The sequence below is a fragment of the Nocardia glycosmidis genome, from assembly GCF_052545115.1.
The window spans coordinates 171,669-287,011 of record NZ_JBQWRH010000001.1 but is presented as its reverse complement, the minus strand read 5'-3'; the positions used below and the strand labels follow the sequence as shown (position 1 = coordinate 287,011).

Here is a 115,343-nt window from a genome sequence, read left to right as displayed (position 1 = left end):
GCAGAGAGGCCCGCGCCCGCACCAGGATGAAGGAGGGCGACGAGGTCTTCGTCGCGCTCACCTGGTCCGAACTGCCCGCGCCGCGTACCTTCGACGAGGCTGCCCACAAGATGTGGCAGACCACCGAATGCTGGCGCCAGTGGATCACCCTGGGCAAGTTCCCGGATCACCCGTGGCGGAACTACTTGCAGCGCAGCGCGCTCACGCTCAAAGGTCTCACCTACGCGCCGACCGGTGCGCTGATGGCGGCCCCGACCACATCGCTACCGGAAACCCCTGGCGGCGAACGCAACTGGGACTACCGCTATACCTGGGTGCGGGATTCCAGTTTCGCGCTGTGGGGCCTGTACACGCTCGGTCTGGACCGCGAGGCCGACGACTTCTTCGCCTTCCTCAATGACGCGACCACCGGCGAGAACGGCGATCCCCTTCCGCTGCAGGTGCTCTACGGCATCGGCGGCGAGCGAGAACTCACCGAGCGTGTCCTCGACCATCTGGGCGGCTATGACAACTCCCGGCCGGTGCGGATCGGCAACAACGCCTACAACCAGGACCAGCACGATATCTGGGGCACCATGCTGGACGCGGTGTACCTGCATGTGAAGTCGCGTCAGCAGGTGCCGGAGACATTGTGGCCGCTGCTGGTCCGCCAGGTGCACGCGGCGATCGCGCACTGGCAGGAACCCGACCGGGGCATCTGGGAGGTGCGCGGCGCGCCGCAGCACTTCACCTCGTCCAAAGTGATGTGCTGGGTGGCGCTGGACCGCGGCGCGAAGCTCGCCGAGCTGCACGGTCAGTTCGAGCACGCCGAAGAGTGGTCCGGCATCGCCGAAGAGATCAAAGCCGACATCCTGGCCAACGGAGTGAACTCCGAAGGCGTGTTCACCCAGGTCTACGGCGGCGACACGCTGGACGCCTCACTGCTGCTGGTGGTGCTCACCCGGTTCCTGCCGCCGGAGGATCACCGGGTGCACGCGACCGTGCTGGCCATCGCCGACCGGCTCACCGAGAACGGCCTCGTGCTGCGGTATCGCACCGAGACCACCGATGACGGATTGAGCGGCACCGAAGGCGCTTTCACGATCTGTTCGTTCTGGCTGGTGTCCGCGCTGGTCGAGATCGGCGAAACCCAACGGGCCAGGCATCTGTGCGAGCGGCTACTCGGCTTCGCCAGCCCGTTGCGGCTGTACGCCGAGGAGATCGACCCCCGCAGCGGCCGCCACCTGGGCAACTACCCCCAGGCGTTCACCCACCTCGCTCTGATCAACGCCGTCACCCACGTGATCAGAGCCGAGCACTCCCGGCACGCGGGCCAGTTCCAGCCCGCGCACACACCACAGGGCCATCCGGTGTGACGACACCGGATGGGTCACTCACCGGGCAGGCCCAAAACTGAAGCGGACACCCCAACGCGGGAACTGAACGCAAGTCCCGCCGCCCAACTGGTACGGCCCGCAGCCCCGAAGAGGCGGAACTGGCTACCGGCCCGCAGACGCCGGGCGTCCCAGTCCATCGGCTTCGTCACGCAGCACCCGCAGCTTGCCGAGCCGCGCCTCGAGCTCGGCGATCCGTTCCTGCCCGCGATCACCGTACTTGCCGTAGTTCTCCTCGGCCAGCCGCAGTGCCTCGTCCGCACCGCGCGCGGCTTCGGCCGCGATGTCGGTGAAGTGGTCGCGCAGCACCCGCTGCATGGCGCGCAAGCGGTTTCGCGATTCCTTGCCGACCTGGAAGATCACATCGTCCAGCAGGCGGGCGACCGCGATCTTGGCCTCGGCACGGCGGCGCAGCTTGCGATTCTTGCGGTCGTCCCACAGCGCGTTCACGCCGAGCAGCACGCCGGCGCCCGCCGAGTACCAGTTCACCAACGACATGCCGAGCAGGCTGGTGGCCAGACCGACCATCAGGACGCCGCCGTAGGAGCCGCGTAGACCGGTCAGGAACTGCTGGGTCACACCGGCTTTCGCGCTCTCCAGCGGTTCCAAGGGCTGCACCGTTTCGAGTACCTCGCCCAGATCGGCCAATCGCAGCTCGACCAGCGGCGCCGCCCGGTTGCCGACGGGAAACTTGGCGGCCACCTGCTCGGACAATTCCACCGAGCGATAGTGCGCCACGGCGAAATTCTCTTCGACGGCCGCGCAGATCCGCGCGTCCAGATCGGCACCGAAATCCTTCCACCGGCGGGCCGGATCGGTCCCGGTGATCTCGGCCTCGGCGTCGCGAATCAGGCTGCGCAGCCGGTGCCGCAGGTCGTGCTCGATATCGGCCATCAGCTCGGTGCCGCCGTCGACCAGGGTTACCTGCCAGTTCGCGGTCCGCTGCCGCAGCTGCTCGGCCTCGTCGCGGGCGCGGGCGAGTCGGTCGGTGATCTCTGCCTTCCGGCGCGGATCCCGCAGCGCCTCGGCCTCGGTGCGCAGCGTCAGTGCGAGATGATCACAGACCAGGCGAATGTCCCCGGCGGCCGCTTCCAGTGCCACCGCATCGGCGCGGGCGATCACGTAGTCACGCAGATGGTCGATCAGTTGCGGCACACCGGATTCGATATCGCGCTGATAGTCCCCCATCGTCCCGGCCTCCCGATGCAACTGCGCCGACACCGGCGCCACCGCGAAGCCCAGCCCCGCCGAGTCGAGCAGTTCCCGATTGCGTTGCTGGATGTGCGACCACTGCGGAAAGATGTCGATCTTGTTCAGCACGCAGACCACCGTGGGGCAGATCTGCTGGATGCGCTGCAATTCGGCGACCTGCTCGATGGTCAGCTCAGCGCCCGCGTCGCCGACGTAGAGTACGGCGTCGGCGGCGGCGATCATCGACCAGGCGGTGCGGTTGTCGCCCAGCGCACCCGGCGCGTCCATGAGCACCACGCCGTCGGCGAGCAACGGGCTCGGCTGGGTGAATTCGGCGCGGACAACGCCCTGGGCGGCCAGCGCCGGCCCCGGGTCGAGCGGGTCGACCGACTGGCGTTCGGTGCGACCGTATTCGGTCCGGCGCACCAGCGTCGCGGTCGGCTCCGGGCCGTACTCGACGATCACCGGGATACTCAGGTCGCTGCTCGTCGCGCTGACCGAGACGCCGACCAGACTGTTGACCAGTGTGCTCATGCCGTTCTTCGGATGACCGACGACCACGAGCCGCACCCGTGGATCGCTCACCCTGGCCCGGACCATGCTCAGCCGGCTGCCGAGATCGTCACGCCCCGTGGATCGGGCCGTCTCTCGCAGCTCGTCGAGTATTCGGATGAGCGGGGCCATCACATCCGGATGTTTCACCGTTGCGGCCGTCAGCCCGGCAGCGGCAGACAACACTCCTCCTCACTCTCGGTGACTCTTGCTCGAAATACCCCTGCGGAAATTTCCGCCGTCGTCCGAACCCCTTGCGGCCCTTACTACAGCAGCGAGATGTCCAGCACGCCGGACGCGAGGTGGTGCGGCTCGGCGATGGGCGAGTCCGGCAGCAGCGCGCCGGAGAGGCTGCTTCCCGAGGCCAGGAGCACGGAGTGATCGTAGGCGTGGTCGGCGACCGGGTGATCGCCCCCCAGCGGGGCCGAGATCCCTTGCGGCTTGGGGTCGATCACCGGTGGCTTGACCGGCACCGGCGCGGGGGTGACGTACGTCGGTGCCGGTGGGTGCGGCTCGACGGTGGGCGCATGAGCGGGCGCGCTGTAGGTCGGCGCCACCGTCGGCTGGTCGGGCACGGAGTAGGTCGGCTCGGATGGGCGACTGACGGTCGGCACGTCATCGGTCGGGAGATCGTTTGTCGGCCGGGTGCCGTTCGACGTACCCCCGGCGCCGGGACGGCCGGCATCCGCGCCGGGTGCTGTCACACCGTCGCCTGAGGTGGACGGGATGCCATGGGTCGGCGCCGGGGTGACGGTCACGCCGGGGACCTTGGTAGTCGGCAGGTCAGGGTCGGTCATGCTGCCGCCGTGCGGCGCCGTGACGGCGCCCGGAAAGTTGGTGTCGGAGCCGGACGGCTTGGGCGCGGACGGGATGACCACATCGGCTGGAACGGCCGGCGCGGGCGTGATCTTGATCGTCGGGGTGGTGACGGTCGTGGGCGAATGCGCCGGGTGCGACGGTTGCGGATCGGTCGCCGGAACCGTCTTCCCCACCGCCGTCGGCCGCACCGCGTCGAACAGGGCGGGCACCACCGCCGCCGGGGCGGTGAGTACCGACGGACCTTCCGGTGCGGCAAGCACATTCGCGATCGGTGTGGCGGCGGCATCGGGCTGGATCATGGTCTGCAGCGGAGTGGCCGCGACGACCGGAGCGGCGGCAACCGCCGTGGGCACCGGGGCGGCGGGAGCCACCGCAGCCGGGGCGACCGCGGAAGCCGGGGCGATCGAAGCGACCGGCGCGACACTGATCGGTGCCGAGGCGGCCATCGGCTGCGCGACACCCGCGGCGGCCGAAGAATGGGCGGCGCCCGCCGCCGGGGAATGCGCCGCGGACGTGCCGGTGGCCGGCGAACCGAGCCCACCGAGCAGACCGGTATTGCCCTGCCCCGGCCCATCCGTCTCGGCGACCTCGCGGTCGGTGTCGTCCGTCGTCTGGATGCCGTCGGCCAGCCAGCCGGTGTACTCGTCGAGCTGGTCGCCGACCTGACCGGTCGCGAGGCTGACCTTCATCTGGGAGCTGAAGTGGATCCCGTTCGGACCGACCCCCACGTCAACCGACCACTGCGTGCCGACGAACATACCGAGCTGGTCGCCGCCCACACCGATGCCGTCGAACGGATCACTCTCGGTCGGCGGCGCTGCGATCGCGCCGCTTCCGGGCAGGTCGAAGACGCCGGAGCCGGGCGCGACGAAACCGCTCATACCGGGCAGGCCGAAGCCATGACCGGCCGGGCCGAGTCCGTGGCCGGGCAGGCCGAACCCATGCCCACCGGGCTCGTCGAGTTCACCGGCGGACTCGGACCGGACACCGGGCAGCGACAGTCCGTCGGATACGTTGTCCTGGGTTCCGGCGAGCGACGGCCCGCCCGGGAAACCGCTGTGCGAGCCGGGAATGCCGCCGAATCCGGGGACACCACCGCCGGAGTATCCGGGCAGCTGCATGCCGTTCGCACCCGCGTCGGTGCCATCGTTTCCGTCGAGCGGCAGCGGAAACCCCGCGTCGGTGCCGCCGTACTCGCCTCCGAGCGTGGGCAGCGGAAGCTCGCCGGGACCCGGCAGCGGGACACCGGGCGCCGGGTTTGCATGCGCTACCGGAATATTCGACGAGTGCGGCGAGAACCGGGTCGGCTCGACCACCGGATCGGGGAAGGTGATCACCGGGCTCGGCTGGTCGGGATCGGGATCGGTGTTGTGCGCCCAGCCGGTGTGCCAGCTGTCGAGCCGGGATTCACCGGGTTGCGCCGGGATGCCGCCACCATTGGCGGCCACGAGGGCACCGCCGGTGACATAGGCGCCCGCCCGCGCGACCCGCGCGACGCCGGTGGCCACCCGGTAAGCGGTGTCGCCCGCGCGGTCAGCCGCTTCGGTGTCATCGTCGAAGGGCAGATCACGCGTCATCACAGCTCCACTCTCGGTTGTCCCGCATCCTCACCGCGCCCGACCGAGTGAAGATCACCCAACAGTATTTCGGGAACACTCGCCTGTCATATTCTCCAGGACTGTAGAGAATCCGGCTGTGCTGGGCAACACGAGCCTGCCATCGGGATCACCGCACCGAAAGCCCTTTTCCCGCTGGCCTTCCGGACCGGACGCGGTGGCCGATTCGCGCCGCTGCCAGCGCCCGAAACGGCACAGTTGAGCGGCGGCGCGACCGGCCGCCGGCTCCTACTTCTTGTCCTTCGGCTTGTCCGAGGCGGCGTCGGAGGACAGCGCGGCCACGAAGGCTTCCTGCGGGACGTCGACACGGCCGATCGTCTTCATCCGCTTCTTGCCTTCCTTCTGCTTCTCCAGCAGCTTGCGCTTACGGCTGATGTCGCCGCCATAGCATTTCGCGAGTACGTCCTTGCGAATGGCCCGGATGTTCTCGCGCGCAATGACCTTCGAGCCGATCGCAGCCTGGATCGGCACCTCGAACTGCTGGCGCGGGATCAGTTCGCGCAGCTTGGTGGTCATCTTGTGCCCGTAGGCCTGCGCGGCATCCTTGTGCACGATCGCACTGAACGCGTCCACCGCCTCGCCCTGCAACAGAATGTCCACCTTCACCAGCTGCGATTGCTGCTCACCCGACTCTTCGTAGTCGAGGCTGGCGTAGCCACGGGTGCGCGACTTCAGCGAGTCGAAGAAGTCGAAGATGATCTCCGCCATCGGCATGGTGTAGCGCAGTTCGACCCGGGTCTCGGAAAGATAGTCCATGCCGCCGAGTTCGCCGCGACGGGACTGGCACAGCTCCATGATCGAACCGATGAACTCGCTCGGCGAGATGATCGTGCACTTCACGACCGGCTCATAGACCATGCGCACCTTGCCTTCCGGCCAGTACGAGGGATTGGTGACGACGTGCTCGGCGCCGTCCTCCATCTCCACGCGGTAGACGACGTTCGGCGCGGTCGAGATCAGATCCAGGTCGAACTCGCGCTGCAGGCGCTCGCGGGTGATCTCCATGTGCAGCAGGCCGAGGAAGCCGCAGCGGAAGCCGAAACCCAGCGCCACCGAAGTCTCCGGCGTATAGGTCAATGCGGCATCGTTGAGCTGCAATTTCTCCAACGCGTCGCGCAGGTCGGGGTAATCGGAGCCGTCCACCGGGTACAGGCCGGAGTAGACCATCGGACGTGGCTCGCGGTAACCCGTGAGCGGCTCGCTCGCGCCGCCGCGCGCGCCGGTCACCGTATCGCCGACCTTGGACTGGCGCACGTCCTTCACGCCCGTGATGAGATAGCCGACCTCGCCGACGCCGAGACCCTGAGTCGGCTTGGGCTCCGGCGAAACGATGCCGATCTCCAGCAGCTCGTGGGTGGCGCCGGTGGACATCATCTTGATCTTCTCGCGCGGAGTCAGCTTGCCGTCCACCACGCGGACGTAGGTGACCACGCCGCGGTAGGTGTCGTACACCGAGTCGAAGATCATCGCTCGGGCGGGCGCGTCGGCGTCGCCCACCGGCGGCGGTACCTGTGCGATCACCTGGTCGAGCAGGTCGGCCACGCCCTCACCGGTCTTGCCGGAGACGCGCAGCACGTCCGTGGGCTCGCAGCCGACGATATGCGCCAACTCGGCGGCATAGCGCTCCGGGTCCGCCGCGGGCAGGTCGATCTTGTTCAGCACCGGAATGACGGTCAGGTCTTTGTCCAGCGCCAGGTACAGGTTGGCCAGGGTCTGCGCCTCGATGCCCTGCGCGGCGTCGACCAGCAGGATCGCGCCCTCACACGCCTCGAGCGCCCGCGACACCTCGTAGGTGAAGTCCACGTGACCGGGCGTGTCGATGAGATGCAGCACGAAGTCGGTGCCCACCTGATCGCCGGTCCGTGGCGTCCAGGGCAGCCGCACATTCTGGGCCTTGATCGTGATGCCGCGCTCGCGCTCGATATCCATCCGGTCCAGATACTGGGCACGCATCTGCCGCTCCTCGACCACACCGGTCAGTTGCAGCATCCGGTCGGCCAGCGTCGACTTGCCATGGTCGATGTGCGCGATGATGCAGAAGTTCCGGATCCTGGCGGGATCGGTGAACGTCGTGTCGGCGAAGCTGGCGGGCACTCCACTCCTCATGGGTATCGGCAAACTGCCCTCCATCGTCCCATGAGCAGCGCGAAGCTTGTGCCGGTGGTGCTGGGTTCGTTCCGCCGGCGCCCGCGGCACCGGATTCATGGCCCTGGGGAGACGGCCGCGAACGGATGCCGTAGGACTCGCGCCGGGCAGGGTCGCGGGATTCGCGCGGCGGGTCCGATTTCGCGGAGCTCGGTAAATGCTGGTGGGACCTCGAATGACCCTCGAATGACCATGGCGACACGACGGGGTCGGCGCGGATGAGAAGCTGGGGACCCGCCGTTATTCTCCAGAGATGGCCCGGAGTTGGAATTCCCTCGGCAAGCAGATCGGCCTTCTGGCGAAGGAACAGGGGCCCGAGCTCGTCCAGCAGCAGGGCCCCGGGCTGCTCGATCGACTGGTGGGGGCGCTGGTGCAGCGACGCCCCACCGCAGGTTTCCCGGTACGGCCCGCGGCGTCGGCGCCGGTGCCGACGGCCGAACGGGCACGGCAGATCGTGTACTCACCGCGGCTGGACGGGCGCGCCGATCCCGGCGAGATCATCTGGACGTGGGTGCCGTTCGAGGAAGACCCGAGCAACGGCAAGGACCGGCCGGTGCTCGTGGTCGGTCGCGACCGCCGCACGCTGCTGGGGCTGCTGCTGTCGTCGAATCCGGAACGTGCGTTCGACCGCAACTGGGTCGGCATCGGCAGCGGGTCCTGGGACCACGACGGACGACCCAGCTGGGTCCGGCTCGACCGGGTGCTCGACGTGCCCGAAATGGGCATCCGCCGCGAAGGCGCGATTCTGGAGCGCAAAACCTTCGACCTGGTCGCCCACCGGCTCGTCGCCGAATACAAATGGAGCTGAAGACGAATGGCCACCGGTGTCAGTCGACCCGATCCTGCAGCGCGACAGAGCCGAGCGTGATACCGGGCAGCCGAAGGCGAACAGGCCGACGTGCCCGCACCGGCTACTGCCCGGCGTCGGCCCGCTGGGCACGATGATGTCCGCACTCTCCCGGTCGATCAGCAGATAAGCCGGGATACGGCATGGGGCATACGCCGTCGGCATCTCCGCCCGGTCGCGTTGGTTGGTGTCGGAGTCGCGAAGTCACCGCCACCACCATCGAAACCTTGTCGGCCGGCACCCACTCGCATTCCTTACGAAGGCAGCCGATCGGCGGTCAGGAAATCATGTCCCGGGAGCGGCCGAACAGCAGGCCGTACAGCAGAGCGCCGAGGGCTCCACCGATCAGAGGGAACACCACGAACGCCCAGACCTGCCCCATCGCGCCGTCCTGGTACGGCGCCACAGCGAGGCTGCGAGCGGGGTTGACCGAGGTGTAGTCCACCGGAATCGATACCAGGTGGATCACCGCCAGCGTCACACCGATGGACAGGCCGGCCAGCGGCACATCGGAGATCTGGTCGGTCGAGGACAGCACCACGAAAACCAGCAGCGCCGTCAACATCACTTCGACGATGATCATGGCCGCCATCCCGTAACCGTTCTGCACGACCACCTCGCCGAGCGGCCCCCGCGCCGCCGCCGGACTGTGCTTGCCCCACCCGTTCGCGGCGAGTCCGTCGATCGATCGGTCGTACGACGGCAGGTTCTTGGCCAGCGCGAACAGCACGAGACCGGCCAGGAAGCCACCGATCAACTGCGCGATCACATATCCGCCCGCGGCCACCGCGCCGATCCGGCCGAGCAGCAACTGTCCGACGGTCACCGCCGGATTGACGTGGCAACCCGAGATCGGCCCGATCGAGTAGACGAGGAACATCAGCGTCAGACCGAAGGCCAGCGCGACCCCCAGCGGACCGACCTTCTCCCCCGCCAGCACCGCGGTGCCGACACCGCCGATCACCAGGACGAAGGTGCCGAGCGCCTCGGCACCCCATTTCTTGCTGTCGGGAATCGGTCTGTCCTCGACAGCCTCTTCGACAACTTCCTGGGCCGTTGGAGACATATGCTCTACCGCCTCTCCGAGTATTCAGGCCGTACTGGTCGGTGCCACGGGATCCGCGTTCAGGTCCAGCGTTGGTGCCGCTCGGGTTCTGGGCGTACCCGGTGAGTTACCCATGTGCTTACGAAATCGGTTGTCCCTGTCGCGGCGGCTTCGGTGTACGCCCGCGACGTTGTGCGGCAAGGTTCCTGCCGGTCCTGTAATACGCTACGCGTCCCGCGTGGCTCTCGCGGCGATCTTCGCGGTATGTCTCCCGCTGAGCGCGCGATCGCCACAACGACTTCGCGGGTTGGCCGGGTTTGCTCCGTCAACGCTTCGACACCGACGCGGAAGTATCGATTTCGTGTGCCAGACGGCGACTGGTACTCTCGATCTTCGGCGCTGCGTTACCCGTTCATTCCGGGCGTTTCGCGCGCTCGACGAACTTCCCCAGGACAGACCACCAGACAGGAACACGAGGAAACAGGCGTGGCCAACATCAAGTCCCAGATGAAGCGGATCCGCACCAACGAGGCAGCGCGCAAGCGCAACCAGTCGGTCAAGTCTGCGCTGCGCACCGCCATCCGTAGCTTCCGCGACGCCGCGGCCGCTGGCGACAAGGACCAGGCCGCCGAGCGCCTGCAGTTCGCCAGCCGCAAGCTGGACAAGGCCGCTTCGAAGGGCGTCATCCACGCCAACCAGGCCGCCAACAAGAAGTCGGCGCTGGCACTGGCCTTCAACAAGCTCTGATCCACCCGGTACCGTACCCAAGTACCGCACCCGCTGAGACGCAGCCGCCGTGGCCACGATGACCACGGCGGTTTTTGTCGTACCACACCGCGGAGAGCCGACCTATCTCGTCGGTGTTTCGGGATCGGCCCGCGCCGTGTCAGAGGTTCCAGCTACCATTCCGCGCATGGTAACCGTGTATGCCAATCAGACGGTCGTCCGCGCCGAGGATCTGCCGGAGGTGATTCGCGCGGCCGAGGTGCTCGGATTCGGACTGAAGATCGAGAATGTGCTCGTTCCCGACGACGAAGGCGGTTACTCGTTGGAGTGGATCGTCACCCGCGACGAGGACGTCCCCGCCTACGAGGAGTGGGAAGGGCGCTACGAGGACGCGGACGACGACGGGGAACTGGTGCTCAGCTCCGCGGAGTAGGCCTGGTCACGGCGCGGCCCCTGGACGAACTGGGCCGGCGTCGCCGCGATCAGCCGGCGCCGTGCAGGTCCAGGATCTGGCCGAGGGCATGTTCCAGGGCGTAGCCGGAGTCGGCTGCGCCGCCCTTGACGTCGGCGTTGAGGGTCGCGACCACTTGGAGCGCGGAACCGATGGTGGCCGGAGTCCAGCTGCGGGCCTGGGCTTGGGCCTTCTTCACTTTCCACGGCGGCATGCCGAGCTGCTGGGCGAGTGCGAACGGGTCGCCGCGCCCCGCGGAGCCGACGCGCGCGATCGTGTGCACCGAGTCGGCCAGTGCGTCGGCAAGCAGGACATGCGGCACGCCACGGTCGTTAGCCCAGCGCAATGCCTCCATCGCGCCCGGGCGATCGCCCGCGACCGCGAGCTCGGCCACGTCGAAGCCGGAGACCTCGGCCTTGCCCGAGTAGTAGCGACGCACGGCGGTCACGTCGATCTTGCCGCCGGTGTCGGCGGCCAGCTGCGCGCACGCCGCCGCCAGCTCGCGCAGATCCGAGCCCACTGCCTCCAGGATGACCTGAACGACCTCGCCGGACGTCCGCACCCCCGCGCTGCGGAACTCGCCGCGCACGAATTCGACCCGCTCGGCGGCCTTGGTCAGCTTGGCGCAATCGTGGGTGTGAGCTCCGGCCTTCTGCAGGGCGGGCGCGAGCGCCTTCGCCCGACCGCCGCCGGAGTGCACCACCACCAGCACCACCCCGTCGGCTGGGTTCTGCGCGGCCTCGGTGATCACCGCGACCGCGTCTTTGCCGGCTTCGGCCGCCGCCTCGAGAATGATCACCCGATCCTCGGCGAACAGCGACGGACTCAGCAGTTCCGCCAGCTCCGCAGTGCTGGCATCGCCCGCCCGCAATCGATCGACCGGCACCGCGTCCGGATCCGGCGACAACGCGCGCACCTGCGCCGTCACCGCACTCAACGCACGATCGATCAGCAGCTCTTCGTCCCCCAGCACCAAGTGCACGGGCGCAGGACGCTCACTCACCGCAGTGGCCCCCTGCCCCTGGCCCAACCGTGCCCGATGGCTCTGCCGTATCAGTCCACTCGTCGCGCGCGTCCACAGCCCGATCCTACGATCCGCTACTGACACCGCCGGCCTGCCGGGCAGGGCGCTGGTCATTTCGACGACCTGATCAAGGACATCTCGGGTCGGCGCGATCCGCACCGGAGAACGATGAGCAGCTGGATCGGGCGAACCGGTTTCATCGCTCGCCCGTCAACGTGAACGTGCAATGCCCAGGTGTCCGTCCTGGCCCAGAACTACGATGTCGCCACCTTGGTCGGTCCGGGCCACCGTCGCGCCGAGAGCGGACAGCTCTGCGAGCACGGTGGGGTTCGGGTGTCCGAATGTGTTGTCCGCACCGACGCTGACCAGCACGAGACGCGGCCGCACCGCTTCGAGGAATCTCCTTGTGGTGGTGCGTGATCCGTGATGCGGAAGTTTGAGGATTTCGGCTTGAATCGGGATTCCTGCTTGCATCAGCGCGTGTTGCGCGCGGGCTTCGATATCCCCGGTGAGCAGGATTCGTCCAGCGGGGGTACGGGCGACGACGACAACTGATCGGTCGTTGGCGTCCTCGGCTTCGGTGCCACGGTGGGGGCGTGGCCCATTTCTGGACGGAGCCAGTACCTCGAGCTCGACCGACCCGAAGCTCAACAGGTGCCCGGCAGTCAATTCCAGCAACGGCACTCCCGAGTGCCTGGCGACAGTCGCGACCTGTGCCAGCCCCGCGACAGCAACTCGCAGGTCCTCGCTGCGGGATCGCTCACCCGCTGGGGTCTTCCCGTATGCCACAGGGCCACAACTGGTTTGCGCTCGAAACGAAACCTGACGATCGATGCCGACACGGTCGCTTTCGGCACTGATGTGCCCAAGTATGTTCGCGGCTGATGTTACCGGCGCGGTCGGCGCACAACCGCTGTCGGGCGGTGATTGTCCATGAACGGCCGCAGTCGGTGGGGGAAGTCCTTCGAGTTCGTGGATGCCGACGGCTATCGCGTCGACCGTGCGTTGGTGCAGGGCCCCGATGAGTCCGCCGATGTGGTCGGCGTGGGGGTGCGTGAGGATCAGCAGCGGGATTCGCGTGATGCGCAGGCGATCCAGGCACGTTCGGATCGGACGTGGGTCGGGTCCCACGTCGATGACGATGGCGACACCGGGCTGGACCGAAAGGGCCAGGCCGTCGCCTTGGCCGACGTCGCACGCGGCGATAACCCAACCGTTCGGCGGCCAGCCCACATGCCAGACGCGCACCGGGATCAGGACCGCCGCGCTGCCGAGCAGCACCGCGGCGGCGATCCGGCGCACGGCCTTGGCGCGCAATGCGGCGATCGAGATCGTGATGACAGCGCCCGCGATCAGTCCGCCCATCAGCCCGCCCGGCACCGTAACGGACGCGCCGGGCAGCGCAGCCGCGTGTCGGCCGACCGTGAGTAGCCACCACATCGGCGGCGCCGCACAGCGCAGGACGAGCTCGGCGAGCGGAGACCACAGGCAAGCCAGCACCGCGCCGCCGGCCCCGATGATCGTGATCGGCGCGATCACCGGTGCGACGAGAACATTCGCGAGCACCGCGACCAGGCTGAGCTGTCCGGTGAGTGCGATCATGATCGGCGTCGTGACCACGAACGCTCCGGCGGAGACCGCGACGATTTCGGCCGGCACCCGCCACCATCCTTTGGCGCGCAGCCAGTCGGCCCAGCTGGGCGCCAGCAGGATCAAACCACCGGTCGCGACCACCGACAGCGCGAAACCGGCGTTGACGGCGAGCCCGGGCCAGAGGCCCAGCAACCCGATGACCGCCGCGCAGAGCGCGGGCAGCGCCTGTTTTCGGCGACCGGTGAGCACGGCCAGCAGCGTGATCACGCCCATCGCCCCGGCACGCAGCACGCTTGGGTCGGGCCGCGCGATGACCACGAACATGAGCAGCGCTGCGGCCGCTACGGCCGCCGCGGCGCGCGGCCCGAGCGTGAGCAGGCGCACGGCGAACAACACGACCGAAAGCAAGATCGTGAAGTTCGCGCCGCTGACCACCGTGAGATGTTGCAGGCCGGCGATCTCGAAGTCGTCGCGTACCTGGTCGGGCAGTGCCGAGGTATCGCCGACGACGAGCGCGGGCAACAGACCAGCGGCGTCGGGTGACAGCGCACCCGCGGCCGACGTCGCGAAATCGGCCCGCACCGAATTCGCGATCCGCTGCCACCACGGCAGCGCCCCGGCGACCATCGGCGGGCCCTGCGCGTTGAGCGCCACGATGGTGAGGTCGGATCGACTCGGCAGATCCACCCGAGCCCGGAACTCGATCGGCCTGCCCGGTGATACCGCAGCCCACTCGTGCCCGGAGGCCAGGACGACCACCGCGCCGCCGGAACTCACCGTCGTGCCGTTACGCCGGTACGCACGAAGGTCGGCCCGCACAATCCATCGCTCATTGTCACCGAAGGTCTTGCTCCGCAACCGTTTCGGATCGGCAGACGGGGTGACCACCACGCGCAGCGATTGTCCCGCTGCCGCGCGCAGCGGATGCGTCGCCACACGATGCTCCCGCCACGCCGCCGCGGCCGCGAACCCGGCGCCGAGCACGACAGCGGCCAACGCCACCACCGCCACTGCGCGCCAACGTTCACTGCGGTGCGCGACCGCCCACAGGAGCAGGACCCACAGCCCGATTGCCAGCACCACCAATGCCGCGCTTACCGCGATCCCAGCCCCCCAGCCCGCCGTCAGAGCCACAATCGTTGCGCCCCAACAGCACAGCGCGGCGGGCAACAGCCGAGCGTCGAGCACCTGAAACGCACCGGCATCGCCGTCCGCTACCGGACCGCTAGCAGTTTGCGCAGTCCTACCGGTTTCCGCCGACTGCGCGCTCGACGTCCGGATACGGCGCGCCATCTCGCCCGGCCGATGAGCGTCGACAGTGCTACCGACATCGGACATCTCCTCGCCCGGTACCCCCCTCTCGCGGGGCGCTCGGCACTGCTGACCGGTGGCGGCTGCCAGCAGCGGCGTGCTCGATGCCGACTGGGCAATCTCCCCCTGCCGAGGCACATCGGAGGTCGCGGCGATCCCGAGCGGCTCCGCGCCCGACGCCGCTGTCCCGGCAGCTTCGGCGTGCCGACCGGCGGTCATACCGTCACCAGATCCCGCAGCCGGGCCAAGCGGGCCGGGCCGATGCCGTCGACCTCACCGAGTTGCTCGACCGAGGTGAAGCGCCCGTTGGTCGTACGCCAGGCGATGATGGCGCGTGCGGTAATGGGCCCGACACCGGGAAGGGCATCCAGTTCGGCCTCGGATGCCGTATTGAGGTGGACCTTACCCGCCCGAGTCGCTGGACGGCCGGGTGTGGCCGCGGAACCGGACGCAGGACGACCGCCGGCGCCGATCGTCGTACTGCCCGGCTGTTGGCCGGGGTTCGGTGCGACCGGGCCGACCAACACCTGGTCGCCGTCCGAGAGCCGCTGGGCCAGGTTCAGACCGCTGGTGTCGGCCCCTTCGCTCGGGCCGCCCGCCGCCGCGAGGGCGTCGGCGACACGCGACCCCACCGGAAGTCGCACCAAACCGGTGCGCTGGACCAGGCCGACGACGCTGACGACCAATTCGGTTGTCGAAGCGTCCGGTTCACCGAGGATCGTCGATGTGCCGGGCGCCGCGATGGCACTCGCCGAGGCAACCGGACCGGGTGATCCCGCGGTCACCGTCTGCCGTGTTACCGGGACCGGCGGGACCGCCTGGGTGATCGGCCGCTCGCGGAACACGATCACCCCGGCGACCGCCATCGCGGCGATCCCGGCCACCGCGAGTGTGCGCACACCACGACGACCGGGATCGAGCCTGATGCCGCGGAATCGTTGCGGCACAAGATGATCCCGCCAGCGCCGGCCAGCCGCCGATTCGTCCAGCCAGCCGGGAGACCGCACGCGACCGATATCGCCCTCGTCGTCTCGACCCGGCGCCTGGTCGCCGGGCAGCCGCGGGAGATCCCACTTGCCCACCCAGTCCGGATGTTCGTCCGACCGCGGCTCGCTCGCGCCCGCGGCGGCGGCGGAAAGTCCCTGGTCCCGCACCGATCGCTGGCCGCCGCCTGGCGCACTCGCACCGACCCGATCGGTCAGCTCGCCCAACCGCCGTCGCACTCGCTCGCGTTCGTCCTGTCGTGACATGGCGCCGACGCTAGTGTCCGTCGCGCAACGAAAGTTCCAGCCGACCTGCGGATTCAAGGAACCTGTTGATAACCGCCGCGCTGTGCACAACCCGGCCGGTGCGGCGAGTTCGTCCGACGGCAGAAGCTCGAAATACCTATCGTGACTGCGCGGCCCCGTTCGTCGTCCGCCGCGAGCCGGGCCATGTGCACGCAGGTAGTCGGCGCGATCAGTTCAGGATTACGGCGACGGTAGCAATCCAGCTCAGCGCAAATCCTTGGCGAAGCAGTTCGACAGTGGCAGAACCTCATACGGAGAGAAAATCGGAATCCGGTAGTAGCCGCTGCGTTCATAGAAGCGGACGGCTTCCGGTTGCAGATGGCCGGTCTGCAGGATCAGCCGGGCACGTCCAGCCTCGCGAGCGGCGTCCTCAGCTGCGCCGAGCAGCAATGCCGCGGCCCCCGAACCGCGATGCGCGGGACGGACGAACATCCGCTTGACCTCGAGATCCGCCGCGTTCCAGCGGATCGCGGCGTGCCCGACCGGTTGGTCGGAGTACGCGACGAACGTGCGGTGCACAGTGGCGGGATCGACGGCATTCGGGCTGGTGCGCAGTGTCTTCGCCAGGTAGGCATAGCGTGGCCCGACTTCGGCGGCCATCTCCGCGCGCAAGGTGACCGCGTCCGGATGTTCCCAGTCGACCGACGACACGGCCAGCGGTGTACCGACCGGCGGCTTCGCGGAAATCGTCATTCTCCAACGCTAGCCGCGTTCGCGGTACCGCACTCGAATTCGAATCATCAAGATTGTTGCGCGAGCGCGACGTTCGGCCGGCACATCAGGCACAACCGCCTGGGAGGACGAGCACACCGATGGCGCCGACCCCGAGGTGCACCGCAAGGGTTGGGCCGAATTCGGCGACGATGAGTTCGCGGATGCCGGGGATGCGTCCGCGCAACTGGCCCGCGATGGTGTGTGCGGCGTCCTCGGCGCCGAGGTGCTGCACAGCCACCGCCGCGCCGTCGCCACCAGCCGCCTCGACGGCAGCGGCCACGAGTTTCGTGTACGCCTTGGAGCGAGTGCGGACCTTCTCCCGCAGTTCGAGCCGCCCCTCGACGATGTGTAGCAGCGGCTTGGTGACCAACTCGGTCCCGAAGAACGCCGCCGCCGACGACAGCCTGCCGCCGCGGCGCAGCTGCTCGGTGCGATTGACCAGGATGAATGTCCGGGCGCGCGCGGCGGCGGCGACCGCCGTGTCATAGACGACATCCAGCGGCGCCCCGGCCCGTGCCCGCCGAGCGGCGGTGAGTACGGGAAGCCCGGTGGCCAGCCCAGCGCCCAGCGAGTCGACCAAGCGGACCCGATCGGCGGCATCCATGTCGCGCACGGCCTGCCGACCCGACTCCCAGGTCCCGGACAGCTGCCGCGAAAGATGCACCGCCACAACGCCGTCACCGCCGCTGCGCGTCCACGCTCGCTCGTACACCAGGCGCAGCTCGCCGGGTGAGGCTGCGGAGGTGGTCACGGTGTCGGTGGCGTAATCGATGTCGACCGGATCGACTCCTTCCCTGATCGCCTGGTCGCCGATCAGCACGTGCAGCGGGACGACGTCGATATCCAGCTCGGCGAGATGTTCGGCAGGGAGGCTGGCAGACGAATCGGTGACGATCACGACGGCCACGGACTACCGAACCTCCTGCAAGGTTTTGACCATCGCATTGGCCACCGCTGTGTGGCCCGCCCAGCCCCAATGGATGCCATCCGGGTTCGCCTCGCCGGAGAAGATGTTGTCGCGTACCGCGTCAGCCAAGTCGACCAACGGCACCGAGGTCTGCTCCGACCAGGCTTGCAGCGCCGCGACAGCGCGCGGCCGACCAGTGTGCACACGACCGTAAGCGTCGCAGTTGTGCACTGAGGGCAACACCGCGACGACCGGCAGCTCGGGACGCAACTGCGCCAGCGCGGTGCGGGCTTGTTCCAGGTAGTCGACGCTCACCTTGGGTGGAAGCGCCACGGGGCGGCCGAGTTTCGACAGCTTGGGCTGCAACCACTGGTAAGCGGCGCGGACGGTGCGGCGCAGCGCAGGCGGGCGCACGTAGCGGATCAGCTCGCGTAGCGCAGTGGGCAGCGGCGACGGCAACGTGTCCATGCCGCCGACGGCCAAGACCACCGCACCCGCGCGTGGCACCGCGGCCCACACCCGGGGATCGCCGATCAATGCCCAGTAGGCGTCGCGGCAGGTCCAGCCGATGCGCGCGATCAGCTCGACCTGCCAATCCAGTTCGGCGGCAACCAGGTTCGGCCACAGACGCGGATCATCGGCAGGCAGTCCGCCCCGCGGGCCGAAGTAAGCCAATGAATCGGCGATCACCAGCAGCACCGGCCGCACGGTCGGCTCCGGCCGGCCGGACTCGTCGGCCACCGATTCCGGGGTGGTAGCGGCCGAGTCGGCCGCCACGGCGTCGGCCGACTCGGCTGCGCCAGTGGCTGACTCGCGCACCGCACCGGCCAGGGCCGATGCTTCCGCAGGCACGGACGTATCAGAGACGGCCACTGTCACCGACTCGCGGCCGACCACAGCGGCTTCGGCGTTGTCCGCGCCGGCTCCCGCAGCCGGAAGGACGTCGTCCTCGGGTGCGGCTGGCGAGGCAGCCGCGTGGGCGTCGGAGGCCGCGAACTCGACACCGGTGGATCGCGGGACGACGGGCTCGCCATCGCTACCCGCACGACCATCCGACCCGACCCTGGCGGCGGGTTCCGCCGCGATCGATCGGTCGTCCGCCCCGCCGGATTCCTCCGCAGCGGACTCGGACGCACCCGAAGACCCCGCCCCGACCGGTGCTTCGGGCTCGCGCGCCGTCGGCGGCGGGCCGCCGAACAAGGCGTCCGGCAGCTGCCGCTCGGCCCGCGCCGGCACCCGACGGAACAGTTCGTCCGGAACCGATCTGATCGGCTCGTCAGGGGACATCCGGTGCTACCTTCGCCGCCGCGTTCCACACATCCAGACGCCAGCCGGGCTGTTCGATGCTCGGGCCGTGACTGCTCAGCTGCACCCAACTGGTATTGGCCAATCCGCCGAGGATCGGCCAATTCTGCGCCGGCAGGTCGAGCAGCGCAGCCGTGAGGCCGGCGATCAGCCCGCCGTGCGCCACCAGGATGATAGTCCGGCCCGGCCAATCCTGCCGCTCGACCAGCAACTCCTGGACAACCGGCAGCGACCGTGCCCCGACCTCGAACTTGCTCTCGCCGTTGGGCGGCGTGTAGCTCGCGTCCAGCCGCCACGCCATGCGCGCACCCGGATAGTCCGCGTCCACCTCCAGGTGGGTGAGTCCCTCCCAGTCGCCGAGATCGGTCTCCCGCAGCCTGGTGTCCGGCACGACGGTGAGGCCGGTGTGTTCGGCGAGCGCGGTCGCGGTGTCGAACGCCCGGCGCAGGTCCGACGAGAGGATCGCGATGGCATTGCGCGAAACCAGTTCGCGCGCAGCTTCTTTGGCTTGCCTGCGACCGAGTTCGGTGAGATCGGTATCGATCTGTCCCTGCATCCGGTCGGCGGCGTTCCATTCGGTTTGCCCGTGGCGCAACAGGATCAGGGTGCGCACGCCGGCATTTCTGCTCACGACTCCGTCGCGCTGCGGCTCACTCACGATCGCGCCTCATCCTCCGTCGCCGCCGCCGCGGCGCGCGCCTGCGGCCCGGCACCGGTGATCCCGGCGACCGGCACGACGGGGCAGTCCTTCCACAGCCGCTCCAGCGCATAGAAGTTGCGCTCGTCGTTGTGCTGGATGTGCACCACGACATCGACGTAGTCCAGCAGCGCCCAGCGACCTTCGCGGGTGCCCTCGCGCCGGACCGGCTTGTGTCCGGCGGCGCGCAGCTTCTCTTCCACGTTGTCGACGATGGCGTTCACCTGACGCTCGTTGGGCGCCGACGCGATCACGAAGCAGTCCGTGATCACCAACTGCTCGGACACGTCCAGCACCACCACGTCGGCCGCCAGCTTCTCATCGGCAGCCCGTGCCGCCACCTGGGCGATCTCGACCGACTCCGCCGAAGCACTCATGCCGGCACCTCCGCGCTCAGCCCCCACGTGACCGCCTTCGCGGCCGTGTCGATGGTTCGCTCACTCATGCCCGCACCTCGCTGCGCTCGCTCACGCTCAGCTGCCTTCCGCTGCTCCGGGCACATACAGGTGCCGCTTCGATATGTACTGCACCACCCCGTCGGGGACGAGGTACCACACCGGCCGGTTCTCGGCGGCGCGGCGACGGCATTCGCTCGACGAGATCGCCAGCGCGGGGATTTCGATCATGGTCACCGCATCGGCCGGAAGATCGCGCAGATGGTCTTCGAGATGATCGGTGTTCAGTTCGTACCCCGGACGGCTCACCCCGACGAACTTCGCCAGTTCGAACAGTTCCGCCCAATCCTGCCATGTCAGGATGCTGGCCAACGCGTCCGCACCGGTGATGAAGTACAGCTGGGCATCGGGGTGCTGCGATTGCATCTCGCGCAACGTGTCGACGGTGTAGGTGACCTTGCCGCGGTCGATATCCGCGCGGCTGACCGAAAACCGCGGATTGGACGCGGTGGCGATCACGGTCATCAGGTAGCGGTCCTCGGCCGGGCTGACCTGCTTGTGTGACTTCTGCCATGGCTGCCCGGTCGGGACGAAGATCACCTCGTCCAACTCGAAGCGGTGGGCGACCTCGCTGGCGGCGACCAGATGCCCGTGGTGGATGGGGTCGAACGTGCCGCCCATCACCCCCAGCTTGCGGGCGCGCCGACCTGTCTCGTGCATGACTGCCGAGCTTAATGGGTTGCCTCGGGCCGGTCGGCAGGGCGGACACCCGCCCGCGCATCGACCGGCAGTGGCCCGGCGTTCCGCGACCACTCGCCCGCCCATGGCTCGGCCTGCCGGGCACCGGGTTCGGCCGGGCAGCACCTCCGCAGCGCGGCCTCGCGCACGCTCACACCGGCAGTAATCGAGACACGACAGCGGTGAGCTGCCTGGCCGAACGACATTCGTGCATCTCGATGACCTCGCGGTAGTTGTCCGCGGCGGAATCGCCGGTGCCCCACTGGTCCTGCCGTTCCGGGTTGAGCCAGTGCGCGTGCTTGGCGACCGCGACCAGCGATCGCAGCGTAGCCAGTTGCGGATCACGGTAGTTCGTGCGCGCGTCGCCCAGGATCAGCAGCGAACTGCGGCTGGTGACGGCGTCGGGGAAGTCCCTGGCGAACCCGGCCAGCGCGTGGCCGTAGTCGGAGTGCCCGTCGAATCCGGCGACGCCCGCCTCGCGGAAGATCCTGGCCATCGCCTTGTCCAGCTGGGTGTTCGGATCGAAGAATCGGGTGACCTCGTCGACCTGGTCGACGAAGGCGAAGATCCGCACCCGGGAGAACTGCTCGCGCAACGCGCTGACCAACAGCAGGGTGAAGTTGCTGAAACCGGCCACCGAGCCGGAGACATCACACAGCAGCACGAGTTCCGGCCGGCCGGGCCGCGGCTTGCGGTTCACCAGATCGATCGGCACGCCACCGGTCGACATCGATCTGCGCAGGGTCCGGCGCAGATCGATCTCGCCGCGGCGCGCGTGCCTGCGACGCGCCGCCAGACGCGAGGCCAGGATGCGGGCCATACGCTGGGTGCTGCGTTTGAGTTCGGCCAGTTCGGCCTCGGAAGCGCGCAGGAAATCCACCTCCTCGGCCAGGCGGGCGACACCGTAGCCCGCCACCCGATCGCGGCCGATCCGTTCGGCGACGCGGCGCTTGGTTTCCGCCTCGACGGTCGCGCGGAAATCGGCGATGCGCTGCCGCGCCACGCGACGGGCGACTTCCCGGTCGGAATCGCCGGCGTCGGGTCCCGCGGCCAGCCCCGCGAGAATCTTGGCCAGCAGGGTCTGCGGCTGTAGCTCTTTGAGCGCTTGGTACGCCGAGAACGACGCGTGGCCCGCGGCTTGGTACTGACCGAGCTGCTCGACCAGCTGCGCGGCCAACGCTGCCAGCTGCGCGGTCGCGTCCTGGGTGAGCAGCTCGGCGAGCAGCTCACGCAACGCCGGGATATCCACCTCACCGCTGGGCGTGCGGGGAATCTCCACCTTGTCCGCCGCCGCGGTGCGTTCCCCCAACGCGACCGGGAACCACAGGTCGAACAACCCGTCGAAGACCGCGCGGTGGGTGCTGCGCCGCAACAGCGCGCAGGCCAGCCCCTCGCGCAGAACCTCCCGGTCCAGCAGATCGAGGACGGTCACCACCCGGCCCGCGTCCACCGTCTCCGACGGCCCGACCGGGATGCCGCGCGCCCGCAGCGCCCCCACGAATCCGACCAGATGGCCGGGCAGCCCGTGCGACGCACTCAGCGACGCGACATCCGCAGGGACCGATCCCGCCGCCATGGGCTCAGGCCAGCTTCAGTTCGGCCAGTGCCCGCTCGTGGTCGCTGCGGTGCTTCAGCACGACGCCGAGGGTGGCGCGCACGGCCGTGTCGTCCAGATCGTGCAGGCCCAGCGCGAGCAGCGTGCGGCCCCAGTCGATCGACTCGGCGACCGAGGGCAGTTTCTTCAACTGCATCCCGCGCAGCACGTGCACGATCCGCACCAGCTGCGCGACGACCGCGGCGGACAGCTCGGGCACCCGGCCGGCCAGAATGCGCCGCTCCAGTTCCTCGTCCGGGAAGTCCAGGTGCAGGTAGAGGCAGCGGCGCTTGAGCGCCTCGGACAGCTCTCGGGTGGCGTTCGACGTGAGTACGACGAAAGGTCTACGGCCGGCGGTGATGGTGCCCAGCTCCGGCACCGTCACCGCGAAGTCGCTGAGCACCTCGAGCAGCAGGCCCTCGATTTCGATGTCGGCCTTGTCGGTCTCGTCGATCAGCAGCACCGTGGGATCGGTGCGCCGGATCGCGGTGAGCAGCGGCCGCGACAGCAGGAACTCCTCGGTGAAGACGTCGGCCTTGGTCTCCGCCCAGTCATTCTCGCTGGAGGCCTGAATGCGCAGGATCTGCTTGGCGTGGTTCCACTCGTACAGCGCACGCGCCTCGTCGACGCCCTCGTAGCACTGCAACCGGACCAGCTCGGCGCCCGAAGTCTGGGCGACCGCGCGCGCCAACTCGGTCTTGCCGACGCCGGCCGGTCCCTCGATCAGCAGCGGCTTGCCCAGCCGATCGGCGAGGAACACCGACGTCGCGGTGGCCTTGTTCGCCAGATACCCCGTGCTCGCCAGACGCTCGAGCACATCGTCCACCGACGCGAAGACCGGTTCCTGACCCGTACTGTCCGTCACCACCCCGTACCTTTCTTCCGACCCGTCCTCACGGTATGGCAACGCGGCGTCTGCGTCGTCCGCGGCCAGTGCGCATCAGACGGGCCTGATCTGGCCTTCGCCCCACACGATCCACTTCGTCGAGGTCAGTTCGGGCAGCGCCATCGGGCCGCGGGCGTGCAGCTTTTGGGTCGAAATGCCGATCTCGGCACCGAAACCGAACTGCTCTCCGTCGGTGAACGCGGTGGAGGCGTTGACCATGACGGCGGCGGCGTCGACGCGGCTGGTGAACTCGCGCGCCGCGGCCAGTTCGCCGGTGACGATGGCCTCGGTGTGGCCGGTGCCCCAGGTGTTGATGTGCTCCACCGCCGCGTCCAGGTCGTCGACCACCTTGAGGGCGATGTCCAGGGTCAGGTACTCCTCGCCCCAGTCGGCGTCGGTCGCCGGAACCTGACCGGGCAGGTCACCGTGGATGGTGACGTTGTGCCGCCGCAGAGCTTCGGTCAGCCGCGGCACCGCGGTGTCGGCGATGGCCGCATCGATCAGGACGGTCTCGGCCGCGTTGCACACGCTGGGACGACGGGTCTTGGCGTTGATCAGGATCTGCTCGGCCATGTCCAGATCGGCGCCTGCGTGCACGTACACGTGGCAGTTGCCGGTGCCGGTCTCGATGGTGGGCACCTGCGCGTCACGGACGACCGCGTTGATCAGCCCGGCGCCACCGCGCGGAATGACGACGTCGACCAGGCCGCGGGCCTGGATGAGGTGGGTGACACTGGAGCGGTCCTCGCTCGGCAGCAGCTGCACGGCATCGGCCGGGATACCCTGCGCGTCAAGCGATTCACGCAGCACGGCGACGAGCGCGGCGTTGGAACGAGCGGCCGAGGAGGAGCCGCGCAGCAGCGCGGCATTGCCGGACTTGAGCGCGAGCCCGAACGCGTCGACGGTGACATTCGGCCGGGCCTCGTACACCATGCCGACCACACCGAGCGGCACGCGCACCTGCTTGATCTCCAGTCCGTTCGGCAGGGTGGAGCCGCGGACGACGACACCGATGGGATCGGCCAGCCCGGCCACCTGGCGCAGCCCGGAGGCGATGCCGTCGATGCGCGCCGCGGTCAGCCGCAACCGGTCCAGCAGCGACTCCTCGGTGCCCGCGGCCTGTGCGGCGGCGATGTCCTCGGCGTTGGCGGCGAGCACCCGGTCGGCGGCGGCCAGCAGCGCGTCCGCGGCGGCGTGCAGCGCCTCGTTCTTCCGCGCGGTCGTCAGTCGCGCCAGGGTGCGCGACGCGACTCGGGCCTTGCGCGCGGCCTCGTGCACCATCTCGCGGACATCCGGCTGGGTCGTCGTTCCTACCGTCATGGGTACAGCCTACGCACCAGGCGCACGGTCGATTCCACCTGCTGGCGCCACCTGAATCCGGTCGGCGACGCCCGCCGCCGAGCGCTGCCGGATGCGTAGCGGCACACGAATACGGGCGGTTCGGGAAGCCACGTGCACGACCCGGGTCGCGCGACTACCGTCCGGCGATATGACGGCCGAATCGGATGCTCCGGCGATCGTGGTGCTGGGCAGCATCAACATGGACCTGGTCACCACGACCGCGCGGCGGCCTGTTCCTGGTGAGACGGTGCTCGGCACGAGCTTCGCCACGGTACCGGGTGGGAAAGGCGCCAATCAGGCCATCGCGGCGCGCCGCGCCGGTGCGGCAGTCTCGTTCGTCGGGGCGGTCGGCGCGGACGTGTTCGCCGCTGGGCTGCGTCGGGCGCTCACGGATTCCGCCGTGACTGTCGACGGGCTGCGCACCGTGGCCGGCCCGAGCGGTATAGCCACGATCGTGGTCGACAGCGAGGGCGAGAACAGCATCATCGTCGTCGGTGGCGCGAACGCGCGAATGACCGAACTCACCAGGGACAACCTGAGGGCCATCGCGGCGGCCGATATCCTGTTGTGCCAGTTGGAGATTCCCATCGATACGGTGGCCGCCGCGGCACGGCACGCCCGCGCGCACGCCACGACGGTCCTGCTGAATCCGTCGCCGGCGCAACGCCTGCCCGCCGATCTGTGGGCCGACGTCGATCTGGTCGTGGTCAATTCGGGTGAAGCCGAGCAGCTCCGCGGGGACCTCGAGCTGGTTCCACATGTGGTGGTCACACGTGGCGCGGCAGGCGCCGACTATCGCGGCCCCGGCGACGCACGGCTGTCGTGCCCGAGCCCGCAGGTGCACGTCGTCGACACCACCGGGGCCGGCGACGCGTTCACCGGCGCGCTGGCCGCCGCCTGGCATCGCGGCCCGGAATGGGCGCTGACCTGGGCGTGCGCGGCCGGCGCGCTGGCGACTACCCGGCTGGGAGCAAGCAGCTCGATTCCCACCGGGGAAGAGATCACCGCCGCACTGGCCGCCGAGTAGACACCGGACCAATCCGGAGAAGCGGTGGCCGGACACACGGTGGGCGGTTGCCCTGCCGCGCTGTCGATCCCATCCGGCCCTGTCACCATTCGCGCCGAGTGCTCCGCATCGGACCGGTCGCGGTGGTCTCCGCCGCCGAGTACCTGGCGATCAGGTCGGCAGCGCGAAGGTCCGGTTCACCGGCGCGAGCGGACCTTCGCCGCGCCAGCTGACCGGCCTCGACCGAAATAGAACGTGCGGCCCCGGTTTCCGGCGAGGCGGCGCTATTGCTCGCCGCGCCCATTTATCGTGGTACGCATGGCCACGCCGGATCGCATCCCCGCCGACGGCGACACCGCCTTGATCGACCAGGTGGACGCGTCCATGATCGCGCTGAGCTTCGTCGACAACGCGGGCATCACGCGCGTGAAAGCGGTGCCCAAACCACGCCTGGCCCTCGCGTCCTGGTACGGAGTCGGTGTGTCCCCGTGCTTCGAGACCTTCGCCTTCGACGATCTGATGACGGTCGGGCGGTACCTCGGCGGCCCCGACGGGGATCTGCGGCTCGTCCCGGATCTGTCCAAACTGACCGAACTGGCCTGCCAGCCCGGCTGGGCGTGGGCGCCGGTCGACAAGTACACCCAGGACGGCACCCGCTTCGTCGCCTGCCAGCGCCACTTCGCGGCCCGCCAGGCGGAAGCGGCTCGCGCGGCCGGACTGGGGTTGTCCATGGCCTTCGAGACCGAATGGGCCGTGGGCCGGGCCGACGACACGGATGTCTTCACACCGGCGGTGTACGGCCCCGCCTACGGCATCGTGCGGCTCGGTCAGGTCGCCGAGTACGCCGCCAACCTGGTCGCCGCGCTCGACCGGCAAGGGGTCGCGGTGGCCCAGTTCCACCCCGAATACGCGCTCGCTCAACTGGAATTGTCGGTCGAGCCGTCCGAACCGGTCACCGCGGCGGACGAAGCTGTGCTGGTCCGGCACACGATTCGTCAGGTCAGCGCCCAGCATGGCTGGCGCGCGCAGCTCGCTCCCTGCATCGAACCGGGCGGTGCCGGTTCCGGAGCGCACCTGCATCTATCCGCACACGACGAGGCGGGCCCGCTGTTCTCGGGTGGCGACGGACCACACGGTATGCGGCAGCCGGGTGAGGCGTTCTTGGCGGGCGTGCTGCGTGAACTCCCCGCGCTGGTCGCGGTCGGCGCGGGCAACCCGGCGAGCTTCCTGCGGTTGGCGCCCTCGCGCTGGGCCGGGGTGTGGCAGTGCTGGGGCCGCGAGACCAGAGAGGCCGCGCTGCGTTTCATCACCGGGATACGCGGCACCGAGGGATGGGCGGCGAACGCCGAGATCAAGTGCCTCGACGCGACCGGCAACCCGTACCTGATCGTCGGCTCGGTGCTCGCAGCGGGGCTCGCGGGCGTGGCCGAACAGTTGCGCCTGCCTGCCGCAATCACGGGGGACCCGGCGACTTTCGATGCGGAGGCCGTGGCGAGGTCCGATGTGCGCCGACTGCCCACTACCGCGGCCAAAGCCGCCGAGCACCTCGCCGTGTCCCGCGTACTGGCCGCCGCGATGGGCCCTGAGCTGCACGATTCACTGGTCACCGTGCGCCGCGCCGAAGCCGAGCGATACGCCGACGCGAGCGCCGAAGAACTCATCGCGCTGACCCGTTGGCGGTTCTGACGTGCTCACCGACGACGTGCCACTGACCGACCACCACTGTCACGGCGTCGATGTCGGCACCCTGGATCGGCCCGGCTTCGAGCGCTTGCTCGGCGAAGGCGCACGAGGCGATTTCGATTCCGCGATCGGGCTCGCGGTGCGCCGCTGGTGCGCACCCGCACTCGACCTGCCCGCGCACGTCGGCCCGGACGTCTATCTCCGCCACCGCGCCCAGCTCGGGGCAAGCGAGGCCGCCGCGCGGCTGCTCCGCGCGACCGGCGTGAACCGATGGTTCCTGGACACCGGAATCGGTGGTAGCACAGCGGATTTCGCCGCGCTGGCGGAGGGAGAAGTGCACGAGGTGGTGCGCCTGGAGGAGGTCGCCGCACAGGTCATCGCTCAGGTCGGCGCGGTTTCCGGCGTCTACGACCGGATCGAGACCGAGCTGCGCGCGCGGGCCGAGACCGCCGTCGGGTTCAAGACGATCGTCGCGTATCGCTGCGGTCTGGATTTTCCGCCGCAGGATCACCCGCCCACCAGTTTCGCGCCCGAACACCGTCTCACCGATCCGCACGTGCTCGGCTGGCTGGTCGGCCTCGGGGCCCGAATCGGGGCCGAGCTCGGCCTTCCCTTGCAGTTCCACACCGGATTCGGCGACCCCGACCTGCGCCTGCGGCACAGCGACCCGTTGCTGCTCACCGACTTCCTGCGCCGGACCGCCGGAACCGGGCTCTCGGTGATGCTGCTGCACTGCTGGCCGTTCCATCGTCATGCCGCCTACCTCGCGCACCTGTTCGATCACGTCCACGTGGACCTGGGCCTCACCATCCCCTATGTGGGGCAGCGTGCCGGGGCGGTCCTGGCCGAGACGCTGGAACTCGTCCCCTTCCGGGCGCTGTGCTACTCCTCGGACGGCTACGGGCTGCCGGAACTGCACTACCTCGGCGCCGTGCTCTGGCGACGGGGCCTCGGCACACTGATGGACGAGTGGATCGCCGCCGGCGCGATCACCACCGCCGACGCGGAAGACCTGGTCACGGCCATCGCGCACCGGAATGCCGAGCGCGCCTACCGGGCGCCGCTCGAGCGCACCGCCCGAAAATCAGACCGTCCGGTCGGTTGATATTCGGATGCGCCGGGCGCCGTCGGTCCCTACCGTTGATGGTGCGGATCAACGAAAGGATCGACACCATGTTTCCCGTCGAGCTGCGCGGCACCAAGGCGCAGACGCTGATGTGGGCCCACGAGTACGAGGTCGAGCAGGCCGCACTCCGGCAACTGCGCAATATCGCCGCGCTGAAATGGGTCCACGGCGTCCGTGTGATGCCGGACGTGCACCTCGGCAAAGGGGCCACGGTCGGCTCGGTGATCGCGATGAAGGACGCGGTGTCGCCCGCCGCGGTCGGGGTGGACATCGGCTGCGGCATGGAGAGCGTGCGCACCGACCTCACCGCGGCCGACCTGCCCGACAATCTGCACGCCCTGCGGTCGCGGATCGAGGCGGCGGTGCCGGTCGGGTTCCAGGCCCACGATCACGCGGTCGACGTCACCCGACTCGGCACCCAGGTCGCCGGGCTCGGCGCGAGCACCGCACCGCTGCGCGCGGGCTGGGACCGGTTCTGGGGCTGTTTCAGCGCCCTCGACGATCATGTGCAGGCCCGAGAATCCAAGGCGCACAAGCAGATGGGCACGCTCGGTGGCGGCAACCACTTCATCGAGGTCTGCCTCGACCAGGACGACCGGGTGTGGATCCTGCTGCATTCCGGCAGTCGCAACATCGGCAAGGAACTCGCCGAGCGGCACATGACGATCGCGCGAGCACTGCCGCACAATGCCGACCTGCCCGACCGCGATCTGGCGGTCTTCGTCTCGGGCACGCCGGAGATGGAGGCGTACCGGCGCGACCTGACCTGGGCACAGGAGTATGCCGCGCGCAACCGCGCCGTCATGCTCGCCCTGGTCTGTCGCGCGGTAAGCGCCGAATTCGCCGGGCGCGGAGTACGTTTCGAGCAGCCGGTGAGCTGCCACCACAACTACGTCGCGGAGGAGATCATCGACGGTGTGCCGATGCTGGTCACCCGCAAGGGTGCCGTGCGGGCAGGCGCGGGCGAGCTCGCGCTGATCCCCGGCTCGATGGGTACCCGCTCGTATGTGGTGCGCGGCAAGGGAAATCCGGCCTCGTTCCAGTCGGCGTCGCACGGCGCGGGCCGGCGGATGAGCCGCAACGCGGCGAAGAAGCAGTTCACCGTCGCCGATCTCATCGCCCAGACCGAGGGTGTCGAGTCACGTAAGGACGCGGGCGTGGTGGATGAGATTCCCGCGGCCTACAAGGACATCGACGAGGTCATCGCGGCGCAGCGCGACCTGGTCGACGTCGTCGCGACACTGCACCAGGTGCTATGCGTCAAGGGGTGACGCTCGCGTGATCCGCGCCGGGCGAAGCAGGTTCGCCCGGCGCGGATCACGCGTTCAACGCCGACGCAGGGTGGCAGCGAGGCCCGCTCCGACCAGCAGCAGTCCGAGCGTCAGGGCATAGCCGTCGAGCACCCAATTGTGCACGGACAGGCGCAATTCCGGTGACAACGCCGGTGACTGCTCGATCATGCGCCAGGTGTCGTCGGGAAAGAGGATCTGCATCGCGCCCGGCAGCAGACCCCAAACCAGGCCCGCGATCACGGTGCCTGCGGGCGAGTACGCGGCCAGCAGCGCGACCAGGAACAGCAGCAACGCGCCCCCGATGATCTGCGCATTGGACCCCCACCGGTCCCCCGCGCCGCTGAGGATCACCCACTGCCTGGTGTCCAGTCCGCCGTGGGCGGCCAAGCCGATGCCGATCGGCGTCACCACCAGACCGACAAGCGTGCCCACCAGGGTGCGGGAAACGTTGTTGCTGGTGCGGAACTCCGCACCTGGTGGGGACCACCCCACGGGCGGCTGGTACTGGCTCGACATAGCTGCCTCCTGCGCAATTCCCTGGCCGGGATACAGTCCGCCCTATTGTCCTTCGTCGGTGGTGATTTCGCGGCGGATGCGCCGCAAACATCGAAGGTGCCAATCGGTCTGTATTGTCCGGCGCTGTCCTCGATAGCAGCCCTACCGTGACAGGCACCTCGGCGACCACGCCGCGCACCACGAAACGCAAGGTGGCGGCGGTATTCCTCGTCGGTGCAAGGACGCCGCGATCCAACCGTCACTCGCCGCCGAACTGGCCGCGAGGCCGACGACCGCCGCCTGGAAATCGTCGACAACTGCCGCCACTTCATCGCCGCGGAACGGCCCGAACTCGTCCGAGCTCGAGTGGCCGAGCCGACGACGAGCGCCCGGCCCAGCCGGGCATGGAGTGCGGTCGGCGGGAGCAGCGGCCGGGCGCGGCGGCGCATGTCGGTGCCGTCGGGCACGATGGAGCGCATGACCACGGCGACCGACGCCTCTTCGACCGACCGCACCGCTGCCGACCTGCGCGAGCATGCCGAACAGCTCCTGCGCGAACTGGCCGGGCCGAGCGCGCGCCTGCGGGAAGACCAGTGGACCGCCACCGAGGCGCTGGTCATGCGCCGGCGCCGGGCGCTGGTGGTGCAGCGCACCGGCTGGGGCAAATCGGCGGTGTACTTCATCGCCGCAAAATTGCTGCGCAGGGCGGGTCGCGGGCCCACGGTGATCGTGTCGCCACTGCTCGCGCTGATGCGCAATCAGGTGGCCGCCGCGCAGCGTGCCGGGGTGGTGGCCGCCACCATCAACTCGGGCAACGTCACCGAATGGGACGAGATCCACGCGCAGGTCGCCGCCGGCGCGGTCGACGTGCTGCTGGTCAGCCCGGAGCGGCTGAACAACCCGGACTTCCGTGACCAGGTGCTGCCCGCGCTCGCGGCGGACGCGGGGCTCGTAGTCATCGATGAAGCGCACTGCATCTCGGATTGGGGACACGATTTCCGGCCGGACTACCGCCGTATCCGAACCCTGATCGCCGACCTCGGCGCCGACGTGCCGGTGCTCGCGACCACCGCGACCGCCAACGACCGCGTGGTCACCGACGTCGCCACCCAGATCGGCACCGATACCCTGGTGCTGCGCGGCACCCTGGATCGCGAGTCGCTGCATTTGTCGGTGATCCGTTTCGACGACGCCGTGGAACGCACCGCCTGGCTCAGCGGTCACCTGCGCCGGCTGCCCGGCTCCGGCATCGTGTACACCCTCACCGTCGCCGCCGCACACGATCTGGCGGACGTGTTGAACGCGGATGGCCACACGGTCGCCGCCTACACCGGCCAGACCGATCCGGCCGAACGTGCGGCGCTGGAGGCGGCGCTGCTGAACAACGAGGTGAAGGCGCTCATCGCCACCTCCGCGCTGGGCATGGGATTCGACAAGCCGGACCTCGGATTCGTGGTGCACGTCGGAGCGCCGTCCTCCCCCATCGCCTACTACCAGCAGGTGGGTCGCGCCGGGCGCGGCACCGATCGCGCCGAAGTGGTCCTGCTGCCCGGCCCGGAAGACGCGCGGATCTGGAGTTACTTCGCCTCCGTCGCGTTTCCGCGCGAGCACATCGTGCGGGCGGTGCTCGCCGCGCTGGACTCCGACCGGGCGCTGTCCACCGCGGCGCTGGAACCGCTGGTGGAGCTCAACCGCTCCCGGCTGGAGATGGTGCTGAAGGTGCTCGACGTGGACGGCGCGGTGCGCCGGGTGCGTGGCGGCTGGATCGCCACCGGTCGGCCCTGGGCTTATGACACCGAACGCTACGAGCGGCTTTCCATCGCGCGAGAGGTCGAACAGCAGGCCATGATCGACTATCAGTCGACGGCAGGCTGCCGGATGGAATTTCTGCGCCGCCAACTCGACGACCCGGGACTACCCGCCGACCCCGGAGCTTCGCCCGGCTGCGGCCGCTGCGACAACTGCACCGGCACCCGCCCCGATACCACCGTGGCCGCAGCTGCCGTGGCGAACACCAGGGCTCGCCTCGACCGCCCCGGCATCGATCTCGCACCGCGCAAACAGTGGCCCACCGGCATGGCGAAACTCGGAGTTCCGTTGTCCGGCAAGATCACCGTCGGCGCCGATACCGGTCGCGTGCTCGGTAGGCTGACCGATCTCGGCTGGGGTCAGCGCCTGCGATCGCTGCTCGACGGCGCGGACGCCCCGGTCCCCGACGCGGTCTTCGATGCCTGCATCGCCGTTCTGCGCGAATGGGATTGGGCAGCCCGCCCCACGTCGGTGCTCGCGCTGGAATCCGTGCGCCACCCCATCCGCACCGCCGACCTCGCCGCCCGGCTCGCCGAGGTCGGACGCCTGCGCGACCTCGGCACGCTACGCACCCGGCCGGACCGCCCGCCGGTGTCGGCCGCGAACTCCGCGCATCGTGTCGCCGGTCTGTTCGACTCGTGGGAAGTCCCCGACCTCACCGGCGTACCAGGCCCGGTCCTGCTGGTGGACACCATCACCGACACCGGCTGGACGTTTACCGTCGCCGCCCACGCACTTCGCGCGGCCGGAGCCGACGCGGTCTTGCCCTTCGCGCTAGCCACACCGACCTGAGACGACATGTCGCGGGACCTGCGCCCGTCCCGTATTTCCCGCGGCCTGCCGCGTTCTCGCTGAGCGGTTTCGGCGTAGGCCCGGGTGGCACCCGCGTTACGTCCGTGGACGCCGTCCGGCACCCGCCGGCCTGAACCAGCGCGGCCCTACATGGACTCGGTACACACAATGGCTGTGGGCGGTGCGATCAGAGGCTGAGTGTCGCCCGTAGCCGCGCGTCGAGGGATTCCGTCTCGGACAGTGTCAGCGCGCCGAAGTATTCGCTGAGCCACGGGCGGTATGCGCGGTGCAGTTCGAGGGTATCGGCCCAACCGTGCTCGGTCTTGGTGGCCAGTACGTGGCCCGGGTCGGCGTCGCGCAGGGGCACGACGTGCAGCCAGGGATACCGCGAGGTGATCACCCCGGAATCGGACACCAGCACAACCGTCATGCGCCGCGGGAACGGCGTGCCGTCGCTGAGAGTCGGAGCGTAACGCCAGATCTCACCGCGTCTCATGCTCTCTCGCCTTCGGCTCGAACGGACCCGCCACAGGTACACGAACGGCCGCATGCGGGCAGGACACTCACGCGGTCTCCTCTGCCAGCACGAGCCGGTCCTTCCATGATCTCGCCGCGCTGCCTCCTCCAGGCCTGACCGCTCATGCAGTCTCCCCTGCCGGCATGAGCGGGGCCTTCCATGATCTCGCCGCGCTGCCTCCTCCAGGCCTGACCGCTCATGCAGTCTCCCCTGCCGGCATGAGCGGGGCCTTCCGTGGTCACGCCGCGCTGCCTCCTCCAGGCCTGACCGCTCATGCAGTCTCCCCTGCCGGCATGAGCGGGGCCTTCCGTGGTCACGCCGCGCTGCCTCCTCCAGGCCTGACCGCTCATGCCGGGCGGCCGCTGGCGTCGTCTTCGGCGGCCTGCACCAGCGTCACGTCATCGTAGGCAGCGGCCAGCTCGGCTTCCCCGTCGATGATCAGCGCGGTCAAACTGTCCTGCACGAGCGTGGTGCGCACCGCGGCGTTGATCACCGAGGACAAGCTGCGATGCCGGCGATCAGCGACCTCCCTGGCCCATTCGGCCACCTGAGGATCCAGCGTGACAGTCACGCGCGTCGCCTTGCTCATACCCGTATGAATACCAGAGTGGTGCAACACACGGAACCTGTCCGAGGCATCCGTTAGGGTCGGACGCGTGGTCGGCAAGTCTGCTGCGTCGGCGATCGAACTCGAGGTCGGCGACCACACGATTCGCATCTCCAACCCGGACCGGGTCTACTTCCCGGAGACCGGTGCGACCAAGCTCGACTTGGTGCGGTACTACCTGAGCGTCGGCGAGGGCATTGTCAACGCGTTGCGCAACCGGCCGTGCATGCTGCACCGGTTCCCCAAGGGATTGCCGGGCGGCAAGGTCCATCAGAAGCGAGTGCCCGCGGGGGCGCCGGAGTGGATTCCGACCGTGCGGGTGCACTTCCCGCGCTATGGCAGGAATGCCGACGAACTCTGTGTCGAGAAGCCGGCGGATGTCATCTGGGCAGTGCAGATGTCGACGGTCGAGTTCCATCCGTGGAACTCCCGCGCAGCCGACACCGAGCGTCCCGACGAGTGGCGCATCGACCTCGACCCGATGCCCGACTGTCCATGGTCACGGGTGCAGCGCGTGGCGGGTGTCGTGCATGAGCTGCTCGACGAGCTCGGCGCGGTCGGCTGGCCGAAGACTTCCGGCGGCAGCGGACTGCACGTATACGTCCGGATCGCACCGAACTGGGGATTCCAGCAGGTGCGCCGCGCCGCGCTCGCGTTCGCCCACGAGGTCGAACGCCGCGCGCCCGATGACGTGACCACCGCGTGGTGGCGTCGTGACCGCGACCCGAAAATGTTGTTCGTCGACTACAACCAGAACGCGCGCGACCACACGATCGCCGCGGCCTACTCGGTGCGCGGCGTCCCCGCCGCCACCGTCTCGACTCCGGTGCGCTGGGACGAGATTCCCGACATCGACCCGCGCGACTTCACCATGTCCACCGTCCCCGCCCGCTTCGCCGACCTCGGCGACCTGCACGCGGGGATCGATGACGCGGTGTTCCACCTGGATCGGCTGCTGGAGTGGGCGGACCGGGACCGGCTGGACACGGAGCTGGACGAGCAGACCGAGCAGGACGAGGACTAGTGCCGCGCCGGCACGGACACCCAGTCCGCCGCGCACGCCGCGGTGCTACGGTCGCACCGGCGAGTCCGACCGCCGTTCATCCCGGGTGCGACCACGTCGTACTGCACTGAAGGAGGTCCATCCATGAGCCGACCGGCGGCAGTGCCGATCGCTATCGGCCCGACCGAACCTCCCCCCACGCTGGTGGAGAAGGCGATACTGGAGTCCGGCGCCACGATCGCCGACCTCGAGGACGCGCGCGGGCTGATCTGGGTGGGCGGCCCCGGGGAGTTCCCCGACGAGCTGCCAGCCGGCGTGGAATGGGTGCAGCTGCCTGCCGCCGGCATCGAGGACTGGTTCACCGCGGGCATCTTTGCCAAGCATCCGAACATCCAATTCACGTCCGCCGCAGGAGCTTTCGCGGCCAGCGTGGCCGAGCACGCGCTCATGCTGCTGCTCGCGGGGGTTCGGTACCTGCCCGAACACCTGCGCGCGGGCGGCTGGCGTCAGCAGGACTTCTTTCCACACGTCGGAACGCTGCGCGGCAAGACCGTGACCATCGTCGGCGCGGGCGGCATCGGCCGCGCGCTGATCCCGATGCTGATTCCGCTCGGCGCACACATCATCGCGGTGAACCGCAGCGGTCGCCCGGTCACCGAGTTCGGTCTGCCGGACACCATCGAGACGATCTCCGCCGACCATATCGGCCGGATCTGGCCGCGTACCGATCACGTGGTCATCGCCGCCCCCGCCACACCCGCCACCAGGCATCTCATCGGCGCGGACGAACTCGCCCGGCTCAAGCCATCGTCCTGGATCATCAACGTCGCCCGCGGCAGCCTGATCGACACCGATGCGCTGGTGGCCGCGCTGGCCTCGGGTGCGATCGGCGGCGCCGGACTGGACGTCACCGATCCCGAACCGCTCCCGGACGGCCATCCGCTCTGGGTATTGCCGAATGCCATTGTCACACCGCATGATTCGAATCCGCCGCAGCTGCGGTTCGCGGCATTCGCCGATCATGTCGGCGCGAATGTGCTGCGCTTCGTCAACGGACGCCCGCTTCTGGCTCCGATTGATCCCGTACGCGGGTACTGAGCACGAAACCTGCGGGCACCACCGCCGCGACGTGCGCGCCTACCGGGAACGCAGGCTGTGTGCGGCGGCGGCCGGCGGGCGCGTATTCGCGTGCGCCCACTGAACCGGCCCGCTGCGACGTACCCTTCTGGACAAGGTCTGCCCCGACAATCTGCTGGATGCCCGGCCGAGCTGATGGGCCGAAACCGATCGAGGTGATCCGGCACACATCGGCACACATCGGCACGCCGGATCCCGGGCGCGGCAGGCGAAGGACACGTTCGCCGACGATCCAGCCGCCGCACGGGCCGGTGCGCGCTCGGCGCGGTTCCGAGCGTGACAGCCTCGTGGGCGGGAGGCCGCTCGGTTACCGCGCCGTGGGGACGATGAACGCGAGTGTCGCGATTCCCACGGAGCCGTCCGACACGCAGGTGGCGCGCATGGGCTGGCCCACCGTGGTCTGCTGCGACTCCAACCCGCTGTAGTAGCCGAACACGAGGCCGGACTGCCCCGGCGGCAAGTAGAAACCGAGGCACTCGGCCGCCAGGACCGCCGACCCCTCACCGCTATGGCACAGCGCGGCCGCGTCGGTGACGCCACGATCGACGTAGCAGCCGGTCGGCGTGGCAGCAGCGGAAGCCGCGCCGGCGAAGACGAGACCGCCCCCAAGGGCCAGCACACCGATTGCCCCGCTTGCTCGCCGCATCATGGTGTGCACCGCAATCGCTCCTCCGCAGATCTCGGCCGATCCTGGTCTGCCCTACGAGCCGTCCACCCCTGCCTTTCCGAGCCATTCCACCAGAATCTGGCGGAATGATCGAGCGCGACACCAACGCGAACAGAATCGGCCCGCAATCCCGGTAGCGCGCATGACATCCCAGACGGCGTAGTAGCGCTAGGCTACGGACAGCGTCGGCCGGTTGGGTGAGAGGTGATTCGGCTGTGGATTGGACTTTCACTCCGGATGAGTTCGCCTATATCTGGCGCGAGACCGACCTGGATCGCCACCCGTATCCCCTGCGCATCCTGGAGACGCCGCGCACCGAGGACGAGGCCGATCGTATGCGCCTCGCCCTCGCCGAGCGGCTGTCCCCCGGCCGCGACCCCGACCTTTCGGCCTGCCTGCGCATTCTGGCCGAGCCGCATACCAGGATCGTCGCGATCGGGGGCGCCCACCGACCGGGCAGCGAGTTGCGGCTACTGGCCGCCGCGATCTACGACCGCGCCGTACTCGCGGTGCAGGAGCCAGGGTCGAGTCCGGATTTCGGTGGCCGCGTGCGGGTTTCCATCGGTCACAGCGCCAAATTGGGCAAACGGATCGCGGCGCTGCTGCCGAGGACACCACCGGGCAGACAACCTGCTCGCATCGCGTCCGGCGAGGCGGTGCGCGACCGAGAGACCGTGCCCGCGCGCGGATCGGCCGCGCCGCGGATCCGCAAGCTGCTGCTCGAGCCGCACACTGCCGAGGGACACATCAGAATCGAACCGCGGCTGGATCGTCCGGTACCCCCGCCGCCGATCCACTACACCTGGATCGACGTGCACGGCGACGGGCGGTACCTGATCAAGGCGGGCGACGAGGTGCGCATCACCCCGGCCGCACCCGAGCAGATCGCCGCGCAACTGCAGAAACGCATTCCCGTGTAGCTTGCCTCGGCAGGCCGGCCGATGACTTTGCTGACCTGACAGCGGCTTACGGCTAATCTGGGGCGGACCGACGATCTCAGGGGGTGAGCGATGACGATCGAGACCAGCCGAGCCGATATCGCCCGATTCAAAGAGGCTGCCCGGGCCGGAGCCGTCCAGTTCGATCCGGCGGCGGCGCGGCGGTGCGCCGAATTGTACGACCGGCAGGCCGACCAGCTACTCCACCTGCAGCAGCGCCTCGAATCCACCGCGGAACTCGGCGGATTCGGTGGTTTCAGCTCCGCGCAGCAGTTGCAGGCCGGCTTCAGCCACAAGGCGCGGGACGCCGCGGCCTTGCTCGACCACTACATCGAGGCGGCCTACCGGATGAAGGAGGCGTTCCTGATCAGCGGTGGCCTGTTCGAAGAGGCCGACGCCGCGAACGCCGCCGCCCTGCGGGCCATCGAGCCGAGGCTCCCGCGATGACCGGCTCCGATCCCAGCTACATCAGCTCGATGGAGCATTTCGAGTCGATGCGGCACGAGGAGATCTACGCCAAGGCCCAGCAGATCGACGCCGGACAGGTGCTGCGCGCCTCGGCGACCTGGCTCGAGGTGGCCGGAGCCCTCACCACGTTGTTCCCGCTCACCGGCAGCGGCACGGACCGCGTCATGGATTCCGTGGAGTGGAAAGGCGCGGCCGCGGCGGCAGCCCAGGCCGGCGCACGCAGTTTGGCGGCGTCGGCCGACGAGCTGGCCGCGGTGCTGGGTCAGGTCGGCGCTCGGCTCGGCGGGGTCGCCGCGGCAGCCGAGGCGGTGAAACTCGCGGTAGTGCCGCCGGGCGATTGTGGACCTGTCGGCGCGATCGCGAAAGCTCTGGAGGTAGCTCACGTCATCGACGCGCAGATGGCGCAGGAAGCGTTGCGCCAAGAGGCCGTTCTCGCGATGAACATGGTCTACAAGCCGGCCTACTCGGCAGCGGGCACAGCCGTGCCCGCGTTGCCCGAACCCCCGGCCCCACCCGCCCAGCCGAGACCAGACCTGCCGCAGCCCCCTTCGGCGCCACCTACCCGGCAGGCTCCGTCCACTCAGCAGACGCCACAGCCCACACCAGCACCCCAGCCGGCTCCGCCACCAGAGTCGGCAGTGCCCACGCAGCAGCCACCACTGCCGACTTCCCCACCACCAAGCCCTTCTCCGGCACCGTCACCAGAGTCCGCGCCACCCACGCCGGAGCCACCACCGCCGACTTCCCCACCACCGAGTCCTTCACCGGCACCCCAACCGACACCAGAGTCCGCGCCACCCACCCAGCTGCCGCCATCGACTCCCCCGCCACCGAGTCCTTCACCGGCACCGCACATCCCGGAATCAGCACAAACACCGAGCCCTGCTGCACCCCCACCCCCGTCGGTGCCGGCTCCCGCGCCGCAGATCCCGGAACCAGCACCGCCGCCGAGCCCCGCGGCACCCCCACCACCACCGACTCCACCACCCGCCCCGCAGATCCCGCCACCGCCACAATCACCGAGCCCGGCACCGCCACCCACGCAGCCTCCGCCTCCCGCCCCGGTCTTGCCCCCGGCCGAGTTGCCCGACCCAGGCGGGCAGCCGGGCGTCACCGGCCCGGTGGAGGGCAATCAAGGGCAGACGCCCACCGCCAACCAACCGGGCGTCGTCCCGTCCTGACCGCCGGGACGTTCAGGCAGCGACGAATGGGAGTTCCTACGCAGAAGCAACCGGATCGAGCTGGCGGAATCAGTGACCTAGCCGTCATTGGCGACCGAATTCGCCGACCCCATCCCACGGCAAGTCCGAATCGCCGCGCACCAGAAGTACTCCGAACAGCCAGACGACCCGGCTGCCGCGCCCACGACGTTCAACCTCACCCGCACCTAGGACCCGCGGATATCCCCTCTGGAGACGAGCGATTCCTGAGCTCGTTGTTCCGCGTTTCCGCATCTCCCCGATCGCCGTGCCGCGGTAGCGCGACCTACACCTTGACCAGGTCGTCAGCGTGGATGACGGGGCGTTGCATGGTGTCGGGGAGTTCATCGGTGGAGCGACCGAGCATGCCGGCGAGCTCCGTGCTGTCGTATTCCACGACACCGCGGGCGACGATGTGGCTGTCGGGCGCCACCAGGTCGACCACGTCGCCGCCGGAGAAGCGGCCGCGGACGCCGACGATGCCCGCGGCGAGCAGCGACCGACGCCGGTGCGCGACAGCCTGGACCGCGCCCTCGTCGATGAGCAGCGCGCCGCGGCTGTCGGCCGCGTGCCGGACCCAGAACTTGCGCGCCGACAACCGCACCGGCCGGGCGGCGAACGCGGTGCCGACGGTGCCGGTGGTCAGTGCGGTCGCGGCCGAGGCGGCGGCAGCCAGCAGAACGGGCACGCCCGCGTCGGCCGCCAGCCGGGCCGCGGACAGCTTGGACGCCATACCGCCGGTGCCGAGCGCCCCGCCACTGCCCGCGATCACACCGTCCAGGTCGGCGCTGCTGCGGACCTCCGGAATGAACGTGGCCGCGCCCTTGCGGGGGTCGCCGTCGTAAAGTCCCGCCACGTCGGACAGCAGTACGAGCGCGTCCGCGCCCACCAGGTGTGCGACCAGCGCGGCGAGCCGGTCGTTGTCGCCGAAGCGGATTTCTTCGGTGGCGACGGTGTCGTTCTCGTTCACCACCGCGACCGCACCGAGCGAGCGCAGCCGATCCAGGGTGCGCTGCGCGTTGCGGTGGTGCTCGCGGCGGGAGAAGTCGTCGGCGCTCAACAGCACCTGGCCGACCGTGCGACCGTAGCGGGCGAACGACGTGCCCCACGCGTGGGCGAGCGCCAACTGCCCGACGCTCGCGGCCGCCTGTTTGGTGGCCAGATCACGCGGACGACGGTTCAGCCCGAGCGGCGCGATACCGGCGCCGATCGCACCGGAAGACACCACCACCACATCGGAACCCGCCCGCATCCGCGCCTCGACCGCGTCCGCGAGCCGATCCAGCCGTGCGGTGTCCAGACCGCCTTTCAGACTGGTCAGCGCGGACGAACCGATCTTCACCACCACCCGCCGGGCCGACGCGATCGCCAGCCGAGCGTCGCTCAGCCCCGGCGAATCCGCCCCGGCGGTCACCGAAGTCACCCGCATCCCCACCGAACTCCTTGCGCCACAATCGAATCCATTGCGGTCCCGGCCGATGCACGGACCCGACCGCGGACGATCGAGGCCGCTCGGGGCGCACACCGTGACGACGCCGCGACTCGACCGTCGGCCACGCCCTACTCCTCGTCCTCGCGCACCAACCCGCGCCGCACCCGGGAAGCGTGCTTGCGCTCGGCCGCGCCGATCCGGTCGGTCTGCTCCAGCCGGATATCGGTGCCGCGACCGGTGGGCACCATGTCGATGCCCGCCGAGATCTGCGGCTCCCAGTCGAATGTCACGTCGCCGATCGTCACCGACGCTCCCGGCACAGCGCCCAACCGCACCAGCTCGTCCTCGACGCCGAGGCGAGCGAGGCGATCGGCCAGGTAGCCGACGGCCTCATCGTTGTCGAATTGGGTTTGACGCACCCAACGCTCCGGGCGGGTGCCGCGCACGATGAAGCCGCCCGGCTCCTCGGGGTCGGCGACCACGCTGAATCCGGTCTCGTCCACCGCGATCGGCCGGATGACCGGGCGCTTGGGCGCCGCCTTCGGATGCTCCTCGCGATACTTGTGCACCAGATCCGCGAGGGCGAACGTCAGCGGGCGCAGCCCGGCCCGGCTCACCGCGGAGATCTCGAACACCGGCCACCCCCGCTCGGCGAATTCCGCGGTCACCATGTCCGCGAGCTCGGCGGCGTCGGGCACATCGATCTTGTTCAGGATCACCACGCGGGGTCGGTCGGCGAGATCGCCGAGCCCGGCGTCGGCGCTCAGCGCCGGTCGGTAGGCGGCGAGTTCGGCCTCGAGCGCATCGACGTCGGACACCGGATCGCGCCCCGGCTCCAGCGTGGCGCAGTCCACCACGTGTGCGAGCACCGCGCACCGTTCCAGGTGCCGCAGGAAGTCCAGACCCAGCCCGCGGCCATCGCTGGCGCCGGGAATCAGGCCGGGCACGTCCGCGACGGTGAAAGTGGTGTCGCCGCTGGCGACAACGCCGAGGTTGGGCACCAGCGTCGTGAACGGGTAGTCGGCGATCTTCGGCTTCGCCGCTGACAACACCGAGACCAGCGACGACTTACCGGCCGACGGGAAACCGACGAGCCCGACGTCGGCGACCGACTTCAGCTCCAGCACCAGGTCGAGCTCTTCACCCTCCTCGCCGAGCAGCGCGAACCCGGGCGCTTTGCGCGCCTTCGAGGCCAGTGCGGCATTGCCGAGCCCACCGCGTCCGCCGCGGGCGACGATGAAACGGTTACCGGTGCCGACCAGGTCGACGAGCACCTTGCCGTCGTCGTCGAGCACCATGGTGCCGTCGGGCACCTTCAGCACCAGCTCAGCGCCTTGCTTCCCGTCCCGGTTACTGCCCTCGCCCGGCTTGCCGTTGCCCGCCTTGGCGTGCGGGTGGAAGTGGAAATCCAACAGGGTATGCACATTGGGGTCGACCTCGAGGATCACATCGCCCCCGTTGCCGCCGTTGCCGCCGTCGGGCCCACCGAGCGGCTTGAACTTCTCGCGGTGCACCGACGCGCAACCGTGGCCGCCCTTACCCGCACGCACATGCAGTACGACACGGTCGATGAACTTGGACATACGCCGAATCATCCTCCTTCGAGACTGGTCGTACTCGGGCTGGTCGTGGCGGTGACACGAAAAACGGGCCAGGGTTTCGAGACCCTGACCCGCTCCTGTTGTCCGGTGGTTCGGCGGTCAGGCCTGAACCGGCTCCGGGACGACGATGTTGATGGTCTTGCGTCCACGCTTGGAACCGAACTCGACCGCGCCCGCCGCGAGGGCGAACAGGGTGTCGTCACCACCACGACCGACGTTGACGCCGGGGTGGAAGTGGGTGCCGCGCTGACGCACCAGGATCTCGCCCGCCTTGACCGTCTGGCCGCCGAAGCGCTTGACGCCGAGTCGCTGGGCGTTGGAATCGCGTCCGTTCCGGGAGCTGGACGCGCCCTTCTTGTGTGCCATAGCTGATTCTCCTCGGGATGTCTTACTTGATGCCGGTGACCTTCAGGACCGTCAGCGGCTGACGGTGACCCTGGCGCTTGTGGTAGCCGGTCTTGTTCTTGAACTTGTGGATGCGGATCTTCGGGCCCTTGGTCTGCTCGACCACCTCGGCGGCCACGGAGACCTTCGCCAGCTTCGCGGCATCGGTGGTCAGCTCGGCGCCATCGACGACGAGAACCGGATCCAGCGCCACGGCGGTGCCCGGCGCACCCTCGATCTTCTCGACCTTCACCAGGTCACCGACCGCGACCTTGTACTGCTTTCCGCCGGTCTTGACGATCGCGTACGTTGCCATCGGTCGGCTGCCCTTCTTCCTATAGTGCTCGGCACTTGCTCACACGGCGACTCCCCGGGTCTGATCCCACCGGAAACCGCCACACGACTGGTCTGGTAATCGCCACCGCCTCGGCACCTGGCGGCTCTCGGCATCGAACTGGCGAGAACCGGGCCACGAAGACGAAACATGAAGACAAAACATGTTGCCACCGGGCAGCGACTGTCCAAGATTACAGGACGGCCACCGCCACAACCAAACCGGCTTCCGGCGCACGCCTCGGGTACGCCACCGGTTCGCTGCTGATACGCACGTGGCCCCCGCCGATCGCACCGGCGGGGGCCACGTGAACGGAGGCGACGACTCAGTCCGGCGCGCCTGCCGGGCGCCCGACCGCCCGCCTGCGCGGCCGGTTGCGCTGGGGCAATTCGACGGGTACCGGCTCGGCGTAGTCGATCACCGGCGCGGGCACCTGATCACCGGTGGGCAGTACGAACACCGCTCCCGAGCTATCCGCGGCGGGCGCAGCAGCCGAACGAGCAACCCTGCGGCGCCGAGTCTGGCGGCCCTGCTCCGGTTCGGCCGCACCGTTGACAGTCGCCGAACCACCGGCCGCGACCGCGGCGGGCTCCGCCGCCTGCGGCTCGGAATCCCGAACTGGCTCTGCGACACGAGCGGGCTGCTCAGTCCGAGCGAGCTCGGCAACCGGAGCCGGCTCCGCAGCCGCACCGGTGTCCGCAGCGCCTACGGGCTCAGCAACCGAGGCCGGCTCGCCGGCCTGCGCGCGCTCAACGGCCGGCGCCGGGCCTGGCTCCTCGACGACCGAAGGCTCGACCGACTCCGCCTGCTCGACGACCTCGACGACTTCGGCGGGCTCGGTCTCGGGCTCCTCGGCGGGCACCGCCACGGCGGCATGGACAGTCTCCGCGCTCGGCAACTCCGAAGCGGCCCCGTTGTCGACGGTCGCTGTGTTCTCATCAACCACGGCCTCATCAACCACGGCCTCATCGACCTCGCCGACTGCCGACGACGCAGTCCCAGCCGAGTCGCCGGCCTGGTTCGACTCCTGGTCCGTCTCCTCCGACTGGTGCGCGGCCATCGCCAGCGCCACCGGGTGGGCCCGCTTGACGGCGGCTTCCTCCTCGGCGTGTTCGGCAGCGGGAGCGGCCCCGTTCGTCGGCTGCGCCTCAACGGCGGCACCCTTGTCCCGGCCGCGACGCCGACGCGAACCGCCTTCCCGGGTCCGCCCGGCGGTTTCCTCACCCGCACCGGGCTCCACCGGGTAGGTGTGCACCAGGATGCCGCGGCCATGGCAGTGCTCGCAGGTGGTGGAGAATGCCTCGACCAGGCCGGTGCCCAGCTTCTTGCGGGTCATCTGGACCAGCCCCAGCGAGGTGACCTCGGAAACCTGGTGGCGGGTGCGGTCACGGCCCAGCGCCTCGGTGAGGCGGCGCAGCACCAGATCGCGGTTGGACTCGAGCACCATGTCGATGAAGTCGACGACGATCATGCCGCCGATATCGCGCAGCCGCATCTGGCGCACGATCTCCTCGGCCGCCTCCAGGTTGTTCCTGGTGACCGTCTCCTCCAAGTTGCTGCCCCCGGAACCGGTGAACTTGCCGGTGTTCACATCGATGACCGTCATGGCCTCGGTGCGGTCGATCACCAGCGTGCCGCCGGAGGGCAGCCACACCTTGCGATCCAGCGCCTTGGCCAGCTGCTCGTCGATCCGGTAGGTCTCGAACACGTCGACGCCGTTGTTGTCGTGCCGGGCGACGCGCGCGAGCAGGTCCGGCGCGACGGTGCCGATGTATTTCTCCACCGTGCTCCAAGCCCGGTCGCCTTCGATGACCAGTGTGGAGAAGTCCTCGTTGAACAGGTCGCGGATGACCTTGACCAGGAGGTCCGGCTCCTCATACAGGGTCTTCGGCGCGTTGTTGTCCTTGCCGGTCTGGTTCTGGATCGTGCGCCAGGTCGCCTGCAGCCGTTCCACATCGCGGGCCAGCTCGGTCTCGCTGACGCCCTCGGAGGCCGTCCGGATGATCACACCGGCGTCGGCGGGCACGATCTCGCGCAGGATCTCTTTCAGACGCTTGCGCTCGGTGTCGGGCAGCTTACGGCTGATCCCGGTGGAGGTGCCGCCCGGCACGTACACCAGGAAACGTCCGGCCAGGCTGATCTGGGTGGTCAGACGGGCACCCTTGTGACCGACCGGGTCCTTGCTCACCTGGACGAGTACCTGGTCGCCGGGCTTGAGCGCCTGCTCGATCTTGCGCTCCCGGCCGCCGAGCCCGGCGGCCTCCCAGTTCACCTCACCGGCGTAGAGCACGCCGTTGCGGCCGCGGCCGATATCGATGAACGCCGCCTCCATGCTGGGCAGCACATTCTGCACCTTGCCCAGGTAGACGTTGCCGACCATGGACGCGGAACCGGTGCTGGTGACGAAGTGCTCGACCAAGATGTTGTCTTCGAGCACCGCGACCTGCGTCGCGGCCGGATGAGCCGGGAAGGACTTCTCGCGGACGACCATGACCCGGTCCACCGCCTCGCGCCGGGCCAGGAACTCCGACTCGGTGAGGATCGGAGGACGGCGGCGGCCCGCTTCCCGCCCGTCCCGGCGACGCTGCCGCTTCGCTTCCAGCCGGGTGGAACCGGTGATGCCCTGGACCTCGTCCACGGTAACCCGGGTGCGGCTCTTGTTGCGCGGCTCGCGTTCGTGCACGACCGTGTTCGGCGGATCGTCGTCGGCAGGCTCGTTCTCGCCGGATTCTCCGGCCACCTTGCGCCGACGACGCCGACGACGCCGACGACTCGCCCCCTCCGGTACACCGTCCTCGTCCTCGGCTTCGCCGGTGGTCTCGGCAGACTCCGCCGCTTCGTCGGACTCGGTGGTCTCGGCGGTCGACTCGTCCTCGGTTTCGGACTCGTGCTCCTCGCCTTCGAGGTCGGCTTCGGACTGTTGTTCGCCGCGACCGCGACCACGACCACGACGGCCGCGACGCCTGCGCCGGGGCTGGCCCTCGGCGTCCTCCTGCTGGTCGGACGAATCTGGCTCGTCGCCGCCGACTTCGGTCTCGTCTTCGGCGGGCTCGGGCGCCGGCGTCTCCTCGGCGCGCCTCGCCTCACGTTCGGCCTCGCGTTCGGCGCGGCGCTGCCTGCGGGCCTCGTCCGCGGCGGCGGCATCCGGTGGCAGGAACAGCGGCGCCTGCACGGCAGCCGCCGATTCGAATACCGGCGGGGCGACCGGTTGCGGCTGCTGCTGCACCGAATGGGTGAACAGCTGTGTCGGCTGGTGCTCCGCGTCGGCGGTCGGCGCATGCCGTCCGGGGCTCACCATGTCCGGCGCCGAGAAGATGACGCCGGCGGCCGCGAAAGGTGCGTCGGTCCGCGTTCGGACAGCGGGTTCCGACGGTTGAGCCGGTGCGGTCTCGGTAGCCGCGGGCGCGGGTACGGGCTCCGCGGGAGCGGTCTCGGTAACCGCGGGAGCGGTCTCGGCCGACTCGGTCTCAGCCGGCGCCGTCTCAGCCAGCGCGGTCTCGACCGGCTCGGCCTCAGCCGGCGCCGGCGCGGCCGCGATGTGCGCGGGCACGGGCTCCGCTGCGGCGGGAGCGGTCTCGGTCGGCTGCGCGGTGACCGCAGACGCGTCGGCGGTCGGCGGACGCGCAGGGGCCTCGGCCTGCCCGGCCGCAGCGTCCGTCTCGCCCGCCGCCAAGGCGTCGCGGACCGACTCCGCAACGGCACGGGGGACGTTCGACTGCGCGCTGCGCGCGTCCGACCCCAACTCGGTCAGCTTGGCCAGGATGCGCTTGCTCGTTACCCCCAGCAGCTTGGCAAGCGCGTGAACTCGGATTCGCTCCGGCAATTGTTCGGCATCCTGTGATGTTGTTTCCAGCGGCTCTTGGTCGGCCACGAAGTCTCCTCGGGCCCCCGGGCGCGTCCCTCCCGGCGGGAGTGACGCGGCCGACGCGGGGGCGCTGTCCGTTCGACTCGCACCCGGTGGGCGCGAGGTCATGTGGTCTCGCCCCGCGTGCCCGGTTATCTCCTCGGTCGTTCATCGTTCGGGCTAACTGGTCACGCGGCGCCTGGCTGTGGCTGAACTCCGCGGATCGAGCGCTCATCCAGCGTGCCGACGCGAACAGCAAGCCCCTTATCAGGCCGTTTGTTCGTGGCAGCGATGATCGGCATCGAACCTCGGGTCATCCGGCCGCACCCGTCACGTCTCGTTCGCGCACCTGCACGAACAGTCGGCATCGAATGCAGCCGATGCCAGTATCCCATACTGCGCGCCGGGCGCTCGCCATCGGCGCTCGGCTCCCGCCCGCCCGCGGCGCGTTCGCCCAGCGCGGGCACGACGGTCCGGACGCGTCAGGCGGGCAACTCCGGGAACCAGAGGGCGATCTCACGCTTGGCCGATTCGGGGGAATCGGACCCGTGCACCAGGTTCTCCTGGGTCTGCAGAGCGAAGTCTCCGCGAATGCTGCCGGGCGCGGCCTTCTCGACCGGATCGGTACCGCCCGCGATCTGCCGGAACGCCGCGATGGCCCGCGGGCCCTCCAGGATGGCCGCGACCACCGGGCCCGAGGTGATGAACTCGATCAGCGAACCGAAGAACGGCTTCTCGGCGTGCTCGGCGTAGTGGCCCTCGGCCAGCTCCTGGGACACCTTCTTCAGCTCGAGGGCCACGATCTTCAGCCCCTTGCGCTCGATACGTGCCAGCACCTCGCCGACAAGGCCACGGGCGACACCGTCCGGCTTGATGAGTACCAACGTCTGCTCAGTCACGGCGCTCAGCCTACTGGGCAACCCCGCAGGCACCGCAGCGACGGTCGGGCCGGCTCGTTCCGGCCAGGCCTGGACCTGGAGACCGCGTCGCGGAGTTGGCTCTCGTGCCGACCCCGGCCCTCGTCATCAGCGGGCCACGCCGACGCCGGTCCGCTGCCGTGCCCGCTCTGCCCGCGTGACATCGACAAGCTCGGCCCATCCGCCCACCCCTGGGCTGTGCCGGCCTTGCACTATGGCCCGACCCGGCACAACACCGCAGATGATCAGCCTGCGACCGAACGCAGTCCGTCGACATGCACCGCGGCGATCGCCGGCGGCCGCTAGTCGCGCCGGATGCGCTGGCTCGGCAGCAACCCTTTCTCCATCCGCCCCCGTACGTCGGCGCGCAGCACCAGGACGAAGCCCCAGACCACGGCGAATACCACGCCGATGATGCCGATGGCGAGGTGGATGAACGCGCCCGCCAAGACGAACACTTGCAGCGCGAGGTTGAACGGCAAGGCCCAGGAGCGCCGCTGCAACCCGGCGCCGAGGAACATCACGACCGCCAGGACTACCAGGTAGGTGCCCGACAGCCAGGTCACTCCACCCCCGACGTCGGCGACCACCGGCAGCGCGAGCAATACCACGATCGCCTCGAGCACCAGAGTGCCCGCCATCACGCCGCGCAAGCCTTTCCACGGATCGGTCGCAGGCGGCGGCACCGGCTGCTCACCTCGGTCGGCGCGTTCACTCATGGTGTTGCCCTCCTCGGCATTCGCTGGGTCCGCGCGGTCACGCGAGCCGCCACCGGGCTCATGCCGGGTCCTTGCCGAACAGCGCGCGAGTCGTCCCAGCGGTCACCACCGAGCCCGTGACGACAACACCCGCGCCGGACACCATCTCGCCCGGTTCACCGACGTCCTCGGCCATGGCGATCGCGGTCTCCAGCGCGTCCGGCAGCGTGGTCGCGGTGACCACGCGCTCGTCGCCGAACCGTTGCACCGCGAGATCGGCGAGAGTCTCCACATCCAGTGCCCGCGGCGAACCGTTGGTGGTGACGACGATCTCATCGAACACCGGCTCCAACGCGGCGAGGATGCCATCGGCGTCCTTGTCGCCGAGCACCGCGATCACGCCGACGAGCTTGCGGAAGTCGAACTCTTCGGTCAGGGTCGCGGCGAGCGCTCGAGCACCCGCCGGGTTGTGCGCGGCGTCGATGAAGATGGTCGGTGCGGTGCGGACGCGCTCGAGCCGGCCCGGACTGGTCACGCTCGCGAAACCGGCGCGCACGGCGTCGATGTCGAGCCGGCGTTGCGCACCCGCGCCGAAGAATGCCTCCACCGCCGCGAGTGCGAGCACCGCGTTGTGCGCCTGATGTGCCCCGTGCAGCGGCAGGAAGATCTCGTCGTACACTCCGCCGAGCCCCTGCAGCTCGAGCTGCTGTCCGCCGATCGCGACCTGGCGGGCGAGTACGCGGAACTCGGCGCCTTCGCGTGCGACCGCGGCGTCCACCTCGACGGCGCGGCGCAGCAGAGCCTCCATCGCCTCCGGCTCTTGCTCCGCGATCACCACGACGTTGTCCCGTGGCACCACGCTTTCCGGGGCGCGCTTGATGATCCCGGCCTTCTCCTTCGCGATCGAGGCCAGATCGGGGCCGAGATACTCGGTATGGTCCAGACCGATCGGCGTGATCACCGCGACCTGTCCATCGATCACATTGGTGGCGTCCCAGGCGCCGCCCATACCGGTCTCGACCACCGCGACATCGACCGGCGCTTCGGCGAAGGCAGCGAACGCCATGCCGGTGAGCACCTCGAACTTGCTCATCGCCGGCCCACCCGCGGCCGCCGACTGCTGATCGATCATCTCGACGTAGGGCAGCACTTCCCGGTAGGTCTGCACGTACGTGGCCGGGGCGATCGGCGCGTTGTCGATGCTGATCCGCTCGGTCGCCAGTTGCAGGTGCGGGCTGATGATCCGACCGGTGCGCCGGTGCAGAGCGGTGAGCAGCGCGTCGATCATCCTGGTCACCGAGGTCTTGCCGTTGGTGCCCGCGATGTGGATCGCCGGATAACTCTGCTGCGGGGAGCCGAGCAGGTCCATCAGCGTGGCGATCCTGGTGAGCGACGGCTCGATCTTGGTCTCCGGCCAGCGCTGGTCGAGTTCCGCCTCGACCAGCGCCATCTCGGCCAGTTCCACCGGCGAGGGCCCGGAGCCGAGCCGCGCACCGCCGCGGCCTTCGTCGTCACCGTACTGTGGTTCCGGTTCGTGGTTCATTTGCCGCTCAGCTCCGCCAGGCGGGCTCCGATGCGCGCCACCTCGTCGGTCGCGACCTGCTGCCTGCTCTTGATCTTGTCGACCACCTGCTGCGGCGCCTTGGCCAGGAACGCCTCGTTGCCGAGCTTGGCGGCGGTGCCCTGCAGCTCCTTCTGCGCGGCGGCCAGGTCCTTCTCCAGACGGCGGCGTTCGGCGTCCAGGTCGACGGCACCGGAGGTGTCCAGCTCGACGGTCACCGTCGCCGTGCTCAGGCGCACCTCCACCGACGCGGTGGCGGCGAAATCGGCGCCGGGCTCGGTGAGCCGGGCCAGGTTCGTCACCGACGCAACGAGTTCGCCGAGGCCCGCGGCGTCCACACCGATCAGCTCGGCCGCCACCTTCTGCTTGTCGGCCAGGCCCTGGTCGCTGCGGAAACGCCGGATCTCGGTAATCAACCGCTGGGTATCCGCGATGCGCTGGGCCGCAGCCCGATCGGCGGACACGCCCGAGGCCTGTGGCCATGGCGCGATCACCACCGACTCACCGCCGGTCAGTGCCTGCCACAGCGCCTCGGTGACGAACGGGATGACCGGATGCAGCAGGCGCAGCACCGCGTCCAGCACCGTGCCGAGCACCAACTCGGTCGTCTCGGCGCGCGCGCCCTCGGCGGCGAACTGTACCTTGGCCAATTCCAGGTACCAGTCGCACAGTTCGTCCCAGGTGAAGTGGTAGAGCGCCTCGCACGCCTTGCCGAATTCGTAGGCGTCGAATGCCGAATCCGCTTCGGCGCGCACCGCGTCCAGCCGGTCCAGGATCCAGCGGTCGGCGTCGGTGAGCTGTGCCCGGTCGGGCAGGTCACCGACCCGCGCACCGTTCATCAGCGCGAACTTGGCGGCATTGAACAGCTTGGTTACGAAACTGCGCGCGGCGAGCACCTGCGGCTCGCCGACCGAGAGGTCGCCACCGGGCTGCGCGCCGCGTGCGAGGGTGAAGCGCGTGGCGTCGGCGCCGAAGCCGTTGATCCAATCCAGCGGGTCGATGCCGTTGCCGCGCGACTTGGACATCTTCTTCCCGAACTGATCGCGAATCAGGCCGTGCAGGAACACATCCCGGAACGGCACCTGCTTTTCGCCGCCCTTACCCGTGGTCAGTGCGGAGTCCTCGGCGACATAGGTGCCGAACATCATCATCCGCGCCACCCAGAAGAAGAGGATGTCGTAACCGGTGACGAGAACGCTGGTGGGATAGAACTTCTCGAGCTCGGCGGTGGCGTGCGGCCACCCCATGGTGGAGAACGGCCACAGCCCGGAGGAGAACCAGGTGTCGAGCACGTCCGGGTCCTGCACCCAGCCCTCGGGCGCCTGTTCGTCGGGGCCCACGCAGATCACTTCGCCCTCGGGGCCGTACCAGATCGGGAGGCGGTGGCCCCACCACAGCTGACGCGAGATACACCAGTCGTGCATGTCGTCGACCCAGTCGAACCAGCGCGGTTCCTGGCTCTTCGGATGAATCACCGTGTCGCCGTTGCGCACCGCGTCACCCGCGGCCTTGGCCAGCGATTCCACTTTCACCCACCACTGCATGGACAGGCGCGGCTCGATCGGTTCGCCGGTGCGTTCGGAGTGCCCGACGCTGTGCAGGTACGGCCGTTTCTCGGCGACGATCCGGCCTTCCTCGGCGAGCCGTTCACGCACCTTGACCCGCGCCTCGAAACGATCCATGCCGTCGAATTCGGTTCCGGTGCCGGTGATCCGGCCGCGCTCGTCCATGATGGTCGGCATCGGCAGGCCGTGCCGCAGACCCATCTCGAAATCGTTGGGGTCGTGCGCGGGTGTGATCTTCACCGCCCCCGAACCGAATTCGGGATCCACATAGTCGTCGGCGATGACCGGAATCCGCCGCCCGGTGATCGGGTGTGCCAGCGTGGTGCCGATCAGGTCCCGGTAGCGGGGGTCCTCGGGGTGCACGGCCACGGCGGTGTCGCCGAGCATCGTCTCCACCCGGGTGGTCGCCACGACGACGTGCGGTTCGTCGTCGTCGAGCGAGCCGTAACGCAGCGAGACCAGCTCACCCTGCACGTCCTCGTACTTGACCTCGATATCCGAGATCGCGGTGCGCAGTTCCGGCGACCAGTTCACCAGCCGCTCGGCCCGGTAGATCAGGCCCGCGTCGTAGAGCCGCTTGAACATGGTCTGCACGGCCCGCGACAGGCCCTCGTCCATGGTGAAGCGGTCCCGGCTCCAGTCGACGCCGTCGCCGAGTGCGCGCATCTGCCATTGGATGGCGCCGCCGGACTCGCGCTTCCAGTCCCACACCTTCTGCACGAACAGTTCGCGGCCGAAGTCTTCCTTCGTCTTGCCGTCCACCGCGAGCTGCTTTTCCACCACGGTCTGGGTGGCGATGCCCGCGTGGTCCATGCCGGGCAGCCACAGCACCTCGTAACCCTGCATGCGTTTGCGGCGCGACAGGGTGTCCATCAAGGTGTGGTCGAGCGCGTGGCCCATGTGCAGTGTGCCGGTGACATTCGGTGGCGGGAGCACGATCGAGTACGCGGGCTGGGCACTGGCGGGGTCCGCGGTGAAGTAGCCGGCCGCTACCCAGCGCTCGTACATCTCGGCCTCTACGTCGCTGGGGGTCCAGCTCTTGGGGAGGGCATCGGCACGATTACGCGTGTTGTCTGGGGCTGCGCTGGTCACCCCGCGATTCTAGAGCGCGTCGATCCATCTGCTTCGGGTCGGTCGACCCGCCTGTCATCGGGATGACCGATTCCGGCGCGGACGCGCCCGGCACGCCATGCGGGGCCCACAGTCGAACGCCGGGAAATCGAACTCGGGAAATCGCCCCGGGTGGGCCGCTTCGAGGGCCTTCCTGCCGATCGAAGGGGCGGCGTTCGGGCTGCAGATGAACCGCTGCAGACAAAACAAGGCGGAGTCTTCGGTGGATGAGGGACACCGAACACTCCGCCTATGTCAGTAGCCTACCGGCGATCCGAGACCCTACGCGGAATCCATACGTAATTCTCAGCTTCCGGCATTTTCTACCCCCGATTTTCCGTTATCCCACGCGCGCGGTGGCGTCGGCCAGCACCAGATCGCCGTTGATCGCGATCGCGGCGGTCGAACCCGCACCCGCCGCCGAAATCACCTGAGCCGCCGGGTCGGCCACATTGCCGGCGGCCCAGACGCCCGCAGCGCTGGTGCGCCCGGTCGGGTCGGTGACCACCCAGCCGTTGTCGTCGAACGTGCAGCCGAGCGTGACGAGCAGGGCGTCGTTGGCGCGGAAAGTCGGGGCGACGAACATCGCCGTCCGGCGCACCGCCCGGCCGTCGGTCAGTTCCACCCCGCGCAGCGCGTCGTCCACCACGAACCGGGCGACCTCGCCCTCGAGCACGCGAACGCCGCGGGCGTCCAGGCGGACGCGGTCGTGCTCCGAGAGGGTCATCGTGTGCGGGAAGAAGATCACATCCTGCGACCACTGCGGCAGCAGCAACGCCAGGTGCACCGCGCGGGCCACCGCGCCCGCTTCCCGGCCGCCCAGCACCCCGATCGGCTGGTCACGGACCTCATAGCCGTGGCAGTACGGGCAATGCAGCACGTCGCGGCCCCAGCGCCCACGCACGCCCGGCAGGTCCGGCAGTTCATCCCGCAGCCCGGTGGCGATCAGTACGCGGCGTGCCCGCAGCGATCCGCCGCGCCGCAGCCGCAGTGCGTAGTCGTCCGGGGACCCGTCCGCGTCGACGATGACATCGTCGATCAGTTCCGCGCCGTAGTTCGTAATCTCGGCGACACCGGCGGCCAGCAGATCCGCCGGCGGCATCCCGTCGCGGGACACGAAGCCGTGCAGGTGCTCGGCGGGCGCGTTGCGCGGCGCGCCACCGTCGACCACCGCGACCGTGCGCCGCGCCCTGGCCAGGACCAGCGCTGCCGACAGTCCCGCCGCGCCACCACCCACGATCACCACGTCGTACGCCCCGCTCATACCCGCACCAGGCGGGCGCTGCGCCTGCGGCTGGGCGCGTGCTCTGCTCTGCCCACCTGTTCGATGTCCATCTGTTCGTTCGTTCCGCTGACTCATCAGCCATCACCTCCGCAGACAGGATGCGGTTCCTTTCGCCGTTCCGGCAACTAATATTGCCGATTTCGGGAAAACGCGGTGCACTGGTGACATGCCCACTCAACCGGCCGTCGCCCGAACCCTCACCGACATCGGCCCGCGGCTCAAGGCCCTGCGCACCCGCCGCAATGTCACGCTCACAGCGCTGGCGGAAAGCACCGGGATCTCCAAGAGCACGCTGTCGCGATTGGAGTCCGGACAACGCAAGGCCAGTCTGGAACTGCTGTTGCCCATCGCGATGGCCCACCAGGTGCCGTTGGACGAACTGGTGGCCGCGCCGAAGATCACCGACCCCAGAGTGCATACGACGGCGCGAAAGATGAACGGGCTCACCATCGTTCCACTGACCCGGCAGCCCGGTCCGCTACAAGCATTCAAGATCATCATCCCGCCCGATCGCGCCGAACCCGACCCGAAGGTGCACGAGGGTTTCGAATGGCTCTACGTACTGTCCGGACAACTTCGGCTGGTACTCGGCGAGCACGATCTGGTCCTCGGCCCCGGCGAGGCCGCGGAATTCGACACGCGCCAACCGCATTGGTTCGGCAGCGCGGGCCGGGGCCCGGTGGAACTTCTCAGCCTCTTCGGCTCCCAAGGAGAGCGAGTGCACCTTCGCACACGCTCGGCGGGGCGGAAACGCGGCACGCGCTCGGCGGGGCGGAAACGCGCGGAATCCGAGAATGTCTGAAATGTCGGATATTGCCAGATGACGGAAAGGCCGGGAACCTGGAGAACGTGGATGATTCCAGCGCGCCTTCTCGGGTGAATCTCGAAGAAAAACCAGGGTTTTCCCGGTTGCCGAACGAGTCTCGACTCGGGACGCTGGGACAGGTGAATCCCCCGCTGGAAGCCCCGCCGACGCACCCGCCTGACCCCCTGCCGATCCTGTACCCCGAAACCCTGCACGATCTACGCGCGGACGCGGTCGAGGAGTTGCGGTACCCGGCGGCGGCGGCGCTGATCGTCGCGGGCGTCCCGGGCGCGGGCAAGAGCACCGCGCTGCGCAAGTTCTTCAGCGCCGAGTTCGATGCCGCCGCACCTTCGCGCGCCCCCGAGGGCGCGCTGGTGCTCGACTCGATGCAGGCGCGCAACCGCCTGCGTCCCAAGCTGTGGTGGCTGCCCTATCTGCTGTGGCGTCCGGTAGTGCACATCGCCCACTTCCGGGCGATCCGCACCGCGCTACGTGACGCTACCGGGCCGGTCGTGATCCACGACTGTGCGACCTTCCGCTGGACGCGCGCGCTGATGGCGCGCTGGGCCGCCGACTACGGCCGCGAAATCCACTTGCTCATGCTCGACGTGCCCGCCGGTATCGCACGGGCAGGCCAGTACGCTCGCGGTCGCCGGATCAACCGCATGGCCTTCACACTGCACGTGCGGCGCTGGCGGCGGCTGATGCACGGGATCGCGACCGAGCACCATACCCTCACCGGCGCATCGCGTTCGGTGGTCATCGTCGATCGTGCGGCGGTCAACCGGATCCGTCGCGTGGTCTTCGCCGCTTGACGGGAGTTACCGCAGGCAGACTGCCGATCCGAGTAGTCCATGGTGTCGCCGTCAGGGAACCAGTACGGTCAGCGCCGCGGGGACGGCGCGAATGGTGATCGGCAGGGTGCCCGCGGGTTCGCCGTCGGCGGTCGCGGGCGTGCCGGGCGCACTGAGCGTGACGGCCGCGGCACGAAACTGCTCGATCGCGGGATGGTTCGGACGCCGGCCGGCCGACAAGGCCGGCAGCAGACGCAGCATCTGCGCGCGCGACAGCGGACCCACCACGGTCAGGTCGAGCAGTCCGTCGTCCAGCAGCGCATCCGGGCAGATCACCATGCCGCCACCGTAGGTGCGGGCGTTGCCGACCGCGATCATGACCGCCTCGGTCTCCAGCCGGGAGCCCGCGCCGGGATCGGTCAGTCCGGCGGTGACCGCACCGGACAACTCGACGCGGTAGGGCACGGTGAAACGTCCGGCGATCTCGGCAAGAGCCGCGACGGTGTAGCGCAGCCTGCCTTTCGGCCACCGCATGTCGTTGGCGCGCAAGGTGACCCGCGCGTCGAATCCGGTACCGGCCACCGTGGCGAACCACATCGGCTCCCCCGATCCGGTGGACTCGATCCGCCCCAGATCGATGGTCCGGGTCCGTCCGCGCAATATGAGGTCGGCCGCGGCGGCCGGGTCATCGGTCGGCACACCGAGTTCCCTGGCCAGGTCGTTGCCGGTGCCCGCGGGGATCATGCCGAGCGCGACGCCCGTCTCGGCGACGGCGGCGAGGGTCACGTTGATCAGCCCGTCGCCGCCGACACAGACCACCGCGTCGGGCTTCGCGCCGCAGCCACCCGCGATCGACTCCCGAACCTGCCGGACCGATTCGGCGGCCGACGCGGCGCACACCTCGGTCACCTCGACGCCGCCGGCCCGGAATCGAGCGATCACAGACGGCGCGACGTCACCACCCCTGCCGTGCCCGGACCGCGGATTGGTCACCACAGTGACCGCCGCCACGACCGAATGCTCGGTCACGGCAACAGCTTTCCGGGATTGAGGATGCCCGTCGGATCGAGTTCGGCCTGCACCGCGCGCAGCACCCGCACACCGATATCGCCGACCTCGTCCGGCAGCCAGGCACGATGGTCGGTGCCGATCGCGTGGTGGTGGGTGATGGTGCCACCCGCCGCGATAATGGCGTCGCCCGCGGCGCGCTTGGCGATCAGCCACTGGGCCAGCGGGTCGTCCAGCTGCTTGGCGACGACGGTGAAGTACAGCGACGCGCCGGTCGGATAGGTGTGCGAGATGTGGCACATGACCAGCGCGGGCGTGCCTTGCCCGCTCAGCGCGTCGGTCAGCGCCGCGGTCACCTTCGCCTTCAGCGCGGTGAGGTTCGCCCAGGTCGTGGCGGTCTCCAGGGTCTCACACAACACGCCGACATCCAGGAGCGCGTCGCGCAGGTATGGCGCGGCGAATCGACCGCGCTCCCACTCCTGCGCTGGTTTCTCACCCAGCGGCGTGCCGCCCGCGGCGGCGAGCAGACCGCCGGCCTCGGCATTGCGCGCCGCGACATGCGCCACGCTGCCCTCATAGGTGGTGACAGCCAGACAGCCCGCGACCGAGTTGCCGCCGATATCGCCGGAACGCGCCAGGTTGATCCCGGTCTCGACCTCGTCGGACAGCCGCAGCACGGTCGGTGCCGCGCCCGCCTGCACCACAGCACGCAATGCGGCGGACCCGGTCTCGAAATCGGCGAACGACCACGCTTGGTAGGCAACGGTTTCCGGAATAGGGTGCACCCGCAGCGTCACTTCGGTGATGACGCCGAGCGTCCCCTCCGAACCGACGAACAGCTCGCGCAAGTCCGGCCCGGCGGCCGATGCGGGGGCGCGACCGAGCTCGAGCGAGCCGGTGGGTGCGGCGATCTTCAGCCGCTGCACCATATCGTCGAAGCGGCCATACCCCGCCGACGCCTGTCCGGACGACCGCGTCGCCGCGAAGCCGCCGATCGTGGCGAATTCGAAGCTCTGCGGGAAGTGGCCGAGCGAAAGCCCGTGCGCGGCCAGCAGTCGCTCCGCGCGCGGACCGGTGAGTCCCGCGCCCAGCGTCGCGGTGCCGCTGATCGGATCGATGTCGGTCACGCGATCGAGCCTGCGCAGGTCCAGCGCGATCACGGTGTCGAAACGGCCGCGCACGGGTTCGACACCGCCGACCACGCTGGTGCCGCCGCCGAACGGAACCACCGCGACGGCGTGCTCGGCGCAGTAGGCGAGCACGGCGAGCACTTCGTCGTGATCGGCGGGGAAGACGACGGCATCGGGCGCGTCCTGCGCGCCTTCGGCGCGGCGGCGCAGCAGGTCGGGCGTGCTCTTGCCGCCCGCGTGCCGCAAGCGGTCGAGGTGGTCGGCTGATACGTTGGCGGCGCCGACCAGCTCGACCAGCCCGGCTCGCTGGGTGGGTGTCAGTGTTGATTCGCGCAGCGGCACCTCGCCTTCATCGCGGCGCGCCACCGGGTTGCCGGACACCCCGAACACCTGCGTCAGCAGGGTACGGATCCGCTCCGGAAGCGACCGGTGTCCAGCCGGGATTCCCCAGGCATCCCAGACCATGCTCGCCGCGGAGCCGCTCATGCCGGTCGTTGCGTCGAGAGCCGGGTCCCCAGCGGCGTGCGGTCGCGTCATCCCTGCACCGCGCCCACGCTCGGCTCCGGCGTACCGCACGGGCGGCTGTGCCCCCTACCGCACGGGCGGCTGTGCCCCCTACCGCATAGGCGGCTGTGCCCAGTGGTCGCTCGCTCCACCATACGTTACAGTTTGACATAGATTGTCAAGAAGTAATGATTGTTCAGCGTATCTGGTCGGCGGCACCGCCACCGACGAATCGACCCCGGTGGTGACCTTGACCGCTCCCGACAACCTCCCCGAGAACACGCTCTCGGCAACCGACCTCGCGATCTTGTCGGCGGCCCGCGCCTGCGTGCAGGATTTCGGCGTGCGCCGCACCACGCTCACCGAGGTGGCGCGGCGCGCGGGTGTCAGCAGGCCGACCGTCTACCGCCGCTGGCCGGATACCGGCGCGCTCGTGGCCGAGCTGCTGGTGCGCGAACTGCGCGGCATCGTCGCGGCGACCATGCCGTCCGCGGGCAGCGCACGCACCAGACTGGTCGACGGAGTGGTCGCGGGCGCGGCGACGGTCCGGTCGAATCCCTTGTTCGGCAAAATCTTCCGCACCGACACCGACCTCATGCTCACCTACGTCTTCGGCCGGCTCGGCCGCAACCAGCGCGCGTTGATCGAACTGTTCGTGACGGGCATCCGAGAAGGCCAGCAGGACGGCTCCATTCGCGGCGGCGACCCGGAACAGATGGCCACGATGGTGCTGCTGATCGCCCAGTCCGCGGTGCAATCGGCGGGCACCGTCGCGAAGCTGCTGGCCGGCGAACACCTCGACGCCGAACTCCGTCGTGCGATCGACGGCTATCTCGACGACCGAACCCACAGCGACCAGCGGCGACGCTGATCGCGGCGCCCTGCTGGACCGGAAAGGCAGTGCGATGACCACGAATTCGCGGCACACCACCGACTCCGCGCTGAACGCTGCCCGCCGCGTCGCGGACCTGTCCCGACTCGGCGACGGCGCCGAGATCGACGTGCTGGTCATCGGCGGCGGTGTCACCGGCGCGGGCGCCGCGCTGGACGCCGCCGCCCGCGGACTGCGGACCGTGCTGGTGGAACGCCACGATCTGGCGTTCGGCACCAGTCGCTGGAGTTCGAAGCTGGTGCACGGCGGGCTGCGCTATCTGGCCGGCGGCCGGGTCGGCATCGCCCAGGAGAGCGCGGTGGAACGCGGCATCCTCATGCGCACCACGGCGCCGCATCTGGTGCGTCCGCTGCCGCAGCTGGTGCCGCTGCTCCCCGGCATCGGTGCGGCCCAGGCCGCGCTGGTACGCACCGGTTTCCTGGCGGGCGACCTGTTGCGGCGCGGGGCGGGAACCCCGGCGGCGATCCTGCCCCGCTCCCGGCGCGTCGCCGCCGCGGAGGTGCTGCGGCTGGCGCCGACCGTGCGCCGCGCGGGGCTGCGCGGCGGCCTGCAAGCCTGGGACGGGCAGCTCGTCGACGACGCGCGATTGGTCGTGACCCTGGCGCGCACGGCGGCGGCGCACGGCGCGCGGGTCATCACGTACACCGAAGCTCTCGACGTGACCGGTGATTGCGCGACCCTGCGCGAGACCCGGACCGGCGAGACCCTCACCGTGCGGCCACGCACCGTGGTGAACGCCACCGGAGTCTGGGCCGGCCACGTCGATCCGAGCATCCAGCTGCGCCCGAGCCGGGGCACCCATCTGGTGTTCGCCGCGGCGTCCTTCGGCGGACTCTCCGCCGCGCTGACCGTACCGGTGCCGGAAAGCAGCAGCCGTTTCGTCTTCGCCTTCCCCGCCGCGCACGACCGGGTCTACCTCGGCCTGACCGACGAGGACGCGCCGGGCCCGGTGCCCGACGAGCCGAAGCCGACCGACTCCGAAATCGACTTCCTGCTCGAAACCATCAACCCCGCCCTGCGGGAGCCCTTGACGCGCAACGATATTCGCGGCTCATACGCGGGCCTGCGTCCGCTGTTGCAGACCGCCGACGACAATACCGCCGACATCTCACGCAGGCATGCGGTGCTGCGCTCCGCCTCCGGCATCGTGACGATCGTCGGCGGCAAACTCACCACTTACCGGAAGATGGCCGAAGACGCCGTCGACGCGGCCGTCGCACACGGCGGGCTCACCGCCGGACCATGCCGCACTCGAAAGCTTCCCCTGGTCGGCGCGGTCTCCGGAGCGGCCCGAGACCGCATCGACGCCCCGCCGGTGTTGATCGATCGCTACGGCAGCGAGGCGACCACCATAGTGGCGGCGGCGCGCCGTGATCCAGCGCTCGCCGAGCCGGTGGCCGCCGGAATCGACGTGCTCGCTGCTGAATTCGCGTTCGCGGTGTCCCACGAGGGCGCGCTCTACGCCGATGATCTACTGGACCGGCGCAGCCGCATCGGCCTGGTCGCCGCGGACCGCGCAGCCGCAGCCCCGGCCGCCGCTGCCGCACTGGCCGCAATCGGCTAGCTCCCGCAATCGGCTAGGACGCTCTTCGCTACGCGGGCGAGTTGCTCCCGCGCCGCAGTGACGTCCTACTCGATCGCCCACGTGCGCCGGCGGCAACGGCGCGAGCCGGGCGAATCAGTCGGCCGCAGTGGCGAGGATGCCGTTGAGCAGCACCCGGACCGCCCAGCGAGCGCGGGCCCCGCCATCGCCGGACAGCAGGCTCTCGCGCATCGCCACGAGGGTCGGGTACCGGTCGGCGGGCAGCTCGGCGAAATGCCGTTGGACATCGGCGAGGTAGTCCCGCTCGGTGCCGCCGCTGGTGTTGTGCACGCTCTGCTCGGCGGACGACGCGGTGATGTGCAGCATGAGCAGGTCCACCGCCCAGGACGCGGTGCGGTCGTCGAGTCCCGCCTCGGCGAGCGACCGGAGCATCAGTTCCATCAGACGCAGCGCGTTCGGGCTGGTCGCGATCGTGCCGAGCGCGACGAGCGCCAGCCCTTCGTGCCTGCTCATCGCGGTGACGGTGGCCTCGACCAGGGCGGTGAGCCGTTCCCGCCAGCTCGCCCCGACCGGCTCGGGAACGGTGCCGAGGACCTGGTCGAGCATGGCGGCCAGCAGATCGTCGCGGTTGGCGACGTAGACGTAGAGCGAGGCCGCGCCGGTATCCAGGTCCTGAGCGACCCGGCGCATGGTCAGGGCTGCCGCACCGTCCCGGTCCAGAATGCGCAGGCCCGTCTCGACGATCACCTCGCGACCGAGCGGCGCTTTGGCCGGGCGCGTCCGGCGACTGACGGCTCCCGCGCTCATGGGGACACCTCGTTGACGCTCGGTCCGGGCATGAACGCACTTGCGGCGAGTTCGATCGTTCGGTCGCTCATCGCGTCCGAGCATAACCACCGACGAACGCCGTTTGGCACGAACAATGTTTGTGTCCCGCGCGCGGTGGACCTGATTCGCGCAGCATAGTCGGCGGTGCGGACACCTACGTCGGTGTACTCGAACGCCCACCATGCCGCCGTGTTCACACCAGATGGTGAACGGGTGTTCCGGTCCGGCATTCGGAAATCGCAACCACCGACCCGGCTCGTATTCGGCAGTCGACTGTCACCAGCCGTGGCGCAGCACGGACTCGGCCTCGCCCGCCCGGCGCGCACGGTCGCGGCCGCCGAGTTCGTCGCCGATGGCACGGGGTCCCGTTCGACTCGTACGGCATAAAGAGCACAATGGCGACATGCATCGAATGGGGCCGAGCCGGGATATCAACGAGTCGGAGCTGTCCGTGACGCCGCCGAAGGAGCAAGCCGCGGGCGTCACTGCCGTGGCGGTGGCGCTGAAACGCGCGATCGAGGAAATGGGCGTCATCCGGACCGCGCGTACTTTGACCCGGGTCAACCAGGTACACGGCTTCGACTGCCCGGGCTGCGCCTGGCCGGAGCCGACCGGGCATCGTCGGCCCGCGGAATTCTGCGAGAACGGCGCGAAGGCGGTGGCCGAGGAAGCCACGCTGCGTACCGTGGGACCGGAGTTCTTCGCGGCACACTCGATCGCGGAGCTGAGCGGCAGGTCGGGGTACTGGCTCGGCCAGCAGGGCCGGTTGACCCATCCGATGGTGCTGCGTCCCGGAGACACCCACTACTCCCCGATCGCCTGGGACGACGCCTACCGATTGATCGCCGAGCAGCTGCGCGCGCTGGCGTCACCCGACGAAGCGCTCTTCTACACGTCCGGGCGCACCAGTAATGAAACCGCGTTCCTCTATCAGCTGCTGGTGCGCAGCTACGGCACGAACAACCTGCCGGACTGCTCCAACATGTGCCATGAGTCCTCCGGCGCCGCACTGGAAAGCTCGATCGGGATCGGCAAGGGCTCGGTCACCATCGATGATTTCGACAAGGCGGACCTGATCATCGTCGCGGGACAGAACCCGGGCACCAATCATCCGCGCATGCTCAGCGCACTCGCGCGTGCGAAGGGCAACGGCACCCGCGTCGTCGCGGTGAATCCGCTGCCGGAGACCGGTCTGCTCGGCTTCCGCGATCCACAGACGGTCAAGGGCTTCACCACCGGTGTGCCGATCGCCGACGACTTCTTGCAGATCCGCCTCGGCGGCGATATGGCATTGTTCCAAGCGCTCGGCCGCCTGCTGCTGGAAGCCGAGGACCGGGCGCCTGGAACGGTGGTCGACCGAGACTTCGTCGACGCCCACTGCGCGGGCTATGCCGAGTACGAAAAGCAGGTGCGCGCGGTCGATTTCGATACCGTCCTGGCGGCGACCGGCCTCAGCATGTCGGAGCTCGAGCACACCGCCGATCTGTTCGCGCGGTCGAAGAACATCATCATCTGCTGGGCAATGGGCCTCACCCAGCAGACACACGGCGTCGCCACGATCGAGGAGGCCACCAACCTGCTGCTGCTGCGAGGCATGATCGGCAAACCGGGCGCGGGCGTGTGTCCGGTGCGCGGCCACTCGAACGTCCAGGGCGACCGCACCATGGGCATCTGGGAGAAGATGCCCAACGACTTCCTCGACGCTCTGGACCGCGAGTTCGGCATCACCAGCCCGCGTGCGCACGGCTTCGACACGGTCGAGGCCATCCGCGCCATGCGCGACGGCCACGCGAAAGTCTTTGTCGGCATGGGCGGCAACTTCGTGTCCGCCACCCCCGACACCGCGGTGACCGAGGCCGCGCTGCGCGACTGCGAACTCACCGTGCAGGTCTCCACCAAACTCAACCGCAGCCATGTCGTGCACGGCCGGACCGCGCTGATTCTGCCCACCCTGGGCCGCACCGACCTCGACCTGTCCGCCGAGGGCGCCAAACGGCAAGTGTCGGTGGAGGATTCGATGTCGATGGTGCATTTGTCCACCGGGCGACTGAAGCCGGTCAGCGATCAACTGCGCAGCGAAGTCGCGATCGTCTGCGAACTCGCGCAAGCGTTGTTCGGCGCCGACCATCCGGTACCGTGGGCCCGGTTCGCGCAGGACTACGACACCATTCGCGACGCCATCTCCCGCGTGGTGCCCGGCTGCGCGGACTACAACGCGAGAGTGCGGCAGCGCAACGGGTTCCAGCTGCCGCACCCGCCGCGCGATGCCCGCGAATTCCGCACCGCCACCGGGAAGGCCAACTTCGCCGCCAACGAGCTCACCTGGCTGCCCGTGCCCGAGGGCAGGCTGATCCTGCAGACGCTGCGCAGCCACGACCAGTACAACACCACCATCTACGGCCTCGACGACCGCTACCGCGGCGTACACGGCGGACGCAGGGTGGTGCTCGTACACCCCGACGACATCACCGTGTCCGGCTTCGCCGAGGGCGACATCGTGGATGTGGTCTCCGAGTGGACCGACGGCACCGAACGCCGCGTCGAAGGCTTCCGCCTGGTCGCCTACCCCACCCCGCGCGGCAACGCCGCCGCCTACTACCCCGAGACCAACCCCTTGATGCCACTCGACCATGTCGCGGCACGGTCGAATACTCCTGTCGCCAAAGCCGTCACCGTCCGCTTCGAGCGAAGCACCAGCAGGAGCGGGGGCTCGCGCGTGCTGCAGCCCAGCGGCCACACGGCGCAATCATGAGCGGGCACAACGCGACCACGCGGCGAGCCACTCATGCCGAAAGCGGCGCCGCATGAGCCGCGTGACCGCCCGCCGCCGGATGCGCCGGGTCTCCCCCACCGGCGAGATCCACCGCCCGGACACCCTCGCGGTCGAAGAACCGCTGGAGATCCGCATCGGCGGGCAGCCGCTGACCATCACCATGCGCACGCCGGGCAACGACGTCGACCTGGTGCACGGATTCCTGTTGAGCGAGGCCATGATCGGCTCCGCCGAAGACATCGTGGCCGCCCGCTACTGCGCCGGCACCGACGAGCGGGGCCACAACACCTACAACGTCCTCGACGTCACGCTGCGAACGCCGGTCGCGGTGCCGACTCGCGCCTTTCCGATCACCGGCGCGTGCGGACTGTGCGGCAAGACTGCTTTGGACGACGTGCGCACCCGCACCCGGTTCCCGCTGCAGCATGGCGGCCCGGTAGTGGGCACGCACGTACTGACCGCCATGCCCGACAGCCTTCGTGACCGCCAATCCGTGTTCGACGCCACCGGCGGCCTGCACGCCGCAGGACTGTTCACCGCCGACGGCACCGCGCTCGCGGTGCGCGAGGACATCGGCAGGCACAACGCGGTGGACAAGGTGATCGGCTGGGCGCTACGCGAAAACCGTATTCCCGCATCCGATCTCGTGTTGATCGTGAGCGGGCGCGCCTCGTTCGAACTGGTCCAGAAGGCCGTCATGGCCGGTATTCCGATGCTCGGGGCGGTCTCGGCGCCGAGTTCCCTCGCGGTCGACCTCGCCGCTGAGTCCGGCCTCACCCTGATCGGTTTCCTGCGCGGCGACACCATGAACATCTACAGCTCCCCCGAACGGATCTACGCCGAACCCGGCGCGGCCACCCTGTCGGCCTGACTCACTCTTGCCGTAACGGGTCGTCCGACTCACCGTGACTGCACCGAGTCCGAACCGGTCGGGCAAGTGCGCAGCGGTCGGTGGTATCTCGGTCGGTGGTATCTCGGTCGAGGGGACACCGTCGGGACGCCCGTGGACGATCACCACGGGCGTGATCCGGTGTGTCCGCGGACGTCAGGTCGCCGCGAGTCGCCCGCCGGTCAGTCCTTCAGCGCTTCGAGCAGCGCCGCACGCTGCCGCGCTCCGAGGCCGCCGATCCGGCGATCTTCCGGGATCTCCGCCTGGTCCATCAGCTTCGCCGCTTTCACCGGGCCGACGCCCGGCAGGGCCTTGATCACGGCGGCCACCTTGGTCTTCTTGACCAGCTCGTCGGTGTCGGCCTTCTTCAACAGGTCGGCAACGGAAACTGTGCCCGCCTTCACCTTGCCGATCAGTTCGGAGCGTGCCTTGCGGACCGCAGCCGCCTTGGCCAACGCCTCGGTGCGCTGCTCTGCGGTCATGGTAGGCAGTGCCATGTCTCCTCCGCTTCCACTCGTCACTCGAACATCTATTTGACCGGACCGAGTAAACATCACGGCACCTGCAGCGCAAGCTCGACACACCGGGTACGAGCAGCGGAAATAGCGATGAGTTTCCCTGGTCCGCGCCGTCGGAACGGGTAGCCGATCCATGCCCGGCGGGCGAACCGGACGAAAGGAACACCACGTCACGGAAGGGTCGCTCACCCAATTCGGCACCGTCGACGGCGTCTACCGGGCACCCGGCGGTCCGCAGAGGGACACCAGCGGCGGAGTCACCGAGATCCAGCCCACCGGACTTCGGCTGACCGACTCCCGTGTGACCGCCGGCGGCGGGGTGATCAGTACCTACCGCAACGCCGGCGCGCCGCGATACGGGGACTTCACCGAAGTGACAGCAGCCGCCCAGTAACACCCGCGACGTGTTCGCCGACACAGTAAGCGGCAACACCGAGCGCGGGGTCGAGGTTCAACGGCGAACCAGAGGGGGATCAACGGTGCTCCCCCCACAACCCGGCGCGGTCGGCCCTGGCGATCGCTACGCTCACCCAGCGCGAAGCGACAACCGCCCAACTGCCGCTCTCCGCACGTGCGTGCCGACATGACGACCAGCGCTCTGCAAAGGTGGTGGGCTCGCCCGCGCGTAGCCGTGGGCCGGGGAGAGGATCGATCGAGGACAGGAGCCGGCCGGACGGGTCGAGTCCGAGTAACCCGCCGGGTGCGCCAGGTCACAGGCCCCGACCCATCACATTCCGGCAGGATCTCTCGTCCGAGAAGTAGGAACCACATCCGCTGATCGAAGGAGATCCACATGAGCACCCGCATCGCGGCCGTCACCCCACAACAGGCCGGGCCGGTGACCAAGCTGCTGTACCGGTTCGCGAAGCGCCGCTTCCGCGAAGTGCCGGAGCCGTTCGCGGTCGCCGCCAACCATCCGAAACTGCTCGTCGCGAACGCCGTCCACGAAACGATGGCCGGTAAGGCCAGCACCGTCCTACCTGCCGTCGTCCGCGAGATCGCGGTCTACCGCACGGCGTGGACGATCGGCTGCTCATGGTGTGTCGACTTCGGCGCCATGCTCATGCGCCTGGACAAGCTGGACGTGCAGCGTCTCGAGCACATCGCCGACTACGCGACCTCGCCGCTGTATTCCGACGACGAGCGCGCCGCCATCGCCTACGCCGACGCGATGACGGCGACCCCGACCGCGGTCACCGACGAGCAGGTGGCCGATCTCGAGCGACGCTTCGGCCGCGCCGGGGTGGTGGAACTCAGCTATCAGATCGCGCTGGAAAACTCACGGGCCCGGTTCAATTCGGCGCTCGGGATCACCGCGCAGGGCTTCGGCACCGATTCGTGCCGGGTGCCCTGGGCCTGACGGCGGGCGACCGGCCCGCGGAAAGCCCCTGACTGACCAGGCATTTCAGCCCGCTTCCGCGCTGGGCTGTCGCTGTGGCCGGGAATGGACTATGAATAGGAGGTGTTGACGCCGACTGTCCGTGTCCCGTTCAGGGAGCTATCGTGTCGCAATCGGTGACCGATCGGCCGCGTCGGCGTCTTCGGTTTCTCGAGTTCCCCTCCGCTCAACCGTTTGGAGCCGCATGCTCGACGACCATCCGCTCGACGACGACGTCGCGCGGCTCGCGACCCGGGTCGAGAAGGCCAGGGGCCGCCTCGCCTACCAGTTCGACCCGGCCCTGACCGGCGCGCTGTCGGAGGAGGAGCTGCACGCCGAACGCGAACTGGCCGAACGGATCCGGACCCAGCACCGGCAACAGCGCTGGAAGCATGCCGAGGCGTCGGCCGCGGCCTCCGACCGGGCCCGGAATACCACCGAGGCAATCGAGAAGGCCGAGGTCAAGGATCTGCTGTTGGCGCGCAAGGCGATTGCCGCGCAGCGGCGCGCGTCCAGCCCGCACGCCAGGCTGGCGTCGCTGTACCGGCACCGCTCGTGGTCGCTCGGCGCGCTGGCGGGCGTGGTCGCCGCGGGGATGCTGTGGTCGGCGGTCAATGTCCAGCACAACATCGCGCCCGGTGGGCCGACCGATCCGCTGTACTGGTTCAGCTATCTGCTGGAGGCGATGATCAGCGTGTCGCTGATCATCATCATGATCGGCACGAGCAAGGTCACCGAGTGGGGCGTGCTGGACAATCGTAGCCAGGTCGCGGCGGCCGAGATCGCGTTGCTGGCGCTCACGGTCGGTCTGAATACATACCCGTATCTGAGTGCGGGCCGGTGGTTCGACGCCGCAGTGCACGGCGTCGCGCCAGTCATGATCGGCGTCGCCCTGCTCATCCACGATGCCGCCAGCGCACGCTACGGTAGCGCGATCAATCTCGCCACCGAGCAGGTCCGCAATCTTCCCGATCCGACCGGGACCGAACCGCTGCCGGAATCCGCCGCAGCGGACGCTGCCGTCGGCTCGGACGCCAACCGGCCGGCTGCCGACGGTGATGTACCGATCGACGCCCTCCTGGTCTCCAGCGCGCACTAGGCGGCTCACCGTGGTCCCACTCGGTATGTGCTGACGGCCAGCGGCGTACCTGCGCCACGGCCGGTTCTCCCCCGTGCCGGGGTGACCTGGTGCCTGCCAACGGGTTGGACCGGGTTGGCTGTTCTGGGGCGTTCGGGCGGTCCGGCCATGGTCGGTAAGCCCGCCGGAGAACCCCCTCCGACGCGAAATCACGCGTCGCGTCCACGCGGAGATCGACCCGCTGCCGTCCGCACCGGACTCAGTACGGATACCGCCGTTCGACTGCGTCTTTGGCCTCTTTGAGTCCGCATCCGGTCAGCTCGCGGTAACGCTTGATCGCGTGAATCTTCTTGCCCTGCGCTAGAAGTGCATCGATCTGCGCCATTCCAGCACCGTCCGGTCCACGCGGGGCGACCCCCGCTGGTGTCACGGCCTCCGCCTGGATCCCGAGATGCTTCATGACCAGATCGAGCTTGTCGTGCAACGCGTCGACTTTGCGTTCCAAACGCCGATGGGCAAACATGCCCCGATCGTAATGGCCGGCCCGCCGGCTCAGGCGGCGGCGAGCACGGCAGCGGCGAGACTCGTCGTCGTCTCGAAGGACCCGACATCGGCGGCGACCTCGAGCAAACGGTCGACACACCGCGGACCAGTGACCAGGCGCAGGTGGCGGTCGGTGTGGCTGAGCTGGGACCGTGCCTCGATCAGCACCTGGAACCCGGATACGCCGAAAAACGTGACCTTGGAGAGATCGACCACCACCACCGCCGCCGCGGTGCTCAGCGAGCCGATCAGTCGGCCGCGGAACACTTCGGCGGTGTACTGGTCGACCTCACCGGCGACGGAGCACAGCGTGACCAGGTCGCTCGGGGCCGTGACGGAAATCTGGAGCCGCTCGGCGGGATGATGGATTTTGCGAGCGGGCGTGCGGAACAACGTGGGAGTCGCGAAACCTGTCGACATGAGGACCTCGGTCCAGTCGTCCGCGGCAGCCGCCCAAGGGGTGCCCGCGGGTAATGATCCGCTCCGGACGGCACACCCGCCGGAACTAGGCTGCTTGCTCAACCCTCACAGAGGAGTACCCCGGCGGTCCGGCCGCCACACCCGAATTACGCCGACTTCTCCCGGCGCTCCTGCCGCTGCGCCTTGCGCGGAACGATGGTGGGCAGCACATTGTCGTTGACGGTGTCCATATTGACGACCACCTTGGCGACATCGTCGCGGCTGGGGATGTCGTACATCGCGGGCTGCAGGACCTCCTCCATGATCGCCCGCAGACCACGCGCGCCGGTGCCGCGCAGGATGGCCTGGTCGGCGACGGCCTCCAGCGCGTCGTCGGTGAACTCGAGGTCGACCCCGTCCATCTCGAACAACCGGACGTACTGCTTGACCAGTGCGTTCTTCGGCTCGGAAAGGATCTTGACCAGCGATTCCTTGTCCAGGTTGGTCACCGAGGCGACCACGGGCAGGCGACCGATGAACTCGGGGATCAGACCGAACTTGATCAGGTCCTCCGGCATGACCTCGGCGAAATGGTCGGTGGTGTCGATCTCGGCCTTGGATCTGACCTCGGCGCCGAAACCGATACCACGGTGGCCGGTGCGGTCGGAGATGATCTTCTCCAGACCCGCGAACGCGCCCGCCACGATGAACAGCACGTTGGTGGTGTCGATCTGGATGAACTCCTGGTGCGGGTGCTTGCGCCCGCCCTGCGGCGGCACGCTGGCCTGGGTGCCCTCCAGAATCTTCAGCAGCGCTTGCTGCACGCCCTCGCCGGAGACATCACGAGTGATCGACGGGTTCTCGCTCTTGCGCGCGATCTTGTCGACCTCGTCGATGTAGATGATGCCCGTCTCGGCGCGTTTCACGTCGTAATCGGCCGCCTGGATCAACTTCAGCAGGATGTTCTCGACATCCTCGCCGACATATCCCGCCTCGGTGAGCGCGGTCGCGTCGGCGATGGCGAACGGTACGTTCAGCATCTTCGCCAACGTTTGGGCGAGATAGGTCTTGCCACAGCCGGTGGGGCCGAGCATGAGGATATTCGACTTGGCCAGTTCAACGGTCTCGCCGCGGCTGTCGCGACTCTTGTCACCGGCCTGGATGCGCTTGTAATGGTTGTAGACGGCTACCGCGAGCGTGCGCTTGGCGGTGTCCTGCCCGATGACATAGTTCTCCAGGAAGTCCCGGATCTCGGCGGGCTTGGGCAGCTCATCGAGCTTGACCTCGCTGGATTCGGCGAGTTCTTCCTCGATGATCTCGTTGCAGAGATCGATGCACTCGTCGCAGATGTACACCCCTGGTCCCGCAATGAGCTTCTTGACCTGCTTCTGGCTCTTTCCACAGAACGAGCACTTCAGCAGATCGCCGCCGTCTCCGATGCGCGCCATCTCGTGGGTCCCTACTTCCTTGTCCGCGTGCAACCGTCCGTCCAGGTTGCCAGCTGTCCACCGCTTGCACAGTCGCGAACACATCGACTGTTTCGGAGCTGGTGGACAGTATCGGCAACCGGGAGCAAAGGTCCCTAGGTTGACCGTACCCGGTGTGCGGGATGGAGGTCGACAACTCGCGCATGTTTCTCGCACGGGTTGTGCGAGGTGTCACGCCGCCGGAAGACGCCGACCGCCCCTGGCGACGGCCGCCGTGACCTCTCACCAACCGCCGCGCGACATCGAGTTCGAACGACATTGCCCGAATGCGCGCGAAGCGGAAGCGGTCCGGCCGGGCAGCATGCGCTGACATACTTTCCCGGCCGGAATTCCCTGTTACAAAGCAATTTTCGAACGAACCGCCGCCGGGATCGGCGATTCGCCCGCCGTCGGCGGTGCTACCCGGAATCACCGGGCAGGTGCGTCACTTCTGCGCGCTGAGCTTTCGGTAATCGAACACGGTGTCGATGATCCCGTACTCCTTGGCGTCCTCGGCGGTCAGGATCTTGTCGCGGTCGGTGTCCTTGCGGATGGTATCGGCGTCCTTGCCGGTGTGCCGCGCCAGCGTGGTCTCCATCAGGCGGCGCATCCGCTCGATCTCGGCGGCCTGGATCTCCAGGTCCGACACCTGCCCCTGGATACCACCCTCCAGCGACGGCTGGTGGATCAGCACGCGGGCGTTGGGCAGGCAGGCGCGCTTGCCGGGGGTACCGGCGGCAAGGAGCACGGCGGCGGCGGAGGCGGCCTGGCCCAGGCACACCGTGGCGACGTCGGCACGCACGTACTGCATGGTGTCGTAGATGGCCATCAGCGAGGTGAACGAGCCACCCGGCGAGTTGATGTACATGGTGATGTCGCGGTCGGGGTCCAGCGACTCGAGCACCAGCAGCTGCGCCATGATGTCGTTCGCCGAGGCGTCGTCCACCTGCACACCGAGGAAGATGATCCGCTCCTCGAACAGCTTGTTGTACGGGTTGGACTCCTTGACGCCGAAGCTCGAGTGCTCGATGAACGACGGCAGGATATAGCGCGCCTGCGGGCTCTGCGGAGCGATGCCGGACAGTCCGGCGCGCGGGTCGATCGAATTGGCCATCTTCGTCTCCAAAGTCGGTGTGGCGGCCGGACGTTCGAGGCGTCCGGGGGCCGGTGGGTGATCCGGTGCGTTACTTCTTGGCCCCGTTGGCCTGGTTGGCGTGGCTGATCACGTGGTCGATGAAGCCGTACTCCAGGGCTTCGGGCGCGGTGAACCAGCGGTCGCGGTCGGCGTCGGTGGTCACCTGCTCCACGGACTTGCCGGTGTGCAGCGCCTGCAGCTCGTTCAGCTCCCGCTTCGTGTGCGCGAACTGCTCGGCCATGATCGCGATGTCGGCCGCCGAACCGCCGATGCCCGCCGACGGCTGATGCATCATGATCCGCGCGTGCGGCAGCGCGTAGCGCTTGCCCTTGGTGCCCGCGGTGAGCAGGAACTGCCCCATCGACGCGGCCAGGCCCATGCCGTAGGTGGCGATGTCGCACTCGGCGAACTGCATCGTGTCGTAGATGGCCATGCCTGCGGTCACCGAACCACCCGGCGAGTTGATGTACAGCGCGATGTCCTTGGTGGGATCCTCGGCCGACAGCAACAGGATCTGCGCGCACAGCTTGTTCGCGATGTCGTCGTCGACCTGGGTGCCGAGGAAGATGATGCGCTCACGCAGCAGGCGCTCGAACACCGAATCACTGAGGTTGAGACCAGCAGTCGCGGTTGTCATGACCCCTGCCTGATTGATTGTCACGGATACCTGCCTTCTCTCACCGGCTCGTTGCGGATTGCCACATAGCCATCACTGGTCGGATATGTCGCACCCACCCTATTGGACAGGACATATCCCACTTGCCGTCACAAACATTAACGAAGCAGGGCGGCACCGAACTCCCGGTACCGCCCTTTCTTCGCTCACAGCGCAATCAGTGCACCCCTCGGGCGCCGATCCCGCCGGTATTCCACGAAACTATTCCGCGTCCGCCTCGGACGCCTGCTCGGCCTCGGCCTCGCCCTCGGCCACGGAATCAGCCGGAGCGCCGAACATTTCGGCGGTGTCCACCGGGTTGCCCGCGGAATCGGTGACCGTCACCTTGCCGACCACGTCGGCCAGCGCCTTGCCGCGGCGCACGTCGGCGAACACCGCACCGAGCTGGCCCGCCTGCTGCACCTGCTGGATGAACTGCTCCGGCGCCATGCCGTAGCGCTGCGCCTGGAACAGGATGCGCTCGGTGAGCTCATCCTGACCGACCTGGGTGCCCTCCGCCTCCGCGATCGCGTCCAGCAGCAGCTGGGTCTTCACCGACTTCTCGGCGGAGTCCTTGGTCTCGGAGTCGAACTCTTCGCGGGTGCTGCCCTGCGCCTCGAGCGCCTCGGCGAACTTGGCGTCGTCGTGGTCGAATCCGTGCACGGCGTCATGGGTCACGGCGTCGATCTCGGCCTTGACGACGGCTTCCGGCAGCGGCACCTCGACCTGCTCCAGCAGGGTCTCCAGCACCTTGTCGCGGATCTCGCCCGCCTGCTGCACCTTCTTGACCCGCTCGACCCGGCTGCGCAGGTCGGCCTTCAGCTCGTCCAGGGTGTCGAATTCACTGGCCAGCTGCGCGAACTCGTCGTCGGCCTCGGGCAGTTCGCGCTCCTTGACGGTCTGCACCGTCACCGTGATGACCGCGTTCTTGCCCGCGTGCTCGCCGGCGACCAGCGTCGAGGTGAACTCCTTCGACTCGCCCGCGGACAGCCCGACCACTGCCTCGTCCAGGCCCTCGATGAGCTGGCCGGAGCCCACCTCGTGGGACAGACCGGTGGTGGCGGCCTCGGGGACCTCTTCGCCGTCCACGGTCGCGGACAGGTCGATCGAGACGAAGTCGCCCTCGCGCACCGGACGCTCGACACCGGTCAGCGTGCCGAAGCGCTGGCGCAGCGACTGCAACTGCTCCTCGATGTCCTCGTCGCCGATGGTGAACGCGTCGACGGTGACCGCGATGCTCGCGTAATCCGGCAGGGTGATCTCCGGGCGCACGTCGACTTCGGCGGTGAAGGCGAGCTCCTGGCCGTCCTCGATCTTGGTGATCTCGATCTCCGGCTGGCCGATGACCTTCACCTCGGAGGTGGTGACGGCCTCGCTGTAGCGGCCCGGCAGCGCGTCGTTGACGACCTGCTCCAGGATCGCGCCGCGACCGAGGCGGGCCTCGAGCAGCTTCGCGGGCGCCTTACCGGGACGGAAGCCGGGGATGCGGACCTGCTTGGCCAGTGCCTTGTAGGCGCGGTCGAAATCCGGCTTCAGCTCCTCGAAGGGCACCTCGACGTTGATCCGGACCCGGGTCGGGCTCAGCTGCTCGACGGTGCTCTTCACGGACATGCTCCTTGTTCGTTGGTCGTACTGGTTCGTTGGTCGTACTGGTTGCCGTTGGGTGTGCGTGCTCCACGTCGGACCCGCGATCGGAAACGGCAGGCCAAGTGGCGCTACGCCGACGTCCGCATTCCTCACCGCCGCCGATCCGAACCGGGCTCCCGGCCTCGGCCGAGACGACGAGGGATGCGGTGTGCGCGACGCATCCCGACCAGGGTAGTTGACCGGCCGGGCGGGCCTGCAATCGGCGGGGGCCGCGACGGGTTCGGCTACTTCCCCACCGAGACCGCGTCGGTGACGAACACCAGTGTTTCGTACGGCGCGATGCCGCGCCCGCCGGCTCCGTAGCCGAGCTCCGGCGGCACGATCAGCAGCCTGCGCGAGCCCTCCCGCACCCCGACCAACCCCTGATCCCAGCCCTTGATGACCTGGCCGTCGCCGAGGGTGAGCTGGAACGGCTTGCCGCGGTCGAACGAGCTGTCCAGCTTCTTCTTGTCCGACCAGGTGACCAGCGCGTAGTTCATGGTCAGCTGCTGACCGGCCACGGCGCCGGGTCCGCTGCCCGCAGCGAGGTCCTTGACGATCAGCTGCTTGGGCGGGTCGCAATCGTCCGGGATGGTGATCGTCGGCGCGGAGCCGAAATCGCCGGTCACGCGGATGTCCTCGGCCGTGCATTCGCGGCCTTTGCTCGGCGTCGCCGGGCGCTGTGCGGCGGAAGGACCCGCCTGGGCGGTGGTCCTGGTGGTGACGGCGGTGGACGTCCCATCGTCCGAGCCGCAGGCCGCCAACGCGATACTCGTCGCGGCGAGTGCGCCGATCCCGATGATCCTTCCGAGAATGTGCATGCCGCGGACCTTAATGGACGTTGCCGGTCCTGGTCCGCCCGAAACCCGGGCACGGCCGCGACGAAGGCGCCGGTACGCCGGGACCACGGGTGGGTGAAAGGCCGGGCGGGCAGCTAGCGACACGCTTTCGCCGCGCCACGGTCGCGTGCCCCACTAGGCTGGCGGTGAATTCTCCATTCCGTATCTGCCGATTCCGGTCGGCAGAAGTTGCCGATTCCGGTCGGCAGCCATGCGCAACCCGGGGGACACGTCGTGGACGCCGCTGTCCCCGATACCCCGAGTGTGAGGAGAGTCGGCGGATGACCCAGATGGCCAGTGCGGGTGGCGATACTTCGGCCGACAATGTCGGTGGCGTGCGCGGGGAAACCGTCGCTCCGCGTCCCTATCGGCTCACGGACGCCGCGGGTCCGCTGGAACGCGACGAGCTGAGATCCATCGATGCGTGGTGGCGGGCGGCCAACTATCTCGCGGTCGGACAGATCTACCTGATGGCCAACCCGCTGCTGCGCGAACCGCTGCGCGCCGAGCACATCAAGCCGCGCCTGCTCGGTCATTTCGGCACCGTGCCCGGCCTGAATCTGGTCTGGGCCCACGCCAATCGCGTGATCCGGCAGCGCGGCCTGAACGCCGTTTTCGTCGCGGGCCCCGGGCACGGCGGGCCCGGCCCGAACGCGTGCGCCTGGCTGGAGGGCACGTACTCCGAGCTGTACAGCCATATCCCACAGGACGCCGCCGGAATGGGCGCGCTGTTTCACCAGTTCTCCTTTCCCGGCGGCGTGCCCAGCCACTGCGCACCGGAGACGCCCGGCTCCTTACACGAGGGCGGTGAGCTCGGCTACTCGCTGCTGCACGCGTTCGGCACCGTGCTGGACAACCCTGACCTCACCGTGTTCTGCGTCATCGGTGACGGCGAGGCGGAGACCGGCCCACTGGCCACCAGCTGGCATGCGAACAAGTTCGTCAACCCGGCACGCGACGGCGCGGTCCTGCCGATCCTGGCGCTGAACGAGTACAAGATCGCCAATCCGACCATCCTGGCGCGCATCTCGGAACGGGAGTTGCTCGCGCTGCTGCACGGATACGGCTACGAGCCGATCATCGTCGCGGGCGATGATCCCGCGGCCGTCCACCAGGCCGTGGCCGGCGCGATGGATACCGCTCTGGAGCGGATCGCCCAGATCCAGCGCGCCGCCCGCGGCGGCACCGACGCGACACGACCAGCATGGCCGATGATCGTGCTGCGCACGCCGAAAGGCTGGACCTGTCCACCGCTGGTGGACGGCAACCGGGTCGAGGGCACCTTCCGGGCTCACCAGGTCCCGTTGCCCGCCGCGCGCACCGACCCGGACCACCGCGCGGTCCTGGAACAGTGGTTGCGGTCCTACCGCCCGGAGGAACTGTTCGACGAGACCGGCAAACCGGTGTCGGAATTGTGCGACCAGGTGCCCGATGGCGATCGGCGGATGAGCGCCAATCCGGTCGCCAACGGCGGCGCGTTGGTCCGCGACCTGCGGCTGCCGGACTGGCGCGAGTTCGGCGTCGAGGTGAGCACACCCGGCGCGACCGCGCACGAGGCCACCAGAGTCCTCGGCGGATGGCTGCGCGAGGTCACCAGAAGCAACCCGGACAACTTCCTGACGTTCGCGCCCGACGAGCTGGCCAGCAATCGGCTACAGGACATCCTGGAGGTCACCGGACGCAATTGGCAGGCCGGCATCGACGCCCGCGACGAGCACCTCGACCGCGCCGGCCGGGTGGTCGAGGTGCTGTCCGAGCACATGTGCCAAGGTCTGCTCGAGGGCTACCTGCTCAGCGGCAGGCACGGTGTCTTCACCTGCTACGAGGCGTTCATCCACATCGTGGACGCGATGTTCAACCAGCACGCGAAATGGCTCGACGCGAGCGCGGCGGTACCGTGGCGGCGGCCGATCGCGAGCCTCAACTACCTGCTGTCGTCGCATGTCTGGCGCCAGGACCACAACGGCTTCACCCACCAGGACCCCGGTTTCCTGGACGTGGTGCTGAACAAGAAGCCCTCGATCGTGCGGGTGTATCTGCCACCGGACGCCAACACGCTGCTGTCCACCTACGACCACTGCCTGCGTTCGCGGCACTACGTGAACGTGGTGGTCGCGGGCAAGCAACCGCAGGCCGACTGGCTGTCGGTGGCGGACGCGGCCGAGCACTGCGCGCGCGGCATCGGCATCTGGACGTGGGCCTGTCATCGGGACGAGGTCGGCGCCACGCCGGACGTGGTGCTCGCCTGCGCGGGCGACATCCCGACGCTGGAGACGCTGGCCGCGGCCGCGATACTGCGCGAACGACTGCCCGAGTTGCGGGTCCGGGTGGTCAACGTGGTCGACCTGATGCGACTGCTGCCGCAGGACGCGCATCCGCACGGGCTGCCCGACAGCGAGTTCGACACCCTGTTCACCCGCGACCGGCCGGTGATCTTCGCCTTCCACGGCTACCCGTGGCTGATCCACCGGCTGACCTATCGGCGCGCCAACCACGATGGGCTGCACGTGCGCGGCTACCAGGAACACGGCACCACCACCACCCCGTTCGACATGGTGATGCTCAACGACCTGGACCGCTACCACCTGGTGATGGACGTGATCGATCGCGTTCCGAGCCTGCGTGAGCGGGCCGCGGGGCTGCGGCAGGAGATGGTCGACGCGCGGTGGACCGCCCGCGCGTGGACCAGAGAGCACGGCGCCGACATCCCCGAGGTCGCCGACTGGATCTGGCCGTATCGGGGCGCGGTCGAAGCCTGATTCCCGGAGAAACCGGCGGTCCCGGGCGGCGAGCCGGTCGCACTCCCCGCGGTCGCTGCGGCGCAGGCGAACACGCGCACACTCGCCACCAGGTACCAGCTGACCGTGGCCGCGGTCGGCAGTGTCGCGACTGCGCGAACGCGCGTCGAACGACGCCGATATACCGCTGATCAACGGCGCGTTACTGGTCGTATCTCCACCGATCGGAATCTGAACCAGGTCGCTTGCGCGCGGGCTCGGCCACCCGCGGCGATCAGTCCTGCCGCAGAGTCTCCGAAAGCTCGGTGTCCTGGTCGAGATACTTTGTGACGAAGCGGTTGACGAGTTTCACGGCGGTATCGCCGGGTATCGGACGGATGGTCGCCAGGCGTTGCGCGACGGCGGCGATCTCCGCCGGGCCGCCCGGGGAATCCTGGAACGCCGCCCAGACGGTACCCCGGAACAGGTCGACGAAGCGGCGGGCGATCCGGTCGGCGTCAGCGCGCAGTTTCTCCACCTCGCCGAGCGCTTGATCGGCTGGGATGCCGGCCGCGGTCAAGCGATCGAAGCCGCTCGCCAGCCCGCGATCCGCGATCCGATAGGTCGCCGCGTCCACCGGCTCGTACAGCCCCGCGGCGACGACCCGCGCCAGACCGTGCGGCACGCCGCGGTAGCGCTCGGCGAGTTCGGTCGCCGCAATGGTGTCCCCGCTGTCATCGGCGGCCTTCTCGGCGGAACCGGCGACACCGACGCCGAGAATGTCGCCCAGGTCGTCACCGCGGTCCCAGGCATTGAGCAATTCCTTGATGCCATTGAGTTTGATCCCCCGGTCGAGCAGCCTGCTGATAGTGCGCACCCGGTTGAGGTGGTCGGCGCTGTAGAACCCGGTCCGCCCCTTGACCCGAGGGGGCGGCAGCACCCCGCGTTCGTGGTAAACGCGCAGGCTGCGCACGGTCGTACCGGCCTCCCGCGCCAGCTCGTCGATCGTGTACTCGGCAGCCGCAGTCATCCCTCAAGGAAACCACATCGCAACAGTTCGCGACCTCGGCACACGGCGGTTCCCGGGCGACCGACCGGCCCACAGCTACATATCAGCAAACTCATCGGCAAACCCCATGGCGCGCCGCGACAAGTCCCTGTGCATGCCTGCGGCACGCTGCGGCCGACCGCTTTTCCTGCCCTTGAAAACCCAGGGTCTCCGGCTTCTGCATCGTCCCGGAGACGATCCGGTCGGCGGGTGCGGCGCAACGTGTTCGGCGTGGGCAGCGGGCACCACCCGTCGGCCGTGCCGTCGGTCTGCCCGATCAGTGTCGCATACCGAAATTGCCACGCACCGAGCCGAATTCGAGTGAAGTCCGGGAACGCCCTTGCCCGGCAGCGGTACTCGATGAACTCGTACATCTTGGCGACGCCGGATAGGCCACTGCGGAGCGGAATTGGCATTCGGCGACGGCGACACACGCATGGTTCGGCTACTGCCCGAGCCAACGCGGGGTTGACCGTGGATTGGGCAATCGCGGGGCCAGTTCGGTCTCGAACAGGTGTCGAGTCGCCGCAGATGGCAAAGATGAGGACCAGCCCTGGGGCGCCGCCGGCCAGCTCGACGATTCACTCACTCGCCCTCGGGCTGTCGCCGCTGCGGCGCAACGGGTTCCGAATCCGGCGCGAGGCCGGGAAGCCCGGGCTGGGCAGCGCCGAATCCGGGCCGTCGCTGGGCGGAGGATCCGAACGACGGATCACAGCTGGCGCGAGCAGCCCGCCGAGCGCACGCTATTCCCGCTGGAGAGATCAGCTTACGAGCCGATCAGCGATGCTTTTCCTCGGTCACGAAGTACTCCGGCGGCACATCGAACACCCGCGCCAGCGCGATCACCAAGTCCAGCCGCGCAATCGCGTCACCGTGGATGAGCCGGTACAGACCGGACTGCGACACCGGCACCTCCGGGTAGGCCGATTCCAGGTGCTGCGCCAGCGAATAGAGCGTCAGCGAGCGCGTCGATCCGCCCTCGGTGGACACGACGGACCCCGCGATCAACTCCGATAACCGGCTGGAGAAGACGGCAGCGGCAGCCTCTCTCGGGGGCAGCGCGTCCCGGGAGTCCTGACACGGGAAATCGCCGCCATCGGAATGGGTGTCCGCAAGCACGGTAGTAGACACTAACCGACCATCCCCCTCAGCTCGCGCGACGGCCACCGAGTCGCGCGGGCGCAACCATGGGTGCGGATGATGCCCGCACGCCGGACATGTTGTCCGGGACGTCGGCGCGCGGGGCCGCCGGTTCGTCGTTGCCGGAATCGACGAGATCTTCGCTGGTGCAACAAATCCCGCGTCTCTCGAAGAACTTCCGTAGTACTCGCGGCAATCTCCGGAGATGCCGAGGGCACACCTGCGGCAGGTGCGCAGCCCGAGGATCGGACCGCCATCAGGACTGCTCAACGGTCCCCGAACCGAGCCACAAAAGCCGGCCTACGCGCGGTTCAGCTCACGGCTACCCAGCACGCAACCCTTATCGTACCGTTGAGTAACGGCTCGTTGAGATCCTGCCGTCCCTCTTACTCAGTTAACGGCGCGCTATGGAACGGCATATCTACCACTTCCGGGAAGAACGGCAGTGGAAGGCGTTTCGGCGGTAGTGACGATGCAGTGGTGAGGGTTCAGGCGCACGTGTCGTAAAGCCCATTCCGATTCTCATAGGCACCTGGCCGCCGTCATCATCGTCGCCGGTGAGCACCATCTCGCCTAGGTACATCAGAAGTCCGGCACGCCGGCTTGTGATCACCGGGCCGGGCTTCGGGCTCAGCCGTGCCGGGGTGTCGCTGCCGAAGTGGATACGTACTGAGGCAAGCAAGTTGACGAGATGTCAGCCGAAGGTGGTCGAACGACAGGCAACATCGGGCACATATCTGCGGGCGAGGGAGATGAAACCCGCGCTCACCCGCACCAAACCCAGTCGGGGTGACAGGATTTGAACCTGCGACCCTCCGCTCCCAAAGCGGATGCGCTACCAAGCTGCGCTACACCCCGTTGCCCTCGCGGCGGCGGGGCACCGCCGACGAGGATGAATGTTCTGTTCCGTGGAGCGGGTGACGGGAATCGAACCCGCACCATCAGCTTGGAAGGCTGAGGTTCTACCATTGAACTACACCCGCAGAGCATACGACACCGATGGGATCGCCACGATGCCGTGTGCGATCCGACTGTACCGAATCCGCCTTCCGAAACGCCAATCAGCCCCGGACTGCGCGATCTCGCCGGTGCGGACCGGAGCGCTCCGGGTTACCGCACCGAGGGTGGCACGACTCAGCCGCCCCGGCGAAGCAGCGCGCTGGAGCGAAATTTAGAGGGGATTTTTCATTGAAACTCTGGCGTGTCGGATGCTGGTGGGCGAAACTCGAGTGACGGCCGACAACCCTGCTGGGAGCGGCCGCCGACACTGCTGATCGCGCCAGGAACACCACTCGAGGGATTTCCGATGAGGACCGCACGACTCGCCGTCGCAGCGCACGCACGTGGCGGGATGCCGAACGTCGGTCGCGGCACGGGCAGCCCGTCCGGGCCGGAGGCCCTGAGAACCGCCCCCTTCCGCGCGAGCGTGTCATCGGCGTGTCACAGCGCGATTCCACAGCGAACAGAATTCGGATGTAACACTCGCGCGGTGGTTACGATCAGACTCCCGATCGCCATTGACGAAGTGTCGAGAACACGTTGCAAAACAGTGATTTTCGACGCCGAGTGGCTTGCTAAGATCCTTTTTGCCGGACGGGGGTATCTGGAAAGGGGGCGGTGACCGTGCGCCGAACCAGGTGGACACAACCGCGTAGCAGTGGGAACGATCAGCGTGACGCCGGCGCCTGTGTCAGCACAGGGCAGCTGGGTACCGACGTCACCCACACCGGGTGAGTCCGATGTCCGCGAACATCGAACCCCAGGTAGCCACCATGGCTCGCGCATGGGCCCGTGCGGTCTGCGCCGAACCCGGCTCGGGCGCGCTGCCCCAGCAGCTGGAACCGGTGCTGGTCGACATCGTCGAGCGGCTGCTCACGCTGGCGAGGTCCGAGCCATTCCCGGTACCCAATGCGCGGATGCTCGGAGCCAGGCTTGCCGAAGCGCCGTTCGACCGGATCCGGATGCTGGCGCAGGCCACTCGGTGGCTGCTCGGCTTCCCCTGCGGCACGCCGGGTTCCCTGCTCGCCACACGCTGGCCGTTCATCGCCAGCCAGGCCATCGACAGTTACGCGCAAGCGCTGCAGGAGCGGGCGCTTGCGCAGCAGGAGCAGAACCTGTCGGCCAAAGTGTCGTTGCGGGTCCAGGAGATCGCCGCGCTACAGCATCGGCTGCGCCACGAGGCCACCCACGACGCACTCACCGACCTGGCCAACCGCACGCTGCTGCAGGACAAGGCGCGGCTGATGGCCACCGATCAAACCCGCGGCCTGGGGCTGCTGCTGATCGATCTGGACCGGTTCAAGCAGATCAACGACGGATACGGCCACGCGATCGGCGACGAGGTGCTCGTCGAACTGGCCGGCCGGCTGCGCGAAGCCTGTCCGCCCGACACCGTGATCTGCCGCTACGGCGGCGACGAGTTCGTCCTCGCCACCAACTCGCACCGCACCGCCCTCGGCGAACTCGCGCATCGGATCGTCGCCGCGCTGCGTGATCCGGTCTGGTCGTCGGCGGGTCCGGTTCCGGTCTCGGCCAGCGTCGGAACCGCCTACAACCCGCCGGGCAGCCCGTTCGATTTCACCGAACTACTCCGCCGCGCCGACGGCGCGATGTATTCCGCGAAAACCGCGGGCGGGCGCCGGTTCGCCATCGCGGAAGGACCGGATATGGACACCGCCGTGGCGGGTTGAACCGACACCATCACCTGCGACCTGGTCAGGTCAGTCCGGTTGACAGCCGGGGCACCAGAAGAGGTTTCGGGCCTGCATGACCTGGTGCGCGACGGGGGTGCCGCACAGGCGGCACGGTGCCCCTTGACGGCGGTAGACGTAGGTGCGCGGACGATCGGGCGCGTATGAGGGCTCGCCGTGGTCGTGTTCGGGTCGCACCACGACCATCTTTCCGACCCGCACACCCACCCGCATCAGCGCGACGAGATCGGTCCACATGGCTGTCCATTCGTCGGCCGAGAGCGCGATGCCGGGGCGATGCGGCGAAACCTGGTGGCGGAAAAGCAGTTCGGCGCGATAGACGTTACCGACACCGGCCACCACCTGCTGATCCATCAGCAGTGCACCGATCGGCCTGCGCGAGCGGTGGATACGTTGCCAAGCGCGGTCCGGGTCGACACCGCGGCGCAACGGATCCGGGCCGAGCCGCTCGGTGAGCGCGGCGACCTCCGGCGCCAGCAGGATCTCGCAGGCCGTCGGCCCACGCAAGTCGGTGCCGAAGCCGGACGGTCCGTCCGATCCCCCGGTCATGCGCATCCGGACTTGCCCGACCGGCTCCCCCATCGGCACATCGGATTCGGTGAACGTGCCGTAGAGACCGAGATGCACATGCACGACCAACCCCGAGTCGTAGTGGTGCAGTAGGTGCTTACCCCACGCCTCGGCCTTGGTCAGCACCTGGCCGTCCACCCGGGCCGCGCCCGCGGCAAACTTGCCCTGCGGGCTCGATACGCGCACCACACCGCCCGCGAGACGGCGCTGATGCAGCCGCGCGAGGCGGTGCAGCGTATGTCCTTCCGGCACAGCCGGCGCAACCGCGGTGAACTCAGTACGCGGGCACCGCCGGGGCGATGCCGGACTTCTCGTACTCGGCCAGGATGTCGATGCGCCGCTGGTGGCGTTCCTCGTCCGACCACGGGGTGGTGACGAACGCGTCCACGATGGCCAGCGCCTCCTCGGTCGAGTGCATCCGTCCGCCGATGCCGATCAGCTGCGCGTTGTTGTGCTCGCGGGCCAGTTTCGCGGTCTCGACGCTCCACGCCAGCGCGCAGCGGGCGCCGGGCACCTTGTTCGCCGCGATCTGCTCGCCGTTACCGCTGCCGCCGAACACCAGGCCGAGGCTGCCCGGGTCGGCGACGGTGCGGCGGGCCGCCTCGATGCAGAACGCGGGGTAGTCGTCGAGCGCGTCGTAGGCCAGCGCGCCACAGTCGACGACCTCGTGGCCGGCCTGCTCCAGATGAGCCTTGACGTGGTTCTTCAGTTCGAAACCGGCATGGTCGGCACCCAGGTATACGCGCATGGCAGGCATTGTGTCAGGCTGCCACCGCGCGGCGGGCAACAGGGCACACCCGACGATTAACACCGCCGCCCGTCGACGCGAATCGACTGGTATGCCAGCTGTGTTCGCGGCCATGGTCCCGTGGCACGAGGCCCCTACCCATTCCCGGTGACTGAATAGAGTTCATCCCATGCAGCCGCACGAACCCCAGCCGCACGACCAGCCAGGCCCGCAGGTCGACCCGTATGCTCGGCAGGCCGGATGGGCGCAGGTTCCGAACCCGCCCTCCGCGCCGTACGGACAGCCGTACCCGTCGGGCGCGTATCAACCGGCGCCCATCGGCTCGTACCCGGCGTACGGCACCTACCCTGGCGCGCCGCAGCCCCCCGCGGCGCCACCGCAGCGACAGCCGCGCGGTCTGTCGCCCTTCGGTATGCCGGCGCGGCACAGCTGGGAGATCCCGATGCTGGTGCTCATCATCGTGCTGACCATCTTCGCCTACCTGATCGCCGTGCTGCTGCTGGCGACCGGCAATTTCGACCAGTACGTCCTGGCACTGGTAGCCGCACCCCTGCTGCTGTGGTTCGGTCGCGGCATCAACTACGCGAGCCAGCGGGTGAACGGCGTGCGGATGTCGCCGACGCAGTTCCCCGAGGGCTACCAGATGGTGGTGGAGGCGGCCGCCCGCTTCGGCATGGCGAAGGTGCCGGACGCGTACGTGGTGCTCGGCAACGGCCAGATCAACGCGTTCGCCAGCGGACACGGCTTCCGTCGCTTCGTGGTGGTCTACAGCGACCTGTTCGAGATCGGCGGCGCCGCACGCGAACCCGACGCGCTGGCGTTCATCATCGGCCACGAGGTCGGCCACATCGCCGCCGGGCACACGTCGTACTGGCGACAGCTGGGCATGTTCCTCGTGCCATTCCTGCCGATCGTCGGAAGCAGCCTGATCCGCGCGCAGGAGTACACCGCCGACAACCACGGTTACTGCAACCGGCACACCGGCGCGTCCGCCGCGATGGGCACGCTGGCCGCGGGCAAGTACATGAACAGCCTCGTCGGCTTCGACGAAATGGCCGACCGGGCGGCATTCGAGAAGGGGTTTTTCGTCTGGATGGTGAACGCCCTGGCCAGTCACCCGGTGCTCACCTGGCGAATGTGGGCGCTGCGCGACCGCAGCAGGCACGGCAAGCTGTTCCTGCGCCCGAACCCGCCGATGGGCACCGCCGCGCCGCAGGGCGGCTACCCGAGTTCCTACGGCGCGGCGCCGGCGACACCGCCGAAATCCGTGCTGTGACCGTGGCGAGTGCCGTGGGCGGCACTCGCCACGCGGCACTCAGTCGAACGATGGAGCCTCGGTGCGCGTCCGCTTCAACTCGTAGAAGTGCGGGTAGGACGCCAGCGCCACGGCGGCGTCCCACACCTTGCCCGCATCCTCGCCCCGCGGGATGCGGGACAGGACCGGGCCGAAGAACGCGATCCCATTGATATGGATGGTCGGCGTCCCGACATCCGGTCCCACCTTGTCCATGCCCTCGTGATGGCTCTTACGCACCGCCTCGTCGTAATCCGTGCTGTCAGCGGCCGCTGCGAGCTCGGCGGGCAGGCCGACCTCGGCGAGTGCGTCGGCGATCACCGCGGCGAGGGTCTCCCGGCGGCTCTCGCGTTCGTACTCCGCGCGGCCGTTATGTAAACGCGTGCCCATCGCGGTGTACAGCGGCGACAGCACCTCGTCACCGTGCTTCTGCGCCGCCGCGATCGCGACGCGGACCGGCCCCCAGCCGGTGACGAGCGCCTCCTGGTACTCCGGTGGGACGTCCTTGCCCTCGTTCAGCACCGAGAGGCTCATCACGTGGAACCGGGCTTCGATGTCCCTGACCTGCGCGGTCTCGAGGATCCAGCGGGACGTGATCCAACACCAGGGGCAGAGCGGGTCGAACCAGAAATCGACTACGTCCGTGGTGGCTTTGTCGGTCACGGGGGCTTCCTCTCGATCGCATGCTCATGGGCGGCGCAGAGCCGACCGCCTTATCCAGAAACCACACTTGCGGCGGATTCGTTCCCACCCGGCGCGCCGTTTCCGCCGACCGCCCACGCGGCTGCCAGTAGGGTTGGTCGGCAGGAGCTTGGTTCCCCTTCGTCGATGGAGTCCGCGATGAGTTCTGACCAGCATTTCGTCATCGTCGGCGGCGGGCTGGCCGCGGCCAAGCTCGCGGAAGCGCTGCGGGACAAGGACTTCGACGGGACTGTGACGCTGATCAGCGCCGAGGAACACCTGCCCTACGACCGGCCGCCGCTGTCGAAGGAGCATCTCGCCGGCAAAAAGGCATTCACCGAGTTCCTCGTGCAGCCCGCTCAGTGGTACCGCGACCACCACGTCGACGTACGTCTCGGCACCACCGTCACGGGGCTCGACGCCGCGGCGAAGACCGTCACCCTGCCCGACGGTTCCACGCTGCGCTACGACAAGCTCGCACTCGCCACCGGTTCGGCGCCGCGCATGCTGCCGGTTCCCGGCGCCGACGCACCCAACGTCTACACGCTGCGCACCATCGAAGACTCCGACACGCTGATCGAGCTGTTCGAGAGCACGCGCCGGATCGTCATCATCGGAGCGGGCTGGATCGGTTTGGAGGTTGCGGCCGCGGCGCGTGCGGCGGGCGTGCAGGTGACCATCGTCGAGCAGGGTGAACTGCCGCTGCGGGCCGCGCTCGGGCCCGAGATGGGCCGGGTGTTCGCCGACCTGCACCGGGCCAACGGCGTCGATTTCCGTTTCGGCGTGCAGGTCGGCGCGATCACCACCGAGGACGCCATCGCCACCGCGGTCGCCAACGGTGTCCGCCTGGCCGACGGCAGCACGATCGACGCCGACGCGGTGCTGGTGGCGATCGGCGCGCAGCCGAACCTGGAACTGGCCGCCGATGCCGGGCTCGCGGTCGAGGACGGCGTGCTCGTCGACGCACACCTGGTCACCAGCGATCCGGACATCGTCGCGGTCGGCGACATCGCCGCGCACCGGCATCCCGTGCTGGACCGGCGGATCCGAGTGGAGCACTGGGCGAACGCGCTCAACCAGCCCGCGGTCGCCGCCGCGAGCATGCTCGGCAAAGAGGCCACCTACGACCGGCTGCCCTATTTCTTCACCGATCAATACGACCTCGGCATGGAGTACACCGGATACGCCGCGCCGGGCGAATACGCCAGGGTCGTCGTGCGCGGCGACTTGACGGCCCGCGAGTTCGTCGCATTCTGGCTGGCCCCGGACAACCGAGTGCTGGCCGGAATGAACGTGAACATCTGGGATGTCACCGACCGAATCAAAGAACTGATCCTGGCCGGCGACCCGGTCGATCCGGATCGGCTCACCGACACTACGACGTCACTGTGATGCGCATCACATAACGAAGGTGTCGAATCCGCGTGCGCGACACCGACCTTCATCGCGGACGCACCGGGCTTTCCCCGGGACCGAGCGCCGGAGAAGAGAGAAATCGAGCCATGAAGTACATGCTGTTGAAGACGTACGCACCCGCAAGCTTCTGCGACACACCGCTCAACGAATGGTCACCCGAAGAGATCCGGGCACACATAGACTTCCAGCGCGCGCTGGGTGCGCAGCTCGCCGAGTCGGGTGAGTTGGTGGACGCGCAGGGGTTGGCCGGACCGGGTGAAGCACGAGTGGTCAGTTCGGACGGGCGGTCGGCGCCGGTGATCACCGACGGACCGTTCCCGGAGACCAAGGAGTTCCTCGCCGGGTATTGGCTCGTCGATGTGGACAGCCCCGAACGGGCCTACGAGATCGCCGCGCAGGCCTCCGCCGCACCCGGCCCCGGCGGTGCACCGATCGGCGAGTACATCGAAGTCCGCGCGGTGATGGGCGCCCCCGCCACCGAGCAATGAGCGACCGGCGTGCGGTGCCCGACGACACACCGCTCCCGGCGAGCACCGAGGACCTGCTGCGCGCACTCGCGCCGCAGGTCCTCGGAACGCTCGTCCGCCGGTTCGGCGATTTCGACACCGCCGAGGACGCCCTGCAAGAAGCCCTGCTGGCGGCCGCGACGCAGTGGCCCGAGCAGGGCCGGCCGGACAATCCGCGAGCCTGGCTGATCCAGGTGGCGCAGCGGCGCATGGCCGACGCGGTGCGCGCGGAGCTCGCGCGGCGGCGCAGGGAAGCCACCGCGTTCGAGCGCGAGGTGCCCGACGCCGTTCCGGTCGACCAGGACGACACACTCACCATGCTGTTTCTGTGCTGTCACCCGGCGCTGTCCCCGGCAGCCGCCATCGCGCTGACGTTGCGCGCCGTCGGCGGACTCGGCACCGAACAGATCGCGCGCGCGTTCCTGCTGCCGGAAGCGACGCTGGCGCAACGGATCACGCGGGCGAAGAAGAAACTGGCCGGCGTAGAGCGGCCGTTCGCGCGGCTCGATGACGAGCAGTGGCGCCAGCGGCTCGAAGCGGTCCTGCACGTGTTGTACCTGATCTTCAACGAGGGATACACCAGCAGCTCGGGGCCGCGCCTGCAACGCACGGATCTGTCCGACGAGGCGATCCGGCTCGCCAGATCCGTGCACCGCCTGCTGCCCGAGAACTCGGAGGTCACCGGGTTGCTTGCGCTGATGCTGCTCACCGATGCCCGCCGCGCGGCCCGCACCGGAGCCAATGGCGAGCTCATCCCACTGGCCGAACAGAACCGCGCGCTGTGGGATCGGGCGCTGATCACCGAGGGAACCACGCTGATCACCGGCACACTCGCCGGCGGCCTGCGCGGTGTCTACCAGATCCAGGCCGCCATAGCGGTTCTGCACGCCCAGGCCGCCCGCGCCGAGGACACCGACTGGGCCGAAATCCTGACACTGTACGACCGGCTCGAGCGGTTCACCGACAACCCGATGGTGACCCTCAACCGTGCGGTGGCCACGGCAATGGTCGCCGGGCCGGAAGCCGGTCTCGCCCTTGCCGGAACACTCGACGACCGTCTGGCCGGCACGCACCGCCTCGACGCCGTGCGCGGTCACCTCCATGAGATGGCGGGCGATACGGATGCCGCCATCGCCTGTTACGTCCGGGCCGCCGGCCGCACGACCAGCATCCCGGAACGCGACTACCTGACCATCCGCGCCGCAGGTTGTGTTTGATTCGAGCCGGGTGGTCGGATAGGCGGCCACCGGCAGGCAGACTACGCGGTGTGGCAGACAAACACAGTGCGGGCGTCCTGCTGTTTCGCCGAGACGCGGCCGGTGCCGTCGAGGTCTTGCTCGGGCATATGGGCGGGCCGTTCTGGGCGCGAAAAGACCTGGGCGCGTGGTCGATTCCCAAGGGCGAGTACGAGCCGGAGACCGAGCAGGCGCGCACCGCGGCGGGCCGCGAGTTCACCGAAGAGCTCGGTTTGCCGGTTCCCGCTGGTGCGTGGCTGCCATTGGGTGAGGTGCGCTACGGCAGCGGCGCGAGCAAGAAGGTCCTCATCGCCTGGGCGGTCGAGGGCGACCTGGATCCCGCGGACGTGGTGCCGGGCACCTTCCCGCTGGAATGGCCGCCGCGTTCCGGCCGATTCGCACAGTTCCCGGAGATCGATCGCGCCGAGTGGTTCGACCCGGTCACCGCACGAGACAAGCTGGTCGCCGGCCAGCGGCCCTATCTGGACCGGCTCAGCGCGCAACTGGCGGGCTGACCCGCCGCTACACCCAGGTCCGGCCGGTGATGAGCTCGTAGGCCTCCATGTACTTCTGGCGTGTCGCTACAACGACGTCGGCGGGGATCTCCGGGCCGGGCGGCTCCTTGTCCCAGCCGGTGGAGGTGGCCCAGTCGCGGACGAACTGCTTGTCGAACGAGCGCTGCGCCCGGCCCGGCTCCCATTCGGCGGCGGGCCAGAAACGCGAGGAATCCGAGGTGAGCACCTCGTCGCCGAGGGTGAGGATGTCGCCGTCCCAGCCGAACTCGACCTTCGTGTCGGCGACGATGACGCCGTGTTCGGCGGCATGCGCCGCGCCGCGGGTGTAGAGGTGCAGGGTCAGCTCGCGCAGCCGCTCGGCGACCTCGCGCCCCTCCTGGTTCACCACGTCGGCGAACGTGATCGACTCGTCGTGCCCCTCGGACGCTTTGGTGGTCGGCGTGAAGATCGGCTCGGGCAACTTGTCACCCTCGCGCAATCCGGGCGGCAGCGCTACCCCGGATACCGTGCCCGTCCGCCGGTACTCCGCGAGACCGGACCCGGTCAGGTAGCCGCGCGCGATGCATTCCACCTGGACCATCTTCAGCGGCTTGACCCGGATGCCGCGGCCGGCGAACTCGGCGGGCACGTCGGTGGCGGAGATCACGTGGTTGGGCACATCGGTGAAGTACTCGAACCACCAGTTCGACAGCTGGGTCAGCAGCGCGCCCTTGTCGGGAATCGGCGTCGGCAGCACCACGTCGTACACCGACACTCGGTCCGAAGCGACCAGCAACAGCGTGTCGCCGTCCTCGTACAGGTCACGCACCTTTCCGGCGTGCACATGCTTCAACGTCGAGCCTCCGTATCCGTGGTGATGAACCCTGCGCTGCACCAGGCACAATACCGCCGGCCCGCGCAGCGCCCGCCGCGCCGTCGGCTCGGCGCCCGCTCCCGCCGCAGACCCGAGTAACCGGGATCGGTCGGGAAAGTCCCGCGCGGCCCACCGCGGCGAGGTGGCATTGTTGGGGGCGCACGTGCCAGTTCTTCGACCACGAAGGAGCCTTATGTCCGCACCCAACCTCACTCGTGAACAGGCGATCGAACGCGCCTCGACGGTGTCGGTCGAGAACTATCACATCGAACTGGACCTGACCGACGAGGCGGGCAAGCCCGGCGAGCAGACGTTCTTCTCGCGCAGCAGCGTCACCTTCACCGCAGCACCCGGAGCGAGCACGTTCATCGATATCGTGGCGCGCGGTGTTCGCTCGGCGGTGCTCAACGGCACCGCACTGGACATCTCCGGCTATGACGAGTCGACCGGAATCACGCTGGCCGATCTCGCCGAGCGCAACGAGCTCGTCGTGGAGGCCGACTGCGAGTACTCGAACACCGGCGAGGGTCTGCACCGGTTCGTCGATCCCACCGACGAGGCCGTGTACCTGTACTCGCAGTTCGAAACCGCCGACGCCAAGCGGATGTTCGCCTGCTTCGACCAGCCCGATCTGAAGGCCACCTTCGACATCGCCGTCACCGCGCCGGCGAACTGGCAGGTCGTGTCCAACAGCGCGGTCGTGGAAACCCTCGCCGCCACCCCGGGCCGGCACGTCTTCCGCACCACCCCGAAGATGAGCACCTACCTGGTCGCGCTCATCGCGGGCCCATACGCGCAATGGACCGACGTCTACACCGACGAACACGGCAGCATCCCGCTCGGCCTCTACTGCCGCGCCTCGCTGGCCGAGTACATGGACGCCGACCGGCTGTTCACCGAGACCAAGCAGGGCTTCGGCTTCTACCATGGCAATTTCGGCACCCCGTACGCTTTCGGCAAGTACGACCAGCTGTTCGTGCCGGAGTTCAACGCGGGCGCGATGGAGAACGCGGGCGCGGTGACCTTCCTGGAGGACTACGTCTTCCGGTCCAAGGTGACCCGCGCGTCCTACGAACGTCGCGCGGAGACCGTGCTGCACGAGATGGCGCACATGTGGTTCGGTGATCTGGTCACCATGAAGTGGTGGGACGATCTGTGGCTGAACGAGTCGTTCGCCACCTTCGCCTCGGTACTGTGCCAGTCCGAGGCCACCGAATACGCCAACGCGTGGACCACGTTCGCGAACGTCGAGAAGTCCTGGGCCTACCGGCAGGACCAGCTGCCTTCCACCCACCCGATCGCCGCGGACATCCCGGATCTCGCCGCCGTCGAGGTGAACTTCGACGGCATCACCTACGCCAAGGGCGCCAGCGTGCTGAAGCAGCTGGTCGCCTACGTGGGTTTGGCGCCGTTCCTCGCGGGGCTGCGCGCGTACTTCGCCGAGCACGCCTACGGCAACGCCACGTTCGACGATCTGCTGGCGGCGCTGGAGAAATCGTCCGGGCGCAACCTGTCCACCTGGGGCGCGCAGTGGCTGAAGACCACGGGACTGAATATCCTGCGCCCCGACTTCGAGGTCGACGCCGAGGGCAGGTTCAGTTCGTTCGCCGTCGTCCAGGAGGGCGCGCAGCCGGGCGCGGGTGAACGGCGCGTGCACCGGCTCGCCATCGGCGTCTACGACGATCAGGACGGAAAGCTGGTGCGCACCGAGCGCGTCGAGCTCGATCTCGACGCCTCCGAGCGCACCGAGGTTCCCGAGCTGGTCGGCGTGCCGCGCGGCCGGTTCGTGCTGATCAACGATGACGACCTCACCTACTGCTCGGTCCGGCTGGACGCCGACTCGCTCGACGTGCTGGTCAACCGGATCGCCGATATCGCCGAGCCGTTGCCGCGCACGCTGGCCTGGTCCGCGGCCTGGGAGATGACTCGCCAAGCCGAGTTCCGCGCCCGCGATTTCGTCGCGCTGGTCCAGCGCGGAGCCGGCGCCGAGACCGAAATCGGTGTGGTGCAACGACTTCTGATGCAGGCCAACCTCGCGCTCAGCAGCTACGCCGCCCCGGACTGGGCAGCTGCCACCGGCTGGGCGGACTACGCGAACCGCCTGCTGGAACTCGCCCGCGAGGCCGAACCGGGCTCGGACCACCAGCTGGCCTTCGTCAACGCGCTGACCGGCGCGAAACTGTCGGACTGGCACACCGAGGTGCTGCGCGAACTACTCGACGGCGACCCGGCGAAGGTCGGACTGGCCGGCCTGGTGGTCGACACCGATCTGCGCTGGCGGCTGGTGTCCGCGCTCGCGGCAGCGGGCGAGATCGATGCCGACGGGCTGGAGACACCCGTCATCGACCAGGAGCTGGCCAACGACCCGACCGCCGCGGGCAAGCGCCAGGCGGCCGCGGCGGCGACAACCCGGCCGATCGCCGCGGTGAAGGAACAGGCATGGACGACGGTGATGGGCGACGATTCGGTGCCCAACGTCACCGCCCGTTCGATTGTCGGCGGGTTCGCACCTCCCGGACAGGGGGAGCTGCTCGCGCCGTACGTGGAGCGGTATTTCGCCGAGATCCCGGATGTCTGGGAGCGGCGCTCCAGCGAGGTCGCCCAGACGGTGGTGATCGGCCTCTACCCGCAGTGGGCGATCAGTGAGGACGCGGTGTCCGTCGCCGACAAGTTCCTCGCGGGCGACCACCCACCGGCCCTGCGACGACTGGTCAGTGAGGGCAAGGCAGGTATCGAACGCTCCCTGCGCGCCCGCGCCTTCGACTCGCGGTAATAAATGAAAGCGGCGCGTCCGCCCGGTGACCGGGTGGACGCGCCGGGTTGCGAAGAACTACCTACCGATGGCCGCGGCCATCACCCGGACCGCGGAGACCAGTCCGTCGATCAGCTGGCCCTGCCGGAACGAACTCAGCGCCGCGGTCACACCGAGCCGGCAGACGCGATCGTTCGCGCGGTCGGCGACATCCCGGCCCGAACGCACCTCGATCGCCTTGGCATCGGGCGAGACGGCGATCAGCACCGAGCGCGCAGCCTCGGGTGTCTCGGGGAAAATCGCGTCCGCGCCGGCGGCCGGGTCGGCGCCCAGATCACCGATGTAGACGTTGAAGCGCACCTTGGTTGCCCGGGTCGCCTCGGTGAGCACGTTGTCCATCGTGAGCCGCTCGTGGTCGCTGAACGGCGCTTCTTTGAACACGTCGCCCGCCTCGTGCACGCCGGAGACGCGCCCGCTGCTGGTGATGGCGTATCCGTGCGGCAGATCGGCTTCGACCACCGCCGGCCACTTAGAACTTGCCACTTGCCCGTCCTCCGATCAGCTCCACCTCGGTGGACTCGATGGCCGCATGGTGCCCATGCGAGGTCTCTGCGATGTGGTGACCCGAGGTCGTCACCTCGTCAGTAGCACTCCACAGCACCGGCGCCTGAGTCCACTTCTGGCCGAGGGCGAAGTGGACCGGCTTCTCGCCGGGCAGCGGCTTACCGAGAAACGACAATCCGGCGATGACGCCGTAGATCACCAGCGGGATGCCGACGAAGATCAGCACTGTCTCGAGAATGCTCACGGCTCAAAGGTAGACGATCGTCTGTAGTAGTTCTGCGCCCGGTCGATGCGCACGCCGGCCCATGTCGCCTCCACCCCACCACGACCTGGGCTTTTCCGATTTTTTTCAGACCAGCCAGGCCGCAGCGTTCGGCGGCAGCCGGCCACCGTCGGACGGTGCGCTGGCCAGCAGCAGGTCCCCTGGTGGTAGCTGGATCGGCGCGTTCGAGGCGTTGAGCGCGCAGACCAGCCCGCCGGAACGCCGGAACGCCAGACAGCCCGGCGGGCTGCCGTACCACTCGATCCGGTCCCCAGCGAACTCCGGACGCAGCCGACGCAGTTCGATCGCCCTGCGGTAGAGCGACAGGGTGGAGCCGAGGTGTTCCAGCTGCGCTTCGACCGTCAACCCGGCCCAGTCGGAGGGAATCGGCAGCCAAGGCGTCCCGCTGGTGAAGCCGAACGGTGGCGCGGCGCCTTCCCACGGCACCGGGACCCGGCAGCCGTCACGGCCGCGCTGGGTGTGCCCGGAGCGCTCCCACACCGGATCCCGCAGCACCTCGTCCGGCAGATCGTCCACGTTCGGCAGTCCCAGCTCGGCGCCGTTGTAGATGAATACCGCGCCGGGCAGCGCGAGTTCCAGCAGAATCATCGCCCGCGCCCGGGCGAGTCCGATCGCGCCGCCACCGTATCGGGTGACCTCGCGCTCGATGTCGTGGTTGGACAGCGTCCAGGTGGGCACGGCGAACACCGGCCCGACGGCGGCGAGCGAGTTGTCGATCGCGTCGCGCACGGCCTCGGCGCTGAACGCGGCCTCCGCGAGGCGGAAATTGAACGCCAAGTGCAGTTCGTCGGAGCGCACGTACTCGCCGAAGCGGATGTTGTCGTTGACCCACACTTCGCCGATGGTCACCGCGTCCGGGTACTCGTCGACCACCTTGCGTATCCGGCGGTGGATCTCGTGGACCGCGGGGTTGTTGAACCGGGGGTCGTTGTCGTCGTGGGCGAGCAGGGCCGACACGGAGAGCTCGGGCATATCGGGCAAGCCGTCGGGCTTGGCCATACCGTGCGCGACGTCGAGCCGGAAGCCGTCCACGCCACGGGCGAGCCAGAACCGCAAGGTCTGCTCGAAATCCGCGGCGACCTCCGGATCGGCCCAGTTCAAGTCGGGTTGCTCGCGGGCGAAGATGTGCAGGTACCACTGGCCCGGCGTGCCGTCGGGTTCGGTGACCCTGGTCCACGCGGGCCCACCGAAGATGCTCGGCCAGTTGTTCGGCGGCTCGGCGCCGCCGGGCCCGCGGCCGTCCCGGAAGATATACCGGGACCGCTCCGGGCTACCAGGGCCCGCCGCCAGCGCGGCGCGGAACCACGGGTGCTGATCGCTGGTGTGGTTGGGCACCAGGTCCATCGTGACTTTGATCCGACGGGCGTGCGCGTCGGCGATCAGCGCGTCCATCGCGGCCAGACCGCCGAAGAGTTGGTCGATATCGCGCGGATCGGCGACGTCGTAGCCACCGTCCGCCATCGGGGAACGCATCACCGGGCAGACCCACAGCGCGTCCACGCCGAGCAGTTCGAGGTAGCCGAGCTTGTCCCGGACTCCACCGAGATCACCGATCCCATCGCCGCTGGAATCCGCGAAGGACCTGGGATAGACCTGGTAGAACACGGCCGACCGCCACCACGGTTGGGTGGTTCGATCCACCGGGGCCGTTACGGCTGGTGTATCACTCACATCCGCAATAGTGCCAAAGGGTGAACGCGGTGCCACCGCACCGTAGTCGGAAACACATGCCAGCGCACTGCTGGATTCCCCGCACGAACGGGTAGTCAGAACGGGGCATTCATTAACGAGTTGGCCGCCATCTCCAGGTAGTCGAGCAGCGCCTTGCGGTGCTCGTCGTCGAGGATGTCGGGCTCTATCTCCGCGACCGCGATGCGCATGCAGCGCAACCAGGCGTCGCGCTCGATCGGTCCGATGGTGAACGGCATGTGCCGCATGCGCAGACGTGGATGGCCACGCTCGTCGGAGTAGGTGCGCGGGCCACCCCAGTACTGTTCGAGGAACATCCGCAACCGGCGCTCGGCCGGACCGAGGTCTTGTTCCGGATAGAGCGGACGCAGCACCTCGTCGGCCGCCACCTCGCGATAGAAGGTCGCGACGATCCGCCGGAACGTGTCCGCCCCGCCGACCGCCTCGTAGAACGACGTCGCTGTCTGCTCGCCCGAAGTCATTGACCCTCTCGATTCACCGGATGCACCGCTGTCCATTGTGCCCGCGCCGCTCTTGTGCCGCGCGCCGCCACTGCGCCGCCCTCGCGCCGCCGGTCAGCGCCGGAAAACGTCGCACCTGGGCGGCTCTTCAGCCACAGTTAACCGGACATTGTTGAAAATCACCGTGCAATGCCCGGCGTTCCATGGTCAACTGGGTGACAGTCTCTGCTCCGCAGATACCACATGATCCTGCCAATCATGAAATCGAGGTCGAGATGAAGCAGCGGCACAGCGCCCGGTCACATGAGGCGCGAGCGCACCGACAACTCCAGCCCGCCGACGTCCACAATCGTGGGTCGGGGGCTACTCCGCTGCACATCTTGTCCGAACATTATCCGGGCGGACATCGTGGCCATCACGACCACGGTCCCCACCCCGCCGCATCGCCCGCCGAGGGCACGAACTGGCTCAAGACCAGGGTGCTGCTGCTGAACGCCACCTACGAGCCGCTCACCGCTTTGTCCGCGCGCCGCGCGATCATCCTGCTCATCTGCGACAAGGCCGATACCGTTCACCACAACGACACGGGGCCGGTAGTGCACTCCGCCGAGACGTCGGTCGTCATTCCTTCGGTGATCCGCCTGCGCAGCTACGTCCACGTGCCCTACCGTGCCCGGGTGCCGATGACTCGCGCCGCCCTCATGCACCGGGATCGCTATCGGTGCGGTTACTGCGGCGGCAAGGCCGAGACGATCGACCACGTGATTCCGCGCAGCCGAGGCGGCGAACACTCCTGGGAGAACTGCGTCGCCAGTTGTGCACCGTGCAACCACCGCAAGGCCGACAAGCTGCTCAGCGAGCTGGGCTGGACCTTGCGCTCCGCACTGGTCTCGCCGAAAGGCCCGCACTGGCGCCTGTTGTCCACCACCGCGGAACTCGACCCGGTGTGGTTGCAGTATCTCGGCGAAGGCGCGGCCTGATCGCTCAGGTGTATTCGATCACCAGCGTGGCCCAGGTCGGCGAGGTCAGCGCTTCGAACACATGCGGCTGATCGCCCGGGTAGGCGATGTAGTCACCGGGATGTAGTTCGACCGGCGCGTCGACCGGACCGACCATCGCACGCCCCTCGGCGAGCAGCACGTGCTCGACCACGCCCGGAATGTGCGGATCCGATCGGCGCGCATGTCCGGGTTCCGCGGTGATGCGGAACAGATCGCGGCGTGCGTTGGCCGGACCGGCGGCCAGCAAGGTGGCTCGATACTCCGAGTGCGCGGCGGCCACCACCGGCCCCGCGCCTGCCCGGATCACGTGCACGTTCGAGCGGGGCGGGTCGAACAATCGGGAGAACGGCATGTCCAGCGCGACGCACAGCGCCCACAATGTCTCCAGGCTCGGATTTCCCGTTCCCGATTCCAATTGCCACAACGTGGATTTCGCGATGCCCGCCCGATGGGCGACCTCACTCAGCGACAACCCGGCCTTGGTGCGCTCGCGGCGCAGCGCAGCGGCGATCACCGCCTGAGGTGTCGCGTGCTGCTGCGTCATGCCACCAGAAAACCATATTGACGAACCCGCCTGCCATGTTCACCATAGAAAACATGCGTTCGATATGGCGAACACTGGGCCGCGAGGCGCTGATGGGCATCGCGGCCGTCTGCGCCGCCGTCTGGGTGATCGGGATCTCCTACGGGGCAACCGCGGTCGCTGCGGGCTTCCCGGTCTGGCTGCCGGTCCTGCTCGGGTGCGTGGTGCTCGCCGGAAGTTCGGAGTTCCTCTTCCTCGGCATCGTCGCCACCGGCGGTAGTCCGATCGCCGCCATGCTCGCGGGGCTGCTGGTGAATGCCAGGCACCTGCCCTACGGGCTGTCGGTTCCGGACGTGGTCGGCACCGGGTGGCGGCGATCGCTCGGGGTGCATCTGATGAACGACGAGTCCGTGGCACTGGCCATCGCGCAGCCCGACGCGCGGCGCAAGCGGGCCGCCTACTGGGTCACCGGCGCCGGGGTACTGCTGGCTTGGCCCAGCGGGGCGGCGATCGGGGCGCTGATCGGGTCGGTGGTTCCCGATACCTCGGCCCTCGGATTGGACGCGGTGTTCCCCACGGTGCTGCTCGCGCTGGTGCTGCCTGCTCTGCGCGACCGAGCCACGCTCCGGGCGGTGGGCGCAGGCACCGCGATCGCGCTGGCCGGCGCCCCTTTCCTGCCCACCGGGCTGCCCGTTCTGCTCGCTCTTGCGGGAGTGCTCGTCTCGGCGCGCGAACGACCGGCTCCCGTCGCACAGGAAGCACGATGATGCTGACCGCCGGAATATTTGCGCTCGCCGCGGGCACCTACGCCTTCCGCTGGGCCGGTCCGGCGCTGCGCGAACGGGTCCGCATTCCCGCACGCGCGGTGCGACTGCTGGAGATCGGCGCGGTCGTTCTGCTCACCGCGCTGGTCGCCGTCACCACTGTGCCGCTCGGCACGGGTGATCTCGGATTCGCCGTGCCCGCAGGCGTTCTCGTCGGTGGAGCACTCGCCTGGAAAGGGCAGCCCATCCTGGTGGTGATCCTGGCCGCTGCGGCGACGACCGCGCTGTCCCGCCTGTTCGGCATCTTCTGAGCATCCCGAAAAGCATTGTGGACCAGACTTTTTCATTGATCACGCGGGGCGGCGCCGTCCCCCCTGCCGACGGTGCCGCCCGCCTTATCGATCGTTCATGGGCGACCATGCGCTACTGGGGAATTGGCAGCCGATATCGGATACGCGAGCGCGGATCAGCACGTTTGCCCGCAACGCGACATCAGCCTGACTGACAACACGGGTCTGACTCGGATCAGCGCGTTTGCACGCGACGCATGCCGGCGCGCGCCGGCCATCGAGTCACCGTGCTCACGGATCCGGTCCTGATACATCCTCACCGCCCGCGCGCGGGTCTCCTCGTCGAACTTCCGTGGTGCCGCCATGGCTGACAGTCTCCCTTGCTATATCAGGAGTCTCCAGCCGGTCCAGGATGGTTCAACCAACTTGCAAGCCATACATAACCGCGCACGTCGATGCCGCACTTTCCATTGCATCGGACCACACCGACCCGACCCCGACATCGAGCGAAGCGAGATCGAGCATCGCTAGAACAGCAGGTTGATTCCACCGCCGAGGCGGCGGGCAACCGAGCCGTAGCGGGCATCCAGCCGCAACCATGTTCTGGTGGCGCGCACACGAACGATCTCGGCGGGTGGGATGCGGCGCGGATCGGCCTTCTCCCCCGCATGCGGGATGAAATCCATCGCCGTGAGCGCGAAGACAACCCGCATCGGCACCTGCACCTGGGTTCCCGCACCGGACACGGTCAACACGGCCTGGTCGAGTAGCGAGGCAGGCGGGCCATGACCGCTGCCATGTTCCTTCGCCAGCCGCGCCCCCTGCTCGGCGAGTTCCACCAAGGTGCGCGCGGGCACGTCGTCGACATGCGTGAAACCGTCTGCGGGTGGCAACGCGCCACGCCAGGCGGAGTCCATCGAATATCCGAGATCGATCGGGCTGCCACTGGCCAGCCCGGCCAGCACCAGCTCGGCGTCGACGGTGACATCGTCGACGCCGAGTTCGGCTACCACCGTGCGCACCGCCAGCGCCTCGAATCCGGTCGCCACCCACGCGGCAACGTAGCGCTCGCCGCGACGGCGCAGGCGCACCACCGCCGCGGGGTCCAGGCGCGTGGCCCTGGTGAGGAACGTCGCGAGATTCTCCCGCTCCGCCGGATCGGACACGTGCAGCACTCGTTGTTCCGCCATTACAGCTGCTCCGCCGTCACCACTGAACGATCACCGACTGAACGATCACCGACGCGCGCGCTCACTCCATCCACTCGGACAGATAGTCACGCTCGGCGTCGGTGAGCCGGCGCAACCGCTGCGCCGGCATATCGAACGCCGCGATCTGCGTGGACGCGACCACCGCCGCCGGCGAATCGGGCTCGGCACCGGATGCTCGCACCTCGTAGCCGATGGTGAAGTCGACCGCGCGTAACCGCTCGATCCACATCGCGATATCCAGCGGCGTGTCCTCGTGCCGCAGCTGGCCGCGGTAGCGAACTCGCAGGTCGGTGAGCACGCAGCCCTCGCGCAGCGGGGCGGTGGGGCGGCCGTCCTCGAACAGCCACGGGATCCGCGCCTCCTCCAGCAGCGTCACCATACGGGCATGGTTGACGTGCTGGAACACGTCCATATCCGACCATCTGACGTCCACTTCGGCGTGGAACCGCTTGGGCAGCACCAGGCTGCCCGCCGCTGCCCCGCTTCCGTTCATCGATCTCGTCACCGTGGTACCTCCGATTGAGCGCCCACCCCGCTCACCATGCTCCGCACTTGCCGCGCTGCAACCGACAGCGTGGCGAGATCGTGGGTCCCGGACTCGAACAACTCCGACAGCGCCGCCCTGGCTCGGCCGAGGCGGGACTGGTTCTTCGACTCCCAGTATGCAATTTTTTCGTCCGCGGTCTCCTCGGGGTCGCCACCGGAGAGCACGTCGAGGGTGAGCGACCGCAGCGAGCCGTACATGTCATCGCGCAACGCCAGCCGCGCCAGCGAGTGCCAGCGATCGCCGCGTTCGAGGTGACTGACGGCCTCCAGCAGCCAATCGATCTTGAGGTGATCGTTGAGCGCGTAGTACAGCGAGCCGACTTCGTCGCCGTCCCGGTCGGTGATGTCGGCGATGTCCACGATGTCCAGCAAGGGGAACAGGTTGAGCAGACCGAAGACCTCGGTCGCCAGATCGGTCGGCGCGCCACGCGCGATCAATTCGGCAGACTGGTCGGTAAGCGTGGATACGTGATGTCCGCGCAGCCAGTTCGGTACCTTGGGTGCGAGTTCGCGCATGTCGCTGCGGTATCGGCTGATCTCGGAGCCGACCGCGATCGGCTGCGGCCGGTTGCTCAGCAGCCACCGGGATGCTCGATCCAGCGTCCGCTTGGTCTCCAGTTCGAGCAGGTCGCGCACCGAGGTGGGCGCGTCGCAGGCCCGGATCCGCGCCCACATCTCATGCAGGTCGAAGATCCCGCTCGCGGCGGCGAAGGCGCGCACCGCGTCGGTGGTCGTCGCTCCGGCTTCTTCGTTCAACCGGTGCGCGTAGGTGATGCCGCCGTAGTCCACCATCTCGTTGGCGACCATGGTGGTGACGATCTCTCTGCGCAGCCGGTGCCGCTTGATCGCGGTGCCGAACCTGCTGCGCAGCGGAGTCGGGAAATAGTCGGACAGCCGCGCCGCGAAATACTGGCTGTCGGGCAGGTCGGAATCGAGTAGATCGGCCTTGAGCGACAGCTTCACGTGCGCCATCAGGTTGGCCAGCTCCGGTGACGCCAGACTCCCGCCATCCTCCAGCCTGCGCTTGATCTCCTGATCCGAGGGCAGCGCCTCGAGTTCGCGGTCCAGGCCGCGCCGCTGCTCGAGATCCTCGATGAGCCGCATCTGCACGCTCAGCATTTGCGGCGCCTCGGTGCGCGAAACGCCCATCAAGAAGTTCTGCGCCACGTTGTCCCGCAGCACCAGCCGCGCGACCTCGTCGGTCATCGAGGCCAGCAGCGGGTTGCGCTCGGTCTCGGGCAATTGTCCGCCGGAGACGAGGGCGTCCAGCAGAATCTTGATGTTGACCTCATGATCGGAGCAGTCCACGCCCGCGGAGTTGTCCAGCGCGTCGGTGTTCATCTTGCCGCCGTTGCGGCAGAACTCGATGCGGCCCAGCGCGGTCGCCCCCAGGTTGCCGCCCTCACCGATCACCTTGACCCGCAACTGGTTTCCATTGACCCGGACCGCGTCGTTGGACTTGTCGCCCACGTCGCCGTTCGACTCGGTGCTCGCCTTGATGTAGGTGCCGATACCCCCGTTCCACAGCAGGTCGACCGGAGCGAGCAGGATCGCGCGAACCAGGTCCGGCGGTGACAGCGATTCGACATCGTCGGCCAGTCCGAGTGCCGTCCTGGCCTGCGGACTGATCGGCACCGATTTCACCGTCCGGTCCCACACACCGCCGCCCGGACCGATCAGCGACGCGTCGTAATCGGCCCACGACGAACGCGGCAGCGCGAACAACCGCTGCCGCTCCCGGAACGAACGCGCCGCGTCCGGAATCGGATCCAGGAAAACGTGCCGATGGTCGAACGCCGCCACCAAACGAATGTGCTCCGACAGCAACATGCCATTACCGAACACATCACCGCTCATATCACCCACACCGACAACGGTGAAATCCTGCGTCTGAGTGTCGATTTCCAGCTCACGGAAATGCCGTTTGACACTCTCCCACGCACCCCTGGCCGTAATCCCCATCGCCTTGTGGTCATAACCGGCCGACCCACCCGACGCGAATGCATCACCAAGCCAGAAACCATAGCTGTGGGCGACATCGTTGGCGATATCCGAAAACGTCGCCGTTCCCTTATCCGCAGCCACCACCAAATAGGTGTCATCACCATCCCGACGCACCACCCGAGCCGGCGGCAGCACCGCACCGCTCACACGATCCACATTGTCGGTGATATCCAAGAGGCCGGAAACGAACGTCCGATAACAAGCAACACCCTCAGCACCCAACGCCTGCCGATCCCCCGCCGGATCACCAGTGGCCGCAGGCGGCTGCTTCACCACAAACCCACCCTTGGCACCCACCGGCACGATCACCGCATTCTTCACCGCCTGTGCCTTCACCAAACCCAACACCTCGGTCCGGAAATCCTCCAACCGATCCGACCACCGCAAACCACCACGCGCCACCGCCCCGAAACGCAGATGCACACCCTCGACCCGTGGCGAATACACGAATATCTCGAATTGCGGCCGCGGCCTGGGCAATTCCGCGATCTCCTGCGGTTCGACCTTCACCGAGAGGTAATCGCGCGACCCACCGTTCGCGTCGGTGACGTAATAGTTGGTCCGCAACGTCGCTTTGACCAAGCCCAGGATGGCACGCAGAATGCGGTCCGAGTCGAGGCTGACGACCTCATCGATCCGTCCGCGGACCTTGATCTCCAGCTCAGCGGCGCGCTCGGCGGAGCAGGTATCCGGGTCGAAACGCGCCGCGAACAAGTCGACGAACAACCGCGCGATGTCCGGATAGGTGAGCAGCACGCGGCAAATGTTCACCTGACTGTACGGAAAACCGGCCTGCTGCAAGTATTTCGCGTAGGTCCGAAGAATCGAGACGGCCCGCCAGGGCAGCCGGGCGCGCAGCACGAGTTCGTTGAGACCGTCCGCCTCGGCACGGCCGTACCACATCGCTTCGAACGCTTCCACGAACCGCTCACGCATCCCGCGAACCGCTGCCTCCAGCACGTCGGCACGTTGGGAGGACTCGAGCAGCTCCGCGTCCAAATCGCGGTCCAGCGAACTGCGCAGCAATTCGGGACGGGCCAGCAGGCCGAAGTCGTATATCCACCGCTCGCCGCCGGCGCCGCCGTCGGCGGCGGTCTCCAGCTCGACCTGGTATGGCCGCTCGTCCACCACCTCCACACCGAGGCTCTGCAAAATCGGAAGCACCTGACTCAATGAGATGCCCCGCCCGCCGATGTAGAGGGTGAAGCGCCACGAACCCGGTTCCGAATCCGGCCTGCGGTAGAGATATTGGTCGATGCCGCCGTCGCGCACCCGCTCCAGGCGCACGATGTCCGAGAGCGCACGGGCAGCGGCGAAATCCTGCTTGTAACCCTCCGGAAAGGCTTCCACGTACCGCTCTACCAAAGCGGGATCGAGCACCGTCGACGTGCTCACCTCGTCGTTCAGGTTGTCGTCCCAGGTGCGGCTCGCCTCGGCGAGCAGATTCTGCAACCGCAACCGGTTGGCCTCGGAGGTGTCGGCGGTGGGTGGCGCCTGACGTGCAGCGCCGATTTCGGCCTCCGGCAGCCGCACCGTGAAATACACACGCGCCAAATCGCTTTCGCCCACGCGCGCGGAGTAGTCGATGGACACGCCGCCGAATTCGTGGACCAGGATATCCTGCATCTCCAGCCGCGCCCTGGTGGTGTATCGATCGCGTGGCAGGTAGACCAGGCAGGCGACATAGCGGCCGTAGGCGTCCGCCCGGAGGAACAGGCGCACCTGGCGGCGCAGGCCCACATTCAGTACGGCGGTCGAGGTGCGGCGCAACGTCTCGGCATCGGAGGAGAACAGTTCGGTGCGCGGGAAGGACTGGATGACCTCCAGCATCGCCTGGCCGGAGAACGAATCCAGATCGAATCCGCTGTCTTCGATCGCGGAACGCACTCGGCGTGCGATCACCGGGATGTCCAAGACGTTCTCGTGCACCGCGGTGACAGTGAAGACGCCGATGAACAGGTGCTCGCCGACGGTCGCCCCGCTCGTGTCGAAGTCGGCGACCCCGATGAAGTACGGGTACACCGAGCGGTGCACGGTGGCGGGGATCAACCCCTGCGTCAGCGTGAGCAGCGGACGGTCGCCGCCGTTGACCGGAACATGGAAGTCGGTGCCGACGTCCGGCCGCAGCACCCCGAGGCAGGTGCCCGGCGCCATCGCGGAGCTCGCCCGCTCCTGGTCGGCACCGAGTCGGTAGCGGGCATAGCCGAGGACGGTGAAGTTTCCCCGCCCGAGCCAGCGCAGCAGATCGGCCGTGTCGACCAAATCGCTCGCGGCGAACGGCGCCGCCCCCGAGCGTGCGGCCCGTTGCAGGTCGTCGGCCAGTTCGGTCTGCACCTGCTTGATGGCCTCGGTGTCGTCGATCACCTGCCGCACGTCGTCGACCACGTCCGGCACGGCGGCCTCGACCCTGGCCAGCAGCGCCGGGGCGGTCGACGGGTGCAGCTGGATATGCATCCAGGATTCCCGGAGCACGGCCGCGCCCGCGCCGTCCACCTCGTGCGGTGCGGCGTGCGTCAGATGTCCCTGCGCGTCCCGCTCGACCTCGAAGATCGGGTGGATGATCTCGCTGACGCTGACACCCATCCGGCTCAACGACGAGCTGATCGATTCGACCAGCAGCGGCATGTCGTCGGTGACGATCTGCACGGCGGCGCCGATACCCGACCCGTCGTCCGGGTGGTACACCCGCACCAGGGCGCGACCAGGGAGGCGAGTCGCCGCCAGCTGCAGGTGCCGGCGAAAGATCTGAGTGATGCCGGTGATCGCACAGTCCACATCGCCCGCGTCGACGTGGCGGAAATACGCTTCCTCGAGCGTCGCGAGTTCGCCGCGCAGCGACTGCGGCAAACCCGCGGCCCACGCCGCGCTGGACAATTCGGACGAGACGGTCATTTTCGCCAACTCCCTCGGATATCGGTTCCGTAACAAAGTGACGCCGGTCCGAGAGTAACTGTGCGCCGAAGACGCGTGGGTGAATTCCCTTCCGATATCCGGGTGTTCACCACGACCGCGGAGTTCGTCGCGCAGCTGCCGAGATCACACGGTTGACCTCGGCGCAGTACAAGATCGGACCCGCGAACGTCAGGTGAGCGCTACAGGTCGTATCCGCGGCGGCAGTAGCGCCCCACCGGGACCTCGGGTCAGCTCGGCCGCCGCGTCGGTGGTCCCGGCCACCGATTGCTCGAACTGCGCCTGCGCATTCACACTCCCACCCTAGCGAGCTACGCGCGGGTAGGTGTTGCTCCTCGTCCGGGTTGTCGGCGAAGGTTCATGGCGGCGATGGCCGGAGGCAACCACCTGCCGGGGGAATGTCGCCAAACGCCGAGCAGTGGTCACGATCAGGCCGCCACCCGGTATGGCCTGCGGCCAACCAGGCCGAGGGGTGTGCGACGAAATCGTTTTGCCGAGAACGTGTCTGTGGGCTGCGAGACAGTCGTTCCCGGTCGGCTTCTCCGACGGACCGCCCCGTCGGACAGGTGGGTGCGGACCGGACTGCACCCACCCGCCGTAACCGATCTAGCCGCGCGTCAGTTTCCGGTGCGTAACCCGGTGCGGGCGGGCGGCTTCCAACCCGAGACGCTCCACCTTGTTGGCCTCGTATGCCTCGAAGTTGCCCTCGAACCAGAACCACTTGGCCTCGTTGTCGCTGTCGCCCTCCCACGCCAGGATGTGCGTGCAGGTCCGGTCGAGGAACCAGCGGTCGTGCGAGATGACCACGGCGCAGCCCGGGAACTTCTCCAGGGCATTCTCCAATGAGCCGAGGGTCTCCACGTCGAGATCGTTGGTCGGCTCGTCGAGCAGGATCAGGTTGCCGCCCTGCTTGAGGGTCATGGCCAGGTTGAGGCGGTTGCGCTCACCGCCGGAGAGCACGCCCGCGGGCTTCTGCTGATCGGGGCCCTTGAAACCGAAGGCGCTCACGTACGCGCGGGACGGCATCTCCTGCTGGCCGACCTCGATGTAGTCCAGGCCGTCGGAGACCACCTGCCAGACCGTCTTCTTCGGGTCGATGCCGGCGCGGTTCTGGTCGACGTAGCTCAGCTCGACCGTCTCGCCGACCTTCACCTCGCCGCTGTCGGGCTGCTCGAGCCCGACGATGGTCTTGAACAGCGTGGTCTTACCGACACCGTTGGGCCCGATGACCCCGACGATGCCGTTGCGAGGCAGGGTGAACGACAGATCCTTGATCAGCTGGCGGTCGCCGAAGCCCTTGTCCAGGTGCTCGACCTCCACCACGACGTTGCCGAGACGGGGACCGTGCGGGATCTGGATCTCTTCGAAGTCCAACTTCCGCATCTTTTCGGCCTCGGCCGCCATCTCCTCGTACCGGCCGAGGCGAGCCTTGTTCTTCGCCTGCCTGGCCTTGGCGCCGGAGCGCACCCAGGCGAGTTCCTCCTTGAGCCGTTTCTGCAGCTTCTGGTCCTTCTTGCCTTGTACCTCGAGGCGTTCGGCCTTCTTCTCCAAGTAGGTGGAGTAGTTGCCCTCATAGGGGTAGGTGCGGCCGCGATCGAGTTCGAGTATCCACTGCGCGACGTTGTCCAGGAAGTACCGGTCGTGGGTGACCGCGAGCACGGCGCCCTGGTACTGCGCGAGGTGCTGCTCGAGCCAGTTCACGCTCTCGGCGTCCAGGTGGTTGGTCGGCTCGTCGAGCAGCAGCAGGTCGGGCTTGCTCAGCAGCAGCTTGCACAGCGCGACCCGGCGGCGCTCGCCACCGGAGAGATTGGTGACCGGCTCCTCCGGCGGCGGGCACCGCAGCGCGTCCATCGCCTGCTCGAGCTGGGAGTCCAGATCCCAGGCGTCGGCGTGATCCAGCTCCTCCTGGAGTTTGCCCATCTCCTCCATGAGCTCGTCGGAGTAGTCCGTCGCCATCAGCTCGGCGATCTCGTTGAAGCGGTCGAGCTTGACCTTGATCTCGCCGAGCCCTTCCTCGACATTGCCGCGGACGGTCTTCTCCTCGTTGAGCGGAGGCTCCTGCTGCAGGATGCCGACGGTGGCACCTGCCGCGAGGAAAGCGTCGCCATTGTTCGGCTGGTCCAGTCCGGCCATGATCTTCAGCACGCTGGATTTACCCGCGCCGTTCGGGCCGACGACGCCGATCTTGGCGCCGGGAAGGAAGTTCAAGGTGACATCGTCGAGCACGACTTTGTCGCCGTGCGCCTTGCGAACCTTCTTCATCTGATAAATGAACTCAGCCATAAGTGTGCAGCCTATCGGTGCGGGAGACGGGGGGACGAAGCAGAGCTACCACTGCCGTCAGGACGAAACCGGTCATGCGATCAGGTGCCGACGGGCTCGGGCTCGGGTGCGCTGCCGCGAGGCGGTGCGGACCCGACGGCCGCGACATCCTCCCCCGGCCCGTCAGCGACCGGCACCCGATCTTCAGCACCCGGACCCGGCGAAGTATTCCGCGTCGCCATCTCGGACCATCGTGTCACGTGCGCGGCACAGCGGGACAGATCGGGGCCGACCGCCGTGGCGCGCATCTCCAGATCGCGGCGCTCGACGCCGTCTTTGCTGCGGTACTCGTGCGAGCGCAGTTGACCGTAGGCGATGATCGGGTCACCGCGGCGCAGAGACGCGTCGACACCCGCCACCAACCTGCGCCAGCAACTGACGGTCAGGTACAGCGTCCGGTAGTTGATACTGCCCATATGAGCTATGTGGGACTTCGAGCGGTCGTCGGCGCTCGGGTGTCGGTATTGAAAGATGAGGGCAAGGTTTCACACCTGGCCCAGCAGAGGACAGGTTCGTCCTGGGTCGAAACTCAGGGCGCGTCTATCGTCGGAGCGTTCGAAGACCTGGACGTGTCCGCTTCTATCTCGCCGTTCGATCGGCCGGACCTGGGACGCTGGTTCAAGGAACAGTTCGCCGACTCGTTCGACATCTTGGTGTTCTCCAAGATCGACCGCGCGTTCCGGTCGACCCGGCACATGATCAAGGTTGCGGAATGGTGCGAGGAGCACAAGAAGATCCTTGTTTTCGCCGAAGACGGTCTAGTTCTGAACTACCTGAATCCGGCACCCGGCCTCGAAGGGATGCTTGCAGAGCTGTTCGTCTACATCGGTTCGTTCTTCGCCCAGCTGGAGCTGAACCGGTTCAGCACCCGAACCAAGGACGGTCATCGGATCATCCGGCAGACCGACCGATGGGCATACGGCATCCCACGGTTCGGGTTCAAGACGGCCCCTCACCCGTCCGGCAAGGGCCGGTGCATCGTCCAGGACCCCGCAGCACAGCACGTACTCCACGAGCAGATCAAACCCCGGGTGTTCGCCGGGGACTCTCTGACGTCGATCGTTGCGCATCTGAACAAATGCCCCCACGAACTGAGGAACGAGGAATGCCCCGGACCATGCCAAGGGTCTGCTGTGCCGACTAGCCTGGAACGTTCCCGTGTCGAGTCGGGTAAGCCTCGGCTACGCCGGGAACCGTGGACACACTCAGCTCTTCTCGGGATTCTCACCAGCCATGGCACGCAAGGAATCAAGGTGGCATCGGACGGGTATCCGGTCCTGACTGCGGACGGCTCCATGATTCAGATGGTGGACCCGTCGTTTACAGCGGAGGAGTGGGAACGTATCCAAGCGGAGGTAGCGAAACGTCGACTGTCCGGCAAGAAGCGGGTCAATTCGGAAAACCCGATCCTCGGTGTCGGGTTCTGCGGCAAGTGCAAGCGAGCGCTGTCCCAGCACATTCCGGCGAAGGAAATTCGGCACACCGGGTACTTCCGATGTGCGAACAAGCCGGACCAGGGTTGCAAGGTACTGGTCCGCACTGATGTGGTGTTGCCGTTCTTGGAGGAGACGTTTCTGGGACACTACGGCCCACGGCCGGTTATTCGGCGCGTGCTCGTTCCCGGCAGCGACAACCGGGCAGAGTTGGAGCGCGTAAAGGACTCGATTCAGCGAGTACGGGACGAGTCCGACGCTGGACTGATCGTCACGCCCGAGGAGCGGGCGCAGTACATCGGCCGATTGAAGGGCCTTACGGCCCGTAAGACGGTTCTAGAGGCGTCCCCGGTCACTGCACCCAGGTACGAAGTTGAGACGACCGGAGAAACGTTCGCGGAAGCCTGGAAACGGCTGGATGCGATCGGGCGTCGGGACATGATGCGAGAGGCCGGTATCCGGCTAGAGGTCCACTCGAAGATGCACCTGCACCTGTTCGATACTGGCGATACCGCAGAGGGCTACCAAGAGTGGATGAGCCGCGTAAAGGCGGGACACGTCGACTCGTCATCGTGGGATGGCGAGAACTACACCCGGAGCGAGGCAACTGGTTGGACCTTCTGGACCGACGACGACGGCACCGAGCATTGGCACCGAGTTGCCGGTGGCGGCGAGGAATGGGTTAACGGTGAGCGTTCCAACTGAGCTACAGGTCAGCACGGTCCAGCTCCGGTCAGTCCGAGGTGATGCGTTTGACGCATTGGTTGAGGTAGAGCCCGATGGTTCGCTGACTATCCTGACCGAGGACCGAACAGGCTACGGATCTGCCCATATAGCGTATGCGCATGAGTTCTTCGGCCGAGCTTCGCGAGAGCTAGAGCATAAGTACATAACCCATGATGGCAGGCAGAGGGTTATATCCATATGGCATGGATGCCCTACTGGCACCGCGTGAGCCTGAATCGAGAACCCCAGTTTCCGGCCGAGGTTTCCCATGGTTGAACTCATATGCCCCGAAACGGGCTCCAGTTTCACTTGTGGGCAATTTCCAGACTTTCCAAGGGTCTTTGTATGGGTCGATTATTCTAATCGCTTAGAGAGCCGTTTAGGCGGCTCTTTCAGTTGGGTTGTTAATCCATTAGACAGGCCGAACGCCTGCCGTGAAGTAGACCGGCCATCAGGGCCGGGTATTGAACACCCATATGGACCGGCTCCGAGGCCGGTCGAATGAAGTACCCCGAGCAGCAGCGAGGGGGTTGAGTTGGTTGGACCGAGCGAGTAGCGAGGTTGGTTAGTAACTAGAACTCTCTAAAGAGAGTTCTTATTACGCGTATACGCACGCGTACGTTCACTCGCTCTCCCGCGCGCAGGGGTATTCCTCCGGGCGTGTCGCGATTCGACGGAAGCGCTGTATGGCCGTCTAAGCCCTTGAATGTGCCAACCCTAGGCGAGTATCCATCCTTGATACGTTCGTCCGCCTCTGTGGCGTCTAGAGGCCAATACGGACGATGCTAGAATCTGGGTACAATTACAAGTCCGACGTATCGGTCGGACTGATGCAATCGTACGTGTGAGGATGCCCACGGGCAAGCGCGGCGACTCACTCGGCCTGTCGCCGAGACTCCAGGGCACCGGCGATGATTTCCCGCGCCGCATTCCCTGTCACGGATTTACCGATCAGGGAGTCGAATGCCTGATGGTAGATCTTGATTTCCCTCGGTTGTGTAACCGTCAGCTCTGCGGTTATCGCCTCGACCAAGACAATCTTGTTGTCGAACATTGAGAAATTCGTCGGAGCGAACAGGATTTCCGCCGTAACTGGAACGATTCCGAGGGTGACTCGTGGGAGCCCGGTCACGGCAAGCAGCCGGTCTAGCTGACCAACCATGACGGCATCGGTGCCAACGGTGGTGTAGAGCGCCTGCTCACCGATCAGGAAGTGAAACCGGCGCTGCCCTCGGTACAGGAGCTGTTGCCGCTCCAGACGCTTCGCTACGCCCGCTTCTATGTCACTGGGCGTCTGATAGAACTGGCTCACGTTTCGGAGCACTCCGGCCGCGTATTCGGCCGTCTGCAAGAACCCAGGGACAAAGAACGGGTTGTAGATCCGAACTATCTGTGAGGTCTCGGTCAGGTTCACCAGCGCGTGCTGTCGGCGCTGGGTTCCGGTGCCAAGCACCTTTCGCCATTCGACGTATGCAGCGTTGAGGTTGTCCAGGCTGGCTATCAGATCCGGCACCTGGTCTACGGCGTTGCAGTGCTCGCACCATGCACGGATGTCGTCACGTGACGGCCTGATGTGCCCGTGCTCGACCTTTGAGACCTTGGTTTGGTGCCATCCGTTCCGGCGCGCCAGCTCCGCGCCGGACAACCCCGCATTGAGACGAAGCTCTCGGAGTCTGCCTCCGAGAGCTTCGCGCTGCTGGTGAATCGAGCTGGTCACCGAGTGACGTACTCCGCGTATGGCGTCGCCAGCTTCCACAGCCGGCCCCGGACCCTTCGGCAGTAGTCCACGATTCCGGGATCGGTGGTCACGGCCGCACCGGCCGGTTTGCCGTCCTCGCCAGCGAGGTTGAACACCACACGTTCGTCATCGAACAACCACCAGTCATCTGGCGGCACCTCCCCCGCCTCATGCCGGGGCAAGTACCGGATGTCCTCCCCGGACTCGATGTTCCGGCCGGTCACGGAGAGCAACCAACGGTGATAGTCCGAGTGAGGTACCGTCACGACACGTACCCGGCTTACAGACACGCCCCGGTCGGTCGTATCCCTCATGAGCGCGTGCCACGGCACGGGCGGTTCATCCGGTGCAGGTTCGCCAGCGAGGAACGCACGTAACCGATTGTTCTCGGCTGGCTCGGCGTAGGAGTCCCGGACTTCCAAGTGGAACGCAGAGTGCCGCAGTCCCCGGAACCAGTCCGGCCACGGATCACCGTTGACTAGCAGCATTGCCGTAGAACGTCCTTCCTAGCTTCGGCACCTCGATAGCCGTTTCGTCGGCGGCTAGGTCGAGCTGGCTCAGCGTCTCATCATCCGTAATCGGTCGGCCGGAGAGGACGAAGGTACCCCTGCCCGTGTCCTCCATTCGGGCACCGATGAACGTGTCCGGTTCAGCGAATCCCGTTATCAGGTGCGGGATTTCGACTGTCCCACGCGTATCGGTCTCCCAGCCCACGGCTACGTAGCTGTGGTGGTCGGTGGCGTACAACGCCGGGCAACCGTTGGCTTCGGACCCACCTTTGCCCAGAAACTTTAACCGCATGTCGAGCCCTCCTATCAGGCCATGCACGTGCATGGTTGTCGCAAGTCCCAGTGTGACCCAGAAAAGCACCTCACGAAATGCTGAGTTCGAATCCGTGCATAGCTGTGCATGACAGTGGATCAACCATGATCGAAGTCCGTAGCGTCCACGCACAGGCGCTCGGGGCCGGTGCCAGTTGTCCTGGCCCTGAGCTGCCAGCCACCCGACGACACGAGGGGTTATTCCGGATGGGGCTTACCGAACCGCAAGCGAAGGTGCTGGGCGTGCTAGCCGCGCTGGGACCGTACGGCACGTTGACCGTGCGGGAGCTGTGCAACGAAACCGGCTGTTCCGCACCACGGATACGAGGAGTCGTCAACCTACTAACGTATGACGGGCTGGCGTTGAGAGGGCGGCGGACCCCTGCTGAGTATCAGATCACCGGCAGCGGTAGGAATCTGTTGAACGACCCCCGGTATCGCGACTACCTGCCGCGACCCAACGAGGTGGCGCTATGAGGTCGAAACCAACAGCGATCGGCTACTTGCGTCGGGACGTATCCGGCGTATCCCAAGTATGGGACGAAACCCAGATCCGCAGTGTCGCAAAGCGTCTCGGGTACGACTTGGCGAAGGTTGTGGTGTTCGGACCGAACACCGATCACCCCCTGACGCGACTGATGAACGTGGTCCGGACGGTTGACGTCGATGCCGTGATCGTGCCCGGCGTAGCTCACTTCGGCGGGGAGGTACCGACGGAGTTGGTCAAAGTCGCTGACGTAATCACCACAAACACGGGACAGACCTTCGCACGGTGGGCCACCGGTTGCAGCGATGGCCGGGCATTCGACACAGCCGAACACGATGCTTGGATCAAGAACCTGTAGGCAGTGGTGACCCGACGTTCCGCGCCGGGGGCGTCTACCCCCTCGTGTGGCTGGCTCAACGGGTTTCATTGCCGGTACGGACCGACCACGAACTACGTAAGGTTGAGTGATGACAGTAGACACCAGACCGGCGACTCTGGCATGGGTCCAATTCCGGAACTTCGCCCTCAAGAACAGGGCCGACACCAAGTGCGAGACACGCGCGGCAGAGCTTGACGAGAAGATCCGGAAGGCAAACGAGATCATCCGCGAACGCACCGGCAGCGCCGATACTGGCCTGGTTGAGACTCCCGCTGCAAAGTGCTCGTGCCCGGCGTGTGCCGGTGACACAGGCTCCCCGGCCTGACAACCTTTACCCCCGAGGAACCCCAGAGTTTCGGCTCTGGGGTTTTGGTATCCCTCGTCACTATCTACGCCACTCTCGTAGAAATCAGGGGGGTCTCGTACCTATATATAAGTGAGAACCCTCACTTCTACCCAGAGCGTGACGAAATTCGGGGGTGCGTGACCCCTATATATAAGTGAGGGAGGAACGAACGACCTTAACTCTAGATATTTCTATGATTCTAGTCACATTATGGGCAGTTCGGTCAGAAATCGCCCGTACATAACTAGTGGGGACACGCAGGCTTCGGGCCTGCTTTATTTTTGTCCCAATTCATGATCGAACATGAAAGGAAATGACGTGTGACTGGCACCTGCCCGAACGGGCACAACATCAACTCAGCGGCCGACCGCGACGGGCAGGGTTACTGCCTCACCTGTCGCACCCAAAAGAACCGCCAATACCGTAGCCGCCAACGGGCGGCTCTAGAACTTGCCATGGTCCTCGAATCGCACGGCGTAGAGGTAACCCGATCGGAACCGCCGATTGATCTAAAGGTGCTAGGTGCCGCACTAGCGTCCGGATATGCCAAACCCAAGTAAAAGAAACACCTGAAACAGATTCTGTGCCGCCTACGGCGTTCGTTCCTAGGCGGCTTTTTTTATGCCTACGGGCACTACGAAAGGAAACACCAACAATGTTCGAGATTGCTTTCACCGCCTCCAAGGTTTCGACCGAATGGCCCAACCTCGGCACACTGCCTAAGCCACTGGCTACGGCAATCGCAGTCTATGACGAATCCCAGTACGTCGAATCACCGTCGCTGGACGTCGGTGCCGACACCATCACGACCAAGAACATCCGCGAGCGTGTGGCAGAGCTGGCCGCCGAACTGTCCACACAGGCACACCACCAGGAGGCACGAAACCGGGTCCGTAATGCTCTAGCGTGGAACGTCGTAACTATCGCCGGTGAGCTAGCCCCGGAAATGATCCGGCAGACTGGGCGCAAGTTCATTGACGCGGTAACCCGCTACACCGATGCGGCCCTAGCGCTCCCTAAGGTGATTACGCCGGAAACGATTATCGCGGGTGGTGCTGAGGTTCTGACAGCCTGGCAGGCTGCTCGGGATGCTGCCGCAGAACTGGCGGTGTTTGATTCTTGGCTGGCGTCGCTGGCGTATCTCCCGGCTTACCAGGGCCACGAAACGTATGTGTGGTGCCGACTGTTTTCGCCGAAGGACCGAGACCAGGCCCAGCGGTTGAAGTCCGCTCACCAGGGGTCGGCCAACGATTATGCTCGTGCGATCAACCCGGTGTATTTCGCCGCTGTCCGTGGCAACGTCTCCTGGTCTCTGAATGATCCGAAGCGGGTCGCCGAAATCATTGCCGACATTGAGGCTCAGCCGATCCCGGAAAACGGCTGGAAGGCGTAACCCTGCTATTTGCCCCGTAGCGGATGTTTCCCGCGTCCGTAGGCAATTCACACCAGACATATCGAGTTCGGCCCTCAGGCGGCAATCTGAGGGCCATCAGGAGAATCATGCACCAGAAACCATCCGCGAACCTCAACACCGTACAGAACCCTGATTTAAACGAACTATGGCGATCGGCCACCCCAGAGGACCGGGAGGCGGCGTATCAGTCGTTTGTCCGAGCTACCGAGAAATACAACGCCGCTATTCGTGTGGCCGGTGATGTCCCGTGGTTCGAAAAGGAACCGGACCCCGAGGCCGCTCGACGTGAACTGTTCTTCCGCAGGTACGACCGGCCCGCGCCACCGGTATCCGTCCCTTATTCGTCCCTGGCCGATATTCGCGCCGGACACACCGAGCGGGCTTAAGCCCACAAGACCGGAACCGGCCATACC

99 protein-coding genes and 2 tRNA genes (1 of these 101 only partly in view) are annotated in these 115,343 nt (G+C 67.9%); 38 read left to right on the top strand and 63 right to left on the bottom strand.

All coding sequences use genetic code 11. From position 1 onward, the window contains the following. Positions 1 to 1,355 carry the 3' portion of a glycoside hydrolase family 15 protein gene (locus ACT86A_RS01300; RefSeq protein WP_445090096.1) on the top strand. 628 nt of this gene lie to the left of the window's left edge, so 1,355 of the gene's 1,983 nt are visible here — the last part of the coding sequence; its start codon lies off the left edge, out of view; its stop codon occupies positions 1,353 to 1,355. A 123-nt stretch (positions 1,356 to 1,478) separates the two neighbouring features. Here the strand turns inward: ACT86A_RS01300 and ACT86A_RS01295 are convergent, their stop codons facing one another. The 3 genes from ACT86A_RS01295 to lepA all read right to left on the bottom strand — a co-directional run bounded on the left by ACT86A_RS01295 (position 1,479) and on the right by lepA (position 7,681). After that, the gene (locus ACT86A_RS01295; RefSeq protein WP_445090095.1) at positions 1,479 to 3,299 is read right to left on the bottom strand and encodes a dynamin family protein; all 1,821 of its coding nucleotides are present in this window, start codon (positions 3,297 to 3,299) and stop codon (positions 1,479 to 1,481) included. 83 nt (positions 3,300 to 3,382) lie between these two features. Then, a complete protein-coding gene (locus ACT86A_RS01290; RefSeq protein WP_445090094.1) occupies positions 3,383 to 5,512 on the bottom strand; it encodes a hypothetical protein in 2,130 nt (709 codons plus the stop codon). Positions 5,513 to 5,779: 267 nt separating this feature from the next. Then, on the bottom strand, positions 5,780 to 7,681 hold the full coding sequence (gene lepA / locus ACT86A_RS01285) for a translation elongation factor 4 (protein WP_445090093.1): 1,902 nt from the start codon (positions 7,679 to 7,681) through the stop codon (positions 5,780 to 5,782). Between the two features lie 268 nt (positions 7,682 to 7,949). On the opposite strand from lepA, the gene ACT86A_RS01280 reads away from it, so the two are divergent. After that, positions 7,950 to 8,504, top strand: a complete 555-nt coding sequence (locus tag ACT86A_RS01280; RefSeq protein WP_445090092.1) for a type II toxin-antitoxin system PemK/MazF family toxin — start codon at positions 7,950 to 7,952, stop codon at positions 8,502 to 8,504. 316 nt (positions 8,505 to 8,820) lie between these two features. Here ACT86A_RS01280 and ACT86A_RS01275 read toward each other — a convergent pair whose 3' ends face one another. Continuing rightward, complete coding sequence (locus ACT86A_RS01275) at positions 8,821 to 9,609, bottom strand: aquaporin (RefSeq protein ID WP_445090091.1); 789 nt, start codon at positions 9,607 to 9,609, stop codon at positions 8,821 to 8,823. A gap of 465 nt (positions 9,610 to 10,074) precedes the next feature. Between ACT86A_RS01275 and rpsT the strand changes: the two genes are divergently transcribed. Further along, positions 10,075 to 10,335 (top strand): 30S ribosomal protein S20, encoded by a 261-nt coding sequence (gene rpsT, locus ACT86A_RS01270; protein WP_445090090.1) that lies wholly within the window; start codon positions 10,075 to 10,077, stop codon positions 10,333 to 10,335. A gap of 166 nt (positions 10,336 to 10,501) precedes the next feature. Beyond that, positions 10,502 to 10,747: a hypothetical protein gene (locus ACT86A_RS01265; protein WP_445090089.1), complete on the top strand. Its 246-nt coding sequence runs from the start codon at positions 10,502 to 10,504 to the stop codon at positions 10,745 to 10,747. A 49-nt stretch (positions 10,748 to 10,796) separates the two neighbouring features. Here ACT86A_RS01265 and holA read toward each other — a convergent pair whose 3' ends face one another. The 12 genes from holA to ACT86A_RS01205 all read right to left on the bottom strand — a co-directional run bounded on the left by holA (position 10,797) and on the right by ACT86A_RS01205 (position 24,538). Then, the gene (holA, locus tag ACT86A_RS01260; protein WP_445090088.1) at positions 10,797 to 11,768 is read right to left on the bottom strand and encodes a DNA polymerase III subunit delta; all 972 of its coding nucleotides are present in this window, start codon (positions 11,766 to 11,768) and stop codon (positions 10,797 to 10,799) included. A 231-nt stretch (positions 11,769 to 11,999) separates the two neighbouring features. Continuing rightward, positions 12,000 to 14,912 carry a ComEC/Rec2 family competence protein gene (locus ACT86A_RS01255; protein WP_445090087.1) on the bottom strand — a complete coding sequence of 971 codons (2,913 nt, stop codon included), beginning with the start codon at positions 14,910 to 14,912 and terminating at the stop codon, positions 12,000 to 12,002. Beyond that, positions 14,909 to 15,943, bottom strand: a complete 1,035-nt coding sequence (locus tag ACT86A_RS01250) for a ComEA family DNA-binding protein (RefSeq protein WP_445090086.1) — start codon at positions 15,941 to 15,943, stop codon at positions 14,909 to 14,911. Before ACT86A_RS01250 ends, ACT86A_RS01255 begins: the two co-directional genes overlap by 4 nt. Before the next feature lie 243 nt (positions 15,944 to 16,186). Next, the gene (locus ACT86A_RS01245) at positions 16,187 to 16,675 is read right to left on the bottom strand and encodes a GNAT family N-acetyltransferase (protein ID WP_445090085.1); all 489 of its coding nucleotides are present in this window, start codon (positions 16,673 to 16,675) and stop codon (positions 16,187 to 16,189) included. Positions 16,676 to 16,760: 85 nt separating this feature from the next. Continuing rightward, complete coding sequence (locus ACT86A_RS01240) at positions 16,761 to 17,603, bottom strand: DegV family protein (RefSeq protein WP_445090084.1); 843 nt, start codon at positions 17,601 to 17,603, stop codon at positions 16,761 to 16,763. 3 nt (positions 17,604 to 17,606) lie between these two features. After that, positions 17,607 to 18,344 (bottom strand): diglucosylglycerate octanoyltransferase, encoded by a 738-nt coding sequence (gene octT / locus ACT86A_RS01235; protein WP_445090309.1) that lies wholly within the window; start codon positions 18,342 to 18,344, stop codon positions 17,607 to 17,609. A 535-nt stretch (positions 18,345 to 18,879) separates the two neighbouring features. Further along, positions 18,880 to 19,566 (bottom strand): histidine phosphatase family protein, encoded by a 687-nt coding sequence (locus tag ACT86A_RS01230; RefSeq protein ID WP_445090083.1) that lies wholly within the window; start codon positions 19,564 to 19,566, stop codon positions 18,880 to 18,882. Next, entirely contained in the window at positions 19,563 to 19,982 is a 420-nt protein-coding gene (gene rsfS, locus ACT86A_RS01225; protein WP_445090082.1) for a ribosome silencing factor, read from the bottom strand. Before rsfS ends, ACT86A_RS01230 begins: the two co-directional genes overlap by 4 nt. 96 nt (positions 19,983 to 20,078) lie before the next feature. Further along, positions 20,079 to 20,720, bottom strand: a complete 642-nt coding sequence (gene nadD / locus ACT86A_RS01220) for a nicotinate-nucleotide adenylyltransferase (protein WP_445090081.1) — start codon at positions 20,718 to 20,720, stop codon at positions 20,079 to 20,081. Positions 20,721 to 20,889: 169 nt separating this feature from the next. Further along, positions 20,890 to 22,314 (bottom strand): vWA domain-containing protein, encoded by a 1,425-nt coding sequence (locus ACT86A_RS01215; RefSeq protein WP_445090080.1) that lies wholly within the window; start codon positions 22,312 to 22,314, stop codon positions 20,890 to 20,892. A gap of 4 nt (positions 22,315 to 22,318) precedes the next feature. After that, positions 22,319 to 23,200: an AAA family ATPase gene (locus tag ACT86A_RS01210; protein ID WP_445090079.1), complete on the bottom strand. Its 882-nt coding sequence runs from the start codon at positions 23,198 to 23,200 to the stop codon at positions 22,319 to 22,321. A 72-nt stretch (positions 23,201 to 23,272) separates the two neighbouring features. Beyond that, positions 23,273 to 24,538, bottom strand: a complete 1,266-nt coding sequence (locus ACT86A_RS01205) for a glutamate-5-semialdehyde dehydrogenase (protein WP_445090078.1) — start codon at positions 24,536 to 24,538, stop codon at positions 23,273 to 23,275. A 169-nt stretch (positions 24,539 to 24,707) separates the two neighbouring features. On the opposite strand from ACT86A_RS01205, the gene ACT86A_RS01200 reads away from it, so the two are divergent. The 4 genes from ACT86A_RS01200 (at position 24,708) to ACT86A_RS01185 (ending at position 29,645) form a co-directional block, all read left to right on the top strand. Continuing rightward, positions 24,708 to 25,586 carry a ribokinase gene (locus ACT86A_RS01200; RefSeq protein ID WP_445090077.1) on the top strand — a complete coding sequence of 293 codons (879 nt, stop codon included), beginning with the start codon at positions 24,708 to 24,710 and terminating at the stop codon, positions 25,584 to 25,586. 297 nt (positions 25,587 to 25,883) lie between these two features. Next, positions 25,884 to 27,251, top strand: a complete 1,368-nt coding sequence (locus tag ACT86A_RS01195) for a type I glutamate--ammonia ligase (RefSeq protein WP_445090076.1) — start codon at positions 25,884 to 25,886, stop codon at positions 27,249 to 27,251. Between the two features lies 1 nt (position 27,252). Further along, complete coding sequence (locus ACT86A_RS01190; protein ID WP_445090075.1) at positions 27,253 to 28,353, top strand: amidohydrolase family protein; 1,101 nt, start codon at positions 27,253 to 27,255, stop codon at positions 28,351 to 28,353. 68 nt (positions 28,354 to 28,421) lie between these two features. Next, positions 28,422 to 29,645 carry an RtcB family protein gene (locus ACT86A_RS01185; protein ID WP_445090074.1) on the top strand — a complete coding sequence of 408 codons (1,224 nt, stop codon included), beginning with the start codon at positions 28,422 to 28,424 and terminating at the stop codon, positions 29,643 to 29,645. A 54-nt stretch (positions 29,646 to 29,699) separates the two neighbouring features. Here ACT86A_RS01185 and ACT86A_RS01180 read toward each other — a convergent pair whose 3' ends face one another. Continuing rightward, positions 29,700 to 30,182 (bottom strand): hypothetical protein, encoded by a 483-nt coding sequence (locus tag ACT86A_RS01180; RefSeq protein WP_445090073.1) that lies wholly within the window; start codon positions 30,180 to 30,182, stop codon positions 29,700 to 29,702. Between the two features lie 456 nt (positions 30,183 to 30,638). Between ACT86A_RS01180 and ACT86A_RS01175 the strand changes: the two genes are divergently transcribed. Next, entirely contained in the window at positions 30,639 to 32,762 is a 2,124-nt protein-coding gene (locus ACT86A_RS01175; protein WP_445090072.1) for a RecQ family ATP-dependent DNA helicase, read from the top strand. 187 nt (positions 32,763 to 32,949) lie between these two features. Here ACT86A_RS01175 and ACT86A_RS01170 read toward each other — a convergent pair whose 3' ends face one another. Next, positions 32,950 to 33,258: a hypothetical protein gene (locus ACT86A_RS01170; RefSeq protein WP_445090071.1), complete on the bottom strand. Its 309-nt coding sequence runs from the start codon at positions 33,256 to 33,258 to the stop codon at positions 32,950 to 32,952. Positions 33,259 to 33,625: 367 nt separating this feature from the next. Then, positions 33,626 to 33,850 (bottom strand): hypothetical protein, encoded by a 225-nt coding sequence (locus tag ACT86A_RS01165; RefSeq protein ID WP_445090070.1) that lies wholly within the window; start codon positions 33,848 to 33,850, stop codon positions 33,626 to 33,628. An 85-nt stretch (positions 33,851 to 33,935) separates the two neighbouring features. Here ACT86A_RS01165 and ligD point away from each other — a divergent pair, with 85 nt between their 5' ends. Next, the gene (gene ligD / locus ACT86A_RS01160; protein WP_445090069.1) at positions 33,936 to 34,910 is read left to right on the top strand and encodes a non-homologous end-joining DNA ligase; all 975 of its coding nucleotides are present in this window, start codon (positions 33,936 to 33,938) and stop codon (positions 34,908 to 34,910) included. 123 nt (positions 34,911 to 35,033) lie between these two features. After that, on the top strand, positions 35,034 to 35,987 hold the full coding sequence (locus ACT86A_RS01155; protein WP_445090068.1) for a D-isomer specific 2-hydroxyacid dehydrogenase family protein: 954 nt from the start codon (positions 35,034 to 35,036) through the stop codon (positions 35,985 to 35,987). 346 nt (positions 35,988 to 36,333) lie between these two features. Here ACT86A_RS01155 and ACT86A_RS01150 read toward each other — a convergent pair whose 3' ends face one another. After that, entirely contained in the window at positions 36,334 to 36,684 is a 351-nt protein-coding gene (locus ACT86A_RS01150) for a hypothetical protein (RefSeq protein WP_445090067.1), read from the bottom strand. A 224-nt stretch (positions 36,685 to 36,908) separates the two neighbouring features. Here ACT86A_RS01150 and ACT86A_RS01145 point away from each other — a divergent pair, with 224 nt between their 5' ends. The 3 genes from ACT86A_RS01145 (at position 36,909) to ACT86A_RS01135 (ending at position 39,280) form a co-directional block, all read left to right on the top strand. Continuing rightward, positions 36,909 to 37,613 carry an ESX secretion-associated protein EspG gene (locus ACT86A_RS01145; protein WP_445090066.1) on the top strand — a complete coding sequence of 235 codons (705 nt, stop codon included), beginning with the start codon at positions 36,909 to 36,911 and terminating at the stop codon, positions 37,611 to 37,613. Positions 37,614 to 37,703: 90 nt separating this feature from the next. Then, positions 37,704 to 38,078, top strand: a complete 375-nt coding sequence (locus ACT86A_RS01140) for a hypothetical protein (RefSeq protein WP_445090065.1) — start codon at positions 37,704 to 37,706, stop codon at positions 38,076 to 38,078. Then, entirely contained in the window at positions 38,075 to 39,280 is a 1,206-nt protein-coding gene (locus tag ACT86A_RS01135; RefSeq protein WP_445090064.1) for a hypothetical protein, read from the top strand. The genes ACT86A_RS01140 and ACT86A_RS01135 overlap by 4 nt, the downstream gene beginning before the upstream one ends. 304 nt (positions 39,281 to 39,584) lie before the next feature. On the opposite strand, the gene proB is transcribed toward ACT86A_RS01135, so the two are convergent. From proB to ACT86A_RS01085, 10 genes are all read right to left on the bottom strand, one after another. Beyond that, entirely contained in the window at positions 39,585 to 40,685 is a 1,101-nt protein-coding gene (gene proB / locus ACT86A_RS01130; protein WP_445090308.1) for a glutamate 5-kinase, read from the bottom strand. A gap of 173 nt (positions 40,686 to 40,858) precedes the next feature. After that, a complete protein-coding gene (obgE, locus tag ACT86A_RS01125; protein ID WP_445090063.1) occupies positions 40,859 to 42,313 on the bottom strand; it encodes a GTPase ObgE in 1,455 nt (484 codons plus the stop codon). 117 nt (positions 42,314 to 42,430) lie between these two features. Beyond that, positions 42,431 to 42,697 (bottom strand): 50S ribosomal protein L27, encoded by a 267-nt coding sequence (gene rpmA, locus ACT86A_RS01120; protein ID WP_445090062.1) that lies wholly within the window; start codon positions 42,695 to 42,697, stop codon positions 42,431 to 42,433. A 22-nt stretch (positions 42,698 to 42,719) separates the two neighbouring features. Beyond that, positions 42,720 to 43,031 carry a 50S ribosomal protein L21 gene (gene rplU, locus ACT86A_RS01115; RefSeq protein ID WP_040775804.1) on the bottom strand — a complete coding sequence of 104 codons (312 nt, stop codon included), beginning with the start codon at positions 43,029 to 43,031 and terminating at the stop codon, positions 42,720 to 42,722. Between the two features lie 343 nt (positions 43,032 to 43,374). Then, a complete protein-coding gene (locus ACT86A_RS01110) occupies positions 43,375 to 46,920 on the bottom strand; it encodes a translation initiation factor IF-2 N-terminal domain-containing protein (protein ID WP_445090061.1) in 3,546 nt (1,181 codons plus the stop codon). A 455-nt stretch (positions 46,921 to 47,375) separates the two neighbouring features. After that, positions 47,376 to 47,792 (bottom strand): nucleoside-diphosphate kinase, encoded by a 417-nt coding sequence (ndk, locus tag ACT86A_RS01105; RefSeq protein ID WP_445090060.1) that lies wholly within the window; start codon positions 47,790 to 47,792, stop codon positions 47,376 to 47,378. A gap of 320 nt (positions 47,793 to 48,112) precedes the next feature. After that, positions 48,113 to 48,529, bottom strand: a complete 417-nt coding sequence (locus tag ACT86A_RS01100; protein WP_445090059.1) for a DUF4233 domain-containing protein — start codon at positions 48,527 to 48,529, stop codon at positions 48,113 to 48,115. A gap of 58 nt (positions 48,530 to 48,587) precedes the next feature. Then, complete coding sequence (folC, locus tag ACT86A_RS01095; protein WP_445090058.1) at positions 48,588 to 50,051, bottom strand: bifunctional tetrahydrofolate synthase/dihydrofolate synthase; 1,464 nt, start codon at positions 50,049 to 50,051, stop codon at positions 48,588 to 48,590. After that, entirely contained in the window at positions 50,048 to 52,726 is a 2,679-nt protein-coding gene (locus tag ACT86A_RS01090) for a valine--tRNA ligase (protein WP_445090057.1), read from the bottom strand. Before ACT86A_RS01090 ends, folC begins: the two co-directional genes overlap by 4 nt. Before the next feature lie 358 nt (positions 52,727 to 53,084). After that, the gene (locus tag ACT86A_RS01085; protein WP_445090056.1) at positions 53,085 to 54,104 is read right to left on the bottom strand and encodes an NAD(P)/FAD-dependent oxidoreductase; all 1,020 of its coding nucleotides are present in this window, start codon (positions 54,102 to 54,104) and stop codon (positions 53,085 to 53,087) included. A 91-nt stretch (positions 54,105 to 54,195) separates the two neighbouring features. On the opposite strand from ACT86A_RS01085, the gene ACT86A_RS01080 reads away from it, so the two are divergent. After that, positions 54,196 to 54,831: a helix-turn-helix domain-containing protein gene (locus tag ACT86A_RS01080; protein WP_445090055.1), complete on the top strand. Its 636-nt coding sequence runs from the start codon at positions 54,196 to 54,198 to the stop codon at positions 54,829 to 54,831. Between the two features lie 143 nt (positions 54,832 to 54,974). Then, positions 54,975 to 55,649 carry an AAA family ATPase gene (locus ACT86A_RS01075; RefSeq protein ID WP_445090054.1) on the top strand — a complete coding sequence of 225 codons (675 nt, stop codon included), beginning with the start codon at positions 54,975 to 54,977 and terminating at the stop codon, positions 55,647 to 55,649. 51 nt (positions 55,650 to 55,700) lie between these two features. Here the strand turns inward: ACT86A_RS01075 and ACT86A_RS01070 are convergent, their stop codons facing one another. After that, positions 55,701 to 56,657, bottom strand: coding sequence for a YegS/Rv2252/BmrU family lipid kinase (locus tag ACT86A_RS01070; RefSeq protein WP_445090053.1), 957 nt, complete (start codon positions 56,655 to 56,657; stop codon positions 55,701 to 55,703). Continuing rightward, entirely contained in the window at positions 56,654 to 58,231 is a 1,578-nt protein-coding gene (locus ACT86A_RS01065) for an FAD-binding oxidoreductase (RefSeq protein ID WP_445090307.1), read from the bottom strand. The genes ACT86A_RS01070 and ACT86A_RS01065 overlap by 4 nt, the downstream gene beginning before the upstream one ends. Before the next feature lie 289 nt (positions 58,232 to 58,520). Between ACT86A_RS01065 and ACT86A_RS01060 the strand changes: the two genes are divergently transcribed. Then, a complete protein-coding gene (locus tag ACT86A_RS01060; RefSeq protein ID WP_445090306.1) occupies positions 58,521 to 59,141 on the top strand; it encodes a TetR/AcrR family transcriptional regulator in 621 nt (206 codons plus the stop codon). 34 nt (positions 59,142 to 59,175) lie between these two features. Then, positions 59,176 to 60,726 (top strand): glycerol-3-phosphate dehydrogenase/oxidase, encoded by a 1,551-nt coding sequence (locus ACT86A_RS01055; protein WP_445090052.1) that lies wholly within the window; start codon positions 59,176 to 59,178, stop codon positions 60,724 to 60,726. 114 nt (positions 60,727 to 60,840) lie between these two features. On the opposite strand, the gene ACT86A_RS01050 is transcribed toward ACT86A_RS01055, so the two are convergent. After that, positions 60,841 to 61,512: a TetR/AcrR family transcriptional regulator gene (locus tag ACT86A_RS01050; RefSeq protein WP_445090051.1), complete on the bottom strand. Its 672-nt coding sequence runs from the start codon at positions 61,510 to 61,512 to the stop codon at positions 60,841 to 60,843. Between the two features lie 424 nt (positions 61,513 to 61,936). Between ACT86A_RS01050 and ACT86A_RS01045 the strand changes: the two genes are divergently transcribed. Beyond that, on the top strand, positions 61,937 to 64,285 hold the full coding sequence (locus ACT86A_RS01045; RefSeq protein ID WP_445090050.1) for an FdhF/YdeP family oxidoreductase: 2,349 nt from the start codon (positions 61,937 to 61,939) through the stop codon (positions 64,283 to 64,285). 52 nt (positions 64,286 to 64,337) lie between these two features. Further along, positions 64,338 to 65,177, top strand: coding sequence for a formate dehydrogenase accessory sulfurtransferase FdhD (fdhD, locus tag ACT86A_RS01040; protein ID WP_445090049.1), 840 nt, complete (start codon positions 64,338 to 64,340; stop codon positions 65,175 to 65,177). A gap of 200 nt (positions 65,178 to 65,377) precedes the next feature. Here the strand turns inward: fdhD and mihF are convergent, their stop codons facing one another. Further along, entirely contained in the window at positions 65,378 to 65,692 is a 315-nt protein-coding gene (gene mihF / locus ACT86A_RS01035) for an integration host factor, actinobacterial type (protein ID WP_445090048.1), read from the bottom strand. Positions 65,693 to 65,846: 154 nt separating this feature from the next. On the opposite strand from mihF, the gene ACT86A_RS01030 reads away from it, so the two are divergent. The 3 genes from ACT86A_RS01030 to ACT86A_RS01020 all read left to right on the top strand — a co-directional run bounded on the left by ACT86A_RS01030 (position 65,847) and on the right by ACT86A_RS01020 (position 68,190). Next, positions 65,847 to 66,107, top strand: a complete 261-nt coding sequence (locus ACT86A_RS01030) for a hypothetical protein (RefSeq protein WP_445090047.1) — start codon at positions 65,847 to 65,849, stop codon at positions 66,105 to 66,107. A 399-nt stretch (positions 66,108 to 66,506) separates the two neighbouring features. After that, a complete protein-coding gene (locus tag ACT86A_RS01025) occupies positions 66,507 to 67,073 on the top strand; it encodes a carboxymuconolactone decarboxylase family protein (RefSeq protein WP_445090046.1) in 567 nt (188 codons plus the stop codon). Between the two features lie 223 nt (positions 67,074 to 67,296). Beyond that, entirely contained in the window at positions 67,297 to 68,190 is an 894-nt protein-coding gene (locus tag ACT86A_RS01020) for a hypothetical protein (protein ID WP_445090045.1), read from the top strand. A gap of 238 nt (positions 68,191 to 68,428) precedes the next feature. Here ACT86A_RS01020 and ACT86A_RS01015 read toward each other — a convergent pair whose 3' ends face one another. The 7 genes from ACT86A_RS01015 to ACT86A_RS00985 form a co-directional block, all read right to left on the bottom strand. Beyond that, entirely contained in the window at positions 68,429 to 68,692 is a 264-nt protein-coding gene (locus ACT86A_RS01015; protein WP_445090044.1) for a ribosomal protein L7/L12, read from the bottom strand. Positions 68,693 to 68,721: 29 nt separating this feature from the next. Next, positions 68,722 to 69,132: an STAS domain-containing protein gene (locus ACT86A_RS01010; protein ID WP_445090043.1), complete on the bottom strand. Its 411-nt coding sequence runs from the start codon at positions 69,130 to 69,132 to the stop codon at positions 68,722 to 68,724. Positions 69,133 to 69,278: 146 nt separating this feature from the next. Continuing rightward, the gene (gene clpX / locus ACT86A_RS01005) at positions 69,279 to 70,559 is read right to left on the bottom strand and encodes an ATP-dependent Clp protease ATP-binding subunit ClpX (protein WP_445090042.1); all 1,281 of its coding nucleotides are present in this window, start codon (positions 70,557 to 70,559) and stop codon (positions 69,279 to 69,281) included. Positions 70,560 to 71,022: 463 nt separating this feature from the next. Next, complete coding sequence (locus tag ACT86A_RS01000) at positions 71,023 to 71,691, bottom strand: ATP-dependent Clp protease proteolytic subunit (RefSeq protein ID WP_040865481.1); 669 nt, start codon at positions 71,689 to 71,691, stop codon at positions 71,023 to 71,025. Positions 71,692 to 71,761: 70 nt separating this feature from the next. Then, the gene (locus ACT86A_RS00995) at positions 71,762 to 72,349 is read right to left on the bottom strand and encodes an ATP-dependent Clp protease proteolytic subunit (RefSeq protein WP_445090041.1); all 588 of its coding nucleotides are present in this window, start codon (positions 72,347 to 72,349) and stop codon (positions 71,762 to 71,764) included. 240 nt (positions 72,350 to 72,589) lie between these two features. Then, entirely contained in the window at positions 72,590 to 73,972 is a 1,383-nt protein-coding gene (tig, locus tag ACT86A_RS00990) for a trigger factor (protein ID WP_445090040.1), read from the bottom strand. Positions 73,973 to 74,238: 266 nt separating this feature from the next. Then, a complete protein-coding gene (locus ACT86A_RS00985; RefSeq protein ID WP_445090039.1) occupies positions 74,239 to 74,814 on the bottom strand; it encodes an FKBP-type peptidyl-prolyl cis-trans isomerase in 576 nt (191 codons plus the stop codon). A 299-nt stretch (positions 74,815 to 75,113) separates the two neighbouring features. Between ACT86A_RS00985 and ACT86A_RS00980 the strand changes: the two genes are divergently transcribed. Then, positions 75,114 to 77,591, top strand: coding sequence for a phosphoketolase family protein (locus tag ACT86A_RS00980; protein ID WP_445090038.1), 2,478 nt, complete (start codon positions 75,114 to 75,116; stop codon positions 77,589 to 77,591). 253 nt (positions 77,592 to 77,844) lie between these two features. On the opposite strand, the gene ACT86A_RS00975 is transcribed toward ACT86A_RS00980, so the two are convergent. The 4 genes from ACT86A_RS00975 to ACT86A_RS00960 form a co-directional block, all read right to left on the bottom strand. Then, entirely contained in the window at positions 77,845 to 78,579 is a 735-nt protein-coding gene (locus tag ACT86A_RS00975) for a MerR family transcriptional regulator (protein ID WP_445090037.1), read from the bottom strand. A gap of 795 nt (positions 78,580 to 79,374) precedes the next feature. Further along, the gene (locus ACT86A_RS00970; RefSeq protein ID WP_445090036.1) at positions 79,375 to 79,728 is read right to left on the bottom strand and encodes a helix-turn-helix domain-containing protein; all 354 of its coding nucleotides are present in this window, start codon (positions 79,726 to 79,728) and stop codon (positions 79,375 to 79,377) included. 793 nt (positions 79,729 to 80,521) lie between these two features. Beyond that, positions 80,522 to 80,595, bottom strand: a tRNA-Pro gene (locus ACT86A_RS00965). A gap of 51 nt (positions 80,596 to 80,646) precedes the next feature. Continuing rightward, positions 80,647 to 80,720 (bottom strand) — tRNA-Gly (locus ACT86A_RS00960). A 756-nt stretch (positions 80,721 to 81,476) separates the two neighbouring features. Between ACT86A_RS00960 and ACT86A_RS00955 the strand changes: the two genes are divergently transcribed. Further along, a complete protein-coding gene (locus tag ACT86A_RS00955) occupies positions 81,477 to 82,427 on the top strand; it encodes a diguanylate cyclase domain-containing protein (protein WP_445090035.1) in 951 nt (316 codons plus the stop codon). 30 nt (positions 82,428 to 82,457) lie between these two features. Here ACT86A_RS00955 and ACT86A_RS00950 read toward each other — a convergent pair whose 3' ends face one another. Further along, a complete protein-coding gene (locus ACT86A_RS00950) occupies positions 82,458 to 83,270 on the bottom strand; it encodes an Fpg/Nei family DNA glycosylase (protein ID WP_445090034.1) in 813 nt (270 codons plus the stop codon). A 22-nt stretch (positions 83,271 to 83,292) separates the two neighbouring features. Beyond that, the gene (locus ACT86A_RS00945) at positions 83,293 to 83,766 is read right to left on the bottom strand and encodes a ribose-5-phosphate isomerase (protein ID WP_445090033.1); all 474 of its coding nucleotides are present in this window, start codon (positions 83,764 to 83,766) and stop codon (positions 83,293 to 83,295) included. 169 nt (positions 83,767 to 83,935) lie between these two features. Between ACT86A_RS00945 and ACT86A_RS00940 the strand changes: the two genes are divergently transcribed. Further along, complete coding sequence (locus ACT86A_RS00940) at positions 83,936 to 85,042, top strand: M48 family metallopeptidase (RefSeq protein WP_445090032.1); 1,107 nt, start codon at positions 83,936 to 83,938, stop codon at positions 85,040 to 85,042. 39 nt (positions 85,043 to 85,081) lie between these two features. Here ACT86A_RS00940 and ACT86A_RS00935 read toward each other — a convergent pair whose 3' ends face one another. After that, positions 85,082 to 85,723, bottom strand: a complete 642-nt coding sequence (locus ACT86A_RS00935; protein WP_445090031.1) for a mycothiol-dependent nitroreductase Rv2466c family protein — start codon at positions 85,721 to 85,723, stop codon at positions 85,082 to 85,084. A gap of 177 nt (positions 85,724 to 85,900) precedes the next feature. Between ACT86A_RS00935 and ACT86A_RS00930 the strand changes: the two genes are divergently transcribed. The 4 genes from ACT86A_RS00930 (at position 85,901) to ACT86A_RS00915 (ending at position 89,413) form a co-directional block, all read left to right on the top strand. Further along, positions 85,901 to 87,133: an NAD(P)/FAD-dependent oxidoreductase gene (locus ACT86A_RS00930; protein WP_445090030.1), complete on the top strand. Its 1,233-nt coding sequence runs from the start codon at positions 85,901 to 85,903 to the stop codon at positions 87,131 to 87,133. Between the two features lie 110 nt (positions 87,134 to 87,243). After that, on the top strand, positions 87,244 to 87,645 hold the full coding sequence (locus ACT86A_RS00925; RefSeq protein WP_445090029.1) for a YciI family protein: 402 nt from the start codon (positions 87,244 to 87,246) through the stop codon (positions 87,643 to 87,645). Next, entirely contained in the window at positions 87,642 to 88,880 is a 1,239-nt protein-coding gene (locus ACT86A_RS00920; protein ID WP_445090028.1) for an RNA polymerase sigma factor, read from the top strand. Before ACT86A_RS00925 ends, ACT86A_RS00920 begins: the two co-directional genes overlap by 4 nt. 50 nt (positions 88,881 to 88,930) lie before the next feature. Next, the gene (locus tag ACT86A_RS00915) at positions 88,931 to 89,413 is read left to right on the top strand and encodes an NUDIX hydrolase (protein WP_445090027.1); all 483 of its coding nucleotides are present in this window, start codon (positions 88,931 to 88,933) and stop codon (positions 89,411 to 89,413) included. A 7-nt stretch (positions 89,414 to 89,420) separates the two neighbouring features. On the opposite strand, the gene ACT86A_RS00910 is transcribed toward ACT86A_RS00915, so the two are convergent. Further along, positions 89,421 to 90,245, bottom strand: a complete 825-nt coding sequence (locus ACT86A_RS00910; protein ID WP_445090026.1) for a phosphoribosylaminoimidazolesuccinocarboxamide synthase — start codon at positions 90,243 to 90,245, stop codon at positions 89,421 to 89,423. 214 nt (positions 90,246 to 90,459) lie between these two features. Between ACT86A_RS00910 and pepN the strand changes: the two genes are divergently transcribed. Continuing rightward, complete coding sequence (gene pepN, locus ACT86A_RS00905; protein WP_445090025.1) at positions 90,460 to 93,039, top strand: aminopeptidase N; 2,580 nt, start codon at positions 90,460 to 90,462, stop codon at positions 93,037 to 93,039. Between the two features lie 57 nt (positions 93,040 to 93,096). On the opposite strand, the gene ACT86A_RS00900 is transcribed toward pepN, so the two are convergent. From ACT86A_RS00900 to ACT86A_RS00885, 4 genes are all read right to left on the bottom strand, one after another. After that, entirely contained in the window at positions 93,097 to 93,561 is a 465-nt protein-coding gene (locus tag ACT86A_RS00900; RefSeq protein WP_445090024.1) for a DUF5130 domain-containing protein, read from the bottom strand. Then, positions 93,548 to 93,826 carry an aa3-type cytochrome oxidase subunit CtaJ gene (gene ctaJ / locus ACT86A_RS00895; protein ID WP_445090023.1) on the bottom strand — a complete coding sequence of 93 codons (279 nt, stop codon included), beginning with the start codon at positions 93,824 to 93,826 and terminating at the stop codon, positions 93,548 to 93,550. Before ctaJ ends, ACT86A_RS00900 begins: the two co-directional genes overlap by 14 nt. A gap of 105 nt (positions 93,827 to 93,931) precedes the next feature. Beyond that, a complete protein-coding gene (locus ACT86A_RS00890) occupies positions 93,932 to 95,536 on the bottom strand; it encodes a glycoside hydrolase family 13 protein (RefSeq protein ID WP_445090022.1) in 1,605 nt (534 codons plus the stop codon). Positions 95,537 to 95,631: 95 nt separating this feature from the next. Then, a complete protein-coding gene (locus ACT86A_RS00885; protein ID WP_445090021.1) occupies positions 95,632 to 96,036 on the bottom strand; it encodes a globin in 405 nt (134 codons plus the stop codon). 254 nt (positions 96,037 to 96,290) lie between these two features. Here ACT86A_RS00885 and ACT86A_RS00880 point away from each other — a divergent pair, with 254 nt between their 5' ends. Further along, positions 96,291 to 96,995 (top strand): HNH endonuclease, encoded by a 705-nt coding sequence (locus ACT86A_RS00880; RefSeq protein ID WP_445090305.1) that lies wholly within the window; start codon positions 96,291 to 96,293, stop codon positions 96,993 to 96,995. 4 nt (positions 96,996 to 96,999) lie between these two features. On the opposite strand, the gene ACT86A_RS00875 is transcribed toward ACT86A_RS00880, so the two are convergent. Next, entirely contained in the window at positions 97,000 to 97,560 is a 561-nt protein-coding gene (locus tag ACT86A_RS00875) for a helix-turn-helix domain-containing protein (RefSeq protein WP_445090020.1), read from the bottom strand. A 53-nt stretch (positions 97,561 to 97,613) separates the two neighbouring features. Between ACT86A_RS00875 and ACT86A_RS00870 the strand changes: the two genes are divergently transcribed. Both ACT86A_RS00870 and ACT86A_RS00865 read left to right on the top strand, forming a co-directional pair. After that, the gene (locus ACT86A_RS00870; RefSeq protein ID WP_445090019.1) at positions 97,614 to 98,306 is read left to right on the top strand and encodes an AzlC family ABC transporter permease; all 693 of its coding nucleotides are present in this window, start codon (positions 97,614 to 97,616) and stop codon (positions 98,304 to 98,306) included. After that, on the top strand, positions 98,303 to 98,614 hold the full coding sequence (locus tag ACT86A_RS00865; RefSeq protein WP_445090018.1) for an AzlD domain-containing protein: 312 nt from the start codon (positions 98,303 to 98,305) through the stop codon (positions 98,612 to 98,614). Before ACT86A_RS00870 ends, ACT86A_RS00865 begins: the two co-directional genes overlap by 4 nt. A gap of 506 nt (positions 98,615 to 99,120) precedes the next feature. Here ACT86A_RS00865 and ACT86A_RS00860 read toward each other — a convergent pair. The 6 genes from ACT86A_RS00860 to ACT86A_RS00835 all read right to left on the bottom strand — a co-directional run bounded on the left by ACT86A_RS00860 (position 99,121) and on the right by ACT86A_RS00835 (position 108,002). Further along, a complete protein-coding gene (locus ACT86A_RS00860; protein ID WP_445090017.1) occupies positions 99,121 to 99,783 on the bottom strand; it encodes a DUF8185 domain-containing protein in 663 nt (220 codons plus the stop codon). 61 nt (positions 99,784 to 99,844) lie between these two features. Further along, positions 99,845 to 100,297, bottom strand: coding sequence for an acyl-CoA thioesterase (locus ACT86A_RS00855; RefSeq protein ID WP_445090304.1), 453 nt, complete (start codon positions 100,295 to 100,297; stop codon positions 99,845 to 99,847). An 8-nt stretch (positions 100,298 to 100,305) separates the two neighbouring features. Further along, on the bottom strand, positions 100,306 to 105,246 hold the full coding sequence (locus tag ACT86A_RS00850; RefSeq protein WP_445090016.1) for an NAD-glutamate dehydrogenase: 4,941 nt from the start codon (positions 105,244 to 105,246) through the stop codon (positions 100,306 to 100,308). Between the two features lie 189 nt (positions 105,247 to 105,435). Next, the gene (locus ACT86A_RS00845; RefSeq protein WP_445090015.1) at positions 105,436 to 105,558 is read right to left on the bottom strand and encodes a hypothetical protein; all 123 of its coding nucleotides are present in this window, start codon (positions 105,556 to 105,558) and stop codon (positions 105,436 to 105,438) included. Between the two features lie 312 nt (positions 105,559 to 105,870). Beyond that, complete coding sequence (gene ettA / locus ACT86A_RS00840) at positions 105,871 to 107,547, bottom strand: energy-dependent translational throttle protein EttA (RefSeq protein WP_445090014.1); 1,677 nt, start codon at positions 107,545 to 107,547, stop codon at positions 105,871 to 105,873. A gap of 80 nt (positions 107,548 to 107,627) precedes the next feature. Next, on the bottom strand, positions 107,628 to 108,002 hold the full coding sequence (locus ACT86A_RS00835) for a single stranded DNA-binding domain-containing protein (protein WP_445090013.1): 375 nt from the start codon (positions 108,000 to 108,002) through the stop codon (positions 107,628 to 107,630). On the opposite strand from ACT86A_RS00835, the gene ACT86A_RS00830 reads away from it, so the two are divergent. Further along, positions 108,003 to 109,724, top strand: a complete 1,722-nt coding sequence (locus tag ACT86A_RS00830) for a recombinase family protein (protein WP_445090012.1) — start codon at positions 108,003 to 108,005, stop codon at positions 109,722 to 109,724. Between the two features lie 895 nt (positions 109,725 to 110,619). On the opposite strand, the gene ACT86A_RS00825 is transcribed toward ACT86A_RS00830, so the two are convergent. Genes ACT86A_RS00825 through ACT86A_RS00815 form a run of 3 tightly spaced genes read right to left on the bottom strand, consistent with a single transcriptional unit; the run spans position 110,620 to position 112,353 of the window. Continuing rightward, on the bottom strand, positions 110,620 to 111,462 hold the full coding sequence (locus ACT86A_RS00825) for a helix-turn-helix domain-containing protein (RefSeq protein ID WP_445090011.1): 843 nt from the start codon (positions 111,460 to 111,462) through the stop codon (positions 110,620 to 110,622). Then, positions 111,459 to 111,971 carry a DUF6879 family protein gene (locus ACT86A_RS00820; protein ID WP_445090010.1) on the bottom strand — a complete coding sequence of 171 codons (513 nt, stop codon included), beginning with the start codon at positions 111,969 to 111,971 and terminating at the stop codon, positions 111,459 to 111,461. The genes ACT86A_RS00825 and ACT86A_RS00820 overlap by 4 nt, the downstream gene beginning before the upstream one ends. Further along, the gene (locus ACT86A_RS00815; RefSeq protein WP_445090009.1) at positions 111,952 to 112,353 is read right to left on the bottom strand and encodes a hypothetical protein; all 402 of its coding nucleotides are present in this window, start codon (positions 112,351 to 112,353) and stop codon (positions 111,952 to 111,954) included. The genes ACT86A_RS00820 and ACT86A_RS00815 overlap by 20 nt, the downstream gene beginning before the upstream one ends. Before the next feature lie 158 nt (positions 112,354 to 112,511). Here ACT86A_RS00815 and ACT86A_RS00810 point away from each other — a divergent pair, with 158 nt between their 5' ends. From ACT86A_RS00810 to ACT86A_RS00800, 3 genes are all read left to right on the top strand, one after another. Next, on the top strand, positions 112,512 to 112,781 hold the full coding sequence (locus tag ACT86A_RS00810; RefSeq protein WP_445090008.1) for a winged helix DNA-binding protein: 270 nt from the start codon (positions 112,512 to 112,514) through the stop codon (positions 112,779 to 112,781). Beyond that, positions 112,778 to 113,149: a hypothetical protein gene (locus tag ACT86A_RS00805; RefSeq protein ID WP_445090007.1), complete on the top strand. Its 372-nt coding sequence runs from the start codon at positions 112,778 to 112,780 to the stop codon at positions 113,147 to 113,149. Before ACT86A_RS00810 ends, ACT86A_RS00805 begins: the two co-directional genes overlap by 4 nt. A 1,022-nt stretch (positions 113,150 to 114,171) precedes the next feature. Continuing rightward, a complete protein-coding gene (locus ACT86A_RS00800; protein WP_445090006.1) occupies positions 114,172 to 114,909 on the top strand; it encodes a hypothetical protein in 738 nt (245 codons plus the stop codon). Positions 114,910 to 115,343: the final 434 nt, after the last annotated feature.

Excerpts from the sequence above, each read along its gene's own strand:
- ACT86A_RS00985 (WP_445090039.1), bottom strand. The coding sequence starts at position 74,814 with ATGCACATTCTCGGAAGGATCATCGGGATCGGCGCACTCGCCGCGACG.
- ACT86A_RS00855 (WP_445090304.1), bottom strand. The coding sequence starts at position 100,297 with ATGAACGGAAGCGGGGCAGCGGCGGGCAGCCTGGTGCTGCCCAAGCGG.
- ACT86A_RS00925 (WP_445090029.1), top strand. The coding sequence starts at position 87,244 with ATGAAGTACATGCTGTTGAAGACGTACGCACCCGCAAGCTTCTGCGAC.
- mihF (WP_445090048.1), bottom strand. The coding sequence starts at position 65,692 with ATGGCACTGCCTACCATGACCGCAGAGCAGCGCACCGAGGCGTTGGCC.
- ACT86A_RS01050 (WP_445090051.1), bottom strand. The coding sequence starts at position 61,512 with ATGAGCGCGGGAGCCGTCAGTCGCCGGACGCGCCCGGCCAAAGCGCCG.
- ACT86A_RS01030 (WP_445090047.1), top strand. The coding sequence starts at position 65,847 with ATGCCCGGCGGGCGAACCGGACGAAAGGAACACCACGTCACGGAAGGG.
- ACT86A_RS01140 (WP_445090065.1), top strand. The coding sequence starts at position 37,704 with ATGACGATCGAGACCAGCCGAGCCGATATCGCCCGATTCAAAGAGGCT.
- ACT86A_RS01265 (WP_445090089.1), top strand. The coding sequence starts at position 10,502 with ATGGTAACCGTGTATGCCAATCAGACGGTCGTCCGCGCCGAGGATCTG.
- ACT86A_RS01175 (WP_445090072.1), top strand. The coding sequence starts at position 30,639 with ATGACCACGGCGACCGACGCCTCTTCGACCGACCGCACCGCTGCCGAC.
- fdhD (WP_445090049.1), top strand. The coding sequence starts at position 64,338 with ATGAGCCGCGTGACCGCCCGCCGCCGGATGCGCCGGGTCTCCCCCACC.
- rpmA (WP_445090062.1), bottom strand. The coding sequence starts at position 42,697 with ATGGCACACAAGAAGGGCGCGTCCAGCTCCCGGAACGGACGCGATTCC.
- ACT86A_RS00885 (WP_445090021.1), bottom strand. The coding sequence starts at position 96,036 with ATGACTTCGGGCGAGCAGACAGCGACGTCGTTCTACGAGGCGGTCGGC.
- ACT86A_RS00980 (WP_445090038.1), top strand. The coding sequence starts at position 75,114 with ATGACCCAGATGGCCAGTGCGGGTGGCGATACTTCGGCCGACAATGTC.
- ACT86A_RS01045 (WP_445090050.1), top strand. The coding sequence starts at position 61,937 with ATGCATCGAATGGGGCCGAGCCGGGATATCAACGAGTCGGAGCTGTCC.
- ACT86A_RS01085 (WP_445090056.1), bottom strand. The coding sequence starts at position 54,104 with ATGAGTCAGCGGAACGAACGAACAGATGGACATCGAACAGGTGGGCAG.
- ACT86A_RS01055 (WP_445090052.1), top strand. The coding sequence starts at position 59,176 with ATGACCACGAATTCGCGGCACACCACCGACTCCGCGCTGAACGCTGCC.
- ACT86A_RS00835 (WP_445090013.1), bottom strand. The coding sequence starts at position 108,002 with ATGGGCAGTATCAACTACCGGACGCTGTACCTGACCGTCAGTTGCTGG.
- ACT86A_RS01135 (WP_445090064.1), top strand. The coding sequence starts at position 38,075 with ATGACCGGCTCCGATCCCAGCTACATCAGCTCGATGGAGCATTTCGAG.
- ACT86A_RS01080 (WP_445090055.1), top strand. The coding sequence starts at position 54,196 with ATGCCCACTCAACCGGCCGTCGCCCGAACCCTCACCGACATCGGCCCG.
- ACT86A_RS01000 (WP_040865481.1), bottom strand. The coding sequence starts at position 71,691 with ATGGCCAATTCGATCGACCCGCGCGCCGGACTGTCCGGCATCGCTCCG.
- ACT86A_RS00860 (WP_445090017.1), bottom strand. The coding sequence starts at position 99,783 with ATGGCGGAACAACGAGTGCTGCACGTGTCCGATCCGGCGGAGCGGGAG.
- ACT86A_RS01195 (WP_445090076.1), top strand. The coding sequence starts at position 25,884 with ATGGCCACGCCGGATCGCATCCCCGCCGACGGCGACACCGCCTTGATC.
- ACT86A_RS01020 (WP_445090045.1), top strand. The coding sequence starts at position 67,297 with ATGCTCGACGACCATCCGCTCGACGACGACGTCGCGCGGCTCGCGACC.
- ACT86A_RS00920 (WP_445090028.1), top strand. The coding sequence starts at position 87,642 with ATGAGCGACCGGCGTGCGGTGCCCGACGACACACCGCTCCCGGCGAGC.
- ACT86A_RS01275 (WP_445090091.1), bottom strand. The coding sequence starts at position 9,609 with ATGTCTCCAACGGCCCAGGAAGTTGTCGAAGAGGCTGTCGAGGACAGA.
- ACT86A_RS00805 (WP_445090007.1), top strand. The coding sequence starts at position 112,778 with ATGAGGTCGAAACCAACAGCGATCGGCTACTTGCGTCGGGACGTATCC.
- nadD (WP_445090081.1), bottom strand. The coding sequence starts at position 20,720 with ATGCACGAGACAGGTCGGCGCGCCCGCAAGCTGGGGGTGATGGGCGGC.
- ACT86A_RS01255 (WP_445090087.1), bottom strand. The coding sequence starts at position 14,912 with ATGACCGCCGGTCGGCACGCCGAAGCTGCCGGGACAGCGGCGTCGGGC.
- ACT86A_RS00870 (WP_445090019.1), top strand. The coding sequence starts at position 97,614 with ATGCGTTCGATATGGCGAACACTGGGCCGCGAGGCGCTGATGGGCATC.
- ACT86A_RS00955 (WP_445090035.1), top strand. The coding sequence starts at position 81,477 with ATGTCCGCGAACATCGAACCCCAGGTAGCCACCATGGCTCGCGCATGG.
- ACT86A_RS01215 (WP_445090080.1), bottom strand. The coding sequence starts at position 22,314 with ATGGCGGCGGGATCGGTCCCTGCGGATGTCGCGTCGCTGAGTGCGTCG.
- ACT86A_RS00830 (WP_445090012.1), top strand. The coding sequence starts at position 108,003 with ATGAGCTATGTGGGACTTCGAGCGGTCGTCGGCGCTCGGGTGTCGGTA.
- ACT86A_RS00800 (WP_445090006.1), top strand. The coding sequence starts at position 114,172 with ATGTTCGAGATTGCTTTCACCGCCTCCAAGGTTTCGACCGAATGGCCC.
- ACT86A_RS01015 (WP_445090044.1), bottom strand. The coding sequence starts at position 68,692 with ATGTTTGCCCATCGGCGTTTGGAACGCAAAGTCGACGCGTTGCACGAC.
- lepA (WP_445090093.1), bottom strand. The coding sequence starts at position 7,681 with ATGGAGGGCAGTTTGCCGATACCCATGAGGAGTGGAGTGCCCGCCAGC.
- obgE (WP_445090063.1), bottom strand. The coding sequence starts at position 42,313 with ATGTCCAAGTTCATCGACCGTGTCGTACTGCATGTGCGTGCGGGTAAG.
- ACT86A_RS00820 (WP_445090010.1), bottom strand. The coding sequence starts at position 111,971 with ATGCTGCTAGTCAACGGTGATCCGTGGCCGGACTGGTTCCGGGGACTG.
- ACT86A_RS00930 (WP_445090030.1), top strand. The coding sequence starts at position 85,901 with ATGAGTTCTGACCAGCATTTCGTCATCGTCGGCGGCGGGCTGGCCGCG.
- ACT86A_RS01280 (WP_445090092.1), top strand. The coding sequence starts at position 7,950 with ATGGCCCGGAGTTGGAATTCCCTCGGCAAGCAGATCGGCCTTCTGGCG.
- ACT86A_RS00995 (WP_445090041.1), bottom strand. The coding sequence starts at position 72,349 with ATGACAACCGCGACTGCTGGTCTCAACCTCAGTGATTCGGTGTTCGAG.
- clpX (WP_445090042.1), bottom strand. The coding sequence starts at position 70,559 with ATGGCGCGCATCGGAGACGGCGGCGATCTGCTGAAGTGCTCGTTCTGT.
- ACT86A_RS01180 (WP_445090073.1), bottom strand. The coding sequence starts at position 30,182 with ATGTCGAGCCAGTACCAGCCGCCCGTGGGGTGGTCCCCACCAGGTGCG.
- ACT86A_RS01155 (WP_445090068.1), top strand. The coding sequence starts at position 35,034 with ATGAGCCGACCGGCGGCAGTGCCGATCGCTATCGGCCCGACCGAACCT.
- ettA (WP_445090014.1), bottom strand. The coding sequence starts at position 107,547 with ATGGCTGAGTTCATTTATCAGATGAAGAAGGTTCGCAAGGCGCACGGC.
- ACT86A_RS01010 (WP_445090043.1), bottom strand. The coding sequence starts at position 69,132 with ATGTCGACAGGTTTCGCGACTCCCACGTTGTTCCGCACGCCCGCTCGC.
- ACT86A_RS00945 (WP_445090033.1), bottom strand. The coding sequence starts at position 83,766 with ATGCGCGTATACCTGGGTGCCGACCATGCCGGTTTCGAACTGAAGAAC.
- ACT86A_RS00975 (WP_445090037.1), bottom strand. The coding sequence starts at position 78,579 with ATGACTGCGGCTGCCGAGTACACGATCGACGAGCTGGCGCGGGAGGCC.
- ACT86A_RS01170 (WP_445090071.1), bottom strand. The coding sequence starts at position 33,258 with ATGAGACGCGGTGAGATCTGGCGTTACGCTCCGACTCTCAGCGACGGC.
- ACT86A_RS00880 (WP_445090305.1), top strand. The coding sequence starts at position 96,291 with ATGAAGCAGCGGCACAGCGCCCGGTCACATGAGGCGCGAGCGCACCGA.
- ACT86A_RS01290 (WP_445090094.1), bottom strand. The coding sequence starts at position 5,512 with ATGACGCGTGATCTGCCCTTCGACGATGACACCGAAGCGGCTGACCGC.
- ACT86A_RS00850 (WP_445090016.1), bottom strand. The coding sequence starts at position 105,246 with ATGACCGTCTCGTCCGAATTGTCCAGCGCGGCGTGGGCCGCGGGTTTG.
- folC (WP_445090058.1), bottom strand. The coding sequence starts at position 50,051 with ATGAACCACGAACCGGAACCACAGTACGGTGACGACGAAGGCCGCGGC.
- pepN (WP_445090025.1), top strand. The coding sequence starts at position 90,460 with ATGTCCGCACCCAACCTCACTCGTGAACAGGCGATCGAACGCGCCTCG.
- ACT86A_RS01205 (WP_445090078.1), bottom strand. The coding sequence starts at position 24,538 with ATGACGGTAGGAACGACGACCCAGCCGGATGTCCGCGAGATGGTGCAC.
- ACT86A_RS01065 (WP_445090307.1), bottom strand. The coding sequence starts at position 58,231 with ATGGTCTGGGATGCCTGGGGAATCCCGGCTGGACACCGGTCGCTTCCG.
- rplU (WP_040775804.1), bottom strand. The coding sequence starts at position 43,031 with ATGGCAACGTACGCGATCGTCAAGACCGGCGGAAAGCAGTACAAGGTC.
- ACT86A_RS00810 (WP_445090008.1), top strand. The coding sequence starts at position 112,512 with ATGGGGCTTACCGAACCGCAAGCGAAGGTGCTGGGCGTGCTAGCCGCG.
- ACT86A_RS01245 (WP_445090085.1), bottom strand. The coding sequence starts at position 16,675 with ATGACGATTTCCGCGAAGCCGCCGGTCGGTACACCGCTGGCCGTGTCG.
- ACT86A_RS00940 (WP_445090032.1), top strand. The coding sequence starts at position 83,936 with ATGCAGCCGCACGAACCCCAGCCGCACGACCAGCCAGGCCCGCAGGTC.
- ACT86A_RS00875 (WP_445090020.1), bottom strand. The coding sequence starts at position 97,560 with ATGACGCAGCAGCACGCGACACCTCAGGCGGTGATCGCCGCTGCGCTG.
- ACT86A_RS01025 (WP_445090046.1), top strand. The coding sequence starts at position 66,507 with ATGAGCACCCGCATCGCGGCCGTCACCCCACAACAGGCCGGGCCGGTG.
- ACT86A_RS00865 (WP_445090018.1), top strand. The coding sequence starts at position 98,303 with ATGATGCTGACCGCCGGAATATTTGCGCTCGCCGCGGGCACCTACGCC.
- rsfS (WP_445090082.1), bottom strand. The coding sequence starts at position 19,982 with ATGAGTGCTTCGGCGGAGTCGGTCGAGATCGCCCAGGTGGCGGCACGG.
- ACT86A_RS01250 (WP_445090086.1), bottom strand. The coding sequence starts at position 15,943 with ATGTCACGACAGGACGAACGCGAGCGAGTGCGACGGCGGTTGGGCGAG.
- ACT86A_RS01100 (WP_445090059.1), bottom strand. The coding sequence starts at position 48,529 with ATGAGTGAACGCGCCGACCGAGGTGAGCAGCCGGTGCCGCCGCCTGCG.
- ACT86A_RS01200 (WP_445090077.1), top strand. The coding sequence starts at position 24,708 with ATGACGGCCGAATCGGATGCTCCGGCGATCGTGGTGCTGGGCAGCATC.
- ACT86A_RS01185 (WP_445090074.1), top strand. The coding sequence starts at position 28,422 with ATGTTTCCCGTCGAGCTGCGCGGCACCAAGGCGCAGACGCTGATGTGG.